The 98,510-nt window shown below is 39.9% G+C and carries 76 protein-coding genes and 2 tRNA genes (1 of these 78 only partly in view); 36 read left to right on the top strand and 42 right to left on the bottom strand.

What is annotated here, in order from left to right; genetic code table 11:
- The 6 genes from E6C50_RS15500 to E6C50_RS18030 form a co-directional block, all read right to left on the bottom strand.
- The coding region (locus E6C50_RS15500; protein WP_211089558.1) for a thrombospondin type 3 repeat-containing protein at window positions 1-9,942 on the bottom strand (9,942 nt) is incomplete at its 3' end.
- A gap of 11 nt (window positions 9,943-9,953) precedes the next feature.
- Window positions 9,954-10,676, bottom strand: coding sequence for a hypothetical protein (locus tag E6C50_RS15495; protein WP_136404144.1), 723 nt, complete (start codon window positions 10,674-10,676; stop codon window positions 9,954-9,956).
- Window positions 10,677-10,685: 9 nt separating this feature from the next.
- Window positions 10,686-14,084 (bottom strand): VWA domain-containing protein, encoded by a 3,399-nt coding sequence (locus E6C50_RS15490; RefSeq protein WP_168732837.1) that lies wholly within the window; start codon window positions 14,082-14,084, stop codon window positions 10,686-10,688.
- A 65-nt stretch (window positions 14,085-14,149) separates the two neighbouring features.
- Window positions 14,150-19,741 (bottom strand): hypothetical protein, encoded by a 5,592-nt coding sequence (locus E6C50_RS15485; protein WP_136404142.1) that lies wholly within the window; start codon window positions 19,739-19,741, stop codon window positions 14,150-14,152.
- On the bottom strand, window positions 19,738-20,343 hold the full coding sequence (locus E6C50_RS15480) for a hypothetical protein (RefSeq protein WP_136404141.1): 606 nt from the start codon (window positions 20,341-20,343) through the stop codon (window positions 19,738-19,740). Before E6C50_RS15480 ends, E6C50_RS15485 begins: the two co-directional genes overlap by 4 nt.
- Window positions 20,330-20,452, bottom strand: coding sequence for a hypothetical protein (locus tag E6C50_RS18030; protein WP_262712829.1), 123 nt, complete (start codon window positions 20,450-20,452; stop codon window positions 20,330-20,332). The genes E6C50_RS15480 and E6C50_RS18030 overlap by 14 nt, the downstream gene beginning before the upstream one ends.
- Window positions 20,453-20,909: 457 nt before the next feature.
- On the opposite strand from E6C50_RS18030, the gene bioB reads away from it, so the two are divergent.
- The 3 genes from bioB (at window position 20,910) to E6C50_RS15465 (ending at window position 23,498) form a co-directional block, all read left to right on the top strand.
- The gene (gene bioB, locus E6C50_RS15475) at window positions 20,910-22,016 is read left to right on the top strand and encodes a biotin synthase BioB (RefSeq protein ID WP_136404140.1); all 1,107 of its coding nucleotides are present in this window, start codon (window positions 20,910-20,912) and stop codon (window positions 22,014-22,016) included.
- 110 nt (window positions 22,017-22,126) lie between these two features.
- Window positions 22,127-22,999, top strand: a complete 873-nt coding sequence (locus tag E6C50_RS15470; RefSeq protein ID WP_211089557.1) for a cupin-like domain-containing protein — start codon at window positions 22,127-22,129, stop codon at window positions 22,997-22,999.
- A gap of 19 nt (window positions 23,000-23,018) precedes the next feature.
- On the top strand, window positions 23,019-23,498 hold the full coding sequence (locus tag E6C50_RS15465; RefSeq protein WP_136404138.1) for a regulatory protein RecX: 480 nt from the start codon (window positions 23,019-23,021) through the stop codon (window positions 23,496-23,498).
- 1 nt (window position 23,499) lies between these two features.
- Here the strand turns inward: E6C50_RS15465 and E6C50_RS15460 are convergent, their stop codons facing one another.
- Together E6C50_RS15460 and bioA are read right to left on the bottom strand one after the other, a co-directional pair.
- Complete coding sequence (locus E6C50_RS15460) at window positions 23,500-24,654, bottom strand: beta-ketoacyl synthase N-terminal-like domain-containing protein (protein ID WP_136404137.1); 1,155 nt, start codon at window positions 24,652-24,654, stop codon at window positions 23,500-23,502.
- 23 nt (window positions 24,655-24,677) lie between these two features.
- Window positions 24,678-25,958 carry an adenosylmethionine--8-amino-7-oxononanoate transaminase gene (gene bioA / locus E6C50_RS15455; RefSeq protein WP_230979022.1) on the bottom strand — a complete coding sequence of 427 codons (1,281 nt, stop codon included), beginning with the start codon at window positions 25,956-25,958 and terminating at the stop codon, window positions 24,678-24,680.
- Between the two features lie 141 nt (window positions 25,959-26,099).
- On the opposite strand from bioA, the gene E6C50_RS15450 reads away from it, so the two are divergent.
- Window positions 26,100-26,921 (top strand): hypothetical protein, encoded by an 822-nt coding sequence (locus E6C50_RS15450; RefSeq protein WP_136404136.1) that lies wholly within the window; start codon window positions 26,100-26,102, stop codon window positions 26,919-26,921.
- Between the two features lie 75 nt (window positions 26,922-26,996).
- Here the strand turns inward: E6C50_RS15450 and bioD are convergent, their stop codons facing one another.
- From bioD to E6C50_RS15435, 3 genes are all read right to left on the bottom strand, one after another.
- Window positions 26,997-27,614, bottom strand: a complete 618-nt coding sequence (gene bioD, locus E6C50_RS15445; protein WP_136404135.1) for a dethiobiotin synthase — start codon at window positions 27,612-27,614, stop codon at window positions 26,997-26,999.
- Window positions 27,615-27,820: 206 nt separating this feature from the next.
- On the bottom strand, window positions 27,821-28,690 hold the full coding sequence (locus E6C50_RS15440; protein ID WP_136404134.1) for an Abi family protein: 870 nt from the start codon (window positions 28,688-28,690) through the stop codon (window positions 27,821-27,823).
- Window positions 28,691-28,806: 116 nt separating this feature from the next.
- Window positions 28,807-29,949 carry an aminotransferase class I/II-fold pyridoxal phosphate-dependent enzyme gene (locus tag E6C50_RS15435; protein WP_136404133.1) on the bottom strand — a complete coding sequence of 381 codons (1,143 nt, stop codon included), beginning with the start codon at window positions 29,947-29,949 and terminating at the stop codon, window positions 28,807-28,809.
- 151 nt (window positions 29,950-30,100) lie between these two features.
- Between E6C50_RS15435 and E6C50_RS15430 the strand changes: the two genes are divergently transcribed.
- A complete protein-coding gene (locus E6C50_RS15430) occupies window positions 30,101-33,409 on the top strand; it encodes a zinc-dependent metalloprotease (protein WP_136404132.1) in 3,309 nt (1,102 codons plus the stop codon).
- 158 nt (window positions 33,410-33,567) lie between these two features.
- On the opposite strand, the gene E6C50_RS15425 is transcribed toward E6C50_RS15430, so the two are convergent.
- From E6C50_RS15425 to E6C50_RS15405, 5 genes are all read right to left on the bottom strand, one after another.
- A complete protein-coding gene (locus tag E6C50_RS15425) occupies window positions 33,568-33,849 on the bottom strand; it encodes a F0F1 ATP synthase subunit epsilon (RefSeq protein WP_136404131.1) in 282 nt (93 codons plus the stop codon).
- 48 nt (window positions 33,850-33,897) lie between these two features.
- Window positions 33,898-35,409, bottom strand: a complete 1,512-nt coding sequence (atpD, locus tag E6C50_RS15420; protein WP_136404130.1) for a F0F1 ATP synthase subunit beta — start codon at window positions 35,407-35,409, stop codon at window positions 33,898-33,900.
- 151 nt (window positions 35,410-35,560) lie between these two features.
- On the bottom strand, window positions 35,561-37,408 hold the full coding sequence (gene glmS / locus E6C50_RS15415; protein WP_136404129.1) for a glutamine--fructose-6-phosphate transaminase (isomerizing): 1,848 nt from the start codon (window positions 37,406-37,408) through the stop codon (window positions 35,561-35,563).
- A 3-nt stretch (window positions 37,409-37,411) separates the two neighbouring features.
- The gene (locus E6C50_RS15410; protein WP_136404128.1) at window positions 37,412-39,040 is read right to left on the bottom strand and encodes a DUF4270 domain-containing protein; all 1,629 of its coding nucleotides are present in this window, start codon (window positions 39,038-39,040) and stop codon (window positions 37,412-37,414) included.
- Window positions 39,041-39,064: 24 nt separating this feature from the next.
- A complete protein-coding gene (locus tag E6C50_RS15405) occupies window positions 39,065-39,871 on the bottom strand; it encodes a glycogen/starch synthase (RefSeq protein WP_136404127.1) in 807 nt (268 codons plus the stop codon).
- Between the two features lie 106 nt (window positions 39,872-39,977).
- On the opposite strand from E6C50_RS15405, the gene panC reads away from it, so the two are divergent.
- From panC to E6C50_RS15360, 9 genes are all read left to right on the top strand, one after another.
- Entirely contained in the window at window positions 39,978-40,826 is an 849-nt protein-coding gene (gene panC / locus E6C50_RS15400) for a pantoate--beta-alanine ligase (protein WP_136404126.1), read from the top strand.
- A gap of 13 nt (window positions 40,827-40,839) precedes the next feature.
- Window positions 40,840-41,190, top strand: coding sequence for an aspartate 1-decarboxylase (gene panD, locus E6C50_RS15395; protein WP_136404125.1), 351 nt, complete (start codon window positions 40,840-40,842; stop codon window positions 41,188-41,190).
- A gap of 8 nt (window positions 41,191-41,198) precedes the next feature.
- The gene (locus E6C50_RS15390) at window positions 41,199-42,161 is read left to right on the top strand and encodes a lysylphosphatidylglycerol synthase transmembrane domain-containing protein (RefSeq protein ID WP_136404124.1); all 963 of its coding nucleotides are present in this window, start codon (window positions 41,199-41,201) and stop codon (window positions 42,159-42,161) included.
- A 52-nt stretch (window positions 42,162-42,213) separates the two neighbouring features.
- On the top strand, window positions 42,214-43,356 hold the full coding sequence (locus E6C50_RS15385) for an alpha/beta hydrolase (protein WP_136404123.1): 1,143 nt from the start codon (window positions 42,214-42,216) through the stop codon (window positions 43,354-43,356).
- 26 nt (window positions 43,357-43,382) lie between these two features.
- A complete protein-coding gene (radA, locus tag E6C50_RS15380; protein WP_136404122.1) occupies window positions 43,383-44,747 on the top strand; it encodes a DNA repair protein RadA in 1,365 nt (454 codons plus the stop codon).
- Complete coding sequence (locus tag E6C50_RS15375; RefSeq protein WP_136404121.1) at window positions 44,722-45,264, top strand: hypothetical protein; 543 nt, start codon at window positions 44,722-44,724, stop codon at window positions 45,262-45,264. Before radA ends, E6C50_RS15375 begins: the two co-directional genes overlap by 26 nt.
- A gap of 44 nt (window positions 45,265-45,308) precedes the next feature.
- Window positions 45,309-46,151 (top strand): helix-turn-helix domain-containing protein, encoded by an 843-nt coding sequence (locus E6C50_RS15370; RefSeq protein WP_136404120.1) that lies wholly within the window; start codon window positions 45,309-45,311, stop codon window positions 46,149-46,151.
- Between the two features lie 73 nt (window positions 46,152-46,224).
- Window positions 46,225-46,767 carry a YbhB/YbcL family Raf kinase inhibitor-like protein gene (locus E6C50_RS15365; protein ID WP_136404119.1) on the top strand — a complete coding sequence of 181 codons (543 nt, stop codon included), beginning with the start codon at window positions 46,225-46,227 and terminating at the stop codon, window positions 46,765-46,767.
- 96 nt (window positions 46,768-46,863) lie between these two features.
- Window positions 46,864-48,825 (top strand): transglycosylase domain-containing protein, encoded by a 1,962-nt coding sequence (locus tag E6C50_RS15360; protein WP_136404118.1) that lies wholly within the window; start codon window positions 46,864-46,866, stop codon window positions 48,823-48,825.
- Here E6C50_RS15360 and E6C50_RS15355 read toward each other — a convergent pair whose 3' ends face one another.
- Complete coding sequence (locus E6C50_RS15355; RefSeq protein WP_136404117.1) at window positions 48,826-49,572, bottom strand: LytR/AlgR family response regulator transcription factor; 747 nt, start codon at window positions 49,570-49,572, stop codon at window positions 48,826-48,828.
- Between the two features lie 6 nt (window positions 49,573-49,578).
- A complete protein-coding gene (locus tag E6C50_RS15350; RefSeq protein WP_136404116.1) occupies window positions 49,579-51,396 on the bottom strand; it encodes a tetratricopeptide repeat-containing sensor histidine kinase in 1,818 nt (605 codons plus the stop codon).
- Window positions 51,397-51,546: 150 nt separating this feature from the next.
- Between E6C50_RS15350 and E6C50_RS15345 the strand changes: the two genes are divergently transcribed.
- From E6C50_RS15345 to E6C50_RS15335, 3 genes are all read left to right on the top strand, one after another.
- The gene (locus tag E6C50_RS15345; protein WP_136404115.1) at window positions 51,547-52,500 is read left to right on the top strand and encodes an SIMPL domain-containing protein; all 954 of its coding nucleotides are present in this window, start codon (window positions 51,547-51,549) and stop codon (window positions 52,498-52,500) included.
- 108 nt (window positions 52,501-52,608) lie between these two features.
- The gene (locus tag E6C50_RS15340) at window positions 52,609-53,901 is read left to right on the top strand and encodes a hypothetical protein (RefSeq protein ID WP_136404114.1); all 1,293 of its coding nucleotides are present in this window, start codon (window positions 52,609-52,611) and stop codon (window positions 53,899-53,901) included.
- A gap of 139 nt (window positions 53,902-54,040) precedes the next feature.
- The gene (locus E6C50_RS15335) at window positions 54,041-55,660 is read left to right on the top strand and encodes a DUF4139 domain-containing protein (protein ID WP_136404113.1); all 1,620 of its coding nucleotides are present in this window, start codon (window positions 54,041-54,043) and stop codon (window positions 55,658-55,660) included.
- Between the two features lie 101 nt (window positions 55,661-55,761).
- On the opposite strand, the gene E6C50_RS15330 is transcribed toward E6C50_RS15335, so the two are convergent.
- On the bottom strand, window positions 55,762-57,210 hold the full coding sequence (locus tag E6C50_RS15330; protein WP_136404112.1) for a hypothetical protein: 1,449 nt from the start codon (window positions 57,208-57,210) through the stop codon (window positions 55,762-55,764).
- 208 nt (window positions 57,211-57,418) lie between these two features.
- On the opposite strand from E6C50_RS15330, the gene E6C50_RS15325 reads away from it, so the two are divergent.
- Window positions 57,419-58,789 carry a PQQ-dependent sugar dehydrogenase gene (locus E6C50_RS15325; protein ID WP_136404111.1) on the top strand — a complete coding sequence of 457 codons (1,371 nt, stop codon included), beginning with the start codon at window positions 57,419-57,421 and terminating at the stop codon, window positions 58,787-58,789.
- A gap of 2 nt (window positions 58,790-58,791) precedes the next feature.
- Here E6C50_RS15325 and E6C50_RS15320 read toward each other — a convergent pair whose 3' ends face one another.
- From E6C50_RS15320 to E6C50_RS15310, 3 genes are all read right to left on the bottom strand, one after another.
- Window positions 58,792-59,829, bottom strand: coding sequence for an NADP(H)-dependent aldo-keto reductase (locus E6C50_RS15320; RefSeq protein ID WP_136404110.1), 1,038 nt, complete (start codon window positions 59,827-59,829; stop codon window positions 58,792-58,794).
- 94 nt (window positions 59,830-59,923) lie between these two features.
- A complete protein-coding gene (locus E6C50_RS15315; protein WP_136404109.1) occupies window positions 59,924-60,889 on the bottom strand; it encodes an OmpA family protein in 966 nt (321 codons plus the stop codon).
- 23 nt (window positions 60,890-60,912) lie between these two features.
- Entirely contained in the window at window positions 60,913-61,674 is a 762-nt protein-coding gene (locus E6C50_RS15310; RefSeq protein WP_136404108.1) for an exodeoxyribonuclease III, read from the bottom strand.
- 194 nt (window positions 61,675-61,868) lie between these two features.
- Between E6C50_RS15310 and E6C50_RS15305 the strand changes: the two genes are divergently transcribed.
- Window positions 61,869-63,680 carry a GNAT family N-acyltransferase gene (locus E6C50_RS15305; protein ID WP_136404107.1) on the top strand — a complete coding sequence of 604 codons (1,812 nt, stop codon included), beginning with the start codon at window positions 61,869-61,871 and terminating at the stop codon, window positions 63,678-63,680.
- Between the two features lie 49 nt (window positions 63,681-63,729).
- Here E6C50_RS15305 and E6C50_RS15300 read toward each other — a convergent pair whose 3' ends face one another.
- The 10 genes from E6C50_RS15300 to serS form a co-directional block, all read right to left on the bottom strand.
- Entirely contained in the window at window positions 63,730-64,104 is a 375-nt protein-coding gene (locus E6C50_RS15300; protein ID WP_230979021.1) for a DUF2752 domain-containing protein, read from the bottom strand.
- Window positions 64,105-64,168: 64 nt separating this feature from the next.
- Window positions 64,169-64,552 (bottom strand): DUF4234 domain-containing protein, encoded by a 384-nt coding sequence (locus E6C50_RS15295; protein WP_136404105.1) that lies wholly within the window; start codon window positions 64,550-64,552, stop codon window positions 64,169-64,171.
- 61 nt (window positions 64,553-64,613) lie between these two features.
- Entirely contained in the window at window positions 64,614-64,997 is a 384-nt protein-coding gene (locus tag E6C50_RS15290; protein ID WP_136404104.1) for a VOC family protein, read from the bottom strand.
- Between the two features lie 19 nt (window positions 64,998-65,016).
- Window positions 65,017-65,970, bottom strand: a complete 954-nt coding sequence (locus E6C50_RS15285) for a 2-hydroxyacid dehydrogenase (protein ID WP_136404103.1) — start codon at window positions 65,968-65,970, stop codon at window positions 65,017-65,019.
- Complete coding sequence (gene proC, locus E6C50_RS15280; RefSeq protein ID WP_136404102.1) at window positions 65,967-66,746, bottom strand: pyrroline-5-carboxylate reductase; 780 nt, start codon at window positions 66,744-66,746, stop codon at window positions 65,967-65,969. Before proC ends, E6C50_RS15285 begins: the two co-directional genes overlap by 4 nt.
- Before the next feature lie 18 nt (window positions 66,747-66,764).
- Window positions 66,765-68,117 (bottom strand): magnesium transporter, encoded by a 1,353-nt coding sequence (gene mgtE / locus E6C50_RS15275; RefSeq protein ID WP_136404101.1) that lies wholly within the window; start codon window positions 68,115-68,117, stop codon window positions 66,765-66,767.
- Window positions 68,107-68,886: a 16S rRNA (adenine(1518)-N(6)/adenine(1519)-N(6))-dimethyltransferase RsmA gene (rsmA, locus tag E6C50_RS15270; protein ID WP_136404100.1), complete on the bottom strand. Its 780-nt coding sequence runs from the start codon at window positions 68,884-68,886 to the stop codon at window positions 68,107-68,109. The genes mgtE and rsmA overlap by 11 nt, the downstream gene beginning before the upstream one ends.
- 18 nt (window positions 68,887-68,904) lie before the next feature.
- Complete coding sequence (locus E6C50_RS15265; RefSeq protein ID WP_136404099.1) at window positions 68,905-69,216, bottom strand: DUF4286 family protein; 312 nt, start codon at window positions 69,214-69,216, stop codon at window positions 68,905-68,907.
- Window positions 69,217-69,264: 48 nt separating this feature from the next.
- Complete coding sequence (locus E6C50_RS15260) at window positions 69,265-71,043, bottom strand: tetratricopeptide repeat protein (protein WP_136404098.1); 1,779 nt, start codon at window positions 71,041-71,043, stop codon at window positions 69,265-69,267.
- Window positions 71,044-71,124: 81 nt separating this feature from the next.
- Window positions 71,125-72,396: a serine--tRNA ligase gene (serS, locus tag E6C50_RS15255; RefSeq protein WP_136404097.1), complete on the bottom strand. Its 1,272-nt coding sequence runs from the start codon at window positions 72,394-72,396 to the stop codon at window positions 71,125-71,127.
- A gap of 173 nt (window positions 72,397-72,569) precedes the next feature.
- Here serS and E6C50_RS15250 point away from each other — a divergent pair, with 173 nt between their 5' ends.
- The 14 genes from E6C50_RS15250 (at window position 72,570) to E6C50_RS15185 (ending at window position 81,334) form a co-directional block, all read left to right on the top strand.
- Window positions 72,570-74,480 (top strand): M1 family aminopeptidase, encoded by a 1,911-nt coding sequence (locus E6C50_RS15250; protein WP_136404096.1) that lies wholly within the window; start codon window positions 72,570-72,572, stop codon window positions 74,478-74,480.
- Between the two features lie 77 nt (window positions 74,481-74,557).
- Window positions 74,558-75,883: an RIP metalloprotease RseP gene (gene rseP, locus E6C50_RS15245; protein ID WP_136404095.1), complete on the top strand. Its 1,326-nt coding sequence runs from the start codon at window positions 74,558-74,560 to the stop codon at window positions 75,881-75,883.
- Between the two features lie 72 nt (window positions 75,884-75,955).
- Window positions 75,956-76,029: transfer RNA gene (locus tag E6C50_RS15240), tRNA-Asn, on the top strand.
- A gap of 73 nt (window positions 76,030-76,102) precedes the next feature.
- Window positions 76,103-76,176, top strand: a tRNA-Asn gene (locus E6C50_RS15235).
- A gap of 49 nt (window positions 76,177-76,225) precedes the next feature.
- Window positions 76,226-76,528, top strand: a complete 303-nt coding sequence (locus E6C50_RS15230) for a GIY-YIG nuclease family protein (RefSeq protein WP_136404094.1) — start codon at window positions 76,226-76,228, stop codon at window positions 76,526-76,528.
- A gap of 97 nt (window positions 76,529-76,625) precedes the next feature.
- A complete protein-coding gene (locus tag E6C50_RS15225; protein WP_136404093.1) occupies window positions 76,626-76,928 on the top strand; it encodes a GIY-YIG nuclease family protein in 303 nt (100 codons plus the stop codon).
- Window positions 76,929-77,025: 97 nt separating this feature from the next.
- Window positions 77,026-77,343: a GIY-YIG nuclease family protein gene (locus E6C50_RS15220; protein ID WP_136404092.1), complete on the top strand. Its 318-nt coding sequence runs from the start codon at window positions 77,026-77,028 to the stop codon at window positions 77,341-77,343.
- Window positions 77,344-77,514: 171 nt separating this feature from the next.
- Window positions 77,515-77,709 carry a hypothetical protein gene (locus E6C50_RS15215; protein ID WP_136404091.1) on the top strand — a complete coding sequence of 65 codons (195 nt, stop codon included), beginning with the start codon at window positions 77,515-77,517 and terminating at the stop codon, window positions 77,707-77,709.
- Between the two features lie 29 nt (window positions 77,710-77,738).
- Window positions 77,739-78,038 (top strand): thioredoxin, encoded by a 300-nt coding sequence (gene trxA, locus E6C50_RS15210; protein ID WP_211089556.1) that lies wholly within the window; start codon window positions 77,739-77,741, stop codon window positions 78,036-78,038.
- Window positions 78,039-78,055: 17 nt separating this feature from the next.
- Complete coding sequence (locus tag E6C50_RS15205; RefSeq protein WP_136404089.1) at window positions 78,056-78,265, top strand: YgaP family membrane protein; 210 nt, start codon at window positions 78,056-78,058, stop codon at window positions 78,263-78,265.
- A 94-nt stretch (window positions 78,266-78,359) separates the two neighbouring features.
- The gene (locus tag E6C50_RS15200; protein ID WP_136404150.1) at window positions 78,360-79,661 is read left to right on the top strand and encodes an NAD-dependent succinate-semialdehyde dehydrogenase; all 1,302 of its coding nucleotides are present in this window, start codon (window positions 78,360-78,362) and stop codon (window positions 79,659-79,661) included.
- A 1-nt stretch (window position 79,662) separates the two neighbouring features.
- Window positions 79,663-80,181, top strand: coding sequence for a nuclear transport factor 2 family protein (locus E6C50_RS15195; protein WP_136404088.1), 519 nt, complete (start codon window positions 79,663-79,665; stop codon window positions 80,179-80,181).
- A gap of 133 nt (window positions 80,182-80,314) precedes the next feature.
- Window positions 80,315-80,749, top strand: coding sequence for a hypothetical protein (locus E6C50_RS15190; RefSeq protein ID WP_136404087.1), 435 nt, complete (start codon window positions 80,315-80,317; stop codon window positions 80,747-80,749).
- 18 nt (window positions 80,750-80,767) lie between these two features.
- Window positions 80,768-81,334 (top strand): globin family protein, encoded by a 567-nt coding sequence (locus E6C50_RS15185; RefSeq protein ID WP_136404086.1) that lies wholly within the window; start codon window positions 80,768-80,770, stop codon window positions 81,332-81,334.
- A gap of 62 nt (window positions 81,335-81,396) precedes the next feature.
- Here E6C50_RS15185 and E6C50_RS15180 read toward each other — a convergent pair whose 3' ends face one another.
- A complete protein-coding gene (locus E6C50_RS15180; protein WP_136404085.1) occupies window positions 81,397-82,341 on the bottom strand; it encodes an L-threonine 3-dehydrogenase in 945 nt (314 codons plus the stop codon).
- 177 nt (window positions 82,342-82,518) lie between these two features.
- Here E6C50_RS15180 and E6C50_RS15175 point away from each other — a divergent pair, with 177 nt between their 5' ends.
- The 3 genes from E6C50_RS15175 (at window position 82,519) to E6C50_RS15165 (ending at window position 87,156) form a co-directional block, all read left to right on the top strand.
- The gene (locus tag E6C50_RS15175) at window positions 82,519-83,106 is read left to right on the top strand and encodes a hypothetical protein (RefSeq protein WP_136404084.1); all 588 of its coding nucleotides are present in this window, start codon (window positions 82,519-82,521) and stop codon (window positions 83,104-83,106) included.
- A 68-nt stretch (window positions 83,107-83,174) separates the two neighbouring features.
- On the top strand, window positions 83,175-86,495 hold the full coding sequence (mfd, locus tag E6C50_RS15170) for a transcription-repair coupling factor (RefSeq protein WP_394346707.1): 3,321 nt from the start codon (window positions 83,175-83,177) through the stop codon (window positions 86,493-86,495).
- 7 nt (window positions 86,496-86,502) lie between these two features.
- Complete coding sequence (locus E6C50_RS15165) at window positions 86,503-87,156, top strand: DsbA family oxidoreductase (RefSeq protein ID WP_136404082.1); 654 nt, start codon at window positions 86,503-86,505, stop codon at window positions 87,154-87,156.
- 79 nt (window positions 87,157-87,235) lie between these two features.
- Here E6C50_RS15165 and E6C50_RS15160 read toward each other — a convergent pair whose 3' ends face one another.
- The 9 genes from E6C50_RS15160 to E6C50_RS15120 all read right to left on the bottom strand — a co-directional run.
- Entirely contained in the window at window positions 87,236-89,938 is a 2,703-nt protein-coding gene (locus E6C50_RS15160) for a TonB-dependent receptor (RefSeq protein ID WP_136404081.1), read from the bottom strand.
- 245 nt (window positions 89,939-90,183) lie between these two features.
- Window positions 90,184-90,699, bottom strand: coding sequence for a CPBP family intramembrane glutamic endopeptidase (locus E6C50_RS15155; protein ID WP_168732836.1), 516 nt, complete (start codon window positions 90,697-90,699; stop codon window positions 90,184-90,186).
- 201 nt (window positions 90,700-90,900) lie between these two features.
- On the bottom strand, window positions 90,901-92,511 hold the full coding sequence (gene pgi, locus E6C50_RS15150) for a glucose-6-phosphate isomerase (RefSeq protein ID WP_136404079.1): 1,611 nt from the start codon (window positions 92,509-92,511) through the stop codon (window positions 90,901-90,903).
- Complete coding sequence (locus E6C50_RS15145) at window positions 92,512-93,741, bottom strand: M23 family metallopeptidase (protein ID WP_136404078.1); 1,230 nt, start codon at window positions 93,739-93,741, stop codon at window positions 92,512-92,514.
- A 26-nt stretch (window positions 93,742-93,767) separates the two neighbouring features.
- Window positions 93,768-94,694, bottom strand: coding sequence for a tryptophan 2,3-dioxygenase family protein (locus tag E6C50_RS15140; RefSeq protein WP_168732835.1), 927 nt, complete (start codon window positions 94,692-94,694; stop codon window positions 93,768-93,770).
- A complete protein-coding gene (locus E6C50_RS15135) occupies window positions 94,694-95,470 on the bottom strand; it encodes a DUF3108 domain-containing protein (RefSeq protein ID WP_136404077.1) in 777 nt (258 codons plus the stop codon). The genes E6C50_RS15140 and E6C50_RS15135 overlap by 1 nt, the downstream gene beginning before the upstream one ends.
- A gap of 297 nt (window positions 95,471-95,767) precedes the next feature.
- Entirely contained in the window at window positions 95,768-96,928 is a 1,161-nt protein-coding gene (hppD, locus tag E6C50_RS15130) for a 4-hydroxyphenylpyruvate dioxygenase (RefSeq protein ID WP_136404076.1), read from the bottom strand.
- A gap of 79 nt (window positions 96,929-97,007) precedes the next feature.
- On the bottom strand, window positions 97,008-98,168 hold the full coding sequence (locus E6C50_RS15125) for a homogentisate 1,2-dioxygenase (protein ID WP_136404075.1): 1,161 nt from the start codon (window positions 98,166-98,168) through the stop codon (window positions 97,008-97,010).
- 247 nt (window positions 98,169-98,415) lie between these two features.
- Window positions 98,416-98,510, bottom strand: partial view of an amino acid permease gene (locus E6C50_RS15120; protein WP_136404074.1) — the 3' portion only. Its footprint extends 1,543 nt past the window's final position; 95 of the gene's 1,638 nt are visible here — the last part of the coding sequence; its start codon lies off the right edge, out of view; its stop codon occupies window positions 98,416-98,418.

Genomic DNA, 98,510 nt, shown 5'->3' with positions numbered 1-98,510 from the left:
ACGGAAGGTATAGTTTATACTATTCCCTTCACCTTTAACTTCATCGTCCTTTTCCTGGTTTTGGAATCCATAACGATATGATTCTGAGGATTCGTGACGGTTTGGCACTAGCATCCCAAACGGATAGTAATCATTGTATGAAATTACATCTGGTAAAAACAGATAATTCGTACCATAACGTCCTAATAGTTTACGATCGGTAACTACGGAAAGAACGTTCCCTAAATGGTTCGATAATTCATAGTTTTTATCCCCTACAAAACGATAGGCTGTAACCGGCGTTCCAATTGCTGCAGATGTACCCTGTCCTTGATCCAATCCTTCACAAACATCTCCAATACCATCACCATCAGCATCTTCCTGACCCGGGTTGTAAATCGTTCTACAGTTGTCACAAGCATCACCTCTTCCGTCACCATCCGTATCAATCTGATTGTAGTTTGGATTGTTGATACAGTTGTCACAAACATCTCCTCTACCATCACCATCAGCATCGGCCTGGTTTGGATTATACGTGTACATACAGTTGTCACAAACATCTCCAACACCATCACCATCCACATCACTCTGATTCGGGTTAAATTTATTCGGACAGTTGTCCACTGCATCCGGAATTCCATCACCATCAGAATCTAATGCTGTTGGTCCACAATACGATTGTGAATACGGAACACCATTATTCGTCATTGTTAACAAGTTGTTTGTTGACGATGGATTTCCAAAGCCTTCATCAAACGGGAAGACATATACCGGAGTATTATCTGACCCCTGACCATTATTTACAGTATAGGTGAAATCACACATTTCAACAGGTACTCCCTGGAAAGAATTCCCAAAATAGTTCCCGTCTACATTCCCATATGTTTTTGAGGTTTTACCTAAAGTGTTCGAAACAGGATCTGGCTCCGGGAATTCTCTTGTATCACCGGATTCCGGTCCGTTTAACTCTTGATTTACATTCGTTATAAAATCTCTCGACGTGTAAACATTTCCGTTAATCGTAAACTGTGGGCTAAAATTATCACCATTCACCGATACCTTCGCATGGAAATTCCATTCTGTTTCCGGTATCGCATTTCTTAATTCGTATGTCCAAACAGTTTTATAGTTTCTATAATTCCAACGTCTGTGGAAAACAAAGAACGGTTTATAACGGTGGAACCTTTTTGTATATTTTTCAACTTCTAATGCCGGCACATAGGCGCCATTGGCATTTCTCTTAATCACAATACGCGCAATACTATTATCCCATTGTTTATATTCCGGTCTTCGGGCACCATCCAAAGTTACTAACGCATGATTTTGATTGACAGTCATCGCTGAGCCGCCAACAATTTTGAAATTCGTTCTGATTTCAAATTCCTGTGTTTTCCCTCCAGATTGATCAAAGAAATTGATACTCTTGTCGCCATCGCCCCAAGTAACATTGTTATTTCCGCTAAACGATAATCCCCAGATAGAAGACGGATTTGTTAATAACGCCTGCGAAACATTATCTGCAATTTGTGCCGTAGCTACAAGTGCATCCATTCGTAAAGCGATTCCTCTTCCGGTATCTGCATTAAGCTCTTTTCTACCTTTTTCAACTCCAAGACGGCTACTTCCGTAAATCTCCTGCTCAACCAGGTAGTATTTTGCCGGTTGCCCCCATGTTTTGACCATTTCATAGGTACTCAATGTATTTCCTTGAGCATCGCGTTGGTAGAACGTAGTGGTCACATCGTTTCCATTGGTAACGATTTTAGCAATTCTTTTTCCTAAACCATCATATTCAAAATCAATTACCGTTCCGTTTGCTTTGGTTACCGTTTTCACTTTACCATCCACTCTCCAGCTAATATTTAAGCCTTCTTTTTCATCACGGGTTAACTGACCAATCTCATCATACTGGTAGTTGTTTTTATCCTGATCATCGATATCCAAGGTGGTATCATTCGGATTCGACGGATCATTGGTAAACGCTCCGTTAGGAACGGCATCATCAATATGCATCAGCTTATTCGTTCCATCCTGATAATGATATCGCAATTCATCCATTACTTCAGTGTATGCGCTATTTTTATCTCTCGGGGCGGTACGATTTAATGTGAGTATGTTACCATTTCTATCATACGAATACTCCGATTGATAGGACGTTTCATTAAAGAAATCACTAACTCTTAAGGAATTCATTGCCTTAATTCTATTTAACTGATCATATCTGTAATAATTATACTGTGAGAATAAATTTCCTTGCGATAAATCCATTAAAGAAGTAACCATCGCTTTTATGTTTCCATTATACAAATCGTTATTACCTCCTAAATTTACTGTATTGGTATAATACAGAAGTGAATTATCAACACTATTTACAACATGATGTCTGGAAGCATAATCACCATTATAATAATGAAGTGCAAATGCAAATGCATCTTTAGCGGTCCCACTCTGAGCAATTCCATCTTGGCCAATATCACTGGTTGAATAGAAACTTCTTCTCACCGCGCCTAATTTTTCCGAGTTTACCCCTTTAAGCCATCCCTGAAGCGTATAGAAATAATCCAATCCCTGAACTTGCTTATCTCCAATTACAAGTCGTGCTAAAGGTCCATGCTCATAATAGTCGTATTTCGCTTCTTTTTCCCATACGATTTTATCCTTACTGGTATAAACCTGCGTAATTCGGTTATCGGCATCATACTCATAACGATGAATAAACTGATCCGCTTTTTTAGGCTGGTACGTAACACTATTTACGTTTCCGCTAATCAAATCGTAATCGTAGATCACTTTTTTGACATCCTGGTTTAAACTTTTTAAGACCTCTTTATTCGTATGATAAATAAGTTCTTTTACGTTTCCATGGATATCATAATCGTACAAAATCGCATTATCATATAGCTCATTCGCGATAATTTTTTGTTCATCAAAGTTTACGCCATCTTCCAGGATGCTATACGTTAGTATAGCTGTAACTCTTTTGTGGTTATTATTATCGGAATACGATTCAAACCAGCCGGTACTATTTTCAACCGGGGTATCATAAACCGTTCGCGTTACTTCATAACGTCTATAATTATACGTTTCCAGCTCGCCTACAGGAGAACCTCCTATGATAACATTTCCTTCTTCGTTAATATAAGCTTGCTGAGGCTCGTATTCTCCAGCTTCCACAACACGTCCAAGACCATCATAACGTGTATAACTAAATCTTGGTTTCGGCATCGCAGCCTGTTTTGCATTTTGTGAGGCAATAATACGTCCCAACTGATCGTAAGCAAATCGCGTTTCGCCACCATCCGGTGTTTTTTGCCATACCAACTGATTCAGGGAGTTATAACGGTATACCGTTTTCATCGTGTGACCTGGATCTACCACAATACCGTTTACAACTTGTTGCTCTTCTTCTGGCGTCGTGTTTCGAACAGCATTAATAGTACTGTCGGCTCCAGGTGCTAATCGGGATACCCCTTGCGGTGGAACCGTTTGCACTAAGTTTCCTGCCTGATCATAATAGTATAATGTATATTGGTATTCTTTATCATAAGACACTTTCGTCATCGACTCCTGTAATCCGTTGATAGCGGCCTGAATATATTTTTGTTTAAATTCTTCTCGTTTTGTAGCAAAATATTGCTCCATTAATTCCTGTAAATAAGTCTGTTGTACCGAGTGTACAAAAATCTCACAAGGGGTAGGAATATCATCTACTTGCAGATTAATAGTTGGAACCATTGGTGCCGGAGGACAAATTTTATTTTCCGTCACATATTGATTTACGAATTCACTCCACTCAATAAACGGATGCGACATCAAATACGTACCATAGGCATTAATAACCATTTGGGTACCATTATAACCATAATTCAAATTGGTTGCTCCGAATTCACTTATCGATATAAAGGCCGGCATACTAACATCGTAAGCTCCCGTTACATTCAAATAATGTATATAATCTGTAACCAGATAACCTAAGTTGGCTTCACAGAAATATTTCGCATCTTGAGCCAAATGATCCGGCATTTGATACCCTTGTACGATATCCATTATATCGCGGAACTGGAACCATTTATCCACACAAGCCATCGGAGGAACGGTAGACGGTATACAAGATGTACAAGGCACCTGAATTACGGAATTACATTTTCGTGCAGTAATACATTTACTGGTACCGTTGGCAACAATTTGTGCTCCGGTATTCGTTGTAACCGTAGCTGTAAAATTACCCGATTGTGTATTGGTAAATGACAATCCCGAAATATTCGTAACATTTGCAAACGAAACACCTGGTACTGTAAACACTACTTCACATTCCGATTCTTTGGCAAACGTAAATCCAATTTGAGAACTGGCACTATTTTCTACTTTGTAGAAGTTATTGATACTGGCTGACGGAGCCGCTCCAGATAACTGAACGTACGTATTTAAAGCCGGTAATCCGTTAGCAGTAGAACCATCGGCCACTGTTTGTTGTTGTATAAGATCCTTTAACACGGATGTCAATGCATTTGTCACTCCGAATTCCTCTTCGCAGAACGCTTGCTGAAGGCAGCTTATCGTACCATAAGCTTCCTGAATTCCGGCCGGAAAAGTCGCTCCAAATCGGTCACCATCCGAAAACGGACCATGATGAACAAAAACACTAAAAGCATACGTATTATTGCCTAAATCCTGAAGTATCTTAAAGTTGGAAAAATGCGTAATACTCTGGACGTAAGTGTTAAAAGCCCCCCCTCTCTTTGGATGAGTATAAAGCGGAAGCTCAAATTGACATGCCGATGAACCGGCAAAGAAATTAAACTTAATTCCACTTTGGGTTGATAATCCGTTAGACCAGCTGGTTTTATACTGGTTCACCGTTGGATTGTTACCAATAATGTAAGGTGCTACAGCCTGCATTTCAACCGGATTATATCCATCTGCTATAATACTTGGTAAAAATGGTCCGGAATTGCCTCCTACACTCCAAAGATGATTCGTCAGGTTTAAGAAATTAGCACCAGCAACTTGCATCTGAGAAACTTCTTCCGTACAGATACAACTATAGTTTAATGGTGTGATACGTCCATTTAAGGTAAACACCTGATCTTTTAGATCCAGATAGCTGATTGCAATTTTGTCATCACCACTTGCAACACCATTCACCATATTTTTTTCAATCTTTATTCCCGTTACTCTATAAAAAGAGCCCGGAAGGAAAGATGGGTTTCCGGATTCGTTCACCAGATTATAAATTGTAAACGGAGTTGGACCGTTAACCGTAAAACTGGTACTCGGACTACACGACCAGGTCGAATTTAATGCTAAGTCGCTTAATATCTCCGGCATAACACTGCTGCCATAGGTATATTTATCATTCGGAGCACCATTTAAGGCTACACCAGATGTAAACAATTGTCCAGGAATATTTGGATTTGTTCCTTTTAAAGCATTCATAACGCGTACCAATGCTTTTTCAAAACGCACTCGTTTGTCGCAATTTTCACCTGTTTCACCAGCTGAATCGCCAAAACTACATTGTCCGATAGCTGCTTTAACAGTTCCTTCAAGTACGATCTCTTCAAGAGCCGGGCAACTTGTTCCCGTAAGTCTTTTTAGAACTGCAACAATCTGGAATTTATAGGTATTATTGGCCGCATTAAATGATCCCGGCACATAATAAATGTTCTTGAAATCAACAATCTTAAAGTTTGTATTATAAGCCGTCCATGTAGGAGCCGGTAACGTTTCGTTACAACCATTCATATAGGAGCCTATAGATAAAGTTTGTGTCAGAATTCTAAGTTCGATCGGTTGTGAAATAACACCGCTCGCGGTATTAAAAGTAAGATTCAAACTCGCTCCACCATTAACAATATTTCCATTAATGGTAACATTTTGTGGGTTTGCCGCATAAGCAGCCGGGTCTAACAATACCGAATTAAATAAATCCGGAGTTAACATCGGCATGCTGTACGCATTAAAGCCGTAAAGTAATAATCCCTGGCTCTGGAAAGAAGGATTGATCAATCCTTTTAATAAACTTTCGGTATCCACTAATAATGGACATTTTCCAGTTTGCTGATACGTATGTGCATCCGCGTCGGCAGTCGCATCGGCAATTGCCTGTGCTCCCGGAACACCGGAGTTAAAGCCGTAATCGGCTGATATAAATCGTTTTTCTTTGTTTTTATAGTAACCCACTGTAGTTGTAGAACAAGCCAGTATTGTACCGGCAGGCGTTGTTGGAACCGGAGTTGCAAAAGCCTGGTTGATTCGTTGTAACAAGTTACTATAATTACCTGTTGTATTATATTTTTCAAATAGTGTTACAAAAGTATCAACGTTCTGTACGTCGCCAATACAACCGTTATAACCACTATTTCTCAAAGCAAACATATGGGAATATACCGTTCTCGTTTTTTGTTTAAACGCGATATAGTTATTCACAAAGCTCTTCCAAACACGCTCTTTTTCACTTGGATTCAGCGCATTAAGAATTGGAAGCAACTGGTTAAGCGGAGATGTAACCAAACTCTGATAGGTAGAAGCTGGCGCGATTCCATTACCAAAAACAGTCGTATAATACGCCATCTGAAGCATATTCAATCGGGCATTATTAGCCAATTTAATACCTTCATAATTGGTATTCATCGCTTCCACCAACAAATTCCTTCTCAGGGTAAAATCAGCAGCCGTTTCTACCTCGTACGAAATACCCTGTGCAGGCATTGTTGTAATCTGACTGTTATAGAAAGGGTCATTAGCCGTAATATTGACTAAATTTTGTGCCATTCCATTTGTTGTAAAGACATTGGTATAATCCAAGGCTTTAAGTTTCTCATCAAAGCTATCCGAATTATCTCCGGCTGAATTTGTTTTAGCACAAATTGCTTTATTATATTTCAAATACTGGTATTCCGGGTGGTATGGTAATAACGATTCTGCCCAACTAGCTTGCCAGTTATTTACAAAATCCGTTACATTTCTTAAATATTGCGGACGTACATATTTATTATTGGAAGTAGGATCCAGTGGATCATCTTCGACACTAGCCGAAGGCATAATTTCCGGAATATAGGTGTTGTAATTAATTCTTTCTACTTTAACCTTTGCAACATCACCATTATCATCCATATATGGCGTTGCCGGTCTTCTCCAGTTATAGTTCGATACATTTTGTGTAACGGTTAATCCGGTATCCAAATCGACATACGTCTGTGTTGAAGAACCTCCATATAACAATTGGTTGTCTTCATTAAACAAACTCAAGGTATCATCTACACTGGTTGCAGGTGTTGTTGTTCCACCCGGTTGTGCCGTTGGGAAATCGATTCCTGAAATTGATCCGTATTGTCCGTGCGGACTAACATCCGATAACAATATACTGGTATTGATATTACAGGTATCTCCCGGTTGTATACACAATTCTCTACAACCATCTAACATTGCTCTAAGTTCCTTTTTGAAACGAGTCACATATATATTGATGGTATACTGTGAAACAAGTCCATTCTGATCTACATATATTGATCCATTATATGCAAATGAACTTCCTGCGAAATTGGTATTCAAATTGTCGATTACATATTTTCGTTCGGCAAGTAAGACATAATATTCTCTTACATTGATGTCACCCAATACACTTTCGTCTGTACCAGCAGGGAACGTTGTTCTATATGCTGCACATTCCTGTGGAGTCAAATAGGTACAGATCAGCGCTTCTTCACAACTTCTACACGTCACGTGACAGTCTTCTTCGCTAATATCGACCGTAAAGGCTCCTAAATCCGGATAACACACATTGGTCTCTTGTTTTAGTAATGTGATATAATCATCCGCATATTGCTCTAAAGCTGCTTGATTCACCCGGATATCTTTATTCAAAGTATACGAACCTATTTTTAGCACACCCGTCCCAGCACTATAATTTAAAACAATCGGTGGTGCGTAGGGTGTAAACGAATTTAGATTAACCGATCCTAATTGTATATAGTTAACAGATCCGTCGCCTCGTCTAAGTAATAAATCGTTCCCACAATCGTCCTTAAGTCGGATGACCCAATCAAAGACAAAAGGATAGTGTTTTCCGCCCATACAATAGTCAGTATAACTATTCGTGGTATGCGTTAGTCCATAATTAAATGTTAACGATTCATCCTTAACAACACCTATCTGCTTATTTGATCGTACTCCATCCAACAGAATTCCGTTTAGTCCAGTAGCATAGGCATCGTTATTCGACAACACATTAGCCGTTGTCATCTGGTGTAATGCGTTATTGGTTTCATCTTCCAATGACACCATAGGCTCTTTCTGATTGTCTCCGGCCAGCGCGGTAGCAACAGTTCTTCCCTGAGGATCCAGATAACTGATACTAACCTGTTTGTTCGGATCGACAACTACATTCTTTTTATAGCGTTTGAAATCCCCTACTTTATATCCGAAAAGTCGGTTTAATTCTTCCTGATCCGGTTGCAAATAAAAATAACTCATTTCATGACCGGTACCCAATTGAAGATCTTGCCCTACACTTCCTTTTCTTCGGATTCTTCCGGTATTATCTGGTGTATATTCAATCTGAGAAAAAGGATATTTATTGGCATTCGGCACATAATCCTGGTAGTTTCCTACTATTGTATTTTGTTCCGAATAATATTTACTGGCACCCGAGTTTTTTGACATTCCCGGTGGCACTATAGGTTCGCAGATTAATCCATTGAGTCGGTCCCAATCGAAATCATGATGGGTAAAAACCTTCCCGGCATCATTTTTATTTAAGTCCCGGTAATAACGAATACCGGAAGCTTCGATAGGCGTTGGCAATACTTCTACAGCTACACGTCCCTGGTTATCATATACTGACTCTCCAACAATTGTTTTATTATTGGTATTGGTTTTTGTAACCGTTTGACGGTTACGCAAAGTACCGTCGAAATAACTTACAACTTCTTTTTTCTTACCGTCTTCAGCAAAAGAGGCCTGATATTGCCAGTTCTTTTTACCTACTTCGTGATCGGCATCAATTTCAAGGAAAGTACCCCAGTTAGCTACATTCTGGAAAGCACCGGCCAATCCTGAAGACCAGGTTCCAAAATAGCTCTTTTTTGTATCGTCCAGGAAGCGTCCAACCGGTCTTACACGATATACCAGATATCCTTTGGAAAACACCAACGGAATTCTGTACTTTAACTCTTTGGTTTGTACTCTTGTACTATTCAGTTTAAAATCCTGCTCTGTTAAGGTAATCTGGTTTGGCAACAATTTCACACCATTTGGTCCAAAGTTATCTACCCAGGTCCATTCCAGTTCATATTCCGTCGCTGGTGCTTCATTATAGCGCGTCCAGTTGATTTCTAATTCTTCGGCACCATCACTTACATTGTTAACGATCATTTCCGACATTCCATTGTACTTAATGAGTCTTTTCGTAACCGGATTAACCGTTGTATTTTTAATATTATAATAGCGATCCGTTTTAAACGTTAGCCTTAAATAAGCCGCAGAATTACTAACCAAAGGGATAACCTGATCCATTGCGTCCATATAACGTATTTCCTCTACTGCAACATTGGCTTTATGAATACCTGGTAATTTATACACCACATAATCATTCATTTTTACCGTTTCGGTTACATTATCACGTTTAATCTTTAGCGTAATAGTATAAGCATTCAAAGAACCATTCGAATTATTAAATGGCATAACTTTTAGCCGTACCTCACAAGAGTATATGGCCAAATTTGCCGCCGTATTGATTAAATCGTCCTGAAACCCAAAATGGACATATACCGCGGGATCTACAGATGTAAAAACATTCTGCTGACTTAAAGAAGCATATTTTGGATCGACGACCTGAAGCATGGGTAAACTATGCAACTGGCTACCCGAACTATAGCTTCCCATCGTTTCTTCCTGTTGTCCAAAAACAAATGCTGTAAATAATGTAAATACTAAAATAAATAAACGCTTAGGGATATACATATATCTGATTTTTATTTTATGTTATTAGAAATAATTCGTTGATCAATTATTTCGTACTTTTTAAACCGTTGAGCTAAAACAATACTATTCTGACCAGAGAAGGAAAGGTAGTTTTGCGTATTGAAAACCGAAGGTGGAATTGCTTTTCTGCTATAATCGCTATAAACCACTTCCAATCTCGGATAATTAACATCTGTTCCTTTATAATCCTTGGAAAAATTAATTCCCGTGTTATAGTAAAAGATCTGTTTTTGTATAAAATAGGTTTTCGATACATTTAAAACGATCTTGGAATAGGTCAATCCGGAATAGGTTTTCGGTTCCAGAACAATTTCCCAATAGGTCTTAAAATCTTTAAACGAAATCAGTTTACACAATTCGAAGACTTTATTAAAATCGGCTTCACCGAAATAATTGTCGACTGGATTCGAAACCACAATAGCATTTTCGGAGTGGCTAACTTTTATATTGGTTTTCTTCGTATTAATAATCTCCGTATCATTGATTTTAATGTAAACCTCGTTCGCCGCATTTTTATAAAAGACTCCTTTATAGTTTTCTTCTACCTTCGTCGACTTATGATCTTTAAACAGTTTATAATCGGTTTTATACTGCAGTGGTTGTGCGATACTGTATCCGGTTGTAATTTTCTTAAAAACCTCTCCTACGGTTTGTGCCTGAACGAGACACCCCATAAAAAGGATGGAAACGGATGTGATGATTTTATTTACCATGACTATCCTTTAGTTTTTAATTACACTTCCGGAACGGGTTTCCTGAATCGTTTTCACACCTCTTTCCGTTTCTTTTTTAATACGTACCAATCCGCCTTCATTATCATACTCATAAAAAGTAGCGTAGTTGTTATCGTCTAATTCCGACATCAGTTTAAAGGTTTCCGGATCGTATACAAATGATTTCATACTACCTTTTAAAGGATGCACGCGTATATCATCAAAATAAACCGGAATACTCGGGCTGTTATTCGTTAGTTCCACTCCAATTGAAATGGTATTATTGATAGCACTTGTTGTCGAATACGGAATCATAAACTTGGTAAAGATGCGTTGCCATCCGTCGATAATTTCACCGGAAGGTATTGCTGTGATTCTTGATATTTCGTGTTGTGGCAATGCCTGTTTATTGTGATAAAAAATCAGTGTAATCGCAGGATTCTCAAATGTTTTAAACTGCTCGTTCGTTTCTTCTTTTGCCCAGGCACTTAAGATATATTCTTTCCCTGGTTCCGGTTGGAACGAATAACAATCTTCACAAAAATCTTTTGTAATGGAGATTCCACAAGAAATCTGACTGTCGACCAATTTCTCCGAAAGGTAACGATCGTCTGAACCCAGGATATTAAAGTTATCATGACCATAATAATCGGCCGGTTTAAAATAATCGATACTCGCTACCGGGAATTGATCTGCAGGATAACCCAATAAGAATTTTAATGATTTTCTAAGACGTGATTCCGCTTGTGTTTGAATTACATCGGTATGTTCAACCGGAGCAATTCGGGCGAAATCGTTAGTTCCCAAAGCAGGTGCTACCAAAGCCGGATTTAGATTAGGATCCTGGTTTTGCGCCATTCGCTGACTTACTACCGTTTCCGAATCCACATAGAAACCGTTTTCGATTCCCAGTACATATAAATGCGGTGCATTTGGGTTTAATGAAGTTGTTGGATTCGCCGGATTTCTATAATTATCAAATAATTTCATCGTGTTAACCAAATTCGTAACATTGGACGTCTGACAACCATCGGTGATCATAATAACTCCTTTAGGTTTCATCGAGGTGCTTAATGCTTTGTCTAAAGCACTTTTCCAGTAATCGGAACCATGACTGATTCCCGTTTGACCGTATCGGGCACCAAAACTGTTAATCCAGTTATTAAATTGATTTAAAGTCGAACCGTTTGTAATTTTAACCTGCATGATGGCATCGGCTCTGTTGTAGGTATCACTGTCGGACATACCGATCAGGGAAATATAGATATTGGTTCCTAAATTATCATTCGTATCGGCTTGTTGCTGAACAAATGCTTTTAGTTGTTTTTTGATTTTTCGGATTTCGGTATCATCAAGCGATCCGGATTCGTCCACTACAATTGCCACGTGCGACACACAGTATAATTCATCTGGACACAAATTGATATGTTTTACCTTTCCAACCGTGTTATTTACCGAACCGTTACTGAAAGTTGTCTTAAATGTCGCCTGCATATCCGGAGCCACAAAATTATTGAACTCCACATTCGTAATACTTAAATTACTTAGAAGCGGAACCACTACGTCATATTGTGAACCGTGTGGATTAAAGGAGAATGAAATCGAACTACCGGAATTAACAAAGTTGTAAATTTTAGGACTCGCATCCGTAACATATGGTGCCAAAGCAGTTAATTCTGTACAAGTATATCCATTAGGCACACTCGCATTAGAAAGCGTTCTTAATTTATTAATCAAATTAACAAACAGATTTTTGATCACGGGAGCATTTGGATTTGTTGTCGTACAATACACTGGAGTTGCCGGACAAAAATCGATATGTTTCACCGTATGATTCGGCTCCATCGCATTTGAATTTAAGAGTACCGGAATAGTCGAGACTAAATTGGGTGATGAATATCCGGACAAATCGATACCGATTACAGTGGTACCTGGCGTATATCGTAGCGATACATCATAATCGGATCCATGATTTGCAAATGAAAAACGGAAATACTCGCCGTGATTTGCAAAATGTGCGTTGTAAATTTTAGGATTAGGATCCGAAATATAGGGTACCAAGGCACTCAATTGCGGCGGGAAATACCCATCCGGGATCATACCGTCGGTCACCATTTTTGCAACCAGATGGTTTATTAAATTAAGATATAAATATTTTACAATTACGGTATTGGGATTATTGGAAGCACAGAAGCTAGCACAATTTTGAACCGTAAAATTTTGTTCCTCCGAAAAGGTACAGCCACTGTCATAATTCATAACATCCATATACAATGTATAAGAACCGGCTTCCAGCGCATTGATATACACATTGTTGGCTCCACTAAACGTACCGGTATATACAGTAGCACCCGTTGCTGAATTTACAACCGTAAAATTATAATCGGCACTAGCCATAGCAGGATAAAAGGTAGCCATAACAAATTGTCCGGCACATATTGTTGGTAGTCCGGAAGGTCCAGACAGTACCATTCGGTTTTTATCGCCACACACAGGCAATCTATCCGGGCAGAAATTGACGTGCATGATATCAAATCGCTTTAAATGGATTTTATACCCCGGATAAATATCCGAATACTCCCCTTGCAAATCCATATAATGATCGTAATCAGTATAGCTACTTAAATCAATATCAAAGTTAACGTTGGCGATATCCGAAAAAATACCGGAAAGCCAAACATCGTGTTCCCCGTGATCCCCGGTAAAAGAGAAACGCATTTCCCTCAGAGTATTATTCGAAGGATCAATATCGGTAACAAAGTGCGTAATCTTAGGATTCGGGTCGGTGATAAACGGTTTTAATGCATTAAACTCCGGCGGGTTACTTCCTTCAATCTGATAATCCGGCACACCACTATTCTTGGCATTAACCAGATATTTTATAAACTTCAGGAATATATTTTTTACTATCGGTGAATTGGGATTATCTCTGGTACAGGATTCCCAACGTTTTCTCTCGGTTGTTACAGCCGTTGCATTATCTGCAACCACTACTTTTTCCACCTTTGCATCAGCAACACGCTTAACCGCTGTTTCTTTTGCCACCTTTGGAGCTTCGTCCATATATTTAGGCAGCTCTCCCAATGGTTCCAATAGATCCTCGGCTAGTTCGCCGGTTACGTTATTCCCATTGATTAAAAAACGAGTCAACGCCTGAAATGCGTCCGGATCTGCTTTTAATTCTCCAACAAGATTATTATCGCTTAAAACAATATCGGTAACATGGCCGTCTTTAACGGTAATACCATACCATCCTGTTTTCTTTGCAGCATCCCAGGAAGTCACAACCGATTTAGGATTATTAACATCCCAGCCTTTATTGTTTTTCCATTGCTTACCATTAGTACTGTTATAGATATCAATCAGTGCCTGTTTTTCTTCCGGAGAAACCTGAGCCAAAACAGTCATGCCAGACAATAGTAAAAACACTATTAAAACTAAATTTTTCAATTTTATACGAATCATCTCTACTATTATTTTTTAATGTCTTTAGCTAATACTTTTACTACTGGTTTCACTTTCGTTACTGTATTACTTGGCACCTCAATACAGGAAACGACTTGTTTTTTAAGCAGGGCACTTTTTCCAGCCTCCACTTTTAAACTCTTTCTACCGGTATGCGATTGTTTCGACGAAACGGTTATCTCATTTGGTTTTAGAAGTCCCTGGAAATTAAAGTGCGCTGAAGTCAGACAGGTAGAGAAATCATAATCTTCAAAACCGTCAAACGCCATTTCTTTATATTTTGAATTGGATGCCACTGCCATTGGGAAACGGTTATTATAGCCAAAGAAGGCCGATGAATAACGGTTTAACGCATCTTTGTTTTCCACTTCCTGACCATATGGGCTGAACTGTGTTATTTCTGATGCAAAAGTCCATTTACCAAAGTTGGAATACTGCGCATTCTTCTCCCATCTCCCGGTAAAAGCATTATAAACATAGAACGACTCAAAATTGTTAAAGAAACCTGTTTTTCGTAGTGTAGGGTTCAGATCATTCGTGTTATCCGTAAAATTTCTTCCTGTTAAATACGCATACGATTTGTTGGCTCTCCAGTTTCCTAAGACATTATATACATACGGATTATACGAGTTTGCGGCAATATCATCCGGGTCACTGGTATTATTGTCTTTTTCATATTCAAAAACTAGGTTTCCATTATCGTAGGTCATCTTTGGCAAATCACATTCACATTGCGCTGCCCAGATATTATTGTATTCAACTGCCGATGCATTTACGATTCTATAATCGTTAAATGTTGACGAGAAAAACGGATTGTTTCCGATGTTCGACTTCATCGATACCATCTGATTGTTCCAGTTATAATTATAAAGCGGATTTTTAACAGAGGTTACAGCTGCCATTGAGGCTTCCAGCATATTTCGATATCCGGATCGGATTATCTTAATACTACCATTAATGATATTATCTCTGGTGATACGCAAACCATTACGATCAATCATCATAAATTCATTCCCGAGTTCTTTATTTTTAACTACCCAGGCGAAAAATTTCTGGTCTTGTTCCGATCGATTGATTCCATCAACCCACACTTCATCACCATCCATTAAATATTTGGCTGCATTATAACCACCATCCATTTTATATTTATCGGTGTTATTGATATTGGAAATCGCACATTCCAATCCGATATTTTTCGCTACCTGTCCCATTCCTTTATACGACCAGTATGCCGGGAAATTAAAACTGTAGTAATTATCATTATATTCATTTGTTGTTTCGGTTAACAATACTTGTCCGGTATCGGCATCCCACGCATTATTTTTGGTAGATACTTTAGAGCCGACATCATACGCAATTTTTTCCGACAGGATACCACTACTATGAATCACTTTTGTCGTTACAGCAGTTCGGATCTGATTTTCGTGTTTCGAATAACTCGGTAGCGGAACCGGTATAATCACGAAAACCATAAACAAAGGAATACCAGCAGTATTAAAGTGAATACCGGCCGTTTGAGTTACCGATTTACTTTCTCTAAAGTCGTTGATCACATCGTAATCCACCCCTACCAGTTTTGAACTGATATTTCCGGCACCGTCAATGGTTGTCACCACATTGTTTAGTTTTCCCTGACTTTTAGGTGCATTTGGATTTTCCCGGTATTTATAATCCACTCCGGAAATAAATGCCACTTGTCCTTCGGCATAAATACGTTCGCTCTTCGTTTTACCATCCATATCATTGGTATGGATCGAGTATCCCTGTGACAGTGTTAAATGATCTCTAACATTGATTTTTAACAAACTTGCCAGGATATCCGATTTATCATATTTTGATGACATAGGCGTATAGTTAACCACAGTTGGGAAATCGTAAGTCGTATAGAATTCAGTTACCACATGTCCTGTAGCGTGTCGTTTTACCACACCCGGATCCCGTGGGCCTAATATTTTCCCTCTTTCAAGGTTTTTAACCACTACCCGACTATAGGTAATTTTCGGTGATGGGAAAAACGATTCTCCGAAAGGTTTTTCGATATAGTTTTCCGTTTCGGGCCCTAACAATAAACTTTTGCTGGTTTTATCATAAAACGGTTCTACAAACGGATTTTCTTTAGAACCAATCGGCTCATAGCTAGCTACTCCCGATGTTTTTCCCTGTTCCGTTTTATAGCTATACACCTGTCCGTAATGTTGTTTGTATAGTTCATCACTTGGGTTATCGGTCATTATCTGCCATTCGTCATGCATTTTTACTTCTTTTACACGACTACCGCCACCGATTTTTTCACGGTTCGGTTGCATTAAACGAATCCATGATTTTCCGGAGATAAATTTGCTTGCGATTCCTTTTTCTTTTAGTTTTCCATTTGGACTTTTGAAAATATCCAACAACGTTGGAATCCAACCGATAAGTTCCATCACAACACCTTCAAGATTGTTGGTATCCTCTTCATTGTTCATACTATAAACCACACGGTTTAGGTTTTGTCTTCCGAAATACCAACCCGCTTTTGATATCGGGTTCACTTCCGGATTACCACCGTCTCCCTGGTTTACCATTTCAATTTTAATAGACGCATAACTGTCACCGTTACCGTCCTGAATAAAGTTATACGTTTGATTTTTGACTACGTTTAGATAACCCGTCACATAATCATATTTGGCATTATCATTTGGTGCCATATTCACTAAAAACCTAAAATAAATCGGGTCATTTTGTATTGGCTTGATATAACGCTCATGGAAGTCTTGAAAATTAGAGTCATCTAATTTGATGTACAAATAACGCGAAGGGTTAAATGATTCATATAGTTTTGTATTGTTTAACTGACTTAGGGATGTTAATGGCGCCTGACCGGCTCCCACCACTTTAAACATTTCCATCACATCGCGATCCTGAACATGGCCATAATCGTCGGCTTCATAATTCAACTCTATTCTACCGCCCGATGGCAAACTAACATTGTTTAATAACCAGGCAGAAGCATATTGATCTGCAGCAGCTCTGTCTTTCTGATCCACATATCCGAATTCGGCATTCGATAAAGCATCGCTTGTTCCGCAACCTACATTCGCCGCAACCGGCTTGTAATTCCCCCATATATCATAGGCCTTCACATCGTAAGAAGGATTATACCCATAATTAAAGGTATACGGTGTGTATTTACCCATATTGGATTTTTTATAGGTGAAATACACTTTTTTAAGGGTTAGTTTTCCTTTTTGACCATCGTAAGCACCACCCGACATATTTGCGTTTTCGTGGTTTTCGACACCCTGACACAAACTATAGTCATATTCAAAATGGGCTACTTTAATAGGTGTTGCTCCTGTTGGATTGGCAAGGTATTCCGGTTTCGAATACAATGAAATTTTATCCAGTTTATACGATTTGGAATCCATTCCGATTCCTCCGTTTTCACCTTTTACACCATAGGCGTCTTTACGTGCCGAAATTTCAAAAATAGCAACATGTGTTTTTGTTTCAATTTTTTTGATATAAAGCATTTCTTTTTCACCATACTGATAGTTCCCTTTATTATCCTTTTTACTGGAACGCAATCCTTCGTCATAGTTGGCAACATTCTCTTTAAACGGAATACGCCATTTATATGGTTGTGTATTATTATAGGTAAACTTGGTATAAGTTCCTAAATCGTCATCAGTAGGGCCATCGTTTTTTAAATCCTGATAATCGGATGATAAAACAGACGTCAATAAATAGGTATGTGCATAAGCCGGCGTCGTAATACGGTTAAAATACTGATCACCGTCTTTACTGTTATTGGCCGAGTTATCACTTCCCGGGTTATAATTTACCAATCCTTTGGAACAGTTTACACCCGGATTACTTCCCACGTCAAACGTAGCTTCTCTCTTTATGGAGTTATACGCTGCACGTCCAAAGATATAGCGGTCGCCACCTTCTTTTATGATTCGCACCTCAGAGGTATGATGATCGTGTTTTCCGGCTAATGAGTACGGGCTGAATTGCGTTTGAAAGCCAAACTTTTGCGCTTCGGCACGGGTTAATTTTTGGATAACCTGATTTCTACCCAGACGCCCATCTCTTTTCACATAGCTGGCGTTCTGTATATAACTCCCGTTTCGGGAATAATTCAGAATAGTATTTCTCGAGAACTTAGTTCCTCCAATTTCCAATTTAATCGGATCATAAGCTCCCAATTGCGTATTGAATAAGTTCAATTCTTTATCAACATGGTATCCTCCGATATTTTTGAAAAACACTTTTTCATAATCCACTTTATTACCGCTAACCTTCTCTCTAAATCGTGCCAAAGCCGGATTACTACTCGCCCACAACCCTGAAGCACTATTACCTTTAGTAATCGTGGCATCAAAACCAAAGTGAACACCTCCACCAGCTCCAAATTCAAGACCAAAACTACCTCCATTGGTATCATCCTGTACATAATTATCGTACACAAATCCTACTTGTGATTTATAAGGACGGAACATTCCGGACACCCCTTGTCCCTGAATACTATACAAATCGTATGTATTGTTCGTAATAGGTAATGATGTTGTATTTTTATTAAAGGTTCTGTCTTTTTCTCTGTTAAAATCTAAAATATCGGTACTTCCGGCACTATAGCTGTTTTCAAAACCATAGCCTCTTTCTGTTTTATATTTTTCGGAGCTTTTAATTCCCTGACTGGTTCGGTATCCGGAAAATTTCATTCCCGGTTCCACTCCCCAAAACTCCGCTTCCACATTCATCCCAAACATAAAGTTGGACGACACCATTCCAACGCGTTTTGTTGGTGTAAAAGACACATCTCCAAACGACAAAGAGCCTGACAATACATCACGCTTATCTCTTATATTTTTAAGATTGGTATTATTTTTTGTTGACTTATACGACATCATTGCTGACTCCAGTCCTTTTCGGCTGTTTAAACTTACCCCGACACTTCCGGTTAACGTATAATCCTTTTTATCTTTATCCGTTTTCTTTTTATCGAACGACACACTTGGTGATACTGAAACACCTTCGGATGCCGAAGATTCCATATTCATCCCTACAGAAAGGTTATCACTGATCTGATAACTCAAACCACCGTTAACCGAAAATCCGAATCCATCGTAGTTGTTGTACTTCACCCCAAGTCCGATACTTGGAATGGCCATTTCGCCAATACCAAATCCGGCTAAGAAAAGGTTTGCATTCGACCCGATGGTCACATTGTCTTTCATGCTATTTTCATAGATCATCTCATCGCCTTTGAAATCATCTGGCAAACCGCGCATTTGTCGGTTAATCTGCCCAACGTTCAAATCCCAGCCTAAACCAACCCATGAGGCCTCCTGATCCATGGTAACTCCGGAATTGTATGCCAGGTTTAACGGATAACCACCCACATCCATAATCGGGATATTGTAGTTAAAATCACCGCTGGCGAGATCGACCATATCCGATGTTCCGATAGGAGTAAACGACTCAAACTCCGGTTGCGAAGGTCCAGAGGTCAAAGCATATACTGCCATTGGCTGAACCATTTCTAAAAACAACATCATTGCTAAATAAATAGCAACGACTTTTGTAACCTTACTCGTTCTGATTTTTTGGATCATAATAATATTTCTGTAAATGTGTCTTTAAACTTAAACTTCAATGTTCCTTTGCGGAATAACTGGTCTTTATAAATCAGTTGGATTTTTTCATTGGGATCAATTCCGGAAAAGAACAATACTATTTTCTGGAAAGGTGCGATTTTATAATTGCGTTCATAAGAAACGCCATTGCACGGTATCGTATCATTTTTGGAGGTAACCACATAAAAATCGTTATTGATAGCAAACGACATATATTTAACCGCATCGGCATAAGGTAATCCGGTAAATTGATCGGACAAAAGATCTTTTTCCTGATCCTGTTGGAACGTAAATTCAACTACCCGCTCCTGTTTGTTGGCTTCATATAGGGAATCCACTTTAAACAGATCGGTCGTTCCCTGATCTTTTAAAATGTAATATTGAATGGGCACTTCGGTAGCCGTAAAATTGATGTCGTCTACTTTTTGGGAATATTCGCGCGACTTCCAGCCGATTTTCTCTAACTGAAAATAACGGGAACGGATTTCTGAGTCATCCCTACCCGTCGCTGTCTTTTCTTTTTTACAGGAGCATAATGAAAAAACAAAAAATATAAAAAGTAGTTTTCTATACACTCGCATATTTTTTGTTTAGATCAATCGGTGTTTTATTCTCAGCTCTTACCACTTCATATTTTAACGAAACAATTTGTGCTTTTAGAATAGCTTTTTTTGGTAAAATTCGGCGCATGCAATTAAAATGTTGTTTTTTTCTTTTTTAATCTTAATCTGACAGCATCATCGTGGATGAAACTGGTATTTTTAAATAAAATTCTACTTCTTATCTATTAAACCCGATAAAAATGCACCTTTACATCTTCTCTACTAAGACATTAATTACCAAAAATTGACCCAATAACCACGTAGTATTACGTAAGATCAATTGTTAAATTTCACACAAATGTAAAATTTTATTTCAAAGAAAAAAGCGAATGCTGTAAAAATTATAGGACTATTTTACGTTTTCTCGTAAAAAAAATTACAAAAATTATCTTAAAACCCTTGTCAATCCTACAAAAGTCAATGTTCTCAAAAAAAACCATAAAAAATAAAAAAATTCACTAATCGCATCAAAAACCGAAGTCAAACAAAATTTTTCTACTTAATTTCAAATTCCCTATTTTTGAAACATCAAAAAATGCTTAAGGATGAGTGCAACAAGACACAATTGGACAAAAGAAGAAATCATTGCCATATACAATAAACCGTTAATGGACCTGCTTTATGAAGCAGCCACAATACACCGAACCAATCACGACCAGAATACCGTACAAGTATCCACGTTATTGTCGATTAAAACCGGAGGATGTCCGGAAGATTGTGGATACTGCCCGCAGGCAGCGCGCTACCACACCAATATTGAAGGTAACGACCTGATGTCGGTACAACAGGTAAAAGCGCAAGCGTTACGGGCAAAGTCAAGCGGTTCCTCCCGTGTTTGTATGGGAGCGGCGTGGCGAAACGTTAAAGACGGACCAGAATTTGATCAGGTATTGGAAATGGTACGTACTATCAACAAACTGGATATGGAAGTTTGTTGTACGTTGGGAATGCTTACGGAAAATCAGGCGCAACGTTTGGCCGAAGCAGGACTTTATGCCTACAATCACAACCTTGACACTTCGGAAGAATACTACAAAGAGGTGATTTCTACAAGAGGATACGAAGACCGTTTACAAACGATCGAAAACGTACGAAAAACCAATGTAACCGTTTGTAGCGGTGGTATTATCGGAATGGGAGAAAGTATCGAAGACAGAGCCGGAATGCTGGTAGCCTTATCGACTTTAAACCCACAACCGGAATCGGTGCCAATTAACGCACTGGTAGCCGTAGAAGGAACACCAATGGAAGAAGAAAAACCGGTTGAAATCTGGGAAATGATTCGTATGGTTGCGACAACCCGTATTGTAATGCCGGAAACTCAAGTGCGCTTGTCTGCCGGAAGAACTCAAATGTCCAGAGAAGGTCAGGCGATGTGTTTCTTTGCCGGAGCGAATTCGATTTTCGCCGGAGACAAGTTATTAACGACACCAAACCCGGATGTAAACGAAGACATGAAAATGTTTCAGGAACTTGGTTTAACACCACAAAAACCATTTATCAAATTAATGCAACCGGAAACAGTAGAAGCGGAAGACTCTAAATTCCAGGCCTTAGGCGAAAAACCAAAATGGACCCGACCAGGACACACAATCGACCGAAATCTGGAAGCTTCCAATAAAAACAAAAACCAGGAAATTGTTAAAAACTAAGTTGATTTTAGTTTAAAATAATTTCACAAAAAGATAAAGCTTTAGTAACTTAGCTTCTGTTTGTTAAAAACAAAACAGAAGCTTTTTTTTAAGTAATCTCACATTGTATTATGCCTTTACATTTAACTGAAATTGAACGCGTAAAAACCATATCAAAAGAAGATTTTTACAAAAACTACGTAAAAAAGCAGAAACCACTAGTCATCGAACAACTGACAACCGACTGGCCCGCCTACGAAAAATGGAAGCTAAATTATATTAAAGATATTGCCGGCGACAAAACAGTACCACTGTACGACGACAGACCCGTATCCCATAAAGACGGATTCAACGAAGCACATGCCACGATGAAAATGGCCGATTATATCGATCTGCTACAATCCAAACCTACCAACTACCGTATTTTCCTATACAACCTGATGAAGGAAGTGCCATCCCTGCAAAAGGACTTTAAATGGCCGGATATTGGATTACGTTTGGTTAAACAACTTCCAATGCTGTTTTTTGGAGGTGAAAATTCGAGAGTATTCATGCACTTTGATATTGATTATTCCAATATTTTACATTTCCATTTCCACGGAAAAAAACAGTGTATTCTTTTCGAACCAAACCAGACGCCTTATTTATACAAAATCCCACATGCTTTGATTTCGAGAGAAGATATCGATTTCGACAATCCGGATTTTGAAAAATGGCCGGCTTTAAAACAGGCAAAAGGACTTATCTGCAACCTGAATCACGGTGAAATGCTTTATATGCCGGAAGGATACTGGCACTATATGAAATACCTCACTCCCGGATTTTCGATGAGTTTACGGGCATTTCCAAGAAGCATCTCCAATCTGACAAAAGCAGCGTATAACGTATTCATCATGCGTCATTTCGACAACTTTATGCGAAGACAAAAAGGGCAACAATGGATTGATCATAAAAATGAACAAGCCATCATTCAGACACACAAAAAATTAGGCATCAATAAATAATTCCAAAGTATCGTAATTGATGCAACAAAAACACCAATACTTTTCAATTGATGACGCGACAAAAAAACTGGAATATTATTGCAGTTATCAGGAGCGTTGTCATGCGGAAGTAGTTCAGAAACTACAGCAAATGCATATGATTCCGCAAGCAATCGACAGCATAGTAGTGCATCTGATCGAAAACAACTTTCTAAATGAAGAACGTTTTGCCCGCAGTTTTGCCCGGGGAAAACACCGCATCAAAAAATGGGGAAAACTCCGGATTGTTAACGAACTTAAATTCCGGGGCATCTCCAAATACAATATCGACAGCGCGCTAAAAGAGTTCACTACTGAAGAATATCTCGAAACATTTCACACACTGGCCGACACTACCTGGAATTCCATTAAAGAATCCAATCTGCTTAAAAAGAAAAAAAAGTTTTGTGATTTCCTGATTCGGAAAGGTTATGAATCCAATTTGATTTTCGAAAAATGCAATGATTTAAGTGCCGAATAATTTATTTCGACAACAACACACTCACAGCATTACCGCCAAACCCAACAGCATTGATCAATACTTTTCGAATAGTTGCCGGTTTCGAAACCGGATTATCCCGAAATGGGATTCCTATAAATTGCTGATGTTGCAACATCAATACCGCCAACTCCACGCTTAATATTCCGGAGGAACCAAAAGTATGTCCGATTTTCCATTTATTAGTGGTTAGCATTGGTATATGATTACCGAATACTTTTTCGACGGCATTACGCTCCGATACATCGCCTTTTATCGTTCCCGGCGCATGGAGCACAATCGCATCAACTTCTGTCGGATCGATCCCATTTAAAGCCATTCGCATGGACTTCTGAAAACATTCCGCATCGGCAGATATCGAAACATTGTGCTGCAGCATTTCCGTAGCATAACCAATTCCCTCAATCCAGGCAAGCGCATTTACATTTTCGCCGGTTTCCAAACAAGCCATAGCTGCACCTTCACCAAGCACCATCGAATTGCTTTTTTTATCGGGATCAAATGCTTTACAAGGATAAGAATCTTCAAAGGTTGAATAGATTTTCATCGCTTTTAGCTGTGCCAGCGTAAAAGGCGTTAACGGCGCTTCACTTCCTCCAACAAGGAATTTATCAGCCATGCCCGATTGGAGCCAGGCAACACCATTCAAAAGCGCATGCAAAGCCGTCGAACAGGTAATCGAATGCGAAATATCCGGACCGTCGTTATTCAGGTCATTTGCCACCCACGAAGCGATATTCCCCAACGTAGTCGTAGGCGAAGCCAAAGTAGTCGTGGCTCCGGTTTCCAGAAATTCGCGGTGGTATTTTTCAAACAACTGCGTCGCCCCTCGGGACGAACCGATATTAATCCCAAAACGACCATCGTTCCAACCCGCCTGCGCTATCGCTTTACGGGAAGCCGCGATGGCATACAAAACGGAATCGTCGAGATTTTTATATTTCACATCCGAAAACCGCAGCGTTTCGATACTTTGCTTGACTTCGGCAGCAAGCGCCGCCACCGGAAATACGGTATCCCCTACCGGCAAAAACCGGATATAACTCTCCGGATTCCCGTAGGCTTCCCAAACCGAAATCGGATTATCTCCCAAAGCAGAAACGGATCCCAGTGCCGTGATCGCAATTTTGTTTTTCAACGTAAAAGAATTTGGTTGCAAAATTAAAACATATCCAGCGCTTCCCCGACGATCTGGTAGACTTTTTCAAGTTCGGCTTCCGAAATAATATACGGCGGCAGGATATATACAATATTCCCAACCGGTCGCAAAATGATTCCCTTATCGATAAAGAAACGATAAAGCGTATTTCTAAAATCGCCGTAATAACTATCCGACGAATCCCTTTTAAATTCCAGCGCGAAGATCACTCCCAAAACACGAGTGGTTTTTACCCGCGGATGGTTTTCTACCCGTTTCTGAAAAGCCAGATGTTGTTCGTGAATTCTCGCAATTCCTCCCTGAATGTTTGCATCGGAAAGCAACTCCAGACTGGCCAATGCGGCCGCGCATCCAGTCGGATTCGCCGTAAAAGTATGCCCGTGGAACAAGGCCTTATTCACATCATCATCGTAAAAACCATCGAACAACTCCTGCGTAAACGTAGTCAACGCCATCGGAATCGCACCACCGGTTAGCGCTTTCGAAAGACACATCATATCGGGTTGTTGCGTCAGATAATCACAAGCGAAATTTTTCCCGGTTTTTCCAAATCCCGTCATCACTTCATCGGCAATCGTAAACACGCCATATTTTTTACAACTTTCAATCAGTTTATCGAGTTGTTCCGGTGCATACATCACCATACCTGCCGCGCCCTGAACCAATGGCTCAAAAATAAACCCGGCATATTCGTTCGTTTCCAACAAGGCTTGCAAGGCTTCCAGACTCGCCGCTTCCTCACCCGGTGTGGGTACCGGAATTCGCGTTACCTGAATCATCGATCCCTGGAAAGCCTCGGTAAAAAAAGAGATTCCACTGGCCGCCATCGCTGCAAACGTATCGCCGTGAAAAGCATTTTCGAAAGCAATGATTTTGGTTCGCTTCTCCCCTTTATTAAAATAATACTGTAACGCCACCTTTAAAGCTACTTCGACAGCAGTAGATCCATTATCGGAAAAGAAAATTTTTTGCTGATTATCCGGCAAAATCGGAATTAATTTTTCCGCCAAAGCAACTGCCGGTTCATGCGTAAACCCACCAAAAAGCACATGTTCCAAAGTAGTCAACTGTTTGTAAATCGCATCGGCAATAACAGGATTCGAATGGCCATACGGATTAACCCACCAGGATGCAATGGCATCGATATATTCCTTTCCGTTTTCATCCCATAATAAAGCCCCTTTTCCTTTCGTTATAGCAATATGCGGATACGCTGTTTTATGTTGCGTATACGGATGCCATAAATGATTGGCATCGACTTTTTGCAGTCTGTTATGTTCCACTTTATATTTCTTTTTGATACATCAATTTCGTAACACAAAGATAAAACCCCTTTCGGATAACTTTTTGGAAACAAAAAAGTTTAACATTAAACCTTTTATCATTTTATTTGTCTAAAAAAAAGAACCTTATCAGAAAAAATTATGAAAACAACTATTAAATTACTAATGTTCACTGCTTTAATGGCTATCTCCTGCAATAGTGACAGCGATAGTTCCAACAGCGGCAGCACTCAAGACACCACCGTTGCAGCGGATGCCAAAGCGCAAGCTTTTGAAGAAGATGTAGAAGGAATTAAAGAGGAAGTATTAGCCGGCGACGGTTATTATGCTTCTAAAAATGCCGACACACAATTACCGCCTTCGAGTTGTCGTGTGATCACTCAGGAAACCCTAACCAACGGAGACAAAAAATTTAAAGTCGATTTTGGAACGGGTTGCGTTGACGCCAACGGGAACAACCGTAGCGGAATTATTTACATCGTAGCCCATAGAAACACAACAAACAACGAAATTACTGCCGCCATTACATTCGACAACTATTACATCAACAGCCATAAAATTGAAGGTACTATTAACGTAAGCCGAGTAGTTGTAAACAGCGTTCCGACCTTTACCCGCGAAACGAACATTACTATTATCCAACCATCCGGTGGTGGAACGATCCATCGCGAAGGAAGCTTTAACATCGAAAAAATCGGTGGTGTATCCACGCCATTGGATTTTACAGATGATGTTTTCAGTATCAGAGGTAACGCGTTAACGACCTTACCAAACGGAACCGTTTTACACATGGAAATCACCGAACCGTTAATCCGAAATATCGGCTGTCCGGTGATCGTAAAAGGTAAAAAAACAATCACTAAAAATTCGCAAACCTTTGTACTGGACTACGGTAACGGAACTTGTGATGATATGGCCACACTAACCCTACCTGGCGGAACCGTAGTAACCATATACCTATAAAAAAAGGTCACCCGAAAAGGCAACCTTTTAATCAAAACCTGTCGCATTTATAAAACCGACAGGTTTTGTTTTTTTTTATAATTCCAATAATGTTTCTGCAAACAAGTCGGCATATTCTTTAATCACGTTTTTATCGAAATACGGTTCTTCATCGATTCGCCCTAAAAAACGAACTCCGGTACGATTCAAAATGATGGATTCCGAATCCGGGTTTTCTTTTCCGCTAAAAACAATTCCGGCAACCGCCACCCCTCTTGCTTTTAAAACCTCGATCGTCAATAGCGTATGATTGATACTTCCCAGATAATGACGTGACACGACAATCACCTTATAATCCGGCTGAATCAAATCGATAATCGAATCTGAATCGTTTAACGGCACCAATACACCACCGGCACCTTCGATAACCAGATGATTTTTCGTTTTCGGTTCTTTAATTTTTTTCAGGTCGATCACCACGCCGTCGATTTTTGCCGCCACATGTGGACTGGCCGGTGTATTTAAAGCATACGCATTATCGAAAATCCGGGTTTTGGTATTCGATAACTTCTCTTTTATTTTATGACTATCAGAATAATCCAGATCACCCGCCTGAACCGGTTTCCAGTAATCGGCTTCCAAAGCCTCGGTTATAATCGTTGCGGCTACGGTTTTTCCGACATCGGTCCCGATACCTGTTACAAATAGTTTCATATTTTTATTAATCGTTCAGATACTTCTAAATATCTAATGGCTTTATTTGACATCTAAAATAAAAAAACCTCAGAGCAAGTCTGAGGTTATAATTTCTTTTTTTATAGTGCAGCGTTAAAGCATTTCTGAATAACGGGACACTTTTGTTATGCAAAGATACAACATTCTTTTTTTGAAAGAAACAAATTCCTTTCAAAAAACAATCTTTACAGGGAATAATTTATTTTATTTAAAATGATTTCCTTTATCGCCTCATCTTTTTCGGAATATTCTTTAAAAAGTTCATTCAAACTTGTTCTTAATTCACCAGCCCTATTAGACGACACTTGTCCTAGTATAAAAGCAATCACTTTTATGCACGAATCCAGGCAATGCCGATCATTATTATTAAAACTATAAAACGGAAGTTTTGGTATCCCATATGTGTTTCTTAAATCAAAAACAACTCCGCTATGTGCGCAATAGTTTCTCACAAAAACTACAACTTCCATAATTTGTGTAAATTTTTTAATATCATTGACATTAAAAATTTTGGAAATCCGCTCTTTTGTTTTAAAATCCAGTAACGATTTATAAATCTTTAAATTTGTTCCGAATGTAAAGTATTCTAATGTTTTCCATGCCGGAGCATATTTGTCATTTATATATCTTTTATGATGTTTGGCAATAACATTATTCTTTTTAAACTCATCATTATAATACAAATCAAAGTTCTTAATAAAAGTAGTATCAATCACTTTTGGATCTACGAACCAAGTAGGGCTGGTTTTGTTGATATTCGACACATAATAAATTATTTTTGTCCGAAAACTTAATTCAATTCTATTAATATATTTTATCAACAAATGTCTTAAATCAACATCCATATAGTACAACTCTAAAATAGTCGAAAATCGTGTTCCTTCTTTAAAATTATGCTGATCATCAATTTCAAAAGGATTCCAATAAAAACCCAGCCTATAGTAACCAATATCCAACAAAATTTCTTTTATCTTTTCAGTAGGCAAATCTAAAACCATCCCTCTTTCTTCAAGCTTTGCAATTTGCTCATCTGTAGTCGTAGCTATATTCCCCATTTAATTCAAGATTTTCTTAAAGACAGTAATATTCTACAACTATTAACCGCCTCAACAATTACATTTACAAAGAGTTAAACCTAACACCAGCAAAACACGACTTAAAATCAATCACTCTATAACAAGCGATTTAAAAGATGCAACACTTTCGATATTTCTTCGGATGTATTATAACTATGCAAACAAAAACGCAATCGTTCCTGTCCTTCCGGTACCGTTGGTGCCATAATGGGCCGTACATCAAATCCGGATTGTTCCAATTGGCGGGCAATATTCTTTACTTTTTCATTTCCCGGAATTACGGCCGATTGTATAGCCGATTTACTTCGGATAAACAATGGCTTTAATCCCAGCAAGTTCTTCTCCCGGTTAAAATGAACGATATTTTCTTTCAACCGAACCCGCTCTGCAGCTTCTGTTTCCAAAGCCAAATATCCTGCGTGGATCGTTGCAATCGCATGTGGCGGCAAACCTGTCGTATAAATAAAACTCCGCGCAAAATTGACCAGATACTCCTTGAGCCTTACACTGCCTAATACCGCAGCTCCGTGACAACCCAATCCTTTTCCATAGGTCATAATCCGGGCAAAAACAGCTTCACGGAGTCCTAACGCATCAATCAATCCTTCTCCTTTTTCGCCAAATACCCCTAAAGCATGTGCCTCATCGACCACAAAAAAACAACCATAACGCTCGGAAAGTGTCGCCATTTGCTCCAGATCGGGCGAATCGCCATCCATCGAAAAAACCGTTTCCGTCACGATATAAACGGATCCCTGATCGTTTTGAAATCGCTTGATTTGCCGTTCCAGATCCTCTAAGTCGTTATGCAGGAATTTATACGACCGCGCATTCGACAGTCGGATACCGTCGCGGATGGAAGCGTGGCTCAATTCATCAAACAGTACCACATCGTTCCGTTGCGGCACACTACTAAAAAAACCCAGATTGGCATCGTAACCCGAATTAAAAATCAAAGCACTTTCCGATTGGTGATAAGCTGCAATTTTGGTTTCAGCTTCTGTATAAAAGGCATGATTTCCTGATAGCAATCGCGAACCGGTTGCACCATTATGCGAATTATGCTGCTGCGACAACATAGCCGCTGCTTTTTGAAAAAGCAATTCGGATCGGGCAAAACCCAAATAGTCGTTCGACGAAAAATCGACGCCATTTTTCTGTTCGGGTAATTGCCGTAAAGCATTGGCTTCTGTCCGGGATTGTAATTTAGTCGATAGTGATACTGGAAAGCGTTTCATACTGGCAAAAGTAAGTATCTTTTTCCGTACTCAATCTATCACAACCACATGAAACCCAACACAAAAAGAACTAATGACTTAAAATTAAAAACAAAAAACACAATAAATTTTATTATTTTTAGCAACTATTTAACACTTAACCCAAACAAAAATGAAAAAACAATTACAACTGGCGTTTTTGCTACTTTTTTCATTCTCCACAGGTTTTGCCCAAACGCAAAGACTTTGGAAACCGATTGACGAAAGCAGCATCACGACGCAGAAAAAAGTAACCCGAAGTTCCTTTCCCAGGAATTACAACCTATTCACACTTGATCTGAGCGCTTTAAAAAACAGCTTATCCAACGCTCCGATACGCGGTCAGTTTGAGGGCAAATCCAATCTGATCATCGAACTTCCCAATGCACAAGGGCAACTGGAACACTTCCGGGTCATGGAAACCCCGATAATGGAACCGGCTTTAGCAGCCAAATATCCAATGATCAAATCGTATGCCGCACAAGGCGTGGAAGATCCGACAGCTGTAGCCCGTTTTTCGGTTACCCAACTGGGCTTACACAGTATGACGTTATCGAGTGAGGAAAGCACGGTTTTTATTGATCCGTATACCGAAGACCGTCAAAACTATATCGTTTATAACAAAGCTTCGTTGCACCGGGCTTTTTCGGACTTTTCCTGTCTGACAGATGATGGCATCAAATTACCGTCATTAGCAGAAGGTCGCATTGGAAGCTCAGAAACCGCTTTGAATACCGACGACAAAAAGTTACGAACCTATCGACTGGCACAATCGTGTACTGCCGAATATGGTAATATTTTTGCCGGAACCGGAACCGATACTCAGAAACGAGCCAACATTCAGGCGCAAATGGCTGTTACCATAACCCGTGTGAACGGTGTTTACGAAAGAGACCTTTCGATTACGATGGTATTTGTTGCGAATAACGACCTGTTGATTTATTTTGGAAGTACCACAGCCGACCCATGGAGTGGCGAATACAACGTTCGTACTGGTATCACCATTGATGCCGCAATTGGTTTTGCAAACTACGACATCGGACATAACTTTAACACTTCAGGAGGTGGAAATGCTGGCTGCATCGGATGTGTCTGTAGTACTAACAGTAATCCGAATGGCGGTTTCCACAAAGGTACGGGGATGACCGGAAGATCTAATCCTACCGGTGATGCTTTCGACATCGATTATGTAGCACACGAAATGGGACATCAGTTTGGCGGTTACCATACGCAAAGTAGCTCGAACTGTCGTTCCGGAAGTGGCTTAACCGAAGTAGAACCGGGTTCGGGATCGTCTATCATGGCTTATGCCGGAATCTGTCCAACCAATGTACAGAACAATAGTGACGATTATTTTACGTATGTTAACATCCGAGATATTCTGGCCAATGTAAAAACCGGAATAAGCTCCAGTTGCGCCCAGATTACCCCTATCACCAATAATCCACCAACAGCCGATGCCGGTAAGGATTATGTAATTCCGAAATCGACTGCTTTTATTTTAACTGGAAGCGGAACCGATCCGGATGGTGATGCCCTAACCTACACGTGGGAACAGAACGATCCGCAAAATCCAAACTCGGCCGCAGCACCAACAGCCACACGTGTAAACGGTCCGATGTTCCGTACCATTCGCGGCACCACATCACCAACCCGTTATATGCCTGCGCTGGCAACAGTTTTAGCGGGTAACACAGCCAACACCTGGGAAGTATGCCCATCGGTTGCCCGAACCTTAAACTTTTCGTTAACCACAAGAGACAATAAAGCCGGAGGCGGACAAACGGCTTCCGATCTGATGAAAGTAACTGTTAGCGGAACAGCCGGCCCATTCCTGGTATCGGTTCCGAATACCAATGTAACCTGGCAAGCCGGCACCAATCAGAATGTAACCTGGGATGTAGCCGGAACAACCGCCAATGGCGTTAACACCCCATATGTAGACATCTACCTGTCGACTAATGGTGGTACTTCATTTGACACTTTACTAGCCAGCAAAGTTCCGAATGACGGTTCGGAAGTGGTAACCATTCCGAATACACCGGGAGCTCAAAACCGAATTATGGTACGCGGTTACGACAACATCTTTTACGATGTTTCCAATGCTAATTTCACCATTTCTGCACCGGCGGCAACTTTTGCTTCGGCCTTTAACGGCGTAGCCGGCGAACAGAATAAATCAATCTGCACCGGATCAAGCATCGCTTACACCATTGATTATAAAGTACACAACGGTTTTTCCGGAACCACGACTTTTAGCGCTACCGGAAATCCGGCCGGAACGACTGTTACTTTTTCTCCAACAAGTATCAGCACAAACGGTACGGTTACCATGACCGTGAGCAACACCAATGCCGCTACACCTGGTTTATACACCTTAAACGTTACAGCAACTTCCGGTTCGACGACCAAAAACGCGAATTACTACCTGGATTTACTAAACTCCAACTTCGGAACCATGTCGTTAACCACACCGGCTGATCTTGCCGTAGGTCAAAACACAAGCGTAACCTTAAGCTGGACAGCAAACAGCAATGCCAACGCTTATGATGTACAGGTAGCCACCGATAACGCTTTTACGAATATTATCAGCTCCGGTTCATCAGCGACAAACAGTTATACGGTTTCCGGATTATCACAGGCGACCAACTACTTCTGGCGCGTACAACCTAAGAATGCCGCTTGTATTGGAACCTACAGCAATCCTTTTAAATTTACAACCGGACAGATTAGTTGTGCTTCCAGTGCTTCTGCCAACGTTCCTATCACGATCTCCGCATCCGGAACACCAACGATCAACTCAACGTTAAATATTCCATCAGGAGGCGTTATTTCAAGCGTAGCCATCACTATGAATGTCACCCATACATGGATTAACGATATTACCGCCATTTTAATCAGTCCAACCGGAACACAGGTACAATTATTCGCACAACCATGTACCAGTGACGACATCCAAAATATCGTTGCTACGTTCTCCGACAGTGGTAATCCTGTAGTTTGCGGTACGAATCCGGGTATTTCCGGAACGGTTCTACCAACTCAGTCTTTATCGGCTTTTAATGGTCAGAATTCAACTGGAAACTGGACGTTACGAATTTCGGATGCCTACAATCAGGATGGTGGTGTTTTAAATAGCTGGAGTTTGAATATCTGTACCGTTAGCGCCGCTTTGGAACTAACCGAAACCAAACTTAACAATTTTATGATCTATCCGAACCCGAACAACGGTTCGTTCCATGTTCAGTTCACACCGGACGCTTCGAATACAACCGAAATCACGGTTTTCGATATTAGCGGACGTCGTATTTACAATCGCAATTTCCAAACGACAACTATTTTTAACGAATCAATTCAGTTAGAAAATACGCAATCGGGTATTTATCTCGTAACCGTTAAAAATGGTGATCGTCAGGAAACACAGAAAATTGTAATCCGATAATACAATTACACCTGTCAGGTTTTGGAGACCTGACAGGTGTAATATAATGACTAATACCAAACAGGCAGACTTATTATCGGTCAACTTTTTTCAGGACGAGACAAAAACAGAAAAGCCCCCGCTAATGCGAGGGCTTTTCTTTATGGGCTATCATTGTATTAGTCAGCTAAAACAATAATTTTATTGTCATTCATTTCTACTGTTCCGGAATTAATCGGCAACCAGTAGGTTTGCTCGTTAACTTTGTTGAATTTGGATGCAAATTCTTTTGCGATCTTCACTCCCGGGCCAACGATTTTCACATTTCCTTGACCTAATAAAGAAACGATTGGCGCGTGGTTATTCAACATCTGAAACTCACCATTAACACCCGGAACGGCTACCGAAGTAACTTCTCCTTTGAATAAAGTGGCTTCCGGTGAAACTATTTCTACAATCATATTTTCTATTAATTGATATTACGCAATTGAGCTTTTCAATTGAACGAATTATGCTTCTGCCAACATTTTTTGTCCGGCTTCGATAGCATCTTCGATAGTACCTTTCAAGTTGAATGCAGCTTCCGGCAGGTGATCTAATTCACCATCAATAATCATGTTGAAACCTTTGATTGTATCTTTAATATCTACCAATACACCTGGGATACCTGTAAACTGTTCTGCCACGTGGAAAGGTTGTGACAAGAAACGTTGTACACGACGTGCTCTTGATACGGCTAATTTATCTTCTTCAGACAACTCTTCCATACCTAAGATCGCGATGATATCCTGTAATTGTTTGTATTTTTGTAAGATCTCTTTTACTCTTTGAGCACAGTTATAGTGATCATCACCTAAGATTTGTGGTGTAAGGATACGAGAAGTAGAATCCAATGGATCTACTGCAGGATAGATACCTAACTCCGCAATTTTACGAGACAATACAGTAGTTGCATCTAAGTGGGCAAAGGTTGTAGCCGGTGCCGGGTCCGTTAAGTCATCCGCAGGTACGTAAACCGCCTGTACTGATGTAATGGAACCATTTTTAGTAGATGTAATACGCTCCTGCATCGCCCCCATTTCAGTAGCCAATGTTGGTTGGTAACCTACCGCAGATGGCATACGCCCTAAAAGTGCAGACACCTCAGAACCAGCCTGTGTAAAACGGAAGATATTATCTACGAAGAATAATACGTCTTTCCCCTGACCTTCACCAGCACCATCACGGAAATATTCAGCGATAGAAAGACCTGATAAAGCAACACGTGCACGTGCTCCTGGTGGCTCATTCATCTGTCCGAATACGAAAGTCGCTTTCGACTCTCTCATACCCGGTTTGTCCACTTTGGATAAATCCCATCCTCCATTTTCCATAGAGTGCATGAAATCGTCACCATATTTAATAATTCCTGACTCTAACATCTCGCGAAGTAAGTCATTTCCTTCACGTGTTCTTTCACCTACTCCTGCGAATACAGAAAGACCACCGTGACCTTTTGCAATATTGTTAATCAACTCCTGAATCAATACGGTTTTACCAACACCGGCACCACCAAATAAACCAATTTTTCCTCCTTTTGCATAAGGCTCGATCAAATCGATTACTTTGATTCCAGTAAATAAAACTTCTGATGACGTTGATAAATCTTCAAATTTTGGAGCCTGACGGTGGATCGGTAATCCGTTTTCACCTTCTTTTGGTAAATCTCCAAGACCGTCAATAGCATCTCCGATTACATTAAATAAACGACCATAAATATCTTTTCCAATTGGCATTTGAATCGGAGCTCCAGAAGCAACAACTTCTTGACCTCTGCTTAATCCATCGGTAGAATCCATGGAGATAGTACGAACAGTATCTTCACCGATGTGAGACTGTACTTCAAGTACTAATTTTGAACCATCATTTTTAGTGATTTCTAATGAATCATAAATCTTTGGAAGTTCGGCATTTTGTGTGTTGAATACTACGTCAACCACAGGTCCGATAATCTGTGCAACTTTTCCTATTCCTTTAGACATTGCTTATGTATTTATTAAACAGCTATTTACGTTTCTTGAAAAAACCTCTTTTTTCAGAGCGCAAAGATAGTTTTTTATATGCTAATTACGCAATTTAATTTTTGAATTTTTATAATAAAAAAGCGAATTCCGAAAAATCCGCTTTAATAATTTACTCTACCGTAACTGATTTTGCCAGGTTCCTTGGCTGGTCGACATTACAATTGCGCAATACTGCAATATGATACGACAACAACTGCAACGGAATGGTAGCCAATAGTGGCGTTAATGCCTCAGCGGTATCCGGAACTTCGATAACATGATCAGCTAATTCCTTAACCTGTGTATCTCCTTTCGTTACCACAGCGATGATTTTCCCGCTACGCGCTTTGATTTCCTGGATATTACTCACCACTTTATCATAATGATTTTGTTTTGGTGCAATAACCACCACCGGCATCTGCTCATCGATAAGCGCGATAGGCCCGTGTTTCATTTCGGCAGCCGGATATCCTTCTGCGTGAATATACGATATCTCCTTTAACTTTAACGCACCTTCCAGGGCTACCGGGAAATTATATCCTCTTCCCAGGTACAAACAGTTTGGTGCGTCTTTATAGATTTCGGCAATTGTTTTTGCCATATCATTTGTTGTCAAGGCTTCTTCCACTTTTTCCGGGATCAACTCCAACTCCAACAAATAGCGTTGGTAATCAGAATTATTCATCGTTCCTTTTGCTTTTGCCAAACGCAATGCAATTAGTGTCAGAATAGTAATCTGCGTTGTAAAAGCTTTTGTAGAAGCCACTCCGATTTCCGGTCCGGCATGCGTATAAGCTCCGGCATGTGTTTCACGAGAAATAGAGGACCCCACCACATTACACACTCCAAAAACAAAAGCGCCTTTTTCTTTGGCCAGTTTGATTGCCGCCAAAGTATCGGCCGTTTCACCGGATTGCGAGATAGCAATTACCACATCGTTCGGATAGATAATCGGATTGCGATAACGGAATTCCGAAGCATATTCTACTTCTACCGGAATTCGCGCAAACTCTTCCAATACATATTCCGCTACAAGACCGGCATGCCATGAGGTTCCACAAGCTACAATCAGAATCCTGTTGGCATTCAGGAATTTTTCAATATTATCCTCAACACCTGCCATTTGGATAATCCCTTTATTTGCCAAAAGACGTCCTCTGTAGGTATCTTTAATTACGCTAGGCTGCTCATAAATCTCCTTCAACATAAAGTGATCATAACCACCTTTTTCAATCTGCTCCAGATTCATTTGCAACTCCTGAATATACGGATCCACTAATGAATCGTCTTTAATTTTACGAACCTTCATCGGTTTATCCAGACGAATAATAGCCATTTCCTCATCTTCCAGGTAAATCGCATTACTGGTATATTCAATAAAAGGAGAAGCATCGGAAGCGATAAAATATTCATCTTCCCCAATACCAACTGCCAACGGGCTACCCAAACGGGCCACCACAATTTCATTTGGTTTTTTCTTATCAAAAACAGCAATAGCATAAGCTCCCACTACCTGGTTAAGCGCTTTTTGAACCGCCTTCCCCAATTTCAGGTTTTCCTGTTTTTGCACATCTTCAATCAGATTCACCAACACTTCCGTATCGGTATCCGATTTAAAAACATATCCTCTATTAATTAATTCTTTTTTAAGCGGCTCATAATTCTCAATGATTCCATTGTGAATAATCACAAGATCCCCTGAATTAGAAACATGCGGATGCGAGTTTACATCATTCGGCACACCATGAGTTGCCCAACGGGTATGCCCCATCCCGATTGTACCGGTAGTTGTTATTTCTGCTGCTACACGCGCTTCTAAATCTGTAACCTTACCTTTGGTTTTCGACAGTTTTAAATCTTCACCATCCCACAACACCACACCTGCACTGTCATACCCTCTATATTCCAGCCTTTTAAGGCCTTTTATAATCACAGGATAAGCTTCTCTGTGACCCACATAACCTACAATACCACACATAAATTATTCTTTCGGTTTAGTATAATAAATTTCTAATTTTAATCTTTTATCAACATCAGCACTATTCGTCCCATGCAATACTGTCCCCAATGGATTAATTACCGAAGCAACAGGCAGAAACTTCACATTATAAGAAGTTCCGACAGGCGACATCGGATCGGACATCACGAAAGGATTTTTTAAATAAGCACTTTTCACATTATTGATATCCTCTGTTACCACCAATCCTACCCGTACATTGGAAGAATCCTTCTTGATCAGATTATTAACATATTGCGTCAATCGCAATTTATATTTAATTGCTTTTTTATCGCCACTTGTTTCACGTTCCACCAGTCCACCGATTACCACTTTACTCATTTTTGGAAAATAGGAATTGGTTGTCGGATCGTAGTTATAATCAATCAGCACTTTATTATTTTTCATATCGTATAAATAAATACGCTGCGGCTCGTAGGCTACATTCTGCATCGCCTGTTTGTCGACATAAAAAGTAAGATTTGCTTCGTTGATCAACCATTTATTCGCTTCTACCTTCGCACGAAGATCTTCCAACTCGGTTTTATTAAACAAATCGATATACGAAAAAGATCCCTGTCCACCTTTTAGATACAGGCGCTCATCGCCCGATTCCGATGGCAATGCAAAACTATTCTCTAAAAAGTTAACCGTTGTACCGGTAAGATTCAACACGATTGATTTTCGCACGCGCGAAGTCGATCCTGCAGACGCATCGGCTTTATAACGGATATTAATTTTCGCTTTCGAAAAATCAAGCATTGCCATAGCCGTTTTCCCTTCTACACTTTCTACCTGAAAATACAATCCGCGGAAATACTCTTTAAACGCATTATTATTTAACAATTTATCAGATGATGCATTTAAAATCTTATTCTGAAAGAATGCTTTATTTAAATCCAGCCACACTCCCGGCGCAAAACGCTCCAGGACTACCCGATTCCCGACATCATTATTATCAATAATTTGTCCGGCCGAGTTCAGATAATTCCCATCTGCATCCAATTTATACAGAATAGTCTCCAGATTATTAAAATAAAACTGAGTATTCTGATTCGGCGGCCCATCATTCAACTGTAAAGTCCCTTTGTTATTTTCCACCAGATTTTTCTCATCCGAAAAATATTTTTGAGCATCACCTCCGTTAGCAGGATCAAACGTTCGCAACTGGTATTTCGATTCAAAAACTTTTAAACTAAACTTATTATCTTTTCCGTAAACCGAATCCAACTCATACAACCGCACTCCATTATCGTCTGTTCCGGTTTGCGTGGCAAAATACGGCACATAAACCCAAACCGAATCGATCACCGGGTTATCTCCGATAGTTGGAGCTGCAGAAGCCAATTGCACTTCCGATACGAAATGCGCTTTGGTTTCTCCGAAAGTGGTATTATTCATTACCCCCAAAAGATTTACCGGCAGGTTGTTTGTCTGCACACCACCTGTAGCCTTGTTATAAGCCTCCAGCGTTTGCCCCACATACTTTTCCAAAGTATAGTTTTCCTCTCCAACCAGATCGGAACCGACAGTATTAAAATCCTTATCGCAGGAGAACAACAAAACTGCTGTAAAAGACAGGAGTATTTTTTGTAATAATGAAATCCTATTCATATTTTTTATCAGATCAAAGAATGATTATATAACTTGATTTTTATAGAAATTAGTATATGCTTCTGCAAAAGCATCTTTCGGCACGAAAGGTAAAAAAGGTTTACCCGATGTTTCTATAAATTTTGTTAAACTTGGAGAGAGCTCCTCAGAGGCAATAATCACGGCATCCGAATGTAGAATACTGGCTTTCATAATATTTTCATAGTTCGGAATTTCCAGGTCAACAATCGATGCATCCGGAATTTCGTCAAACGCTACTTTTTTCATCATTTCCGGATCCAGTGTTCCGTCGAATGACTGCGCATAAACAGATGTTACGATCTTAGTATCTGCAAAAAGCGCCTCGTCTTTATAGTAATGCTTCATATAAATCGGAAGCATACCTGCTAACCAGCCGTGCACATGGATAATATCCGGCACCCAGTTTAATTTTTTAACGGTTTCCACTACTCCTTTTGCAAAAAAGATGGAACGTTCGTCATTATCCGGATACAACACACCATCCTCATCCGAGAATGTCGCTTTTCGTTTAAAGTATTCATCGTTATCAATAAAATAAACCTGAATACGCTCTTTCGGTATAGAAGCCACCTTAATAATTAACGGCATATCCATATCGTTTACCACTAAATTCATCCCAGACAAGCGGATAACCTCATGCAATTGGTGCCTGCGCTCATTGATATTCCCATATCGAGGCATAAAAATTCTGATTTGTCCTCCTTGATCATTGATCATTTTTGGCACGTCGTACGACATTAAAGAAACCTCATTTTCAGCTAAATAAGGCACCACTTCAGATGATACATACAATATCCTCTTATCATTCATTGCATTAAATTTTATTTATTGGATATAAAAAACATGCAAAATTACAAAATTTTATGCAGTTGTTTGACAAAATAGTAATTTTGCACCCAATTTAAATCCAAAGCAAATGTTTGTTTTTGCCAAAAAAGCAGATTTAGCGCAACATTTAGCGCAAATCGGCACATCCAAAAAAACGATTGGGCTTGTTCCTACCATGGGCGCATTACATCAGGGTCATCTTTCCCTATTGCAAAAATCCTGTTCCGAAAATCAGATTACAGTTATCAGCATATTTGTAAACCCGACGCAGTTTAACAATTCGGAAGATCTTGAAAAATACCCCCGCCATGTAGAGCGCGACATCGAAAAAGTTCGTACGGTATCGAACGACATTATTGTTTTCGCTCCAACCGTAGACGATATTTACGAAGGGAACACCACTGCTGCTGCATTTGAATACGATGGTTTGGAATTTCAGATGGAAGGCGCACACCGCCCAGGTCATTTTGACGGCGTTGGAACGATAGTAAAAAAACTGTTTGAAATTGTACAACCAACGAATGCTTATTTTGGTGAAAAAGACTTCCAACAACTACAAATTGTAAAAAAGCTCGTTGAAAAATACGATATCCCGGTAAACGTAATCGGATGCCCGATTCACCGCGAGGCAAACGGACTGGCGATGAGTTCCCGAAATGAGCGTTTGAGTAGCGAAGCCCGTGAAGAAGCCTCCCTGATTTACAAAACCCTGTTGGAAGCCAAACAAAAATTCAGCACCCAATCTGCGAAAGACGTTATCGACTATGTAACCCAGACTTTTTCTAAAAATCCGGCCTTTCAACTTGAATATTTTGAAATTGCCGATGAAGCCACTTTATTGTCCGCCACAAGTAAAAGCAGCACTAAAAAATACCGTGGCTTTATAGCGGTTTATATAAACAATATCCGATTGATTGACAATATTGCACTAAATTAATTACCTTTGCACCATGCAAATTCAAGTTGTTAAATCCAAAATTCACCGTGTAAAGGTGACTGGAGCCGATCTAAACTACATCGGAAGCATTACGATTGACGTCGCTTTAATGGAAGCTTCCAATATTTTTGAAGGAGAAAAAGTCTCTATTGTAAACATCAACAACGGAGAACGTCTCGAAACCTACGCCATTCCCGGACCACGCAACAGTGGTGAAATAACCCTAAACGGACCGGCAGCCCGAAAAGTTCACAAAGGCGATATTATCATTATCATTTCATACGGAATTATTGACATGGAAAAAGCCAAAGACTTCAAACCGTCTATTATTTTCCCGAACGAAAATGACAATACGCTAACATAATCAACCTTTTGAAAGAGAAATTTAAAAAAACCATAGGCATTCTACTCCCACTTTTGTTGGGAGTTTTTTTAGTGTATTATGCCTATAATAAATTTACACCCGAACAGCTGGACGAGATGAAAAGCTATTTCCGGAATGCGAACTACAACTACATTCTGATTTCAACGTTTTTCTCACTGGTAAGTCTTATTGCAAGAGGTTACCGCTGGCGTTACAGTTTGGAGCACATGGGATATTTCTCTCCTTTTAAAACCAATTTGGCCGCGGTTTGCATCGGTTACCTGATGAACCTTACCATTCCGAGATCGGGAGAAGTATCCCGCGCGCTGATTGTAAAAAAATACAAAGATGTCCCTTTCGACAAGGCCTTCGGATCCATTATTGCCGAACGGGTAATCGACCTGGTTATACTGTTAGCCTTAATGTTCACGGCACTTTTATTGCAATTTGACAACTTAAAAACCTTTCTGGAGCAAAAAATCCCGGTTCACAAATTAATCCTGATGGGCACCACCGGTGTCGGCATACTTATCGCATTAACACTGGTATTTTTGTATTCCAAATGGCGACCGGTTGTGATCATCAAACAGAAAATATCCGGATTAATCGAAGGGGTTTTAAGCGTATTCCGAATGCCACACAAATGGGCTTTTCTATTCTATACGGCTGTGATCTGGATCGGTTACGTACTCACCTTTTACTTTGCTGTTTTTGCTATTAAAGAAACCAGCACGATCAGTTTTGGCGTAGTCGTTACCGCTTTTGTTGTAGGAAGCCTTGCTATCAGCTTTACCAATGGTGGTTTTGGTGCTTTTCCATTATTGATTTCCGAGATTTTACTACTGTATTCGGTACCCGAAACGGCCGGTACGACTTTTGGCTGGATCTTATGGACATCGCAAACCGGGCTGATCATTTTGATGGGATTGCTTTCCTTTTTGTTATTACCGCTTTTACATCGAAATAAATAATTTTTGTTATCTTGCTTCTCGATTCCAAAACTACGAGAAACTACTAACAAACATGAAACAAACGCTACTACTCCTGGCAACATTTTTGCTGAGTCACACCCTGTTTTCCCAAAGAACCGTTGAAGCTTTCAACTCCGAAAAACTGAAGGAAATCCGGGAAGTTACCATTATTACACCCGACAATTACGAGAGCAATAAAGACAAAAAATACCCCTTACTACTCGTTCTTGACGGTGAATACCTAACCAATCCTTTTTACGGTGTTTTTTCCTATGGTGCTTATTGGGACGACCTTCCGGAAGTAATCATAGTTGCCATCAATCAGAATAAAAACAACGAAAGAGAACACGACAGTTCTTATGATGAAGGCGGATTACCGAATGAACAAGGAGCCAAATTTTTCGAATTTATCGGTGCAGAATTACTGCCATATGTCGAAAAAAAATACCGTGTAGCACCATTTCGTATGATTGCCGGATTGGACACAACAGCCGGTTTTCTAAATTTTTTCTTATATAAAGACAACCCGATTTTCAATGCTTATATTTCGTTAAGTCCGGAATTTGCTCCGGAAATGGAAAACAGAATTCCGGAACGACTGGCTGCTATTCAAAAACCGATTTTCTACTATCAGGCGACTTCCGATGGTGATCTGAAAAAAATTCAGACTAAAATGAAAACACTGGACGAAAAAGCAAAAGCCGTTACAAACAGCAATCTAAAATACCGTTTTGATGAATTTAAAGGACTATCCCACTATTCGCTGGTAACCTTTGCTATTCCGAATGCTGCTTATCATATTTTCGACGGCTACCAACCGATTTCAACGATTGAATTTCAGGAAAAAATTGCCAAATTACCAACCGGTCATACACAATATTTGATTGACAAATACAACAACCTGGAAAAGAAATTGGGATACAAACCTACCATCCGTTTAAACGATTTTAAAGCGATTGAGGCCGCTATCCTTAAAAACAAAAATTACGAAGAGCTATTAACGCTTTCGGAGGTGGCCAAAAAGAACTACCCGAAAAGCATGATCAGCGAATACGAAAAAGGCTTGTATTACGAAAACACCAACGATAACAAAAAAGCCTACAAAGCCTATATGAGTGCCTTTAACCAGGAACCTATTGGCGACCTGACCAAAGACGGTATGCTGGAAAGAGCCGATGCCGTAAAATCAAGATAACAAAGACAAAAGAGAATACATCCGAAATGGCGATCAAATTAAAAACAACCTTCTTCTGCCAAAGCTGTGGCACACAATATTCTAAATGGCAAGGCCAATGTAATGCCTGTAAAGAATGGAATAGCATAGTCGAAGAAGTCATCCAGAAAGAAGAAAAGGTTGCCTGGAAAGCCAGTTCCACTGAAGTTAAAAAAGCGGCTAAGCCGTTAAAAATAAATGAAATCGATTCAGCCGAGGAAATCCGAATGGACACTACCGACGGTGAACTCAACCGTGTATTGGGCGGCGGACTGGTTCCTGGTTCGCTTACCCTTTTAGGTGGTGAACCCGGCATTGGAAAGAGTACGCTATTGCTGCAAATTTCCCTAAAACTTCCCTATAAAACCTTATACGTTTCCGGAGAAGAAAGTCAGAAGCAGATTAAAATGCGTGCCGAACGAATCACAACCAACAGCGATAATTGTTATATCCTAACGGAGACTAAAACGCAAAATATTTTCAGACAAATCGAAACCATCGAACCCGAAATTGTGATCATCGATTCCATTCAAACGCTTCATACCGACTATATCGAATCATCGGCCGGAAGCATTTCTCAGATCCGGGAATGTACCGCCGAATTGATCAAATATGCAAAAGAAACCAATGTCCCGGTAATCCTTATCGGGCATATCACCAAAGACGGGAACATTGCCGGTCCGAAGATATTGGAACACATGGTCGATACCGTTTTACAATTTGAAGGCGACCGAAATCACGTATACCGTATTCTGCGATCGCTAAAAAACCGTTTCGGTTCTACGGCCGAATTGGGGATTTACGAAATGCAAGGCAGCGGACTACGCGAAGTCGCCAATCCATCGGAAATCCTGATTTCGCATAAGGAAGAAGAACTATCCGGGACCGCTATTGCCACCACACTCGAAGGAATGCGCCCGTTAATGATCGAAATTCAGGCATTAGTCAGCACAGCCGTATACGGAACACCACAACGCAGCACGACCGGTTATAACGCCAAACGTCTCAATATGATTTTAGCCGTACTGGAAAAACGCGCCGGATTCCGATTGGGTGCCAAAGATGTTTTCCTGAATGTAACCGGTGGTATTTCGGTAGACGATCCGGCAATTGATCTGGCCGTTGTAGCAGCTATACTTTCGTCAAACGAAGATATTCCGGTAGGCAAAGATTATTGTTTCGCGGGAGAAGTAGGTCTTTCCGGAGAAATCCGCCCGGTAAACCGTGTGGAACAACGGATACAGGAAGCCGAGAAATTAGGTTTCGGAACCATATTTATTTCCAAATACAACAAAGTAGCGGTTAAAAACACCGCAATTAACGTTAAAATGGTCTCCAAAATTGAAGATGTGGTTAGTGAATTGTTTGGGTAAAAAGTATTATTACGGACTTATTGTCTGTCTGCTTGTGCTTATCGGTTGTCAGAACGAAAAGCATCAAACAACCTATGGAAAAATCCAGGTTACGGACACTTCCCATTTTGAAGTGGCTAAAACCAGTCCGCTATTCACCATACAGGAAAACGTAGATAACGACTTCCGTTATTTTGGAAACATACTGATCCTAAAAAAAATAAATCCCAATTGCATTCAAATTGAAAACGTATTAAACGATGGCTATTCCGGGCAAAGCATCGCATTTACTATTGATTCGACCCTAACGATTGTTACAGCCAAATACAGTAGTTGGACGGATACACAGGATGGCTCAAAAGAATATTACACCATAGACCAACTTAGCACCAAACTCAGTAAGAACCCATTTCGGGAAGGCGACGAAAAACTGGAAGGCGAATTTGAAGTCAAAGTAACAGCCACGCGCTATCCATCGGAATTTTACAAGTTTCCGTTTCAAAACCGGAAAGATTTATTCGGACGTTTCCGATCTTAGCGCCGGTTAAAAAATAAAAACGTCAGGCGCAATACAACTCCAATATGGAACACTATATATTACCCGATCAGTTTCTAGAAAACCCGTCTGCTTATGATGGCGTTTATTTTTACGACTATCAAACGCAACTGGAATGCGAAAAAAGCAGGATTGTTTTAAAAGACAATGCCTTCAGCTTTCTATTAGAAGGCACCAAACAGGTTTATAATGAAACCCAAGCCGCACAAATCGGATCTCAGGAATTTATCTTTATGCGATCGGGAAACTATCTGATGTCCGAAAAAACAAGGAATCAGGATCAATACCGTAGTCAGCTTATATTTTTCGACAATCGTTTTCTGGCAGAATTTGCGATCAAATACCCACAATTCCATCAAACAAAACGAAAGCAATCCGGACTTATAACAGGAACAATAGACACCTATATCGGTCACTATCTACAATCGGTACAGTACCTAAATCCACAGGATCCGCTGACTAAAAAAGTAAAACTGGAAGAAATCCTGCTGTACCTGATTCAGAACAAAGGATTGCAATTGCCCGATCTATTCGAAAACCAGCAAAAAGGTCAGCAGCTAAAAATACAGCAAGTAGTTCACAGCAACCTCGACAACAACCTACAAGTCGCCGAGCTTGCCTTTTTATGCAATATGAGTGTTTCGACCTTCAAACGGCATTTCGAAGCCATTTACAACACCTCTCCCATAAAATGGATACAGGAAAAACGACTGGAAACCGCAGCCCAAAAGCTATTACAACCCAATTTACGGGTCAACGACCTGTATTTGGAAAGTGGATATCAGAGTTTGTCCAGCTTTATACAAGCGTTCCGACAAAAATTCGGGCAAACGCCCAAACAATTCCAAAACCGACATTTGGACGTTTAGCAACACTTTTAAAACTTTATCGGATAACTCCTTAAACACCATCCGTTCTACTTTTGACATAAAATAAATCATCATGAAAACACTTTATGTCATCGCAGTCGGTTTGATGCTAACACTAACTGCAAAAGCCCAAACTTTTACACTTAAAAGTTCCGATTTACAAGGGCAAGCCACACAAAAACAAGTTTACAACGGATTTGGCTGTACCGGATCGAATGTTTCACCACAGCTCTCCTGGGAAAATGCACCCGAAGGAACCAAAAGTTTTGCCGTGATTATGTACGATCCTGATGCGCCCTCCGGTAGAGGCTGGACACACTGGGTTGCATTTGACATTCCGGCGAACACAAAAGAAATCAAAACCGGTTCTGGCGATCCTATCAAAACAACATTACCCAAAGAAGTGATTCAAAGCATCACCGATTACGGAGCGTACGGTTATGGCGGACCTTGTCCACCGGAAGGCGATAAACCACACAAATACGAAATCACCGTTTTTGCACTAAAAACCGCAAAATTGGGACTCGACAAAAACACCAATCCGTCGATTGTAGGATTTTATATTAATGCCAACACATTGGCAAAGGCAACCCTTACCACGTATTATCAACGATAATGGAAGGGCTTGCCCTTCTAAAACCTGATATATTAACATATTCTTCTACTTTATTTTTAGGGATAATACCCTATTTTTGTACAAACCAGTAGAAGTATGAGAACCAGAAAGCAAAAAATCATCCGCTTTTCGATAGCGCTGTTAGTCCTGTTTGCGCTTGCGTTTACCGGGCTTTTTATCTTCCGGGATTCCCTACTTCAAAAAGTGATTACCAAAGCCGAAAACCGTTTCGATGCCGAGTACAACTGTACCCTTTCGATCAAAAAAGCACAATTTGACGGACTAAATGGCGTAAGCCTTCACGATATCATTTTGGTTCCCAAACAGGCCGACACCCTATTATCTATAGAAAAAGTAACCACCACTGTAAACCTCTTCCAGTTATTCACCGGGGATATTCAATTGCAGGAACTGGAAATGAAAAACGGTTTTATTCAACTGGTAAAAAACGAAAAAGGCCGAAACTTTGATGCTTTTCTGAAGTGGGAAAAAGAAGACAATCCCGAAAATGAGAAAAAGAATTACGCCAAACTGGCCTATCGCCTACTGACCAAGGCTTTAAATCTGATTCCAACCAATATGACACTTCAAAACCTGTCGCTCCGGATGGACGATATGGGACGAAAGGTTACGATGCATCTAAACGAACTCGATCTGAGAGGAAAACAACTGCAAACCACGATAAACGTCCGCACCAATACCTTTACCCAAAACTGGCAAATCCGGGGAATGGCCGATCCGAGGAATAAAACAGCCGATCTTCGTTTTTTTAATAGCGATACTTCCAAAATCAAAGTTCCGTATATAGACGAACGTTTTCATCTTTTGTCCAGTTTTGACAGTATACATGTGAACGTAGCCAAAATCAAAATGGAAGGCAACGAACTTCATGTTGACGGCTATACCGCTATCAGTAACTTTACTATTAACCATCCGAGGATTGCTAAAAAAGATGTGATCATCGAAAAAGCCCGTTTTGATTACCGCTTACTTTTTGGGGAACATTTTGTCGCCATAGACAGTAGTTCCAAAGCACAGCTCAACGCTATAAAAGTACAGCCCTTTGCCGAGTACAACACCGAAAAAGACACTTTGTATACCCTTCGTGTTGCGATTCCCAATATGAAAGCACAAGACTTTATCACGTCTCTTCCGAAAGGATTATTCACCCATTTCGAAGGCATGGAAGCTGTAGGTAGTTTTGACTATAAACTCGATTTTCAATTTAACAAAAACAACCCGAATGCCCTTGTTTTCGACAGTAAACTCCGAAAAGAAGGCCTACGAATACTTAAATACGGGGAAGCCGATCTGGACAAACTAAACACCGCATTCACCTATCGTGCGATCGAAAACGGAGTGCCTCAACGCCCGATAGTCGTGGGGCCGTCCAATCCGAATTTCACACCGTTGGATCAGATTTCCCCTTATTTGCAAAAAAGCGTTTTAACGTCAGAAGATCCGTCGTTTATGTCACACCGCGGTTTTATCAACGAAGCCTTTAAACAGTCGATCGTTAAAAACATCCGAACCAAAAAATTTGCCCGTGGCGCCAGTACGATCAGTATGCAATTGGTCAAAAATGTATTCCTGACCCGTGAAAAGACCTTATCGCGCAAACTCGAAGAAATCCTGTTGGTATATATACTCGAAAACAACCGTATCGCCAGTAAGCAACGGATGCTTGAGGTTTACTTTAACGTAATCGAATGGGGGCCGAATGTATACGGAATCGGAGAAGCCGCTCAGTTTTATTTTCAGAAAAAACCTGCCGATCTGACGTTAAAAGAATGTCTTTTCTTAGCGACCATTGTACCAAAGCCAAAAAAATTCATGTGGCAATTTGATAGTAGCGGAAGTTTAAAAGGCTATGCCAACGAACAGCAAAACTTCCTGACGAAACTAATGTTACGCAGAGGTGTTTTAACTCCTGAAGATACCATTGGTTATAAATTACCGTTTACGATAAACGGTCGTTCGCGCTCGTTCCTAAAGCTAAAAGCCGTTTCGGATAGCATCCCTGTTGATTCTCTTTTTATTAAAGAAATGGTGTATTAATTATTTAAAATTCTTTAGAAACTCTTCTTTATAGGTCGGTGAAATTTCCACTTCCGAACCATCGAAAAGCGTTACATAACCACCGGCTCCTTTATGATAGGATTTTACAAAATTCACATTGATGATATGGGATTTGTGAACCCGCAAAAATGGAAACGGAAGGATTTCCGAAAAATGTTTTAAAAACCGACAGACCATTTTCTTACTGCCATCCTGTAAATATATATCCGTAAAATTACCATTCCCGCGTAGGCGAACGATCTCTTCCATTTTGGCGACTTCAAAACCTTCGAGTGTTGGCAAAATAACTTTCTGACGCTCCGGATTTGGCTCCCGGAAGTTTTCCACTATGATTCGATTCCGGTTAAAAATTTCCTGATTCAACAATTGCAATTGCACTTTATTGACCGCCAAAATCAGTTCTTCAATACTGATGGGTTTCAACAAATAATAGGCCGCACTCTGATTTAAGGCTTTTAACGAATATTCCGAAAAAGCGGTCACAAAGATCGTTTCAAACTGCAAATCCTTACAGGCTTCCAACACATCGAAAGCATTTCCGAAAGGCATTTCCACATCGAGAAAAACCAGTTGCGGTTCCAGTTCATGCAACAAAGGTACGGCTTCTTTGATATGTTGCGCTTCGCCAATTACCTCAACCTGCGGACAATACTTGGAGAGGTAATTTTTAAGCACTTCTCTAGCCGCTAATTCATCTTCTACGATGACACTTCTTATTTTTTGCATGGTATTCTACTTTTCAATCCGGGAAAAACGCAGGGTTACAATAGTCCCGGTTTCCGGCTCTGTTTTTTCAACAATCTGTAAGGCAATCTCTTTTTTATACAATTCGTTTAACAACCCAATCCGCTCTTTGGTATTGGTAAGTCCTCTCGACTGGTGAACTTTCTGATTTTTGGTTTTCAGTTCCCGACTTTTGGTCAATCCGATACCATTGTCCTCGATCACAACCACAACACTTCCATTTTCAAGGAGAAAACGCAATTGTAACAATCCTTTCTCCTCTTTGTACCGAAGTCCGTGCCAAATGGCATTTTCCAGTTGAGGTTGAATGATCATATTAGGAATCTGAATGGTTTCCGTATCGAGTTTTTCATCCACCGTGATGGTATATTCAAACTGATCTTCGAAACGCATGTGTTCAAGATCGAGGTATTTCCGCAATTGTTCGATTTCACTTCCCAAGGCGATAAAATCCTTGTTCGAATTCTCCATCATATTCCGCATCAGCTTCGAATAGGACGTCAGATACTTATTCGCTTCCAGCTCGCGGTTTTGCGAGATAAACTGATTGACGCTATTGAGACTGTTAAAAATAAAATGCGGATTCATTTCCCGTCGCAACGACTGTAAGGCGATTTCTTTATTCTTTGTTTTGATCGAATACAAAGCTTTTATGATCAATCCTAAAAGCAACAACAGCAATCCCATAGACCCGATCAGAAAATAATTAAAGGTGTTTTTTTTGGTGATCAATTCATCTTTTAACACTTTTTCTTTTTCCAGCTGACGAATTTTTTCTTCCGTTACCTGAAAGGCCAACTGGTCGGCTTGCGCACTGTCTTTTCGGGTTAGCTGTTCGTAGTTTTGAAAGAATTGCTCGTATAACTGTGTACTCTCCTTATAATTTCCGGTTTGTCGGTAATAGTTAAGCAATCTTTCGAGGCTCTTTTTTACGGCATCGGTTTTTCCTTTTTCGGTTGCTCGTTCATAGGCTTCTTTTAAGGCGTGTGTTGCTTTTTCCGGTTCTTTCTTTTTAAAATAGATGGTTGCCAACGATTGCAATTGCGTTATTTCGGTATCAAAATCCTGGCGCGCTCTTGCATCGGCCAATAGTTTTTCGGAAATACTGATAGCTTCGTCAAACTGATTATCGGCAGTATAAACTTTTGCGATTTCATTTTTGAGTTTGATCACTGCTTCCGGCTTGTCTTTAACAAACGTAATCGCCTGATTATAGCTTTCAATGGCTTCGGCTTTATTCCGCTTCTTCAGACTCATTTCCGCTTTTTGCACATAGGCATCGGCTACTTCTTCGCTTCGGTTTTCTTTTTCCAGCAATTTGATATTGGAATTGACATAATCATACTGTGCCGCCGGATTTTGGGGACTTTGCAAGCGCTTGGCATCATTCTGATTGACCTCAATCGCGCTTTTATCTACCGTAATAGCACTCGCGGTCTGATAATTACTTATCGCCGCTTTATATTTATTCTGACTCTCCTGAGTTCGCGCCAGATTTCGCGTTACCCGGGCAATGTCTTCTTTCCGTTTCAATCGGGTAAAACTTTCGAGTGCTTTTTTAAGATATTCTTCTCCTTTCACCGGATCGTCAGCATCAATAAACTCCTGTGCGAGCTTTTCGTAACTCGCTGCAATCTTTACCTCATCGTTCGCGTCTAAGGATTTGGCCAGTTCATCAGCTGCTTTACTCAGTTTCCCACTAACACTTTTACTCGCTTTTTCGGTATTGATTTGTTGGGCAATCGCCTGCTGCGGAGTCAAAAGTCCGATACCCAATCCGATCAAGATATACGTTATATACCGCATGCTGTTTTACTTGTTTTTCTGAATGTAAAGTACGTTAAAACCAAAATCCTTTCCTATAGCATTCACCAAGTCGGATTCACGTTTCACCCGTTCTTCCAAAAGTACGTTTTTTCGATTAATACATTTGCTCCGAACCTTAAAACCTCCGACATGAAAAAAATACTACTCTTTGCAAGCTTATTGACGGTACATTTTGCTTTTGCACAAGTTTCCGGGAATATCAATTATAAAAACCAGGTTGTATTTACCGACAATTCGATCAATGTGAATTTCCCTTCCAATGCCGATATCATCGCCAGTGTAAAAGGTCTGGCCAATGTGAAAGCCGATGCATATGTCGCTATTTTCCAGGTTACCCAAACCGGTTCCTCTACAGAAGAAGTCAATGAGATCATCGACAAGCGCATTGGTCAGTCGTTAAAAGAAATCCGATTAAAAAAAGGTGTGGAAACCTTTGTAGATATGATCACTTTTGTTCCGATGTATGATTATACAGTTGACCGAAAACTATTCAGTCGGAAAACCTATAATGAAATCCCGGTAGGTTTTGAGCTAAAAAAGAACATTCATATTAAATATACCGATCCGAATCTCCTGGACGATTTTATGAAGATTCTATCCGCCAATGAAATTTACGACCTCGTACGGGTAGATTACTTTTCGAATACTTTGGAAACGGTTAAAAAAGACCTGATGAACAAAGCCCGACTTCTGGTTTTGGAAAAAGCCAAAAATTACGAAATACTGTTGGGTGAAACGTTTACGAATGCCGAGAAAAAAATAGCGGACGGTTACAGCATCACACTTCCGGTTGAAATGTATAAATCGTATGAAGCCTATAGCAGTTCATCGCTTTCGCTTAAAAAATTCGCCAATGTCAACCAGGCTACCAAATCGACAACACTGTATTACCAACCCATTGTAAACAAGGATTTTGATTTTGTTGTGAATCCAACCATACTCGAACCGGTGATTCAAGTGCAATATGAGGTTAAAATTGCCATCACTCGCACCAAAAAGCCAGCGCCAAAAAATGAAAAGGAATATATACTGATAACACCATCCGGTGATCTGAAATCCTTACAGCTAAGTACTTCCAAATAAGTTGCTACAATTCTTTCACCAAGTAAAAAGCCGCTTTCACCCATTCTGCCAAAACCGCATTTACGATACGACTACTTTTGAACTGTAATCTTTAAAAAACCGAAAATCATGAAAACCGAGAATCTTTTACTAGCTTTAACAACTTCGGTAGTGTTGACCGGAGTAATGATCAAAACCGGAAAACCGGAATCGACTGAAACAACCGTACTACATACCCAAAAAGCACCGGAAGAACAACCTTGTGTTTTCATGTCGGTTATGGGCGAACAACCTGTTGCGGAATATGCCCAATATAAAAATGATGCTTCTCTAAAAAACGTTGTGCAAAAAGGTGAAAAATGGTTAGTTTCCGCACAAAACAACGACGGAGGCTGGGGCGCCGGTTCGCACAGCAATCAGGGCGAAATGAACCCGCATGCTGTACAATCCGATCCGGCTACAACTGCGATGGCTGCGATGGCCTTATACCGTATGGGCTATACCACGACCAAAGGGCCTTATCAAAAACAACTTTCCAATGCGCTGGACTATCTGTTACAACAGATCGAAACCAATAAAAACAGTGCTTATATCACGCAGGTTCGCGGCACACAGATACAACGCAAACTGGGCGAAAATATTGATGCCGCACTAGCGCTTCAATTTTTAAATCAGGTAGCCGAAAAGAATCCGTCGCGACGCGTTGAGAACGCCATACAAATCTGCGTTAACAAAATTGAGAAATCCTACGACACCAACGGGAAAGTAAACGGAGCCGGTTGGGCTGGTGTGTTACAATCGTCCTTTGCCAGTTCGGGATTGGAGCAGGCCAAGAAAAACAAAAACATTACCGTAAACGAAGACAAAATCACCGCTGCCCGTAATTATCAGAAAAGCAATTACAATACGGAAAGTAATACCGCCAAAACCGAAGATGGTGCTGGCATTATGCTTTATGCGGTGAGTAGTTCCGTTCGTGGAAGTGCCTCCGAAGCCAAAGAAGCAGAAGAACTGTTTACCAAAGCCAAAGCAGAAGGTAAAATCGGTAAAACAGCCGAACTCAACCGCGAGAACCTGCAAAAGATTGGTATTTCGAAAGAAAAAGCCGCGTCCTACGATGTTGCATCAAAAGTGTATAAAGCCGCAAAAGTACAGGCAATGGACAATGGTGTAATGAATGGTTTCGGAAATAATGGTGGTGAAGAATTTATGAGCTTTCTGCAAACAGGTGAATCCATGTTGGTTAAAAAAGACAATGACTGGAAAAACTGGTATGACAACGTTAGCGGAAAGCTGATCAACATACAAAACAACAATGGTAGCTGGAACGGTCACCATTGCATTACCAGTCCGGTTTTTTGTACCGCCACCTGTTTGTTAATCCTGACGATTGAAAATGACATCCACTCTTTCCAAAAATAAAAACGAAATGCCAACAGTCTTTATCCTTACCGCATTTTTTATCGGCATCGTGGTCTTTGCCAACGCTACCGGTCGTAAAAGAACCTAAAACATAACGGTTCGTAAACAATTTACAAAACATTATATTTACTAAAAAAACATGAAAAAGTTTATCACGATACTCCTATTCGCCCTATCCGGAATGGTATTCGCCCAAAAGCCTGTTTTTACGACAGCCAAAGTCAATGCAGTTACCGTATATTTTAACGCCGCAGAAATATCACAAACAGCTCATCTGAATCTTCCGGCCGGAACACATGAAATCGTTATCAAAAATGTAGCGAATTATCTGAATGAAAACACAGTCCAGATCGGTGCGCCTTCGAGCCTTACAGTACTTTCCTCACAATTCACGAACGATTATATCAGTGAATACGACATCGATGAAAGTTCACCAGCTATTAAAAAAGTACGGGATAGCATCAAAATTGTACAAAAAGAACTGGATCGTTTAAACAACACGCGGACTTCTGAAATGAAAACCATTGAAATTCTGGATCGAAATCAACAGGTATATGGGGCAAATACCGGTTTGAGTGTCACGGAACTGATGAAAATGGTGGAGTATTACAAAACAAAACGCACCGAAATCAGTAATACAATAGACGTTTTAAACGAACGCGAAAAGAAACTGTCGGATCTGTTAACCAAGCTCAATACCAAACTGGAAATCAACAGCAACAAGGAAGAAAAAAATGCGACTGGAAAACTGGTATTACAAGTGATGAACCAAACCGCCGGAGCGATAACACTGGATGTTTCGTATCTGACAAACAATGCGCGTTGGTCGCCGTTTTATGAGCTTCGCGCTGATAATATTGCATCGCCAGTAAACATGTTGTATAAAGCACAAGTGGTTCAAAACACTGGAGTCGACTGGAGAAAAGTAAAACTAACTCTTTCCAGCGGCATCCCGAACCAGAACAATCAGGCACCTGTAATCAACCCCTGGTTTTTAGCGTACCAACAAATATATTCTGCCGTACCACAAGTCAAAGCTAACCATGATCGACTGGAAGAGGTTGCAGTCTCAGCAGTCGGGATTCGAGGAAAAGTTTCCGGATTACAAGCAAGAAGTACGGTTTCGGATTATACCATGATCAACGAAAATCAGTTAAATGTTTCGTTTGATATTGATATTCCGTATGACATCCTGTCGAATGGTAAAACCCATAGCGTTTCGTTAAAAGAGATCAAATTGCCGGCTACGTATAAATATTATGCAGCGCCCAAACTGGATAAGGAATCCTTTTTATTGGCCGAGATTACTGATTATGGCAAATACAATCTGTTAAAAGGCGAAGCCAATATCATTTTCGAGGGAATGTATGTCGGTAAAACCCTTGTCAATCCGGGACAAACATCCGACACGTTGAATCTTAGTATGGGACGCGACAAAAAAGTTGTGATCACGCGTGAAAAAGTTGTCGATAAATCCGGTGTTAAATTCCTGTCTGCCAAAAAAGAACAAACTTTCACATATGACATTACGATCCGTAACAACAAAAAAGAATCTGTTTTGTTAAAACTGGAGGATCAGTATCCATTAAGCAGCGATAAGGAAATTGAAATCGAATTAAAACAAAAAGAGGGTGCGAAGGTTAATTCCGAAACCGGTTTATTAAGTTGGGAGTTCCATTTAAAACCGAATGAGACGAAAAAAATCCGCATCAGCTATACCGTTAAATACCCTAAAGACAAGATAATCGGAAATCTTTAGAAAATTGAGCCTCTCCTCTGGAGAGGTTCTTTTTTTTAAAAACAATTGTAACTCAGGTCATCAAAAAAGCAAGCGGCTATATCTTTAAAGAGCAGTGTTTCTTAATCCAACTCCAATAGTTCAATATACTGTATTTCTTTTTGCTGGCTTGCCCCTGCTTCGGTAAGGGATTTTACTTTTGTAATCAGATCCACATGTCCGGAGCCTCCGTTTTCATCAACATCCGTATTGTCAACGGTATTAATCCCTGTTTTATCCCTTAAAAAATTGGTAAAGTTTGCTTTCTGTCCTTTCAGTCTGTAAGTCGGATCTCCATAAATCTTATTCATCCCGTTATTAAAATCTTCCACCAAAACATCATTGGCTTCACAATCACCCCCCCATTTCTTTTTGGGTAACTTATTTATGCTATTCAACTTCTGGTGTTCCGTGACACTGGTCGAATCGTAATGACTGGAATATTGTTCCTGAGCATCTTTAATAACCGATCTATCGATGCGATTATATTCTTTAGGTTTCGGAACTACTGCTACAAAAGCATCGTCGGACGGTAATTTTTTGGTCTGAAAATTCTGTATCGTTTTTTCCCAGAACCGGCTATTGTGGGTCTTTTCTCTTATTTCTTCCGGTTCTAAAAACCATTTTTCCATATGTTCCCAGGTTATTTCCGGATTTTTACACATATAACCAACAGCCCATGACGCGAAATCATTTGCTTCCTGCGTTTCCAATCCGGTTTTGAAATCAAATTGTTCCTTTAAATAGGCCACTACAGTATCACTGGCATTTGTTCGCCACCAGATACTATTGGGACTTACGGTTGTAATTTCTTCTTTAAACCGTTTTAAAAACGATGCAAATGTCATACTCACAACCGGTGTGGTTAGAATTTGTAAAACCGGAGCAGTAGTATTTCCAAAGGTTTTTTGTTGTTGTTCTTCAAATCCGTATAAATCGTCACTCTCCTGTTTTTGCAACCATTCCAAAGAGGATGTCACCTCACCACTGTCGTTCCACACTATTGGAATCCTTGCGAATATAGTACCTTTATAAAACAGATTTTGCTCTTTGGAGGTTTTGTCTACTTTTTTTCGGATGGCAATACCCATTTTATCTTCCAAACTATGCACATTATGGAGTTCCAATACCTGAGTACGTTTCAGATCATATCTGGTCAGAAAGACATTACAATCTCCTTTTTCTGAAAAATTCAGCACAAGATTTTCAATTGCATCAACAGGACATTCCCGTATAATTGGAAACGTATAGGATGTTATTTCTTTATCCTTAATAAAAACAGCTTCCTCCCGGTTTACTCTCAAACGATTCTCGGCGTTACAGGCATCCACAACCAATGCCAGCAATACTTCATTCAATTTTTTTGACACATGGGAAACCTTTCGTATCTCTTCATCGGACAGTCTTTTTACAGTCATTTTTTCATTTCTGGCAACCTCCTGTTTGACACCGTATTCCTGATCACATTTTTTTACCAGCGTTACATAAAACAGACTTATGATCACTGTCAAACTTTGCAGCATTTTTTTCATTCCCGAGTCAAATTAAATTTTACGTAATACATACCAAATAATAAAGAACCGTTCAGGGCATAGACTAAATTATAATATTGATTCATACAACATTACAGCAACACTCACATTGTCCTGCTAAAGTCCTTATTATACTAAAAATTAAACCGTTACAACTGTACTAAATATTTTTTTACTATTTTTACTACAAACCAACACCAACTATCCTATGAAAAAAATACTACTTACCCTGGCACTTATAGCGAGCAACATCGGTTTTTCACAGACCGTTGCACTAGAAAGTTTCGCAACCGGTTTTTCCAGTCCGGTCGAAATAACACATGCCGGCGACTCCCGTTTATTTGTAGTGGAACGCGGCGGAAACATTAAAATAGTTAATGCCAACGGAACCGTTAATCCAACACCATTTCTAACGGTAACCAGTCTAATTAGTTCCGGAGGAGAACGCGGTTTACTCGGTCTTGCCTTTCATCCGAATTATAACAGTAATGGTTATTTTTATATTAACTATACCAATACCGCAGGAAACACGGTAATTGCGCGTTACAGTGTGAATAGCAGCAATCCGAATCTTGCCGATGCGGGAAGTGCCTCTGTTTTACTTACTATTACCCAGCCATTTTCCAATCACAATGGCGGATCTGTAAAATTTGGCCCGGATGGCTATCTATACATCGGTATGGGTGATGGCGGTAGCGGTGGCGATCCCGGAAACCGGGCGCAAAATATCAACGAGTTGTTGGGTAAAATGCTGCGAATTGATGTGAATTCCGGATCACCTTATGGCATTCCGGTCAATAATCCGTATGTAGGTGTGGCTGGTGCCGACGAAATCTGGGCGATCGGCTTGCGTAATCCGTGGAAATTTTCCTTTAACCGAAACAATGGTGACTTATGGATCGCTGATGTAGGTCAGGATGCCTTCGAAGAGATTAATAAAGTAGCATCCAACCAAGCCGGACTGAACTATGGCTGGCGTTGTTATGAAGGAAACAACACCTACAATACCAGCACCGGATGTCCCGCACAATCGTCGATGACTTTTCCTCTGGCGGTTACCGCTCATAGTGCCGGAAATTGTTCGATAACCGGTGGTTATGTTTATACCGGATCACTTTACCCTAATTTCCAGAACAAATATTTCTTTACGGATTATTGTTCGCCCCGAATCGGTATGGTTGACAACAACGGAACCATAACCTACTCGACGAACTTTAGCGGTAATAGTTTTGTAACTTTTGGAGAAGATATGAATGGCGAATTGTATATCGGTGCGATTAACAGCGGAACCATCTATAAGATAAAAGACAGTTCACTAAGTACTGCCGATTTTAACCGAAACACGTTTACGATTTATCCGAATCCGGCGAAAACCGAAATCAACATCAAAGCCAATGGCAACAGCTATCCGGATACCGTTACTATTTTCGACACGAACGGAAAACAGGTTCATATTCAGAAAACAAAAAACCTGGAGCTAGTCAACATTAAAACGTCGCACTTAGCTACAGGTTTATATATTCTTCATATTACCGACAGCGAGGGTAGCACTGCTACACACAAATTGTCTGTAGAATAAAATTAAGGTGCCGGATTTGGAATATGCTCCTGGATACGATTGATTTCACGAATCATCTCCTCTGTTAAAACCACCGAATGGGTTTTAATATTTTCCTCCAGCTGTTCCAAATTCGTCGCTCCAATGATTGTTGCAGCAACAAAGGCTTGTTGTTGTACAAAGGCCAGAGCCATTTCGGTTAACGTCAATCCAAAGGAAGTGGCCAATTCCTGATATAATTTCACGGCTTTTTGAGATTGCTCGCCAGAGTAACGTGAAAAACGCGGAAACAGGTTAATTCGCGCTTTTGGCAATGGTTCTCCGGTAAGAAACTTTCCGGTAAGTGTTCCGAATCCTAATGGCGAATAGGCCAACAATCCTACCTTTTCGCGATAGCAGGTTTCGGACAAACCCACTTCAAAAGTTCGGTTTAACAACGAATACGGATTTTGAATCGTCGCAATGCGCGGTAGATTGTGCTTTTTACTTTCTTCCAGAAAGCGCATCACGCCCCATGGTGTTTCATTCGACACGCCGATATGACGAATTTTTCCTTCTTTGATCAATGCATCAAAGGTTTCCAATACGGTTTTAAAATTATCTTCCCAGGCATCCTCCTGAACGGTAAAACCGCGTTGTCCAAACATATTCGATTTCCGTTCCGGCCAGTGCAACTGATACAAATCGATATAATCCGTTTGCAGCTGCTGTAGGCTTTTATCAACCGATTCGCGAATCGTTTTATCGGTATAGCGCAAATCGTCCCGTAAATATTCCATTCCGCGGTTAGGCCCGGCAATTTTAGTTGCCAATACTACTTTATCGCGGTTTCCGGTTTTATGCAACCAACTTCCGATATAGCGTTCTGTTCTTCCGGAAGTTTCCTCACGTGCCGCAACCGGATACATTTCGGCGGTATCGATAAAAGTAACGCCTTTGTCCAAGGCAAAGTCCAACTGACTGTGTGCTTCCGCTTCTGTATTCTGCTCTCCAAATGTCATGGTTCCGAGACATATCGTACTTATTTTGATGTCCGTTCCCGGTATTACTGTGTATTTCATGCTAATTTCAGGCTCCAATTATAAGATTTCAAAAATACTAAAAACAAAAGGTTCAGCCGTACGGGCTGAACCTTTTTCACTATATAACTGTTTATTAGTTAATATCATTAAGCATTTTCGAAATTTCATCCAATTTAGGGGTCAGAATAATTTCGATTCTTCTGTTTTTTGCTTTTCCTTCTGCAGTATCGTTTGACGCAATTGGCGCAAACTCTCCTCTACCGGCTGCTGTCAGGTTCTTTTTATCGATTGCTTTGTTTTCACCCAGAATATTTACAATAGCTGTCGCTCTTTTTGTCGACAAATCCCAGTTGTTTTCGATAGCACCAACGGCACCGGCATATTTATCATTATCGGTATGTCCTTCGATCAGTACCGTAATGTCCGGATTATCGCCCAATACTTTTCCAACCGCCACAACGGCTTTTCTACCTTCGGTTCCAACCGCCCAGCTTCCGGTTCCGAATAATAGTTTGTTTTCCATCGAAACGTATACTTTTCCGTTTTTATGTTCTACCGTTAATCCTTTTCCTTCAAAAGCATTTAACGCTTTGGAAAGGGTTTCTTTTAAACGCTTCATAGAAGCTTCTTTTTCGGCGATCATATTTTCCAGTTCATTTACACGATCCGAACGGTCTTTCAGGTCATTTTTCAGTTTTTCCAGACGGTCCTTTTCAGCGGCAAGCGCTTTTTCTTTAGCCTCCAACTGCGCTAACAATTCCCGGTTTTTGTCCATATTGCTCTTTAAAGCATCATCGCTGTTTTTTTCCAGAGCCTTATACGACGACTGTAGGGTTTTCAGACTGTTTTGAGCCGCGGCATAATCGGATGCCAGTTTATCGCGTTCGGCTTTTAGCTTATCCAATTGTGATTGCAAATCTTTAGAAAGCAGATCCAACTGGTTTTTATCTTTAGTCAGCGATGTGTTTTCATCGGCCAACTGACGGTTTTCTTTTTTTAAATCGGCGTATTTTGTCTCTAAATCGGTATACAATTTTTTAGAAACGCATGAAGTGGACAACGCAAGTGCCAATACTCCAATAGACATTTTTTTAATCATTTGCTATATCAGTTTTTTCGAGTTTATTCAATTTCAACTAAAATCGGACAATGGTCGGAATGTTTGGCTTCCGGCAGTATCACAGCCCGTTTCATCCGATCGCGCAAGGGTTCACTCACCAGATTATAATCGATACGCCACCCTTTGTTATTGGCTCTGGCATTAGCGCGGTAACTCCACCAACTGTAATGGTGCGGTTCTTTGTTAAAATGACGGAAACTATCCACAAAACCACTTTTCATAAAACCGTCCAGCCAGGCGCGTTCTTCCGGCAGGAATCCCGATACTTTTGCATTTCGGATCGGATCGTGAATATCGATTGCTTCGTGACAGATGTTGTAATCGCCACAGATAATCAGGTTTGGAATTTCTTTTTTCAGGTTGTTGATGTAATTCTGAAAATCGGCCATATACATAAACTTATGATCCAGTCGGTCAATATTTGTCCCGGACGGCAAATACAGACTCATCACCGAAAACGTATCAAAATCCACGCGCAGGTTACGCCCTTCTTTATCCATATGCGGAATACCGGTTCCGAAAACCACATTGTTCGGTTTTACTTTCGACAAAATGGCCACACCGCTATAGCCTTTCTTTTCAGCCGGAAACCAGTAATGGTAAGGATATCCGGCCAGTTCGATATCCAGCAACGGGATTTGCTCCTGAGTCGCTTTAATTTCCTGAAGGCAAATCACATCCGGATCGGCACTTTTTAACCAATCCAGGAAACCTTTGGTAATGGCGGCCCGGATTCCGTTTACGTTATAAGAAATAATCTTCATTGTTTACAGTTACATTTTCCCCAAAAATAGGCAAAAACCTATAGAATTGAAACAGAAATACAGAAATAGAAACAAAACCTTCACAATCAAATACCTAAATTCCAATGCTATTAAAAATTATATAATAATAAGATAAAGCCTTTTAGCGTTTCGAGAGAATTAGTATCTTTGTTTTTCGCTCAAAACGAAATTAAATGGGTTTAGTTACCGCTAAAGAAGTTGCAAAAGCAATAAACACTGACAAATACGGTTTCTTAGGAACTTTTTCAGGCTGGTTACTGATGAAGGTGCTGAAGATTTCTACGCTTAATGCTGTATATAACAGAAATAAACATCTCAATGATGTTCCTTTTTTAAACGCCATTCTGGATGAATTTCAGATTAAGTTTGAAATTCCGGAAGAAGATTTAAAACGCCTACCCAAAGATGGCGCTTATATTACCGTTTCCAACCATCCGCTTGGTGGAATTGATGGTATTTTACTATTAAAACTGATGTTGGAGCGCGAGCCTAACTTTAAAATTATCGCCAACTTCCTGTTACACCGTATTGAGCCTTTAAAACCGTATGTAATGCCGGTAAATCCGTTTGAGAATCACAAAGATGCCAAATCGAGTGTTGCCGGAATTAAAGAAACATTACGTCACCTTAGCGAAGGAAAACCATTAGGAATCTTTCCGGCCGGAGAAGTTTCTACTTACAAAGACGACGAACTGGTTGTTGACAAACCCTGGGAAGAAGGCGCTATAAAGCTGATTAAAAAAGCACAGGTCCCTGTTGTTCCGATTTATTTTCACGCAAAAAACAGCAAATTATTTTACCTGCTGTCTAAAATAAGTCCGACGTTACGTACCGCAAAATTGCCATCTGAATTGCTTACGCAAAAAAAACGCGTGATCAAAGTACGTATCGGAAAACCGATTCCGGTAAGTGAACAATGTGAATACGAAACTATCGAAGCCTATTCGGAGTTTTTACGCCGCAAAACGTATATGCTGGCCAACTCATTCGAAAGCACCGAAAGCAAGTTATTATCAGCACCTAGTTTAAAATTACCATTACCAAAAAGCAGTCCGAAGCAAATCGCACATCCTGCGAATTACGAAAAAATCCTACAGGAAGTAACCGAATTACGCAAAGGCGATTATCGTTTGCTCCAAAGTAAAAACTACGAAGTTTTTCTGGTTACTGCGGATAAGATTCCAAATGTATTGCACGAAATCGGGCGTTTACGCGAGATCACGTTCCGCGAAGTGGGCGAAGGAACCAACGAATCGCTGGATTTAGACCAATACGATAAATATTACCACCACATGTTTTTGTGGGATGAAGAAAGCAAACAGATCGCCGGTGCCTACCGTATGGGATTGGGTTCAGATATTTATAAAAAATTTGGTATTAACGGATTTTACTTGCACGAATTATTCCGCTTTGAACCGGAATTGTATGATATGATGTCGAAATCCATTGAAATGGGACGTGCTTTTATCATCAAAGAATACCAGCAAAAACCAATGCCGTTGTTCCTGTTATGGAAAGGAATTGTACACACAACCCTACGTCATCCGGAACATCGTTATTTGATTGGCGGTGTCAGTATCAGCAACCAGTTTTCCGACTTTTCCAAATCGCTTATGATCGAGTTTATGAAGTCACATTATTACGATCCGTATATCGCGCAGTATATCCACCCTAAAAAGGAATATAAGGTAAAACTAAAAGATGCCGATAAGGATTTTGTATTTAACGAAACAGAAGCCGATCTGAATAAATTCGATAAGATTATCGATGAGGTAGAACCAGGAAGCCTACGCTTGCCGGTTTTGATCAAAAAATATATCAAACAAAATGCACGTGTAGTTGCTTTTAACGTCGATCCGCTATTTAACAATGCCGTAGACGGTTTAATGTATATCCGCATAGCCGATTTACCGGAAAGTACCGTAAAGCCCGTAATGGAAGAATTTCAGGCAGAACTGGAACGAAAGCTAAACGAAAAAGAATAAGAAAAAATATCGCAATAAACGAAAAGGCCTGAACGATTTCAGGTCTTTTTTATTTCCAGATGGATTGTCGCAAGATATCGTCGAAGGTATTGTCCGCCACAAAATAAAACAACCGTACCACGTGATACACCACTAATATAGCCGCCAGAATGTAGGCTACTTTTTTACTATAGAAAAGCGATCGGAAATAACTTTTACCCGTGACTAATTCGACCGATAAAACAATAACGGCTGCGATACACAACAGAAAAACAAACGGTCCGAATAAATGAAAATGAAGACTTCGAATCAGATCGCCTTCGTAGATATACACCAGTGATTTTGTAATCCCGCAACCCGGACAGGGAAATCCGGTAAGCATCTTAAACGGACACAGCGACTGCGCTTCATCGAGATGATTGTGTTCGTTTTGAAACGTAAGCAAAAAAGGAATTATCAGGGTTATTAATGCCCCGATAATTCCATAAATTTTGAGTTGGTTTCTATTTTTAATTGTATAGTTTGTTGATATCACTTTGAACAATCATTGCAGCTACCATAGGGAAGAAAAACCCTAAAACCAATAATAAAACCGACTGATCTTTGTTCGGCTCTCCAATTTTTTGATATACTTTAGGTAAACCATCTTTACCTGCAATATAATAGAAATACAAATTAACAGGTAAACAACATCCCGAAAAGATGGCTACCGGTTGTGAAATAATTTGTCTTTCGGCAACAGCGTTTAAAACATCTGCTACTTTAATATTCCAATAAATAAGGTACAATCCACAGGTAATAATTCCGAACACCAAAACCATGATCGGATCCACTTTAAATACCGGGATCTGAGGACTATTCCAATCCTCTGAATTTGTGCTTTTTACTTCCATTTTTTGTTTTTGATTAGGTTGGTTATGTGGCGAATATAGTACTTTTTATGTTAAAGCAATATTATTTTGGCTCCCAAAGTTCAATTTTATTTCCCTCTGGATCCAAAACCCAGCCAAATTTACCATAATCATACTCTTCCATCTCGCCCACAACTGTAACTCCTTCAGCTTTAAGCGCCTCGAGTAATCCCACCAGATTTTCTACTCTGAAATTCATCATAAACTGCTTTTCACTCGGCTCAAAATAACGGGTATTTGCCGCAAATGGCGACCATTGTGTCAGTCCGTCGTTTCCTTCTTCATCTTTCCAGGCAAACGACCATCCATAATCGCCAACCGGAATTCCAAGGCGCTCTCGATACCATTGTTTTACCGTATTCGGGTCGTCACATTTAAAGAAAAAACCGCCAATTCCGGTTACTCTTTTGATTTCTTTTTTATCCATAATTTAAGTTTGTCTTTGGTTAATTATTACAACATGCGATTATCTTATCAACGATTACCTGAGCCAGTTTTTCCTTACTTTCAATAGTCCACCCGGCAATATGCGGTGTTACTAGCACATTCTCGGCCTGCAATAAATATTGTAATGCTTCCGGTGTTTTATCATCTGTAAATAAATTTTCAAAAGACAGCTTTTCATATTCCAGCACATCCAATCCGGCACCCAATACTTTCCCCTGAATCAGTGCAGTAACCAGATCGGCCGTAACTACGCTATTTCCCCGTGCCGTATTGATAAACCAAAACGGTTTGGAAAACGCTTCGATAAAAGAAGTGTTGATCATTTTATCTGTTTCCGGTGTCCAGGGCGTATGCAAACTTAGCACATCGGCTTTTTTCTGCAATTCCAGCAACGATACTTGTCTGGCATTGGCATCACCCACATGATCGAGAATATCATAACAAAGCACCTCGACCTCAAAACCGCGTAGTTTTTTCGCAAACGATTTCCCCATATTCCCATAACCTATAATACCAACGGTCTTTCCATCGAGTTCATAGCCGCGATTGGCTTCGCGGTTCCAATGACCGCTACGCACCTCACGATCGGCTTTATTTAACTTATTCAACAGTGACAAAAGCATTCCCAGAGCATGTTCTCCAACGGCATTTCGATTTCCTTCCGGAGCAGCAATCAGATGCACTCCTTTTTCAATGGCATAATCACAGTCGATACTTTCCAAACCGGCACCCACTCTGGCAATAAACTTTAAGTTTGTTGCTTTATCCAGAAAGGTTTTATCGATTTTAAACCGACTTCTAATCACAATTCCGTGGTATTCGTGGATTTTGGCTTCGACGGCTTCTTTAGACGATTTATAGTCCTCATGATTTTCGAAACCGGCCGCGACCAATCTGTCCCATAAAACCGGGTGATTACTGTCGATATGTAGAATTTTTACAGGCTGTTTCATATCCCTTTAATATTGTTTAACGATGTTTTAATTCCTTTGATCAGCGACGAACTGAATCCCTGGTGTTCCATTTCATTTAGTCCCGCTATAGTACAACCTTTAGGCGTTGTTACACGATCGATTAACTGTTCCGGATGTACTTTTTCCTGCAAAGCCATTTCGGCCGCACCTTTAACGGTTTGTGACGCGATAGCCAGTGCCGTTTGTGCATCGAAACCAATTTCGATACCCGCCTGCATTGCGGCACGAATATAGCGCAAAGCATAGGCTGTTCCGCAAGCGCCGAGAACCGTAGCCGCATCCATCATTTTTTCGTCGATAACTACTACCGATCCCAATTGTTCCAACACGTTTAAAAAAGGCTTCACCGTAGTCTGATCTTCCTCCCGAACCGTTACACAGGTTGCAGACGATCCGAACTGAATGGCGATATTGGGCATAATCCGGATGGCCAGTGCGGTTTCACCTAACTGCTCCTGTAGCATTTCCATAGAAAGACCACTAACCGCTGAGGCGACAATTTTATCTTTTAAAAACGGTTTTAATTCCGAAATAATTGCAGCTACCTGATAGGGTTTGACCGTCAACACGACCACATCGGCCATTTGAACCGCATTTTTATTGTCGGAAGAAAGCAAAATCCCATCCGATTCCAAAAAACGGATCGCCTCCGGATTCCTTCTGGTCACGATCACCTGATTACCCCTTGTAAAACGGACAATACCCAAAGCGATGGCGGTACCTAAATTACCACCACCTATAACTACAATTTTCATAAGAACCGTTTTTTATGATTAAAAGCCTAAGATCATTTTGGCTATGGAAAAGTAAATCAGAATTCCGCAGATATCATTACTGGTTGTAATAAAAGGCCCGGTGGCCAATGCGGGGTCAATACCATACCGGTTTAACGTCATGGGGATAAAGGTTCCCAGTACAGACGCCGTGACAATCACGGAAAGCAGGGCTACCGTAACGGTAATTCCCAGCATAAAGTTCACATTTAAAAGAAAATGGCTACCGATTAACAGAATAACACCTAAAATCAATCCGTTTAACAAACTCAGCGTAACCTCTTTTAATAGTCGACTCCATAACGAACCGCTTAATGTATTATTCGCAAGACCCTGAACAATAATCGCTGATGATTGCACACCAACATTTCCGGCCATTGCAGCGATTAGCGGTGTAAAAAAGAACAATTCCGGATGATTATCCATCGCGCCGTCGAAAAGGCCTAATACGCGTACACTGATAAAACCGCCCAGCAACGCCAATACCAACCACGGTAAACGCGCACGGGTCAGTTCCAGAATACTATCATCCGCCTCAACGTCTTGCGAGATACCGGCCGCCAACTGGTAATCCTTGTCGGCTTCTTCCTTGATCACGTCAACGATATCATCGATCGTAATGCGCCCCACCAATCGTCCTAATTCGTCGATTACCGGGATGGCCTCCAAGTCATATTTTTGCATGATCCGAGCCACTTCCACGTCTTTGGTATCGACTTTTACATAGTCGACTTTTTTAATATATACTTCGCTAATTGGCGTCTTGGTTGATGTTGTCAACAAGTCTTTTAACGACAAACGCCCTTTTAGTCTTTCTTCATCATCCACCACATAAATCGAATGTACGCGGGAAACGTTTTCCGCCTGATGGCGCATTTCCTTTACGCAAGTAAGCACGTTCCAGTTTTCGTTCACTTTTACAAGCTCTTTCGCCATTAACCCCCCAGCTGTATCTTCGTCATAACGCAACAAGTCGACAATATCCTTGGCGTGTTCAACGTCTTCCAGCTCGGAAATAACTTCTTCTTTTTTCGATTGTGGCAATTCCGCGATAATATCGGCCGCGTCATCCGTATTCAACTCATCCAGCTCCTCGGCGATTTCTTTTGCCGAAAGATTTCTTAAGATTTTTTCGCGGACTTCTTCATCTAATTCGAGAAGGATTTCCGCTGTTTTTTCACTGTCGAGTATTTTAAAAAGATAGCTTGCCTCGTAATCATCGAGTTCCTCCATGATTTCGGCAATATCAGCATAGTGAATCTCCTGGAGCAAATTTTCAAGTTCGTTCCCTTTGTTTTCACTGATTAGTTGCTCAATCTGAGCAATAAAGTCTCTGCTGATTTTAAACTCCATCGGCGGCTATTTTTTGAGTGAGTTCGATAAATTGTTCTACGGATAATTGTTCCGGACGGAGGTCAAAGATACTATCTTCTCTTAAATTATCCGACAACTGGAATGTTTTTAAACTATTTCTTAATGTTTTTCGACGTTGGTTAAAAGCGGTTTTTACCACGTTAAAAAACATTTTTTCATCGCATGGCAATTTGTAGTTTTCTTTTCGACGCATCCGCATTACACCCGACTTCACTTTTGGTGGTGGTGTAAACACGTGTTCCGACACCGTAAACAAGTATTCCGCATCGTAAAAAGCCTGAACCAAAACCGATAATATACCGTAGGCTTTACTTCCTTTTTTCTCGCAAATCCGTTCGGCTACTTCTTTTTGGAACATGCCCGAAAACTCCGGAATTCGATCCCGCATTTCCAGTACGCGGAAAACAATTTGCGACGAAATATTGTACGGAAAATTCCCGATAATCGCCAACGGATCCTCTCCAAACGTTTCCGAAAGGTTGTAGCGTAAAAAATCTTTTGAAATGATACGATTGGACAACTTCAGATAATGCGTTTGCAGATACTCCACCGATTCGGTATCGATTTCGATCACATAGGTTTCGATTGGTTTTTCCAGAAGATACTTGGTTAGCACTCCCATACCCGGGCCGATTTCCAACACTTTCTGATATCCATTCAGGGTTAGTGTATCAGCTATTTTTTGGGCAATATTTTCATCATTCAGGAAGTGTTGTCCCAAATGTTTTTTAGCTCTTACCTTATCCATACTTCGTTTTTAAGGCTGTTAATGATCGCTGATCAATTCTAATTCCGTACGGAACGCCAGCATTTTATCTCCGAAAAGCGCAAATCCTTCTGCTCTCAGGCGTGGCGCGTCTTCGTCGTAATACCGTTGCAACGTTTCCTTACTATCGGTTGTATACTGAATGGAATAGGTTACACCGCCCATTTCTTCCTCCACCAACACTTTTACCATTCGCGCCGTTGAAAACTTTCCGGTAGCCATTACATCGGCTATATGCTTCTCCTGCATCCATTTCATCCACTGGTCATGTACACTCTCGTGTATATTGATCGTCACATTGTAAATAATCATCTTTTAAAACTTAAGTTATTTCCCTCCTAACAACTGTCGGCCTGGGTTTTATAAATTGTTATCCCCTCGTAATTTTCTGTAGTTATTCCGGGCGTCTACGTAGTATATACTATCCTGATGGTTAAAAATAACCTTTTCATACAAGGCTTTGGCTTTTTCAATATCGGGTAAATCCTTTCGGTAAATTTCAGCCGAAAAAAACAAGGCTTCGTCTACATAAATCCCTTCGGCATGTTTTTCGATAATCTCCTGGTAGACTTTTAACGCCTCGGCATATTCTTTTTTCTCTTCCAGAATACGTCCGATTTTCAAGAGCGTTTCGTCTTCAACACTTTGTCCTTTGTGTTCTTTTAAAAGCGTACGAAATCCGTTTAAAGCTTCGTCTGTTTTATTTTGATACAACAGGAAATCGGCTTTGGCAAATTTCTTTAACGCCACTCGCGTACTATCCTGTGTAGTATGATCATTAATCAATAAAAATAATTCCAAAGCGTCGTTGGCGATCAACTGAGACGAAGAAGCTTTTAGCACTTTGAACTGTTGTTGTGCCCAGTCGAAATCGCCTTTAAAATAGCTGGCTTTTGCCATTTTCAGACTGGCTTCGTGTCCGACTTCATCGTTTTTTAAATCGTCTTCAATCTGCGCATAATAGATAATCGCCTGATTGAATTTTTCATCCAGTAACAACACATCGGCAAGTTCCATTTTCACGTCGGCTTTCTGATAATTGTTCAGTGGTAAATCCAAGGCATTGGTCAATATCTGGCGTGCGGTTTCAAATTGTTTTAGATAGAAGGCTTCAAAATGCGCTTTTAAAACCTGAAGTCGCAACGAGTACGGTGAAATGCCGTATTGTTTTAGCAACAGGTTTATTTTTTCCTGGATTAGCGGATATTCTTTTGGTGTCGCCTTTTCGATATCCATCGTCAACAATTGATAATGGGCTTCCATTTGCAAATCCAGATCCTGAGTATTGAGCAATATAAAATCGAGAATTTCTTTTGCCGTATCGTTTTCCTGTTCCTGAACGGCTAGTTTGGCCAGGTTAATGATCGTATAAAAATTATCCGGATTTCGTTTAAAAATGGCTTTTTCCTGAATAAAGGCTTTTCCGTATTCCTTTTGCTGTACAAAAAACCAGCTTAGAAACTGGTTCCAGAAAATATCCTGTGTTTTTTGCGTACGAATCAACAATGCTTTCCGAAGATTGGTATTGAACGATTCCTGTGTATCTTCCATCATAAAACGCGCCAACTGACTTTGCACCAACGGAGCATTTTGCGGATTGCGATAGGCATAATCGAGTAGTTTGTCTACCATTAATTCCAGATTTCCCAATTGTCCTTGAAGTAAGGCAATCTGATAATCGAAATTAAAACTTGGATTCCCTGCCGTTCCCAAATCGTAGGCTTTTAAAGCTTGTTCGAGCAAAACTTTCTGCTCGAAAAGACTGGCGACTCCATAAACATTATTCGGATTTTCTTTGATAATGTCCAATGCTTTTTGGTAGGCTTTATTGGCTTTATCCATCTCCTTTTGCAGCTGGTAATTGTATCCCAGTTCTACGTAAAGGTTATTTTGCTTAAAACGGTCGATCCGGATTCGGATCATTTCTTCCGCTTTGGCATATTGTTTTAGCTGTTGGTAGCACGCGACCTGTTTTTGGAAATACTGGTAGTTATTCGGTTGCGTTTTCAGCAGATCTTCGTAGATCACCATTGCTTTTTCAAACTCTCCCCTATCGAAATAGTTTTGCGCAAGCTGTTCGTTTTGTGCAAAAACAAACACCGAGCATAACAAAGCGATATAGGAAAAAAAGTTTTTCATGATATGGTTATCCTAAAAAAACAATGTACTAATGTAGCCATTTTTGAGCTAATTAGTACATTGTTGAGTTATAAGATTTTATTAATTAATGATGTCAAATCCGGTGTATGGACGCAATACTTCCGGAATTACGATTCCTTCCGGAGTCTGATAGTTTTCCAGAATTCCGGCCAGTACTCTTGGCAAAGCCAATGAACTTCCGTTAAGCGTGTGTGCCAAATGATTTTTCCCGTCTTTATCTCTGAAACGCAATTTCAAACGATTCGCCTGATAGGTTTCGAAATTCGACACAGAGCTAATTTCCAACCAACGATCCTGAGCGGTTGAAAACACTTCGAAATCGTAAGTCAAAGCTGAAGTGAATCCCATATCGCCACCACATAAACGCAAGATACGGTATGGCAATTTCAATTCCTGTAACAGAACTTTTACGTGTTCAACCATTCCTTCCAAAGCTTCGTATGATTTTTCCGGATGTTCAATTCGTACGATTTCCACTTTATCAAACTGATGCAAACGGTTTAATCCACGAACGTGTGCTCCGTATGAACCTGCTTCACGACGGAAACACGGCGTATATCCGGTACACATTACCGGTAATTCATTTTCCTGTAAAATAACATCGCGGAACATATTCGTAACCGGTACTTCGGCCGTTGGAATCAGATATAAATCGTCGATACCCACGTGATACATTTGCCCTTCTTTATCCGGCAACTGTCCCGTTCCGTAACCAGACGCCTCGTTGATTAGGTGTGGTACTTGATATTCTTTATAACCGGCATCGGTATTTTTATCCAGGAAATAGGAGATCAACGCTCGTTGTAAACGCGCTCCTTTTCCTTTATACACCGGGAAACCGGCACCGGAAATTTTGGTTCCCAGTTCAAAATCGATAATGTCGTATTTTTTTGCCAACTCCCAGTGTGGCAAAGCACCTTCGTGCAATACCGGAATGGTTCCTTCCTCAAAAACGGTTTCGTTATCATCGGCTGATTTACCTACCGGAACCACATCGGCCGGCATATTTGGTAATTTGTACAACTCGTGAATCATCTGATCCGAAACGGTATTCAAAACTTCATTCAGTTCTTTACTTTTCTCTTTTAAAGAAGTTGTTTTTTCCTTTAGGATTTCAGCTTTGGCTTTTTCACCACTTTTCATCAACTCACCGATGTCTTTCGATAGTTTGTTCGATTCCGCCAAAATATTGTCCAATTCCACTTGCGTTGCGCGGCGCTTTTCATCTAAAGCCACCACTTCTTCAACCATTGCTTTAGCGTCTAAATTTCTTTTTGCTAAAGCCTGGATTACTTTTTCCTGGTTTTCTCTAATAAATGCTATCTGTAACATAGTATAATGATTTTATGGTCAGCAAATTTAAGGAATTGTTTTATATAATAGGACGGGCAATTTTACAAAGCGGAGACAGAATTCGGTCCTACAGAGCCAAAAACATATTATTCGAATATTTTAAGCCTATATTTTGTATTATTCCTTAAATTTGGCAAACTTTACTAAAATTTATGAAAAACTATTTCTTAATTTTTGCATTACTGGCAACCACTTTTTCGTTCGCCCAAACCGAAGAAGCTGATTTTTCCAGGATGGTCGAGGCCGAAATGAAGGCCGCTTCCAGTATCATGCAATTTGCGGCGAATGCCAATACTCAGAATTACGACATTACCTATCACAAGCTCGAATTCACGGTAGATCCGGCCAATTATTTTATTTCCGGAGTGGTGACAACCAATTTTACGGCCAAACAAAACATGAACACCGTCACCTTCGACCTTACAAATGTTCTGACCGTGAGCAGTGTTAAACAAGGAAACACCAGTCTTATGTTTACTCAAAATGCAAACGACGAATTGGTAATCACTCTACCCACAACATTAACATCCGGCGCTTCGAGTTCGGTGGTGATAACCTATTCCGGCGCGCCAGCTACCGCAAATAACGCTTTCACCGCGAGTTATCATTCCGGGAATCCGATTATCTGGACACTTTCCGAGCCCTATGGCGCCAAAGACTGGTGGCCATGCAAACAAGACCTTAACGACAAAGTCAACAGTATCGACGTTTACATTACCGCACCATCACAATATGTGAGTGTTGCCAACGGTCTACAGGTTGGCGCGACTACTAGTAACGGAAACAAGACCACGCATTTCCACCACAGCTATCCGATTCCAGCCTATCTGATCGCCATAGCTGTGACCAATTATCAGATTTACAATCAGGTTGGCGGTGTGGCACCCAATACTTTTCCAATCGTTAATTATCTGTATCCGGAAAACGCATTTACAAGCCAGACTAGTTTAGCACCTACCCCTACAATCATCAACCTATATGAAACATTGATTGGTCCGTATCCGTTTCGAAATGAAAAATACGGTCACGCGCAATGCGGATTTGGAGGCGGAATGGAACATACCACTGTTTCGTTTATGGGTGGTTTTAGCAGAAGTCTGATTGCTCACGAAATGGCGCACCAATGGTTTGGCGACAAAGTAACCTGCGGCAGCTGGAAAGACATTTGGCTTAACGAAGGCATCACCGAATTTATGTCGGGAATGGTGGTTAAAAATCTGGACGGTAATAGCGCCTTTATCAGCTGGAAAGATGGAAAAACAAACAGCATCACCGCTTCTCCGGATGGCAATTTATATTTAACCGACGCCCAACTATCCAATGTGGGTCGTATTTTCAGCAATCGTATCACCTATAACAAGGGCTCTATGGTCACCAATATGTTGCGATTTAAAATGGGGGACACCAACTTTTTCCAGGCACTTCGCAATTACCTAAACGATCCGGCACTAGCCTACGGTTATGCTATTACACCACAACTACAAGCCCATCTTGAAGCTGTTTCCGGAATGAACCTTACCGAATTCTTTAACGATTGGATATATAACGAAGGTTATCCGTCCTACAACATCACCGTTCAGAATATTGGTGCGGGACAAGCCAAAATAAAGGTAACCCAAACACAATCCCATCCCTCAGTGAGCTATTTTGAAATGCCACTTCCAATCCGTTTAAAAAACGGCACACAAACACAGGATGTTATTGTAGACAACACCTTTAATGGACAGGAGTTTATTCTATCGGTTCCTTTTACCGTTACCAGTTTCGAATTCGATCCGGAAAAAGATATTATTTCCAAAAACAATACGACTTCTTTAGACACCCGTTCGTTTGACATTTCCGATACTATTCTGTTATATCCAAACCCGTCCAGCGACCGTGTTACCATTCAGTTACCGACCAACATCGAACTGAAAAACATTGAAATTTACAACGCTTTGGGACAGTTAGTCAGCACTCAAACCAAGTCGGAATTTTCGGTAAGCACCTTATCCAACGGAATCCATTTCATAAAAATCAATACTTCCGAAGGTGTCTTTCATAAAAATTTTATAAAAAAATAGGCAATCTGTAATTCCATGATAAAAAGTAAGGTGAAAACCTTACTTTTGTCGTTTACAATAAAAAAAGTCTTTTAAAAATGATACAATTAGGGCAAATCCTTTTCATACTTTCTGTATTAGTTATCCTCCATGAATTCGGGCATTATATCACCGCCAGAATGTTTAAAGTACGCGTAGAAAAATTCTATCTCTTTATGGATGCGGGATTCTCATTATTAAAAAAGAAGATCGGTGAAACAGAATGGGGAATCGGATGGTTGCCAATTGGCGGTTATGTAAAATTAGCCGGAATGGTTGACGAAAGCATGGACATGGAACAGATGAAGCAGGAAGCACAACCATGGGAATTCCGTTCGAAACCAGCCTGGCAACGTCTTATCATCATGTTGGGTGGTATTATTGTAAACATCCTTTTGGCCTGGTTTATTTACACGATGGTATATGTAACCTACGGTCAGAAATATATTGCCACGGAAGCCATTCAGAAAAACGGACTGGCTTTTGGTGAAACCGGTTTAAATGTCGGTTTTAAAAACGGTGATAAGATTTTAGCGGTAGATGGCAAATACCAGGATCGTTTTAACCGTATGACGCTAGACATCCTTTTGGGAGACAAAATAGACATCGAGCGTAACGGTGAAAAGAAAACGATTATCTTAACCGATCCGCAGAAAGCAGAAATCATAGGAAAAGAAGGTCGTGATTTTATTCAACCGCGTCTTTCGAGCGTGGTAGTCGATTCGGTTACGCCAAAATCGGAAGCTTTTAAAGCCGGATTTAAAAAAGGAGATCATCTGGTAGCGATCGACAACAAAGAGTTTAAATTCTTTGACGAATTGCGCGATAACCTTAACACACATAAAAACGATTCGGTAAGCATTACCGTAATCCGTAACAACGAAAGAGTCAACTTAAAAACTTTAGTAGACAAAGACGGAAAAATTGGCTTTTTACCAACGTTTAAAGACAAAATGGACTTTGAGGTAGTAAACAAATTATCCCTTTTCCAGGCAATCCCGGAAGCCGTTAAAGAATCCTATGCTTTATTGGTTTATAATGTAAAACAATTTAAACTGATTTTACGTCCAAAAACGGAGGCGTATAAACATGTAAAAAGCCCGGTTGGAATTGCACGTGCTTTACCGAATCAGTGGAACTGGGAGTTTATCTGGAACTTTACAGCGTTATTTTCGATCGGTTTGGCGTTTATGAATTTACTACCAATCCCGGGATTAGACGGTGGTCACGCGCTATTTACCATTGCTGAAATGATAACCGGAAAAAAATTAAGCGAAAAAGCGATGGGTCATGTGCAGACTTTTGGGATGATTATCTTACTGACTCTAATGGCCTTAACCTTCGGGAAGGACATCTACCAGCTGATTGCCGACAAATTTTTCTAATTTTTTTAAGCATTTTATTTGCGAGATTAAAATTTCGACTTATATTTGCACCGCAATAAAGGTAACACACCTTCCTCCTTAGCTCAGTTGGTTAGAGCATCTGACTGTTAATCAGAGGGTCCTTGGTTCGAGCCCAAGAGGGGGAGCAAAATAAAAGCCAGTTCAACGCTGGCTTTTTATATCTAACAATAAGTTCTTTTTTGACAAAAAATTACAGTTTCCTCCTTAGCTCAGTTGGTTAGAGCATCTGACTGTTAATCAGAGGGTCCTTGGTTCGAGCCCAAGAGGGGGAGCAAAAAAAATCCTAATCAGAAATGGTTAGGATTTTTTTATTTTTGTAAAATGGACAATTTCGTTTACATTCTCTACTCAAAAAAGCTAGACAAACATTATATTGGCTTTACACAAAACCTTACTCAAAGAATAGAATTTCATTTAAACGATACTCAATCAAGAAAATTCACTTATAAGGCCAATGATTGGGAATTGATTTTCACAATTGAGTGTGAATCAAAAAATCAAGGTTTATCCATTGAAAAACATATTAAAGCAATGAAGAGTAAAATATATATCCAAAATTTACTTCAATATCCAGAAATGAAGTTTAATTTACTCGAAAAATACAAAGGAGCATCTGACTGTTAATCAGAGTCCCGATAGCTATCGGGATTGGTTCGAGCCCAAGAGGGGGAGCAAAAAAAATCCTAATCAGAAATGGTTAGGATTTTTTTATTTTTGTAAAATGGACAATTTCGTTTACATTCTCTACTCAAAAAAGCCAGACAAACATTATATTGGCTTTACACAAAACCTTACTCAAAGAATAGAATTTCATTTAAACGATACTCAATCAAGAAAATTCACTTATAAGGCCAATGACTGGGAATTGATTTTCACAATTGAGTGTGAATCAAAAAATCAAGGTTTATCCATTGAAAAACATATTAAAGCAATGAAGAGTAAAATATATATCCGGAATTTACTTCAATATCCAGAAATGAAGTTTAATTTACTCGAAAAATACAAAGGAGCATCTGACTGTTAATCAGAGTCCCGATAGCTATCGGGATTGGTTCGAGCCCAAGAGGGGGAGCAAAAAAATCCTAATCAGAAATGGTTAGGATTTTTTTTATTTTTGTAAAATGGACAATTTCGTTTACATTCTCTACTCAAAAAAGCTAGACAAACATTATATTGGCTTTACACAAAACCTTACTCAAAGAATAGAATTTCATTTAAACGATACTCAATCAAGAAAATTCACTTATAAGGCCAATGACTGGGAATTGATTTTCACAATTGAGTGTGAATCAAAAAATCAAGGTTTATCCATTGAAAAACATATTAAAGCAATGAAGAGTAAAATATATATCCGGAATTTACTTCAATATCCAGAAATGAAGTTTAATTTACTCGAAAAATACAAAGACGCATCTGACTTTCAATCAGAGTCCCGATAGCTATCGGGATTAGTTCGAGCCCAAGAGGGGGAGCAAAACAAAAAGCCATTCTATCGAATGGCTTTTTGTTTTATACACTTCCCTACCTCAACTTCTTATTTTAAGTAACATTTGTTACATCCAAACTCCATTATTTTTCGTAAATTTATAAAAAACAGAATTTCTCCAATAATGAAAAACCTATTTTCAAACTGGCATTTTATGCGGTATTTCCGTTTGGCCATCGCCTTATTTATGTTTTATACCGCTTATGAAAACCGGGAATGGCTATTTGGTGTGTTCGGATTATTTTTCCTGCTTCAGGCCATTTTTAATTTCGGATGTAACAACAACCAATGCTCCATTCCCAATAAAACCAGACGATAAATAAATCCCAAAATTATACAGTAATAATTATGAGTACTTTTTCAGAAATCATTCAAAAAAAAGAACCCGTTCTGGTCGATTTTTTCGCTACCTGGTGCCAGCCTTGTACCGTATTAGCTCCCGTTTTAAAAGAGGTAAAAGATACCTTGGGCGAAGCGGTTCATATTATTAAAATCGACGTAGACAAAAACCAATCACTTGCCGCAACCTACCAAATCCGAAGCGTTCCTACTATGATGCTGTTTAAAGACGGCCAACAACTCTGGAGACATTCCGGGTTGATTTCCAAAGAGGAATTAATCACTATCATTCGTGCGCATAAAAAGTAACCTTTATCAGTTGTACTATGAGAAAAAATATGGGTAGTATCGACAAAATCATCCGAATTACCATTGCCATTATCTTGTCACTATTGGTATCTACGGAAATTATCACTGGAACAATAGGCTATATCCTATTGATCATCGGTGCTCTATTATTACTAACCGGTCTTTTTAATTTCTGCCCGGTATATTCCTTTTTTAAATACAACACCAGAGTAAGGCGATTAAAATAAACATCTTCGTCGCCATTATCCGTAATGACATCTTATTTTAACAAACTGTTTTTCTGAAAATAAGTATCTTTACTAGCATAGAAAAAAGTTGATGATGGCTACAAATAACATTCCTAAAAAAATAAATACGGCTGCAGTTGCTTTTCAAACCTGGAAAAAAACAGCGCTAACGGAAAGAATTCGGCATATTGAAAATCTAAAAGTAAAACTTTTAGAAAACAAACAGGAATATGCCGAATGGATCAGCAAGGAAATGGGTAAGCCAATTACACAATCCATAGCCGAAGTAGAAAAATGTGGACTTTTATGTGATTATTATATCCATAATGCACCGGCTTTTTTACAAGGTCGAACAATTGCTACGGAAGCCGCAGAAAGCTACGTCACTTACGATCCACTTGGTGTTCTTTTGGGTGTTATGCCTTGGAATTTTCCGTTTTGGCAGGTATTCCGTTTTGCAATTCCATCGATTGTGGCCGGGAATACCGTTGTGGTAAAGCACGCCAGTAATGTTCCGGAAACAGCACAAATCATTGAAACACTTTGTCGCAACAGCGGTTTACCGGAAGGAATCTACCAAAACCTCCCTATTTCGAGTAAAGCAGTGGCCGATGTTATTGCTAATCCGCATATAAAAGCCGTATCGCTAACCGGAAGTGAAAATGCCGGTATTGCCGTAGCCACCGAAGCGGCCAAACACTTAAAAAAATCGGTTCTGGAATTGGGCGGAAGCAATGCTTTTATTGTTTGTGAAGATGCCGATCTGGAAAAAGCCGTAAGCACTGCTGTAAATGCCCGGATGCAAAATGCCGGTCAGAGTTGTATTGCCGGAAAACGATTCCTGATTCAGGAAAGTATTTTCGATTCGTTTCTGGAAAAATATAAAGCCGCTTTTGGTCAGTTAAAAATGGGTGATCCGATGGATCCTACGACACAAATCGGCCCGATGGCCCGGGTGGATCTCGCTCAGGAAGTGGAAAATCAGGTACAACAATCGGTTGCTATGGGTGCCACTATCGCTTTTGGCGGAACCCGCAACGAGGCCTACTTCGACCCGACCATCATTACCAACGTCACAAAAGAGATGCCTGTTTTTAACGAAGAAGTCTTTGGTCCCGTGGCCGCGTTAGTCGCTTTTAAAAACCTGGACGAAGCCATCGCTATTAGCAACAACTCCCGTTTTGGACTGGGCGTTTCGGTTTTCACACAAAATATTGAAGGAATCAAAACACGAATCTCCGACTTTGAAGAAGGTGCCGTTTTTATCAACGAAATGGTTAAATCCGATCCGCGATTGCCATTTGGAGGGATTAAGAAATCAGGATACGGACGGGAATTATCCGAAGAAGGCATTCATGAATTTGTAAACATAAAAACGGTACTAATACAACACTAATATGCAAAAAACAGTATTACTTTTGGCAACAGCCTCGCTTTTTGCTTCCTGCATGAAACCCAGCGAAGAAGCCATTAACGAAGAAAAACAGGAAATCAACATGATGCTGGACGAATGGCATCAGGCTGCCGCAGAAGCGGATTATAACGATTATTTTAACGATCTGACTGACGACGCTACTTATATTGGCACCGATGCCACCGAAAACTGGAATAAAAAAGCCTTCGGCGAATTTGCCAAACCGTATTTTGACAAAGGAAAAGCCTGGATTTTCAAACCTTTACAGCGAAATATTTATTTTAACGAGGATCTTTCGATGGCCTGGTTTGACGAGCTTTTGGACACGCAAATGAAAATCTGCCGTGGTTCGGGTGTCGTAATCAAAAAAGATGGCGAATGGAAAATCAAACATTATGTCCTTTCGATGACCATTCCAAACGATAAAATAAACGATGTTGTAAAAGCAAAAAACGACATTGAAAACAAACTGGCAAGCGAATTAAAAAAACAGACGCCATAGCTTTTTTATAGCTTAAAACCCATTTTTAAAAACCGGATCATTGTATCCGGTTTTTTTATTTCAATTATTTTAAAACCAAAACCGCTTTTTCACCGTAAATAACACTAACAAACATTTAAAACCAAACTATGCCATGAAAATCAACAAAAAAATCAAATGGATTGCAGGTTCTATTTTAGGCATAACGGTGCTTCTTTTTGTAGTTCTCGTTGTTCATATTCTTTTAGTAACCCCTAAAAACTACGACAACAACAGCCTACAACTCAGCCGTATCGATTTTAAAGAACCTATCGATTCTGTTAAAGCAAAACGTATCAACGCGCAACTGCGAAGTATTGATGGCGTAAAAAACACTTTTTTCAACATTCAGGACGGCACTTTAGTTTATTCGCACGATTTAAATAAAGTTGACGCAGAACAGGCATTTGAAGCCCTTATGCAAAAAGGAAACTATCAAGCCGAACGCTTTGTAGTGACCGATGCAATGAAAAACACCGGATGTCCGATCATGGATCGGAATTCGTTTTCCTATCGTTTTTCAAACGGAATACACAAACTATTTAATTAACTATAAAACCAAATTATTATGAAAAACAGTTTAAAAATTACTTTCGCAGGGCTTTTACTTATTGGAGTTGCCACTTTTTATTCCTGTAGCAAAGACAACGACGACACCCCGGTAGTGGTAACGCCGCCTACACTTTACCAGAAATTAGGCGGAACTACTATGGTAGCCGATCCGAACAATCCATCACAAATGATCGAAAAAGGCCGTTTGGGATTGCGCTCCGTTGTAGACAGTACTATTTTTGTTATTGCGGCCGATCCGCAGTTACAACCTTATTTTTCGACCTTACTTTCGGAAGTAGGTTCCGGAAACACCACCAATCTGGCCATCTTAAGTAAAAATTTAACCGACTTCTTTTGTGTGGGTACCGGAGCAAAGAATTTTACCTATTCCGGCTTAAGTATGATGGCCGCACATAATCCGGCGACAAACCCGAGAATGGCGATGAAAGCCAATAATGCCGCAATGGACAAGTTTATCGGCGATGTGGTAATTGGCGCACAGAAGAATAGTGTACCCAACGAACTGATTGGAGAAGTCGGCACACTACTGGAATCCCTGCGAACGCAGGTTGTACAACAATAACTCCATTTTAATTAACCTGCATGCAACAAAAAGGGACTGCTCAAAAACAGTCCCTTTTGTTATTATTTTTTTGAAAGATTTTCCAACATTACCGCAGTCATCTTTTCTAAGTCGAAATCATGTTTCCAACCCCAATCATTTCGCGCACAACTGTCGTCGATACTCGCCGGCCAACTGTCGGCAATTGCCTGACGGAAGTCCGGTTCATAACCAATTGTAAATTCCGGGATCTGTTTTTTAATCGATTGCGCAATTTCTTTTGGCGTAAAACTCATTGCCGAAAGATTATACGATGAACGGATTTTTACATCATCGGCCGGCGCCTGCATGATACTGATTGTCGCTTTAATTGCATCATCCATATACATCATTGGCAAAGCCGTTTCTTCCGAAAGGAAACAGGTATATGCTTTATTTTCCAATGCTTTATAATAAATATCCACGGCATAATCGGTTGTTCCACCACCGGGAGGTGTTGTCCAGGAAATAAGTCCCGGATAACGGATGCTTCTTACATCCACACCATATTTCTGATGGTAATATTCACACCATCTTTCGCCGGTTTGTTTGGAAATTCCATAAACTGTAGACGGTTCCATTACGGTATATTGCGGCGTATCGATTCGCGGTGTTGTTGGTCCGAAAACAGCGATACTGGAAGGCCAGAATACTTTTTTAATTTTTTCGGCTTTCGCCAGATTTAACACGTGGAATAACGAATTCATATTGAGATCCCAGGCAAAAGCAGGATTTTTTTCAGCAGTAGCCGAAAGCAATGCCGCCATAAGATACACTTCATCTACTTTATATTTTTCAACAACTTCTTCAATCTGGTTAAAATCCATTGCATTGACCACTTCGAAAGGACCTGTTGATACAAATTCCTGAGTTCCTTTTCTGATATCGGAAGCAATCACATTGTCATTTCCGTAGATCTGGCGCAATTTAACGGTCAGTTCAGAGCCAATCTGACCACAGGCACCAATAATTAAAATTGTTGTATTCATATTTTTAGTAGTAGCTATATTTTTGACAAAGATAGCGATTCAAAGCTATTTACAACTTACTTTAACTTGTGATTATTTAGGGCGTACGATTAATTTTAGTTAACAAATTCCCATAAAAAAAGAAGTTTTCAATAACATTTGTAAATTTGTTGCTTCATACTAACGACTTTATTAAAAATGAAATATATCGTACCTGTTTTAGCGGTTTTATCCCTTTTTCTTTTTTCATGTAATAACAAAGAGGAACGCGAAACAGCATATATAAAATCCTTACAACGACGGGATTCTGTTTTTGCCGTAATCAACGCCAACTGGAAGTTCGATATTCCGGCTGTAAATCCGAAAGTACAAAGCAAAATTCAGAATTGGCAGGAATGGCGCCAGTTCAAACAGGAATTGGGTCAAAAACCCAAAAGCACCCTTAACGCATTCAAACTAAAAACGATAAATCTGGTTAAAAAATCCGATTCCTTAACGAATAATATTCCGTTTATTTTTGACACACCAGCCGTTAGAAGCCGGCTTTCGACGCTTAACACAAAAATAAAATCGCTGGAAACATTTATCTCGCTGGATTATATACCGACACAAAAAGTGATCACATTGATTCATGAAGTTTCGGAAGAAACAATTTCCATACAGGATCAAATGGCCGAGATCATTTATAAAATGGAAATTCCAAGAGAGGCCGGTGAAACCGAAATGCTTCAGGCATTAGACACTGTTCGTCGTGCACGAGCCGGTTTTACAGAACCGAAACAATAGTTCCCCTTAATCAAAAGTAGTATTCCTTGAAAAACGATATTGTAACCTTATACGAAAAATCGCCCAGGATTAACCAGTTGGCGGAACAACTTCAAAAAAGAGAAGAAAAGATCCATCTAAAAGGATTGATCGGATCGTCGCTTTCGTTTGTCATTCAATCGCTTTTCCAGAAGAGTGATTTACCTTTTTTACTGCTTTTCCAGGACAAGGAAGAAGCGGCCTATTATCTGAATGATCTTGAAAATCTGATCAACGATCAGGATGTTTTATTTTATCCCGGTTCGTACCGTCGTCCGTATCAAATTGAAGAAACCGACAACGCGAATGTATTGCTTCGCGCCGAAGTACTCAACCGTATCAACTCGCGTAAAAAACCATCGATTATTGTTTCGTATGCCGATGCGATTTTCGAAAAAGTCGTTACCCGTAAGGAACTGGACAAAAACACCCTAAAAGTAGCCACCGGTGATAATATCTCGATCGATTTTATCAACGAGGTACTTTTCGAATACAATTTCAAACGGGTGGATTTCGTATCGGAACCCGGCGAATTTTCGGTTCGCGGTGGTATTGTTGATGTTTTCTCATTTTCCAATGACAATCCATACCGGATCGAGTTTTTCGGAAATGAAGTCGATAGTATCCGTACGTTTGATGTGGAAACCCAGTTATCGGTCGAAAAACAAAAAAAGATCACGATCATTCCAAATGTCGAGAATAAATTTTTAAAAGAAAATCGCGAAAGTTTTCTGGACTATATAAGTCCGCAAACGGTAATTTTTATCCAGAACACCGATTTATTATTAAACCGACTGGACAAATTATTCGAAAAAGCCAACGAAGCCTTTCAGAAATTATCATCCGAAATTCAGCATGTATCGCCCGAAAACATGTTCCTAAACCAGCAATCCTTTGTAAAAAGATCATTGGATTTCACTATAGTGGAACTGGCTTCGAAACCGATCTACCGAACTCAGAAAACCGTCGAATTCCATATACAACCGCAACCGTCGTTTAACAAACAGTTTGATTTATTATTAAACAACCTGAACGACAACCATTTCAACGGTTATAAAAACTACCTGTTCTGCTCCAACGAAGGTCAGGCGAAGCGTTTTCATGACATTTTCGAATCGCTGGACGAAACGAATCATGAAGACATCCGCAAACAATATAAAACAATCGTCTCTCCTTTATACCAGGGATTTATCGACGACGAAAACCGTATTGCCTGTTATACCGATCACCAGATTTTCGAGCGGTACCATAAATTTAACCTAAAAAACGGTTATTCGAAAAAACAGACGATCACCCTAAAAGAACTGACCACTTTATCTGTTGGCGATTATGTGACCCATATTGACCACGGTATTGGTAAATTTGGCGGTCTACAAAAAATACAGGTCGAAGGCAAAACGCAGGAAGCCATTAAACTGGTGTATGCCGATAACGACATTGTGTATGTAAGCATTCACTCCCTACATAAGATTTCGAAATACAACGGAAAAGACGGCGCGCCACCCAAAATATACAAATTGGGATCGAGCGCCTGGAAAACCTTAAAACAAAAAACAAAAGCCCGGGTTAAGCATATTGCATTTAACCTAATCCAACTATACGCCAAACGCCGGCTGGATAAAGGCTTTGCTTTTGCACCCGATAGCTATTTACAAGCCGAACTGGAAAGTTCTTTTATTTATGAAGACACGCCGGATCAGTTGAAAGCCACTCAGGATGTAAAAGCCGATATGGAAAATGACCGTCCGATGGACCGATTGGTTTGTGGCGACGTAGGTTTCGGAAAAACGGAAGTTGCGATCCGCGCGGCCTTTAAAGCCGTAGACAACGGTAAGCAGGTTGCGATTCTGGTGCCGACAACCATTTTGGCCTTTCAGCATTATAAAACCTTCCGCGACCGGTTAAAAGACATGCCGGTAAATGTGAATTATATCAACCGATTCCGTACTGCCAAACAAAAAACCGAGATCCTGAAAGAACTCGAAGGCGGTAAACTGGACATTATTATCGGAACCCATCAGTTGGTGAATAAAAATGTAGTCTTTAAAAACCTTGGTTTATTAATTATCGACGAAGAACAAAAATTCGGCGTAGCGGTAAAAGACAAACTCAAAACAATCGCCCAGAATGTTGATACGCTTACCTTAACAGCAACACCCATTCCGCGGACTTTACAATTTTCGTTAATGGCGGCACGAGACTTATCGGTTATCACCACGCCACCACCCAATCGTTATCCAATCGAAACCCATGTGGTTGGCTTTAACGAAGAAGTGATCCGTGATGCGGTTTCGTATGAAATCGAACGTGGCGGTCAGGTTTATTTTATCAACAACCGAATCGAAAATATCAAGGAAGTAGCCGGAATGATTCAGCGACTTGTTCCCGGTGCCAGAGTTGGCGTAGGTCACGGTCAGATGGACGGAAAAAAACTCGAAGAACTGATGCTTGCTTTTATGGATGGTGAATTTGACGTATTGGTCGCTACCACCATCATCGAAAGCGGATTGGACGTTCCGAATGCGAATACGATTTTTATCAATAATGCCAATAATTTCGGACTATCGGATCTACACCAGATGCGTGGTCGTGTAGGGCGAAGCAATAAAAAAGCGTTTTGTTACTTTATCTGTCCGCCGTATTCGGCAATGACAGAAGAAGCCCGCAAACGTATCCAGGCGCTGGAACAATTTAGCGAACTGGGAAGTGGTTTTAACATCGCGATGAAAGACCTTGAAATTCGTGGTGCCGGTGATTTATTAGGTGGTGAACAAAGCGGGTTTATCAACGAGATCGGTTTTGACACCTATCAGAAGATCATGAACGAGGCGATCGAGGAACTAAAAGAAAATGAATTCAAGGATTTATATCCGGAAGACAACGATATCGAAACCAAGGAATATGTAAAAGACATTCAGATCGACACCGATTTTGAGCTTTTATTCCCGGACGAATACATCAACAATATTTCGGAACGTCTGAATTTGTATAACGAGCTGAGTATTATCAAAACGGACGCCGATTTACAGGCCTACGAACAAAAACTAATCGACCGTTTCGGACCCTTACCAAGACAGGCCGTAGCCTTACTAAACAGCATCCGCATTAAGTGGATCGCAACGAGTATTGGTATTGAAAAACTGGTATTAAAACAAGGTAAGATGGTGGGTTATTTTGTAGCCGATCAGCAATCGGATTTTTACCAATCGAACCGCTTTCATAAAGTACTCCGTTTTGTCCAACAACAGGGTAACTTATGTAAGATGAAAGAAAAAGAAACCAAAAATGGTCTTCGCCTGTTACTGACATTCGAAAATGTAAAATCGATAAAACGGGCTTTGGAGTTAATGGAAATGATGCATCAAAATTAAAAGAGCTATGAAAATAGAAATATGGAGTGACATTCGTTGTCCGTTTTGTTATATAGGAAAAACCAAATTCGAAAAAGCCTTAGCACAATTTGAACACCGCGACCAGGTGGAAGTAAGCTGGCGTGCATTTCAGCTGGATCCGGAAGCGGTGACCGACACCACGATATCGGCGGCGCAAAGCATGGCCAACCGTAAAGGCATTAGTTTGGCAGAATCGGAAGAAATGCACGAGAATGCTACCGAAATCGCCCGAGAAGTTGGATTGGATTTTCATTTTGAAAAAGCTGTTCCGGCCAATAGTATGAAAGCACATCAATTATCAGCATTGGCCAAAACCAAAGGCGTACAGAATGAAATTGAAGATGCTTTATTCCGTGCCTACTTTACCGAAGGCAAAAATATTGATGACATCCCTACGCTAATTACGATTGGAGCAAGCTATGGATTATCGGAAGCCGACATCCGCGCGGTATATGAAAATGATTTATTTGCCGAGGAAGTAAAAGCCGATCAGCAACTGGCATATCAATATGGCATTAATTCGGTTCCTTTCTTCGTTTTAAACAACAAATACGCGGTTAAGGGTGCTCAACCTGTCGATCATTTTTTAGCGACCTTAAATGGCGTTTTTCAGGAAATGAATCCATCGTCCGGATCGTAATTAGACACCAATAAAAAAAGCATAAAAAAACCTCCCAATCAATAGATCGGGAGGTTTTCTTATTATAACGGATAATTAATTAAAAGTTATAGCGTAACGATACGTTCCAGGTTCTTCCAAATCCGAAATACCCTTGGTTACCATCTGCAATACCTTTATATACTCTTCCGGTAGACTGATATGTCCCCTGAGCAGGATTAGTATTGTTTACGTTAGCTGTAGTTTTGATATTACTGGTTAACTCCGATAAGTAAATTTCGTTAAACAGGTTGTTCACATTGATACGGAACTGAACCGAGTTCTTTTTATCTTTTCCAACCAACATTTTGTATGAGAATCCGGCATCAACCAGATTATAGGATGGCAATTCCAGGTTATCTTTTACAGCACCTACGTTTGCATATAATTTGGAATAGTTTCTCCAGTCAGCATCGAAAGATAAACGCTCTACGATTTCGTATTTGAATCCGGCACCAAAAGTAGTCTGCGCAGCGTCACCCACTTTACCTCCGTCTACATCTTCTCTTTTCTCATCCAAAGTGTTTAAGCTCTCATCTCTTTGAGTCGTTACCACTTCGCCTTTATATTTCCAGTTTCCAACCGATGCAAATCCTTTGATTTCCAATTGACGGAATGGTTTTGCGATAAGGTCTAATTCCAATCCGGTGTGTACTTGTTCAACACCCTGATTAGTTTTATAGATCAAGCTTCCTGCAGCTACCGGTGTAGTTCCGATAACACCGTCGGCAGTTGTGGTACTAGATGTTGTTGTAACTCTGTCTTTCCAGGTTGTTCTGTAGGCATTAAGATTCGCGCTTAAGAATTTCGATTTAAAGCTATAACCTGCTTCCAAACCTAATATTTTCTCATTAGACGACAATGGATTTACCGCATTCGTAAAGTTTAAGTAAACATTATCGTGGTATGGCTGTCTGGAATAGTATCCGGCATTCACGTAAATTGAATTGTTTTCGGTGATGTTATAACTACCTCCGGCTTTTACGTTATACCCCCAGTTGTTAACTTTTTCGGATTTTTGAAATTCCGGTAAATAATCGTAACGATCTTCACGTGAGTGTGACTGGTTTGAGGCTGCTCCCTGGAAGAAAGCCGATACTTTATCGTCTGAATATTCTAACTGACCGAATACACCGCCGTATGTAATTGTTTCGCTGTAATCGTAATCGATCCTCTGGTTTTCCGCCATCGTACTAAACATCGATGTCCATGGATTCGTTCCCATCTGATCCGTTACCGTATTGAATACCGGTGCCGTAACCGTTTGGTGTGTATTATCGCGTAACGATCTTGATTCTGTCCAGCTGTTTAATCCTAAGAAATTCGAAACCTGTCTGTAGTGCGTACCGTTATACGTTCTTAAATCCAAACCAACATTTAAGTTTAAGTTTTTCGTTAACTCTGTTTTAAGGTTCGACACCAATCCATACCAAGAGTGGTTGTTCATAGAAGAACGGATAATGTAATTGTTGTTTGGATTACCATCACCGTTTGCAGCAGTCTTGTTGAAAGCATAGATTCCATCGAAATCGATCTGACCATCCGGAGTTCTTAACTTAGCACTACTTTTACCGTAGTTACCCGTTCCTCCTCCACGTCCCCATGAAGCATATAATACAGTTGATAATTGTGTTTTATCACTGATGTTAAAATCCCAGTTAAAGTTAGCGACCGGTTTGTGATAGAAATTGGTTCTTTCCGACAGGTATTTTCCGTTTAGAGTTCCCCAGTTATCGTTAAATCTTCTTCCTTTATCCAAATACGTTTTGATTGTTTTGGTAAAGTTCTGATCGTGCTCCTGTGGCGCACCAGTCAGTAAGAAGTTAAAATTGTGTTTGCTGTTTGGCTGATATCCTACGGAGATAAAATAACTTTGTCCTTCACCTTTTGTTCCGTAGTTATACCCATCTCCCTGCCAATGAGAGAACATAACGCTCATACCCCATCCTTTGGCATTCATACCGGTATTATATCCGATAGTAGATTTAAAATAATCGTTATTTGCTAATCCGAAAGAAGCAAATCCACCTTGTCTTTTATCGGTTGCTTTTGTAATAAAGTTAACGGTACCTCCAACTGAAGAGATCGCTAATTTAGAGGATCCCAAACCTCTTTGAATCTGGATTCCATTAGCGATATCTGACATTCCGGACCAGTTAGACCAGTATACTTTACCATCTTCCATACCATTAATTGGCTGACCGTTTAATAAGAAAGCGGTATTATCCTGTGCAAAACCACGAACATTCACTCTGGAATCTCCAAATCCACCTGCCTGACCGGCGACGTAAACGGAAGGAGTGTTTACTAAAGTTTGTGTAATATCGGCTGAGCCAACTTTTGCCTGAATTTCAGAAGCCTTGATCGTCGAAACAGCAATAGGCGTTCTTCTGTCTTTTGCTAAGTCGATTACCCCTTTTCCTACTACTACAATATCCTCTAACGTATTGGAATCCGATTGTAATTCTACATTTCCGATTACAATAGTTTTTCCGGCTTCACCTTTAAAAGCAATGGTTTTTGCGGCATACCCGATAAAAGAGATAATTAATTCACCGGATTTAGCATTGGTAGTCAATGTAAATTTACCATCGAAATCGGTAGTCACTCCTTCGTTGGTCCCTTTCACAATAACACTGGCACCCGGAAGCGATCCTTTCAGTTCGCCATCGGTAACAGTACCTGTAATTTTAGTTTGCGAAAAAGCTACTGTAGACACCAGTGAAACTAGTGTTAACAATAACCAAGTCTTCAAATTTTTCATCTTGTAGTTGTGTTTTAAAATTTTACTGCAAAGTTTGGTCATTTATTTTCACACTGTGTTAATTTAATGTTAACAAACGTTAATAATTTATATAATTATCACATTTTCACCCCATGAAAGAGAAATATTTATTTTTTAACCATTATTTAACTTAAAGAATAGATACTATAAAATTTTAAGCCCGAAAAAGCAATAATTGTTATTTTATCAACACTAAAAAAGCGATTTATAAAGACTATTATCTTTTATACTTCGACATCTAAGACATTATTAATTAGAAAACTAACAAAATTCAACAATGCGTGTAGTACCATAATTGCAGCTACTGCAAATCCTGTAGTGTATTTTTTAAAAAGCAGGTAATAAAATGCCAGAGCCGCTCCCATAATGATAGCAAGACCCCTATAAATTGTATTGTATCCATGCTCCATCCCAAATACTAATGCCGATACAATTAATGCCATTTCTTTAGCGTACCTTGATCGAACCTTCAGACAAAGTTCTATAATACCATACTGAAAAATAAGAGTTTCAACGACAGGCGCCAGAATAACTGTCAGCACAAAGATCCAAACCGGATCTTTCCCTTCTAAAAATTCTATGGTCAAAGCATCCTCCTTTAGACAGTTTCCTATAACGGAAAGGAGGATCGTTAGCAAATACAGCACAAAAAAAGCGGTTACAAACAATCTTATTTTACTCAATGTGTTGTGAAAGTGGTAGATTCTTCTCAGAATCTTAAAATTTAAAAAAGCGCTCATACTTATTATCTTTTGCTGTATAAACAAATGGTATGTCTTTAATGCAAGAGGAAAAAAATATGATTTAAAAGACATCCAATAATGGGGAAGTAACGAGCTGTTTTTAATTTCAATCCATAATGAATTAAAAAAACAGCTACTTGAAAGATAAAAATGAAATTCTGCTATGGCAGAATTTCATTTTTATCTTTTAGAAGTCTCTTATTTTAAATAATTCCGTAAAAGGAATTCTGTGGAACTATCGTGCAATCCGACTTCGTGATTGTTAATTTCTTTTAAAATCGTATTGGCAAGTGATTTACCGTATTCCACGCCAAACTGATCATAACTAAAGATATTCCAAATGATACCTTGTACAAAAATTTTGTGTTCGTACATCGCAATCAGACTTCCTAATGTTTCCGGGGTTAGTTTAGTAATAAGCAACGTATTTGTAGGTCGGTTACCGTCGAACAATTTAAAAGGAACCAGATCGTTATTTTCATTTGTATCCCTAATGACTTCCGCTTCGGTTTTACCTTTAAGCAAAGCTTCGGTTTGCGCAAAGAAATTCGACATCAATTTATCGTGATGCTCCGTATTCCCATGTAAAGATTCCTTAAATCCGATAAAATCGGCTGGAATCAATTTGGTACCCTGATGAATCAATTGAAAAAAAGCATGCTGTGAATTACTTCCCGGTTCACCCCATACAATTGTTCCGGTCTGATAATTGACCGGATAACCGTCACGGCTCACTTGCTTGCCATTACTCTCCATAAAAGCCTGTTGCAAATACGGAACGAGTTTTTTCAGATAATCGGAATAGGGAATAATAGCTTCGGTTTCGGCTTCAAAAAAGTTATTGTACCAGATGCTGATAAACGCCAGAATAGCCGGCATATTACGATCGAAAGCCGCTGTTCTGAAATGCGTATCCATTTCATTGGCTCCTTTTAAAAGGGATTCGAAATTTGCATTCCCAATGGCCAGACTAATCGAAAGTCCGACAGCACTCCACAATGAAAACCGTCCGCCAACCCAATCCCACATCGGGAAAACATTGTCTTCAGAAATTCCAAATTCGGCTACCTTTTCCAAATTTGTCGAAACCGCAACAAAATGATCCGCAACCGCTTCCTGAGGCGCTGTTTTTAGAAACCATTTTTTAATTGTTTCAGCATTGGTAAGAGTCTCCTGAGTTGTAAAGGTTTTGGAAACAATAATAAACAGTGTGGTTTCCGGATTGAGGTGCTTTAATTTTTCAGTCACATGATCGCCATCGATATTTGAAATAAAATGTGCATTCAGATGATTACTGTAAAATTGCAGCGCTTCCACTACCATATTTGGCCCAAGATCCGAGCCACCAATACCGATATTTACGATATCGGTAAAATCTTTTCCGGTATAGCCTTTTTTAGCTCCGCTGATCACTGCCTCCGAAAACGATCGGATGTGTATTTTAACGGCTTCGATTTCCGGGATTATGTTTTTACCGTCGACAAGTATTTCGGTTTCCTTCGATCGCAAAGCCGTATGAAGTACGCTTCGATCTTCGGTACGATTAATTTTATCTCCGGAAAAGTAGTGTTCGATTGCTGCTTTTAGTCCGATTTCTTCGGCGAGTTCGGCAAAAAGGTCCAGCGTTTTTTTTTCAATGCGATTTTTGGAATAGTCCAGCAAAAAGTCGCTCCAAAGCAGGTGTAGTTTTTCTGCCCGTTGTGTATCGGCCGCAAAAAGATCCTGCATTTTCACATACTGCATTTCGTTAAAATGCGCACGTAATTTTTGCCAGGCAACGGTTCCTGTAGGATTTGTATTCTCTAACATCTATTCTCCAAACTTAGCAATTGAAACACTGTCTAATTCTTTTTTAAGCGGTTTGATATACTCCATATACCGCGCTTTGTATTTTGCATTCATTGGTTCCGAATTCGGAAGTTTTTGGCGTAAGGGATCCACCTGAATACCGTTTTTCCAAAAACGATAACACACGTGAGGTCCTGTTGCCAGTCCGGTACTTCCCACTCTTCCGATCACATCGCCCTGTTGTACACGTTGTCCCTGACGAACGAGTATTTTGGACATGTGCAGGTATTGCGTAGCATAGGTACCATTGTGTTTTACCTTTACAAAGTTACCATTTCCTGCGGTATATCCGGTGCGTTCTACCACTCCGGACGCAGTTGTCATAATCGGGGTACCAGTTGGCGCAGCATAATCCGTTCCGTTATGGGCTTTCCACTTTAACTGAACCGGATGGAACCGGCTTTTGGTAAATCTAGAAGTAATGTTTACGAATTTAAGCGGTGCTTTTAAAAACATATTTTTCAGCACTTTTCCTTCCTCATCAAAATAATCAACTCTTTTGGAATTCGGATCCTGTTTAAACGGAAAGGCGTATATTTTTTTGCCTTTGTATTCGAAATAGGAAGCATCAATACTTTCAATTCCGGCATAAATGGTATCACTAATATACTTTTCGTTAATCGTCACCGCAAATTTATCCCCTTTTTGAATTTTAAAGAAGTCGATCGACCAGGCATAAATACGGGATAATTCCGGAGCAAGTGCAGCGGATACCCCTGCATTTTTTAAGGTTTCCGACACCGATCCGTCGATAGCCGCAGCAATCGTTCTTCTTTTAATCGTAACCGGTCGTTGTTTTTTATGAACTACAATCGAATCCCTAAGATCCACCACATAATAGGTCATCCGATCCGGCTGGTAGATAAACACCTTCAGATCGTGTGGTGCCGTTTTGTTTTGTAACAATGTATAGGGTTTGCCAATCCTGATATCGCGAACATTAAAGCTGTCTTTTATTTTTTCATTAATTTCATGAATCCGGGCAGCGTCAAAGTTTTGCGACCCTAGAATCTTCCCGAAGCTATCGCCTGATTTCACGGTATCGTTAACCACTTTAAAATCGTTAAGCGTAAATCCGTATTCGACCAGGATTTTTTCTTTTTTTACCGCGGGTGCTTTAACTTCCTTTTCTTCTTTTTTATTACAGGCAAATAATGTTGTTAATACTAATATGATGGCAAAATATTTCAATTCAAGTAGGTTTAGTGGTTATTCTTTTATTCTCCCCATTTTTCCAGTTCTTCGTCCGACCAAAGTTCCGGGAAAAATATCCTTCTTTGGTATTTGGGTAACATATATTTTTTCCAATCACTTCCTCCGGTTGCTTCCTGTGTGCCGGGCACACTTTCGATATATTTTACCGCTGCATTATAATGGCCCATCACCCAGGTAATGTTCACCGTTTTATCGTAATGCCGCATGGCCTGAATCAAGGCTTCATTTTTTTGATCGGCTTCCGGCAGTTGTTTGAATTTACGCCACAGATTTATGGTATTAAATTCTTCCATATGCGCCAGGAAGGATTTTTTATATTTCTTTTCAAATTCTTTGATCAGATACGATTTTTCACCGGTTTTATAATCTTTTCCGGCAGCCTGCCAATACAAATGTTCGAAAGCGTGCTCATACGGTGTATTCCTGTCGATTGTTGCCCGGAAACGGTGGTCGATCAAATTGATCAAATCGGTAGAAGCAAACTCAATGAGACGGTATTGGGCACTTTGAAAACCACTGGCCGGTGTTAATGTATTTCGGAATTTCAGATACTGATCAACCGCCATTCCTTCTTTCATAATATCAAAAGAAGTGGTTAACATATCGAAATAACGACTGATACGCATTAGCTTATCGGTAAAAAGCACGGTAGTCAGTTCGTTACAATGAGCTACCTGATTGATCTCCCAAAGTATCATTTTAAAAAGCAATTCGTTTACCTGATGGTACATAATAAAGACCATTTCATCGGGTAACGTGGTTCTTTGCACCTGCAGACTCAAAAGCGGATCCGTTTGAATATAGTCCCAATAGGTAATTGGTTTTGACCAAAGCATCCCTTCTAAATGGGTTTCTGTCTTTTGGTTTATCGCTTTATATTTTGCATCAATTTCATCAATCTTACTCTGGATCTCTGAGGTTATTTTCATTATGGTTTTACTTTAATTTTGAAAGAATTTTTCAGTCCCTTGAATTCATCCAAATCGGCTTTCAACGAACCTACAGCCAAACTTGCCTTTATACGTATCGGCAAACGATTCTCATCATCTGATATCCAAACGGTTAGACTCTCCTGCTCTTTAAAAACACGGCCAGCCTGCACATACGGACGGAATATCATCGTGGAAATGGTCCCAAATTTAGTTTTTAAATCTTCTCTACCGAGAAACTTTAGCTTAAATTTAAAGGTTTCATCATCAAAAAACATATCAATGACGATCGACTCACCTTCTTTTAACTTGTCAATTTGGGGATGGTTTCGCAAATAATAGAATGAAGATACGATATCCTGGACATTTTCAGGTACAGAAAACGTGTTTTCGGTGTTCTTTTCATAATCTTTCACAAAAACTGTTTTTTTTGTTTGATTAAAAAACCCCTCCTGATTTTTCTTATACCCTCCTTCGTTTATTTTTCTTACAAACTGGTACGGACGCCCGGTTTGCTTGTCGATATAGCTTTGATAATCGTCTTCCACTTTGAAGAAAAATTTGGTCATCCCGGTCGTATAACCGTTACCCATTATGTGGAATACTTTTTTATTGTTTTTGACTGCTTCCTTAACTTCCAGAGTAGCATAACCCGCATTTACGATTCCATAGTGAATCCGGAATTTAAACCATTCACCGGTTGTAAAAGCAGAATCCTTCTGAGCAAAGGATGTAACTGTTATCAGGAGAAGAAATAATAGGGCCGCTTTTTTCATGGTCTCTTTTTTAAACATTCGTTATAACAAGTTACAATTTCTGTTCCAAAAATAAGAAACAAAAAAACTCAGCCAAAAGAATGACTGAGTTTTTATGCTATTAACCAACCAAAAAACTATAAATTATGAAAATTTACTTTACAAATATGAGGCTTATGAGTACCTCATTTTTGCGAGTGCAAATGTAGCTAGTTTTTTTGTTGATTTACAAATGAAATTTCAACTTTAACACAATATTAGCAAAAACAAAGCTGTTTTCAACCCTGTTTTTAAACTATTATCAGTAAAAATCGATTTTTACAAAGTTCCTCTCAATTCCTGCTCTCTTTCAATCGATTCGAAAAGGGCTTTAAAGTTACCGGCACCGAATCCACGGGCTCCCATACGTTGGATAATTTCATAAAACAGCGTTGGTCGGTCTTCAACCGGCTTCGTAAAAATCTGTAATAAATATCCTTCTTCATCAGCATCAATCATGATCGCCAGTTTTTCCAATTCGGAAATATCTTCTTTCATCATCGCCATATGATCACCTAATCTTTCCGGAATTGCTTCGTAATAGGCTTTCGGTGGTGCGGATAAAAATTCCACTCCACGTGCCTTTAATTGCGACACTGTAGAAATGATATCATCAGTAGCAATAGCGATATGCTGTACACCTGGTCCGTTATAGAAATCCAAATATTCTTCGATCTGCGAACGTTTTGCTCCTTCGGCTGGTTCGTTGATCGGGAATTTGATACGTCCGTTACCGTTAGACATTACTTTACTCATCAAAGCCGAGTATTCCGTATGAATCTGTTTGTCGTCGAAAGAAAGGAAATTCACAAATCCCATAACATCTTCATACCATTTTACCCAGGTATTCATTTCGTTCCATCCCACGTTTCCAACCATATGGTCGATATATTTTAATCCAACCGGTTCCGGGTTATAATCGGATTTCCACTCTTTATAACCGGGCAGGAATACCCCGTTGTAATTTTTACGCTCCACAAAAATGTGAACCGTTTCGCCATAGGTATAAATACCGGAACGCACTACTTCACCAAACTCATCTTTTTCAACAGTTGGCTCCATAAACGGACGCGCTCCTCTTTTTGTTGTTTCTTCGAACGATTTTGTCGCATCTTCTACCCATAAAGCCACTACTTTAACACCATCACCGTGTTTTACGATATGCTCGTTGATAGGTGAATCGGCATTTAAAGGTGTTGTTAACACCAAACGGATTTTATCCTGTTTTAACACATACGACGCTCTGTCGCGCACTCCTGTTTCCAATCCGGCATAGGCCAATGACTGGTAACCGAATGCTGTTTTATAATAGTGCGCCGCCTGTTTGGCATTTCCTACATAAAATTCGACATAATCCGTTCCCATTAGCGGAAGGAAATCCTGCGCGCCTTCAAATATTTTTTCTAATCCGTATTCAACTGATTTTACTTCTTTACTCATTGTAGTATTATTTTAGTCAGCCGGAAACATACTCTGATGTCCTGCTTCAATGTTTGTTATTGTTTGTTTTTAAATGGTATTAATGCTCCAACCAGGATTGGTAGTATTTCTCATCGGCAATTTTCATAGCCTCTTCGGTAAGCATTAACGGTTTAAAGGTATCGACCATTACAGCCAGCTCCTGTGTTTCCGTTTTGCCGATACTTCTTTCAACAGCTCCAGGATGCGGTCCGTGTGGGATTCCGGCCGGGTGTAACGAGATGTGCCCGGCTTCGATATCATTTCGGCTCATAAAGTCACCGTCTACATAGTACAATACCTCATCACTGTCGATATTACTATGATTATACGGTGCCGGAATAGCCTGGGGATGATAGTCGTAAAGTCTCGGAACAAACGAACACACTACAAAGGCATCCGTTTCGAACGTCTGGTGTACCGGTGGCGGTTGGTGAATACGTCCGGTTATCGGTTCAAAGTCGTGAATCGATAAGGCATACGGATAATTGAATCCGTCGTAGCCCACTACATCAAACGGGTGTGTTGCATATACCATTTCGAAAATTTCGTCTTTTTTCTTTACTTTAATTACGAAATCTCCTTTTTCATTATTCGTTTCCAGTTCTTCCGGACGACGGATATCGCGTTCGCAGAAAGGCGAATGCTCCAAAAGTTGTCCAAACCAGTTTCGGTACCGTTTTGGTGTATAGATTGGCCGTCTGGATTCTACAATAAACAAACGATTGTCATCGGTATCAAAATCGATTTTATAGATCATCCCTCTCGGCACGATCAGATAGTCACCGTATTTAAAATCCAGATTACCCAACATGGTTCTTAATTTACCGGTTCCTCTGTGGATAAAAATCATCTCATCCGCATCGGTATTTTTGTAAAAATAATCGCGTGTGGATTCTTTTGGTGCTGCCAGAATAATTGTACAGTCGCTATTTGTTAATACGGCTTTTCGGCTTTCCAGATAATCATTTTCCGGTGTTACCTGAAAACCTCGTAACCGATACGACTGGATATTATTTCCCTTCGCGATTTTAGGAGCCACACTATATTGCCTGCGGATTTCCTTAACCTGCGTTGGTCGGTGTTCGTGATACATATTGGTTGACATTCCGTCGAATCCAACGGTGCCAAAAAGCTGTTCGTAATACAAATCACCGTTCGGTTTACGAAAGATGGTATGTCTTTTTGGTGGAATCTGTCCTAATTTATGATAAAATGGCATATTTTTTAATTTTAAAAATTTAAAATGTACAACCCGGATTACCCGCAGTGCTGTTGAAATATTTTAACATAAACAATCCGCTCATTCCGGATTTCTCTTAATGAGGTATTTTAGCAGTCCTAATAAGCCTTCCCAATGTAAACTCATGATCATACAAATATCGTGATTTTATCACATTTCTTTAAAATAAAAATTCCCAAAAAAAGCGATATCGACATTTTTTTGGGAATTTAAAACTATTTTTTTCTTATTTGTTCTTTTTATAACTCAACGCATAGACTACAGCGTGAATTGCAGCAAAAATCAGTGAGAAATAATACAGGAACGTATCGTCTATTTCAG

Source organism: Flavobacterium supellecticarium, from assembly GCF_004801375.1.
In the GTDB taxonomy this organism is placed as follows: Bacteria; Bacteroidota; Bacteroidia; order Flavobacteriales; family Flavobacteriaceae; genus Flavobacterium; species Flavobacterium supellecticarium.
This window is presented reverse-complemented; position numbering and strand designations above follow the sequence as displayed.

Bases quoted from the DNA above. Each gene is read 5' to 3' on its own strand.
- E6C50_RS15495 (WP_136404144.1), bottom strand. From the start codon at position 10,676: ATGGTAAATAAAATCATCACATCCGTTTCCATCCTTTTTATGGGGTGT.
- E6C50_RS15490 (WP_168732837.1), bottom strand. From the start codon at position 14,084: ATGACTGTTTTGGCTCAGGTTTCTCCGGAAGAAAAACAGGCACTGATT.
- E6C50_RS15485 (WP_136404142.1), bottom strand. From the start codon at position 19,741: ATGATCCAAAAAATCAGAACGAGTAAGGTTACAAAAGTCGTTGCTATT.
- E6C50_RS15480 (WP_136404141.1), bottom strand. From the start codon at position 20,343: ATGCGAGTGTATAGAAAACTACTTTTTATATTTTTTGTTTTTTCATTA.
- E6C50_RS18030 (WP_262712829.1), bottom strand. From the start codon at position 20,452: ATGCGCCGAATTTTACCAAAAAAAGCTATTCTAAAAGCACAAATTGTT.
- bioB (WP_136404140.1), top strand. From the start codon at position 20,910: ATGAGTGCAACAAGACACAATTGGACAAAAGAAGAAATCATTGCCATA.
- E6C50_RS15470 (WP_211089557.1), top strand. From the start codon at position 22,127: ATGCCTTTACATTTAACTGAAATTGAACGCGTAAAAACCATATCAAAA.
- E6C50_RS15465 (WP_136404138.1), top strand. From the start codon at position 23,019: ATGCAACAAAAACACCAATACTTTTCAATTGATGACGCGACAAAAAAA.
- E6C50_RS15450 (WP_136404136.1), top strand. From the start codon at position 26,100: ATGAAAACAACTATTAAATTACTAATGTTCACTGCTTTAATGGCTATC.
- bioD (WP_136404135.1), bottom strand. From the start codon at position 27,614: ATGAAACTATTTGTAACAGGTATCGGGACCGATGTCGGAAAAACCGTA.
- E6C50_RS15440 (WP_136404134.1), bottom strand. From the start codon at position 28,690: ATGGGGAATATAGCTACGACTACAGATGAGCAAATTGCAAAGCTTGAA.
- E6C50_RS15435 (WP_136404133.1), bottom strand. From the start codon at position 29,949: ATGAAACGCTTTCCAGTATCACTATCGACTAAATTACAATCCCGGACA.
- E6C50_RS15430 (WP_136404132.1), top strand. From the start codon at position 30,101: ATGAAAAAACAATTACAACTGGCGTTTTTGCTACTTTTTTCATTCTCC.
- E6C50_RS15425 (WP_136404131.1), bottom strand. From the start codon at position 33,849: ATGATTGTAGAAATAGTTTCACCGGAAGCCACTTTATTCAAAGGAGAA.
- atpD (WP_136404130.1), bottom strand. From the start codon at position 35,409: ATGTCTAAAGGAATAGGAAAAGTTGCACAGATTATCGGACCTGTGGTT.
- glmS (WP_136404129.1), bottom strand. From the start codon at position 37,408: ATGTGTGGTATTGTAGGTTATGTGGGTCACAGAGAAGCTTATCCTGTG.
- E6C50_RS15410 (WP_136404128.1), bottom strand. From the start codon at position 39,040: ATGAATAGGATTTCATTATTACAAAAAATACTCCTGTCTTTTACAGCA.
- E6C50_RS15405 (WP_136404127.1), bottom strand. From the start codon at position 39,871: ATGAATGATAAGAGGATATTGTATGTATCATCTGAAGTGGTGCCTTAT.
- panC (WP_136404126.1), top strand. From the start codon at position 39,978: ATGTTTGTTTTTGCCAAAAAAGCAGATTTAGCGCAACATTTAGCGCAA.
- panD (WP_136404125.1), top strand. From the start codon at position 40,840: ATGCAAATTCAAGTTGTTAAATCCAAAATTCACCGTGTAAAGGTGACT.
- E6C50_RS15385 (WP_136404123.1), top strand. From the start codon at position 42,214: ATGAAACAAACGCTACTACTCCTGGCAACATTTTTGCTGAGTCACACC.
- radA (WP_136404122.1), top strand. From the start codon at position 43,383: ATGGCGATCAAATTAAAAACAACCTTCTTCTGCCAAAGCTGTGGCACA.
- E6C50_RS15375 (WP_136404121.1), top strand. From the start codon at position 44,722: ATGTGGTTAGTGAATTGTTTGGGTAAAAAGTATTATTACGGACTTATT.
- E6C50_RS15370 (WP_136404120.1), top strand. From the start codon at position 45,309: ATGGAACACTATATATTACCCGATCAGTTTCTAGAAAACCCGTCTGCT.
- E6C50_RS15365 (WP_136404119.1), top strand. From the start codon at position 46,225: ATGAAAACACTTTATGTCATCGCAGTCGGTTTGATGCTAACACTAACT.
- E6C50_RS15360 (WP_136404118.1), top strand. From the start codon at position 46,864: ATGAGAACCAGAAAGCAAAAAATCATCCGCTTTTCGATAGCGCTGTTA.
- E6C50_RS15355 (WP_136404117.1), bottom strand. From the start codon at position 49,572: ATGCAAAAAATAAGAAGTGTCATCGTAGAAGATGAATTAGCGGCTAGA.
- E6C50_RS15350 (WP_136404116.1), bottom strand. From the start codon at position 51,396: ATGCGGTATATAACGTATATCTTGATCGGATTGGGTATCGGACTTTTG.
- E6C50_RS15345 (WP_136404115.1), top strand. From the start codon at position 51,547: ATGAAAAAAATACTACTCTTTGCAAGCTTATTGACGGTACATTTTGCT.
- E6C50_RS15340 (WP_136404114.1), top strand. From the start codon at position 52,609: ATGAAAACCGAGAATCTTTTACTAGCTTTAACAACTTCGGTAGTGTTG.
- E6C50_RS15335 (WP_136404113.1), top strand. From the start codon at position 54,041: ATGAAAAAGTTTATCACGATACTCCTATTCGCCCTATCCGGAATGGTA.
- E6C50_RS15330 (WP_136404112.1), bottom strand. From the start codon at position 57,210: ATGAAAAAAATGCTGCAAAGTTTGACAGTGATCATAAGTCTGTTTTAT.
- E6C50_RS15325 (WP_136404111.1), top strand. From the start codon at position 57,419: ATGAAAAAAATACTACTTACCCTGGCACTTATAGCGAGCAACATCGGT.
- E6C50_RS15320 (WP_136404110.1), bottom strand. From the start codon at position 59,829: ATGAAATACACAGTAATACCGGGAACGGACATCAAAATAAGTACGATA.
- E6C50_RS15315 (WP_136404109.1), bottom strand. From the start codon at position 60,889: ATGATTAAAAAAATGTCTATTGGAGTATTGGCACTTGCGTTGTCCACT.
- E6C50_RS15310 (WP_136404108.1), bottom strand. From the start codon at position 61,674: ATGAAGATTATTTCTTATAACGTAAACGGAATCCGGGCCGCCATTACC.
- E6C50_RS15305 (WP_136404107.1), top strand. From the start codon at position 61,869: ATGGGTTTAGTTACCGCTAAAGAAGTTGCAAAAGCAATAAACACTGAC.
- E6C50_RS15295 (WP_136404105.1), bottom strand. From the start codon at position 64,552: ATGGAAGTAAAAAGCACAAATTCAGAGGATTGGAATAGTCCTCAGATC.
- E6C50_RS15290 (WP_136404104.1), bottom strand. From the start codon at position 64,997: ATGGATAAAAAAGAAATCAAAAGAGTAACCGGAATTGGCGGTTTTTTC.
- E6C50_RS15285 (WP_136404103.1), bottom strand. From the start codon at position 65,970: ATGAAACAGCCTGTAAAAATTCTACATATCGACAGTAATCACCCGGTT.
- proC (WP_136404102.1), bottom strand. From the start codon at position 66,746: ATGAAAATTGTAGTTATAGGTGGTGGTAATTTAGGTACCGCCATCGCT.
- mgtE (WP_136404101.1), bottom strand. From the start codon at position 68,117: ATGGAGTTTAAAATCAGCAGAGACTTTATTGCTCAGATTGAGCAACTA.
- rsmA (WP_136404100.1), bottom strand. From the start codon at position 68,886: ATGGATAAGGTAAGAGCTAAAAAACATTTGGGACAACACTTCCTGAAT.
- E6C50_RS15265 (WP_136404099.1), bottom strand. From the start codon at position 69,216: ATGATTATTTACAATGTGACGATCAATATACACGAGAGTGTACATGAC.
- E6C50_RS15260 (WP_136404098.1), bottom strand. From the start codon at position 71,043: ATGAAAAACTTTTTTTCCTATATCGCTTTGTTATGCTCGGTGTTTGTT.
- serS (WP_136404097.1), bottom strand. From the start codon at position 72,396: ATGTTACAGATAGCATTTATTAGAGAAAACCAGGAAAAAGTAATCCAG.
- E6C50_RS15250 (WP_136404096.1), top strand. From the start codon at position 72,570: ATGAAAAACTATTTCTTAATTTTTGCATTACTGGCAACCACTTTTTCG.
- rseP (WP_136404095.1), top strand. From the start codon at position 74,558: ATGATACAATTAGGGCAAATCCTTTTCATACTTTCTGTATTAGTTATC.
- E6C50_RS15230 (WP_136404094.1), top strand. From the start codon at position 76,226: ATGGACAATTTCGTTTACATTCTCTACTCAAAAAAGCTAGACAAACAT.
- E6C50_RS15225 (WP_136404093.1), top strand. From the start codon at position 76,626: ATGGACAATTTCGTTTACATTCTCTACTCAAAAAAGCCAGACAAACAT.
- E6C50_RS15220 (WP_136404092.1), top strand. From the start codon at position 77,026: ATGGACAATTTCGTTTACATTCTCTACTCAAAAAAGCTAGACAAACAT.
- E6C50_RS15215 (WP_136404091.1), top strand. From the start codon at position 77,515: ATGAAAAACCTATTTTCAAACTGGCATTTTATGCGGTATTTCCGTTTG.
- trxA (WP_211089556.1), top strand. From the start codon at position 77,739: ATGAGTACTTTTTCAGAAATCATTCAAAAAAAAGAACCCGTTCTGGTC.
- E6C50_RS15205 (WP_136404089.1), top strand. From the start codon at position 78,056: ATGAGAAAAAATATGGGTAGTATCGACAAAATCATCCGAATTACCATT.
- E6C50_RS15200 (WP_136404150.1), top strand. From the start codon at position 78,360: ATGGCTACAAATAACATTCCTAAAAAAATAAATACGGCTGCAGTTGCT.
- E6C50_RS15195 (WP_136404088.1), top strand. From the start codon at position 79,663: ATGCAAAAAACAGTATTACTTTTGGCAACAGCCTCGCTTTTTGCTTCC.
- E6C50_RS15190 (WP_136404087.1), top strand. From the start codon at position 80,315: ATGAAAATCAACAAAAAAATCAAATGGATTGCAGGTTCTATTTTAGGC.
- E6C50_RS15185 (WP_136404086.1), top strand. From the start codon at position 80,768: ATGAAAAACAGTTTAAAAATTACTTTCGCAGGGCTTTTACTTATTGGA.
- E6C50_RS15180 (WP_136404085.1), bottom strand. From the start codon at position 82,341: ATGAATACAACAATTTTAATTATTGGTGCCTGTGGTCAGATTGGCTCT.
- E6C50_RS15175 (WP_136404084.1), top strand. From the start codon at position 82,519: ATGAAATATATCGTACCTGTTTTAGCGGTTTTATCCCTTTTTCTTTTT.
- E6C50_RS15165 (WP_136404082.1), top strand. From the start codon at position 86,503: ATGAAAATAGAAATATGGAGTGACATTCGTTGTCCGTTTTGTTATATA.
- E6C50_RS15160 (WP_136404081.1), bottom strand. From the start codon at position 89,938: ATGAAAAATTTGAAGACTTGGTTATTGTTAACACTAGTTTCACTGGTG.
- E6C50_RS15155 (WP_168732836.1), bottom strand. From the start codon at position 90,699: ATGAGCGCTTTTTTAAATTTTAAGATTCTGAGAAGAATCTACCACTTT.
- pgi (WP_136404079.1), bottom strand. From the start codon at position 92,511: ATGTTAGAGAATACAAATCCTACAGGAACCGTTGCCTGGCAAAAATTA.
- E6C50_RS15140 (WP_168732835.1), bottom strand. From the start codon at position 94,694: ATGAAAATAACCTCAGAGATCCAGAGTAAGATTGATGAAATTGATGCA.
- E6C50_RS15135 (WP_136404077.1), bottom strand. From the start codon at position 95,470: ATGAAAAAAGCGGCCCTATTATTTCTTCTCCTGATAACAGTTACATCC.
- hppD (WP_136404076.1), bottom strand. From the start codon at position 96,928: ATGAGTAAAGAAGTAAAATCAGTTGAATACGGATTAGAAAAAATATTT.
- E6C50_RS15125 (WP_136404075.1), bottom strand. From the start codon at position 98,168: ATGCCATTTTATCATAAATTAGGACAGATTCCACCAAAAAGACATACC.